Below are 113,565 nucleotides of genomic sequence, written 5' to 3' on the forward strand. Positions count from 1 at the left end.
GCGTCCGTCGTCGCTCCCTTCGATTACACGGGCCTGATCTGGGCCACGATCCTGGGCTGGATCTTCTGGCGCGAAGCGCCAGATGCCTTTGCGTATCTGGGCGCGCTGTTCATCGCGGGCAGCGGTGTCTACATCGCCGTGCGCGAAGCACGGGCAAAGGGCAAGCGGCGCGGTAAGGCATAGCGCCGCGCCGCCCAACCCGCCGCCGCGCCTATTCGGTCGGCGGCGGGAAATTCCGTCGCAGCACCCGCGCCACGTTCGGCTCCAGCGCCGCTTCGCGCGCCACGGCCGTCAACGCCGGGCAGACGGAGGCGAACCAGGCTTGCCCTGGCCGCCAATGCGTCATGACCGTCACATACAGATCCAGCGCGGAAAACCGGCGGCCCAGCATGTGGGGCGCGCCCGCCTGGCGCTCCAGTTCCTGCCACAATTCCGCCCGCCGCGTATGCACGCGCTCGCGCAACAGGTCCGCGGCAGCGCCTTCACTGGTCCATTGGGGCGGATTGTCGCCGTAGGTGAAAGTCGGGTAGATGGCCGCGACCAGCCGCAGCAGCAGATTCAGGAAGCGGGCACGCTCGGGCTTGTCCGGCCCCGGCGCCAGGCCCGCTTGCGGCGCCACGTCGTGCAGGTGCAGGATCATGGCCGCGCTTTCCGTCATGACCTCGCCGTCTGGCGTGACCAGCGTCGGCACCTGCCCCAACGGGTTCAGATGCAGCAGCCGGTCGCGCTCGGGGCCGGGTTTCAGATACGGCACATCGGTCAACGTGTGCGGCACGTTGGCCAGCACCAGCGCCATCTCCACAACGGCCGAACCGCAGCCCGCGGATCCGATCAGTTCATAGGTTTTCATCGCTCACCCTCCCGATTCGGCCGGCGCGATCCGGAGCAATTGGCCGGGCGATGCGTCGGTCAGCACATACACATACCCGTCCGGCCCTTGCCGCACGTCGCGTATCCGGCTCTTGCGGTCAACCAGCAACCACTCCTGTCCCACCACCCGATTGCCGTCGAGCGTCAGTCGAATCAGGTTCTGATTGGCCAGCGCGCCGATGAACACGGATTTCTGCCATGCCGGAAACCGGTCTGCGTTGTAGAACGCCATGCCGCTGATCGCGGGGGACTTGGCCCACCAGAAAAGCGGCTGTTCGGTGCCCGGCGCGGTTTCGCCCTTGGCCTCGGGAATGGGTTGGCCCGAATAGTTGATGCCGTAGGTCGCCAGCGGCCAGCCATAGTTCTTGCCCGGCTGCACCAGGTTGATCTCGTCGCCCCCGCGCGGCCCGTGCTCGTTTTCCCACAAGTCGCCCGACCACGGGTTCAGCGCCATGCCCTGCGGGTTGCGATGCCCGTACGACCAGATCTCGGGCCGCGCGCCGGCCTTGCCGACAAAGGGATTGTCGGGAGGCACGCTGCCGTCGACCTTCAATCGCACGACCTTGCCCTGCAGCTTGTCCAGGTCCTGCGCGGTGGGGCGCTGGTTGTTCTCGCCCAGCGAGATGAACAGATATCCCTTGCCGTCAAACACCAGGCGCGACCCGAAGTGCAGGCCGGAAGACAGCTTGGGCGCCTGGCGAAACAGCACCTTGAAATCCTGCAAACTCGTCGCGTCGTCCGACAGGCGGCCCCGGCCGACAGCCGTGCCGCTCTTGTCCCCATCGGATTCCGCATAAGACAAATACACGTAACGGTCGGTCGCGAAGTCCGGCGACAGCGCCACGTCCAGCAAACCGCCCTGGCCGGACGCGGCCACCTTGGGCACGCCTGCGAGCGGCTTGGACAGCCCACCTGGCGTGCGCAGCAAGCGCAGGTTGCCGGGCCGCTCGGTGATCAGCACTCCGCCGTCAGGCAGAAAGGCCATCGCCCAGGGGTGGTCCAATCCGCCCACGACAGGCGTGACGCGAGCGGCGACCGATGGCGGTTCCTGGGCGGCGCGCGCAGGCGTAGCCGCGTACAGGGCGCCCGCCACAACCAGCAACGAGGAAACAAACAGGGGAATCGCGCGCGTGCTCGCGGCGGTGCGTGACTGCATGGACATCTCCGGCGGCAACTGGGTTGAATGCGGGCACGGATGGCATGACAAGATGGCGCGGACTGCACCGCAGTGTGGCGTACCATAGCGCCCAGGGACGGGTGTCTCCCGTCCTTCCTCTCAGGAGACTCCATCAGATGAAACTGTACTACATGCCCGGCGCGTGCTCGCTCGCTTCCCACATTGTCCTGGAGTGGGTCGGCAAGCCTTACGAGACGCACAAGCTGAGCCGCGAAGAGCTCAAGGGCCCCGACTTTCTGAAAGTGAATCCGCTGGGCGCCGTGCCCGCGCTGGTCGACGGCGATTGGGCCGTGACGCAGAACGCATCGATCCTGGAATACATCGCCGAACAGGCTCCGCAGAGCAAGCTGCTGGGCGACGGCAGCGCCCGCTCGCGTGCGGACGTGCGCCGCTGGCTCGGCTTCATCAATTCCGACATCCACAAGACCTTCTCGATGATCTTCGGCGCGTCCCGCTTCCTGGGCGACGAAGGGGCGCAGAAGGAACTGGCGGGCTCGGCCTCCAAGCTGTTGACGAAGCTGTTCTCGCAACTGGATGGGCAACTGGCCGGCAAGGCGTACCTGACGGGCGACGCGCCCTCCATCGCCGACGCCTACCTGTACGTCGTGCTGCGCTGGGCGCATGCCAAGGAAGTCGACCTGTCCGGCCAGGACAATCTGGCGGCTTTCTTCAAGCGGATGGAAGCCGACAAGGGCGTCCAGGCCGCACTGAAGGCCGAAGGACTGTAAGACCGAAGGACTGTAAGCTCGCAGCGGGCGGCGGCAGCCAGCCGCTACCGCCCGCGCTCGCCGGGCGGCTTGACCGACTCAGTCCTCATCCGGCGCACCGGCCAGCGCGGGTTGCGCCACCCCTTCCAGCGTTTTCTTCACCGCCGCCAAAAAACGCCGCGCCAGCAAGGGCGGCGCGCTCAGGTTCGAGTGCGTGGCCCAGATCTCCACACAGGCCTGGGGCTCGATCGGCCGCAGCACCATGTGCGCCGCCTGGTCTGGCGTAACGCACCACGCGTCCACCAGCGCCGGCCCCAGGCCTTGCTGCACGAACGAACAGGCCGTAACGGGCGAATGCACCTCGACCGCCGCCGCGCATCGGGGCCCATCGCCGAAGAACGGCTGCAACGCCCGGCCCAGCGGCGTATCCCGCGGATAACCGATCCATGCCGCCGACGCGAAGTCCTCGGGCCGCACCACCTCATGGGTGGCCAGGGGATGGGACTTGGGCATCACGCAGACCACCGGCGCCTGGGCCAGGCGGATGGAGGTCAGGTTCGGATGGTCGGGCGGCTGCATGGAAATGCCGATGTCCGCTTGCCCTGACAGGAAGTACGCCGCCAGTTCATCAAACGTGACACTGCGGTAGTCGACCCGCGCATCCGCGTTGCGCCCGCGAAATCGCTCCAACGCCATGGGAATCAGGCGCTGGCCGAAACTGGCGCTGGCCACGATCTTCAGCATGCCCGCGCCGGATTGCCCCAGGCTGGCCGCCAGGTCGTTCACCCGCTGGATGCCGCCGTAGACCTGCTCTACCTCGGCATAAAGCCGGCGAGCTTCGGCCGTGGGCGACAGCCGGCTTTTGACGCGTTCGAACAGGCGGTAGCCCAACCGGCTTTCCGTCAACGCCAGCACCCGGCTGACGGCGGGTTGCGACACGTGCAGCATGCGCCCCGCCCCGCTGATCGAGCCGGACATCATGATCGCCCGGAACACCTCGATCTGGCGCAGGTTCAACGGCCGTCCGGCACTGGGCCCGACCTCGTCAGCATAGGCATCCGCATCCACTTTCTTCCCCTTGATCGATAACGGCGGATTATAGGAGTGCCACATTTTTCGATGATGCAGCGCCGCAACGCGGGTGTAATCTGCGCCCCTCAACACAACAAAACAAGGGGAATACCACCATGCACCGCAACTTTTTCCGCAGCTTGTCCGCGCTGGCCGTCAGCGCCGCTTTGATCGGCACCGCCGCCGCCGGCCCTTATCCCGACAAGCCCATCACCTTCGTCGTGCCGTCGGCCGCCGGCGGATCGCCCGACGTGCTGTCGCGCCTGATCACGACGCAGCTGGCCCGCGACACGGGCGCCACGATGGTCGTCGAAAACCGTCCGGGCGCCGCCGGCAACATCGGCATCGCGCTGGTCAAGCGCGCCGCCGCCGACGGCTACACCGTGGGCTACGGCAACATCAACACGCTAGCCGTGAACCGTTCGCTGTTCAAGCGCCTGCCCTACGACGTGGACCAGGATCTGACGCCTGTGGCCCACATGTTCGACCTGTACAACGCGCTGATCGTGCCGGCCGACTCCCCCGTCAAGAGCGTGCAGGACCTGATCGACCTGGCCCGCAAGCAGCCCGGCCGCCTGTCTTACGGCGCCTCGGGCGTCGGCACCACGGGCCACATGGGCGGAGAACTCTTCAAGAGCATGGCCAAGCTGGATGTGATGTTCATCCCCTACAACGGCGGCCCCGCTGCCATCCAGGACCTGCTTGGCGGCCGCCTGGACTACCTGTTCGTCAACACCTCCGAAGCCACGCCGCTGGTCAAGAGCGGCAAAGTGCGCGCCATCGGCGTCAGCAGCCTGAAGCGCCTGTCGCTGATGCCCGACGTGCCCACGCTGGACGAATCTGGCTTGAAGGGCTATGAAACGGTCGCCTGGGGCGGCGTCGTCGCCCCCAAAGGCACGCCCGCCGACGTGGTGGCCACGCTGAACGCCGCCATCCAGAAGGCTCTGCAGGCGCCCGAAGTGCGCACCGGCCTGGCCACGCTGGGTGCCGAGCCCGCCACGGGTTCGCCCGAGGAGTTCAAGCAGCTTATCGATCGTGAAACCGCCAAATGGCAGAAGATCATCGAAACCGCTGGCATCGAAAAACTGGACTAAGCAACCCTATGACGGATCGCATCTTGCAGGCAGACTTCATCGTGGCGGGCGCCACGCTTATCGACGGCTCGGGCGGGCCCGCCCGTCAGGGCGACCTGGCCGTGCTGGGCGATCGCATCGTGGCCGTGGGCAGCTTCGCCCATCCCGAGGGCGTGCCCGTGATCGACGGCCGGGGCCAGGTCCTGGCCCCCGGCTTCATCGATTCGCACACCCACGATGACGGCTACCTGCTGGCGCATCCGGACATGCTGCCCAAGGTGTCGCAAGGCATTACCACGGTCGTCACCGGCAATTGCGGGATCAGCCTCGCGCCGCTTCAGCGCGACGCCATCCCGCAGCCGCTGGACCTGCTGGGTCCGCCCGAGCTGTTCCGCTTCGGCACCTTCCGCGCCTGGATGGATGCGTTGCGCGCCACGCCCGCCGCCGTGAACGTCATCCCGCTGGTGGGCCATACGACGCTGCGCGTCGCCGTCATGGACGACACATCACGCGCCGCCGACGAGGGCGAACGCGCCGCCATGCGCAATCTGATGCAGGAAGCGCTGGACGCCGGCGCGTTCGGCGTTTCCACCGGCACGTTCTACCCGCCGGCCAGCGCCGCGCCCACCGATGAAATCATCGATGTCTGCCGCCCGCTCAAGGACTTGCGGGAATCGGGCCGGCACGGCCTGTACGCCACCCACCTGCGCGACGAAGCCGACCACATCGTGCCGGCCATGGAAGAAGCGCTCCTGATCGGCCGCGAGCTGGACTGCCGCGTGGTGTTCTCGCACCACAAGCTGGCGGGCGAACGCAACCATGGCCGCACGCGCGAAACCCTGGACCTGATCAGCCGCGCGGCCGCCAGCCAGCCGGTCTGCCTGGACTGCCACCCCTACCCCGCCACCTCCACCATGCTGCGCCTGGACCGCGCGCGGCTGGCCAGTCGCACGATGATCACCTGGTCCAAGGGCTACCCCGAGGCCACAGGCCGCGACTTCAGTGAGGTCATGCAGGAACTTGGCCTGGACGATGAAGCCGCGGTCGCGCGGCTGGCCCCGGCCGGCGCGATCTACTTCCTGATGGACCCGGCAGACGTCAACCGGATCTTCGCGCACCCTTTGACCATGGTCGGGTCAGATGGCCTGCCCTTCGACCCGCATCCGCACCCCCGCCAATGGGGCACCTTCACCAATGTGCTGCGCACGATGGTGCGTGAACAGCAACTGCTGTCGCTGGAGGCCGCCATCCACAAGATGACGGGATTGGCGGCTGGACAATATGGCCTCGCCGAGCGCGGGTTACTGCGCGAGGGGTATCATGCCGACCTGGTGCTGTTCGATCCCGCCACGGTGACAGATGTGGCCACTTTTTCAGCTCCCATTCAGGCAAGCCAGGGCATCCACGCGGTGTGGGTCAACGGCAAACCGGTGTGGGACGGGGAACGGACCAGCGCTGAACGCCCGGGCCAGGTCCTGACGCCCGGCGACGCATTACCTCGGAGTTTATAAAGTGAAGACCTTTTCCCAGGGCTGCTACCTGGGTGTATTGGGCGGCATGGGCCCCATGGCCGGTGCGGCTTTCGCCCTTCGCCTGGCGGCGCTGACGCCCGCCGCGATCGACCAGCAACACATCCCCACGCTGCTGCGCAACGACCCCCGAATCCCCGACCGATCCAGCGCCTATATGGCGGGCGGCGAAAGCCCCCTTCCCCATATGGTCGACGGCGTGCGCTTCCTGGAGCAGGCCGGCGCGCAATTGATCGCCATCCCCTGCAACACGGCGCACCTCTGGTACGACGAGATCGCCGCGTCCACCGGCCTGCCCGTGCTGCACATCATCCAGGCCGTCATCGACGACCTGCGCCGGCTGGGCCTGCCGCGCGGCCGCATCGGCTTGATGGGCACCGCGGCCACCTTGAAGCTGGGGCTGTATCAGAAGCATCTTGAGGCCCAGGGCTACGAATGCATCGTGCCCGACGACGACGAAGTCGAGCGCTATTGCATGGGTTCGATCCGCGCCGTCAAAGGCAACCAGCTGGAAGCCGCCTTCGCGCCGGCCGCCGAGTGCATCGCTCGCCTGAAAGCGCGCGGCGCCGACGCCGTGGTACTGGGCTGCACCGAACTGCCGCTGGCCGTACCGCACGCGCTGCGCCCGAGCCTGGGCGTGACGCTGACGGATTCGATCGACGCGCTGGCCCGCGCCGCCATCGCGCACTATGAAGCCGACCAGGCCAAGCAACTGATCGCGGCGTGACGGGTTATGCGCGCTGACGGCCACGGCCATTTCCATGGCCGTCGCGCGCGCCACACAAAAAAAAAGCGCATCTTTCGATGCGCCCCAATTTCCCTTCGCGGGGAATAACGTTCTGAACGTCAGCCGCCCAGGTAGGCCTTGCGGACCTGATCGTTGACCAGCAGATTGGCGCCCGTGTCCTGCAGCACGACACGGCCGTTCTCCAGCACATAACCGCGATCGGCCACGCCCAGCGCCTTGTTCGCGTTCTGCTCCACCAGGAACACCGTCACGCCTTGTTCGCGGATCTCGCGGATGATGTCGAAGATCTGCGCGATCACCAGCGGGGCCAGGCCCAACGTGGGTTCGTCCAGCAACAGCAGGCGCGGACGCGTCATCAATGCGCGGCCGATGGCCAGCATCTGCTGTTCGCCGCCCGACATCAGGCCGGCACGCTGGCTGGAACGCTCTTTCAGGCGCGGGAACAAACCGTAGACGTGCTCGATGCCCGCCTCGATTTCCGACCGCTTCGAAAAGAAGCCGCCCATCATCAGGTTTTCGGCAACGGTCAGGTCCTTGAAGACCCGGCGACCTTCCGGCGAAATGGCGATGCCATTGCGCATGATGTGGTGCGTGTCCTTGTTGGTGATGTCCTCGCCTTCGAACGTGATCTTGCCTTCACGCGCCCGGGGGTTGCCGCAGACCGTCATCAGCAGCGTCGTCTTGCCGGCGCCGTTGGCCCCGATCAAGGTCACGATTTCGCCTTTGTTGACGTCCACGGACACGCCGTTCAACGCCTGGATGGCGCCGTAATAGGTGTGTATGTTTTCCAGCTTAAGCATCATTCCTCCCCCAGGTACGCTTTGATGACGCGCTCGTCGTTGCGCACCTGCTCGGGGGTGCCGGTAGTGATGGGCTTGCCGTGCTCCATGACGAGGATACGGTCGGAAATGCCCATGATCAGGCTCATGTCGTGCTCGATCAGCAGCACCGCGACGCCGAACTCGCGCCGCAGCTGGTCGATCAGCGATTGCAGATCGCGCTTTTCCTGAGGGTTCAGGCCAGCCGCCGGTTCGTCCAGCATCAAGAGGCGCGGCTTGGTGATCATGCAGCGCGCGATCTCCAGCCGGCGTTGATGGCCGTACGCCAGGTTGCCCGCTTCGCGGTTGGCGAATTCGCGCAAGCCCATGAAGTCCAGCCATTGCGCCGCGCGCGTCAGCGCGTCGGTTTCGGACTGGCGATAACCCTTGAGCTTCAACAGGCCCGGCAACAGCCGCGATTCCACCTGCGTGTGCTGGGCGACCAGCAGGTTTTCCAGCACGGTCAGTTGCTTGAACAGGCGCACGTTCTGGAACGTGCGCACCAGCCCGTGGCGCGCGACCTTATGGCTGGGCAGGCCGGTGATCGGCTTGCCGTCCATGATGATGTCACCCGCCGTCGGCGCATAAAAGCCGCCCACGCAGTTGAACACGGTGGTCTTGCCGGCCCCGTTGGGGCCGATGATGGCGAAAACCTCGTCGGATTTGACTTCGAACGCCACGCTGTCGACGGCCAGCAGGCCGCCGAACCGCATGGTCAGTCCGGATACTTTAAGCAATGCCTCGCTCATTTAGACAGCTCCACGTGGGGACGCTTCATGGGCAACAACCCCTGCGGACGCCACATCATCATCAACACCATCACCAGACCGAACATCAGCATCCGGTACTCGGCGAATTCGCGCGCCAGTTCAGGCAGAACCGTCAGCAGGATGGCCGCCAGGATCACGCCCACCTGCGAGCCCATGCCGCCCAGCACCACAATGGCCAGGATCAGCGCGGATTCGATGAAGGTGAAGGACTCCGGGTTCACCATGCCTTGGCGCGCCGCGAAGAACGCACCGCCGAAGCCGGCAAACGTGGCGCCCAGCGTGAACGCGGACAGCTTGATGCGCGTGGGGTTCAAGCCCAGCGAACGGCAAGCAATCTCGTCTTCGCGCAGCGCTTCCCATGCACGGCCGACCGGCATGCGGATCAGGCGCGTCGACACGAACAGCGTGACCAGCGCCAGCAACAGCGCCATCATGTACAGATAGATCACCATGTCCTGGTTCTGGAACGTCAGGCCGAAGAACTCATGGAACGTCGTGCCCCCTTCCGTGCTGGCGCGGCGCGTCATCTCCAGGCCGAAGACGGTGGGCTTCGGAATCCCCGAAATGCCGTCCGGACCACCGGTCAGCGTATTCAGGTTGATCAGCAGCAGGCGGATCATTTCACCGAACCCCAGCGTCACGATGGCCAGGTAGTCGCCCCGCAGGCGCAGCACTGGGAAACCCAGCACGAAGCCGAACAAGGCCGCCATCGCGCCCGAGAACGGCAGCGCTTCCCAGAAGCTCCAGCCGCCCCAGTGATACAGCAAGGCATAGGTGTAGGCGCCCACGGCATAGAAGCCGACAAAGCCCAGGTCCAGCAGGCCGGCAAACCCCACCACGATGTTCAGGCCCAGGCCCAGCATCACGTAGATCAGCACGAGCGTGGCGATGTCGACCGAGCTGCGTCCCGCGAAGAACGGCCAGACAACGGCAATCGCCAGCAGCAATAGCGCAAGCCCCTTGTGGCTCTTGGCGGGCGCCGACGGCAAGGTCGGAAGCGACGTCTTCAGCTTCTTGAACGGGATGGCGATCCAGGGGCGCAGCATCTGGAACACAAACACCACGGCCGCGGCAAGCGCCACCAGGCCCCAGTGGGATTCCATCGAGGTGCGAGCCCCCTGACGGATCAGTTGCAGGCCAAAGACCGGCGTAACGATGACCGCCGTCAGCACGGCCGCCATCGTGGCGTTTTTGATATTGTTTTTCGACATCAGACTTTTTCCACCTCAGGTTTGCCCAGCAGCCCGGTGGGACGGAACAGCAGAATCAGGACCAGCAGCGAGAACGCCACGATGTCCTTGTACTGTGACGAGATATAGGCGGCCGCGAACGTTTCGGCCAGGCCCAGCAGCACGCCGCCCAGCATGGCGCCGGGGATGCTGCCGATACCGCCCAGCACCGCTGCCGTGAAGGCCTTGATGCCGGCCAGGAAGCCGATGAAGGGATTCAGTTTGCCGATGGTGATGGCGATCAGCACGCCGCCCACCGCCGCCAGGATCGCGCCCATCACGAACGTGAAGGAAATCACGCGGTTGGTGTCGATGCCCAGCAGGTTGGCCATGTGCATATCCTGCGAGCAGGCGCGCGAGGCCCGGCCCATGCGGGAATACTTGATGAAGAGCGTCAGCCCGACCATCAGCACGACCGTCACAACGATGATCATGATGCGCGAATACGGCACCGTCACGTCAAAGTCCGATCCCATGTGGAACTGCACGGCGCCCGACACCAGCGAGGGCACGGCCATGTCGCGCGCGCCTTGGCCAAGAGCCACCCAGTTCTGCAGGAAGATCGACATGCCGATCGCCGAGATCAGCGCCACCAGGCGGGGGCTGCCTCGTACGGGCCGGTAGGCCACGCGTTCGACGGAAAAGCCGTAGATGCCGGTCACGGTGATCGCGACAAGCAACATGGCGGCGATGATGAATGGCACCGGCAAGCCGCTGTTGGTGCCGATGGACGTCAAGGTGACCAGGCCGACATAGGCGCCGATCATATAGATTTCGCCGTGGGCGAAGTTGATCATACCGATGATGCCGTAGACCATTGTGTAGCCGATGGCAATCAACGCATAGATCGCGCCCAGAGACAATCCATTGAAGAATTGCTGGGTAAGTTGGGGTATGAGGTCAGACATTATTTCTCTTGCTCCAAATGGTTCCGGCCCCGGTAGAGAGACCCGGAGCCGGAAACCTGGGCGTATTTTATAAGGGCCTGCCGTCAACTTATGCCGGCCGCACAGCGCTTTTGGCGCATCGCTACGCGGATTACGGCACAACGAGGACGACAGGCCCTACACGCCGGCACCGTGCCGGCGGGATCGCGAGTTTACAGCTGGGTCTTCTTTCCGTTCTTGTCCCATTTGTAAACGGCAAATTCGAAGTTCTTCAAATCGCCCTTGGCATCGTATTCGACCTTGCCGATGCCGGTGTTGAACGTGGTCTTGTGCATGTAATCCGCGACCTTGGCGGGATCTTCGCCCACGGCGTTGATGCTGTCGGCCAGGATCTGCACGGCGGCGTACGCCGGCATCTGGAAGGCGCCGTCCGGATCGCGCTTGGCGTCCTTGAAGGCCTTCACGATGCTTTCGTTGCCGGGCAGCTTGGTGAAGTCAGCCGGCAGCGTGACGAGCAGGCCGTCGATGGCCGGGCCGGCGATGGCAACCAGATCCTGGTTGGCCGTGCCTTCCGGACCCATGAACTGGACCTTCAGGCCCTGCTCACGCGCCTGGCGCAGCAACAGGCCGAGTTCGGGGTGGTAGCCGCCGAAATAGACCAGGTCCACGCCCGCGGACTTCAGCTTGGTGATGATGGCCGAGTAATCGCTGTCGCCGACGTTGATGCCTTCGAACATGGCGACGTTAACGCCTTCCTTGCCGAGCGAATCCTTGACCTGGGTGGCCACGCCCGAACCGTAGGTCTGCTTGTCGTGCAGCACGGCGACCTTCTGCGGCTTCAGCGTCTTGGCGATGTAGCTGGCGGCGTACGGGCCTTGCTGGTCATCGCGGCCGATGGTGCGGAAGAAGTAATGCGGCTTGATGGTGTCCGTCACCAGCGGCGACGTGGCGCCCGGGGTGATGCCGACAATGCCCTCTTCCTCATAGACCTTCACGGCGGCAACGGTCACGCCCGAGCACGCATGGGCCACGGCGAACTTGGCGCCGGAGTTGACCACGCGGTTGGCGGCCGGCACGGCCTGCTTGGGTTCGCAGCCGTCGTCGATCAGGATCGGTTCGAGCTTCTTGCCCTTCACGCCGCCCTTGGCGTTGATGGTCTCGATGGCGGTCAAGGCGCCGGCCTGGATCTGGTCGCCATATTGGGTGTTGGGACCGGTCATGGGCTGGGGAATGCCGATCTTGATCGTGTCGGCGGCGTGCGCGGCGCCAGCCAAGGCAAGTGCCCCAAGCGCCATGGCTACCGGGGTAAGGCGATTCAGAAACTTCATGCGGAGTTCTCCAGCGAGGTTTTGAGCGGCTCTGATCGAAACGGGTTATCGGGTGGGTACCCCGCAATCCGTATCGCGCGTCGCCGGCTTCTTGGGCAAAAACACGGTGTGGGCGGTATTCTGGAAGCAAGCCGCCATACTGTCACTGCGTGTAATCCCCAATATTTCCAGGCCAACCTTTAATCGTGACGGATCAGCGTGACAAGCCCATGAATTCACTGGATAAATCGCAAATTTGCCTTATTAATGCATTGGCAAACGACAATGAATTGTGCTTGGCGCGGTATATGAAAAATCATTAATACGCCGTTCGAAAACGCATTTAAATACAGTACTTACGCGGGCCTTACGAATAATGATTATCGCGTTAATAAAAAAGCGTGCATCCGGCGGGTATTGAACCGCCGCGATGCACGCTTTTCTTTGGGCGCCTTGCCTGCCGATGATTGCGATCAGGCGTTGGCGGGTTTGGCCAGGTTCCACATCAGCGCACGGAACGGCGCCAGCATGCTGATATTGACCACAAGCTTGATCGCCAGGTCGCCCATCATCCACGTCGTCCAGGGCGCGCCGGTGGCGGCGAACGCCACGCTGAAGAACACCGCCGTGTCCAGGATCGCGCCCAGCACGCCCGATACCAATGGCGCGCGCCACCAGCGCTGGTCGCGCAACCGGTCAAAGACCTGGATGTCGACCAGTTGGGCGCAGATGTAGGCCAAGCCCGAGGCCAACGCAATGCGCGGCGACGCCACCCAGAACGACACGACCAGCGCGGCGGCAAAGCCGAACCAGACCACGCGGCGCGCGGCGCCCGGGCCGAAGCGGCGGTTCAATACGTCAGTGACCAGGAAGGCCACCGGATACGACAACCCGCCCCAGGTCAGCCAGTCGTTCAGCGGCACCTGGACCAGGATGTTCGAGCCCACCACCACCAGCAGCATGCACAGCACGGCAATGCCGAACTGCAAGCGGCTCATGGGCGGAAAGCCCCGGCTTGCCACGCTCATTTCCCGAACTCCTCGGCCAGCTCGCGCGAGCGACGGGCCGCGGCGGCCATCGCGTCTTCCACAATGCCGCCGAAGCCCGCATCGCCGAACGCGGCCAGGGCTGCAGCCGTGGTGCCACCCTTGGAGGTGACGCGCTCGCGCAGCACTGCCAGGGGCTCGGTGGACTCGGCGGCCAGCTTGGTCGCGCCCGCCAACGTGCCCAGCGCCAACTGCTTGGCCTGCGCTTCGGTCAGCCCGACCTTCAGGCCGCCCGCCACAAGCGCTTCCAGGAACAGAAACACATACGCCGGACCACTGCCCGACAACGCCGTCACGCCATCCAGCGCGGCATCGTCCGCCACCCAGACCACTTGCCCGACGCTTGCCAGCAAGGTGGCGGCCAGTTCGCGGTCGGCTTCGCTCACGCCGTCCAGCGCGGCAAGACCCGTGATGCCCGCGCCCACCAGGGCCGGCGTGTTCGGCATGCAGCGCACCAGGCGCTTGAACGGCGCGTCAGGCGCACCCAGCCAGCCGGCCAGGGTGTCGGCCCGGATTCCGGCCGCAACGCTTACCACCAAGGTGTCGTCCTGCAACCACTGACGTGTGGAAGCCACAACATCTTTCATGTTCTGTGGCTTGACTGCGAACACCCATACGCGGCACCGCGCCAGGGACTCGCCGGGGGCCGTCGCGGTGGTCATGCCGCGGGCCTGCCAGGCAGCATGCCCATCCTGGTTTATGTCAATGACATGGATGTTCCCGGCGGGGCATACTTTGCCAGCCAGCCCGGATGCCAAAGCGGCCGCCATATTGCCGCCGCCAATGAACGCAATCGAAAGTTCGTTTTTCATAGCCAAGCATTGTAAACGGTCAGCTTCGTTGGGGAAAAAAAAGAAAATGTTCGTTCGCGCCTAAAACGCGCAATTTGACAGGCGTTTAGAGTGATGTGAAAGTCACGGTTTTGTCACAAACAATTCATAAGGTGTCGTGTTTTCTGTGCCCGGACAACCCGGTCGCAACACGCCCAACTGGAGGAAACCTCACCATGCGATCCCATCGTATTGCTTTAACCTTCGCCGCCATCATGACGGCTTTCGCAGGCGCCTCCGCGCATGCCGCCACCGAGATCCAGTTCTGGCACTCGATGGAAGGCGCCCTGGGCGACCGCGTGAACGGTCTGGTGGACGAATTCAACAAGAAGAACCCTGACTACCAGGTCAAGGCAATCTACAAGGGCAACTACGGTGAGTCCATGAACGCCGGCATCGCCGCGTTCCGCGCCGGCAACGCCCCGGACATCCTCCAGGTGTTCGAAGTCGGCACCGCCACCATGATGTACGCCAAGGGCGCCATCAAGCCGGTGCAGCAGATGTCCGAAGAAGCCGGCAACCCGATCGACCCGAAGGAATTCATCGGCGCGGTCGCGGGCTACTACTCGTCGGCCGACGGCAAGCTGGTGTCGATGCCCTTCAACAGCTCGACCGTGGTGTTCTACTACAACAAGGACGCCTTCAAGAAGGCTGGCCTGGACGCGGAAAATCCCCCCAAGACCTGGGAAGAGCTGGCAGCCGCCGGCCAGAAGCTGAAGGCAGCCGGCCAGGAATGCGGCTACACGACCTCCTGGCCGTCGTGGGTCCAGCTGGAAACGTTCTCGGCCTGGCATAACGTGCCGTACGCCACCAAGGACAACGGTTTCGGCGGCCTGGACGCTCGCATCGCCATCAACACTCCGCTGCACGTGCGCCATCTGGAAAACCTGGCCAAGCTGGGCAAGGAAGGCATCTTCATGTACGGCGGCCGCGGCGACGAGCCGAACTCGCTGTTCATCAGCGGCAAGTGCGCCATGATCACCGGTTCGTCCGGCCTGCGCGCCAACATCGCCAAGAACGCCAAGTTCGAATTCGGCACCTCGACCGTGCCCTACTACGCCGACGTGCAAGGCGCCCCGCAGAACACCATCATCGGCGGCGCTTCGCTGTGGGTCTTCGCCAACAAGAAGCCGGAAACCTACAAGGGCGTGACCGCGTTCTTCAAGTTCCTGGCCAGCCCGGAAATCGCCGCTCGCTGGCACCAGCAGACTGGCTATGTGCCGGTCACCAAGGCTGCCTACGAACTGACGAAGAAAGACGGTTTCTATGACAAGAACCCGGGCACCGAAGTCGGCGTGAAGCAGCTGAACGTGGAAACGACCGCGCAGTCGCGTGGCCTGCGCCTGGGCTTCCTGCCGCAGATCCGTGAAATCGAAGACGCTGAAATCGAACGCATCGTGTCCGGCAAGGTTGCAGCCAAGGACGGCGCCGAGAACATCGTCAAGCGCGGCAACGAGTTGCTGGAGAAGTTCGAGAAGAGTGTAAAGTAACGCCCTTTCCGGGCCGCCGCCCGGTGTTTGTCAACTAGCATTTTCCATGCAATGACAAGCACTTAGCGGCCAGACCGGATGCAAGCGCAAGGCTTAAAGCCCTGGTTTTTTTGGGGCTTTAAGCCTATCGTATTTTTATGAAAGCGGTTTCAAGCGGCGGTTAATCCAACCGCCGCTTTTCTGTACCTTGGGTTCCCCCTATGGAAAAACGCGTTGTATTCGGGCATAAGACCTTGCCCTATCTGCTGCTTCTGCCGCAGCTGATCATTACCGTGGTCTTCTTTTTCCTGCCTGCCGGACAAGCCATGTGGCAGTCCATGCGGCTCGAAGATGCCTTCGGTCTGTCGTCCGAGTTCGTCGGGCTCGACAACTTCATGGAACTGTTCTCGCAACAGGCCTACCTCGATTCCTTCCGCGTCACCGCCGTGTTCTCGGTGCTGGTGGCGGTGGTGGGTCTTGGCGTGTCCTTGCTGCTGGCCGTCATGGCCGACCGCGTGATTCGCGGCGCAGGACTCTACAAGACGCTGCTGATCTGGCCCTACGCCGTGGCGCCCGCTGTCGTCGGCGTGCTGTGGCTGTTCATGTTCTCCCCTTCCGTCGGCATCCTGGCGGTTGCGTTGCGCAAGTCCGGCGTGGACTGGAACCCCCGGCTGGACGGCAACCAGGCAATGATGCTGGTGCTGGTGGCTGCCGTGTGGAAGCAGATCTCGTACAACTTCCTGTTCTTCCTGGCAGGCCTGCAATCGATCCCGCGTTCGCTCATCGAAGCCGCCGCGATCGACGGCGCAAGCCCGACCCGCCGCTTCTGGAGCATCGTGTTCCCGCTGCTGTCGCCCACCACGTTCTTCCTGCTGGTGGTCAACATCATCTATGCCTTCTTCGACACCTTCGCGGTCGTGGATACCACCACGCAAGGCGGTCCCGGCACGTCGACCTCGATCCTGGTCTACAAGGTGTATAGCGACGGCTTCCGCGGCCTGGACCTGGGTTCGTCCGCAGCCCAGTCGGTTGTGCTGATGTTCATTGTGGTTGCCTTGACGGTCGTACAGTTCCGGTACGTCGACCGCAAAGTGCAGTATTGATTTTGTTCGAGGCTAATAACAATGGTTGAACGCCGTCCCTGGCTGGATATTCTGGCCCACGTCATTCTGCTCTGCGGGGTGGCGATGGTGGCATTTCCGCTTTACATCACTTTCGTCGCGTCTACCCAGACCGCTCAGGAAGTGGCGCAAGCGCCGATGTCGCTGATTCCCGGTCCGCACTTTGTCGATAACTACATGCAGGCGCTGTTCGGCGGCTCGTCCGGCGGTTCGTCGGGCGCGCCCGTGGGCCGCATGATGTATGTCAGCCTGATCATGGCCCTGTCGATTTCCATCGGCAAGATCGCGATCTCGCTGCTGTCGGCTTTCGCGGTCGTGTACTTCCGCTTTCCCGGCCGCATGTTCTTTTTCTGGATGATCTTCGTCACTCTGATGCTGCCCGTCGAAGTCCGGATCGCGCCCACCTACAAGGTGGTGGCTGACCTGGGCCTGCTCAACAGCTATGCCGGCCTGACGCTTCCGCTGATTGCATCGGCCACGGCCACCTTCCTGTTCCGCCAGTTCTTCCTGACGGTGCCGGACGAGCTGATCGAAGCCGCGCGCATCGACGGCGCGGGCCCGGTGCGTTTCTTCTTCGACGTGCTGCTGCCGCTGTCCAAGACCAGCATCGCCGCCCTGTTCGTGATCCAGTTCATCTATGGCTGGAACCAATACCTGTGGCCGCTGCTCATCACCACCCAGGAAGATATGTACCCCGTCGTCATCGGCATCAAGCGGATGATCAGCGGCGGCGACAGCGTCACCGAATGGAACATCACCATGGCCACCGCCATGCTGGCCATGATTCCGCCGGCGCTCGTCGTCATCCTGATGCAGAAATGGTTCGTCAAGGGTCTGGTCGACACTGAAAAGTGACGCTTGCCCATCCGCACCCACCCGAACACGACTCCGAACACGAATAAACATGGCTACTCTCAGCTTCCGTAACGTCAAGAAAACCTACGCCGGCAACGTGCCGGTCATCCATGGCATCGACATGGATGTCAAAGACGGTGAATTCATCGTCATCGTCGGCCCGTCGGGCTGCGGCAAATCCACGCTGATGCGCATGGTCGCCGGCCTGGAATCCGTCACCAGCGGCGACATCGTGATCGACGACAAGGTCGTCAACACGCTGGAACCCGCCGAACGCGATATCGCGATGGTGTTCCAGAACTACGCGCTCTACCCGCACATGACCGTGTTCGAGAACATGGCCTACGGCTTGAAGATCCGCAAGTTCTCCAAGGAAGAGATCAAGAAGCGGGTCGACGTCGCCGCGCAGATCCTGGAACTGAGCCACCTGCTGGACCGCCGCCCCCGCGCGCTGTCCGGCGGCCAGCGCCAACGGGTCGCCATGGGCCGCGCCATCGTGCGCGAACCCAAGGTCTTCCTGTTCGACGAGCCGCTGTCCAACCTGGACGCCAAGCTGCGCGTGGCGATGCGTCTGGAAATCATGAAGCTGCATCGCCGCCTGGGCACCACCAGCCTGTACGTGACGCACGATCAAGTCGAAGCCATGACCCTGGCCCACCGCATGATCGTCATGTACCAAGGCGTGCCCGAGCAGATCGGCACCCCGATGGAAGTGTTCGAAAAGCCCGCGTCGACGTTTGTCGCCGGCTTTATCGGCTCGCCCCCGATGAACCTGATGGAAGTGCAAGTGTCCGGCGACGGCACGGTGCAGACCACCGACGGCATGGCGCTGGAGATCTCGCCGCTGCAGGTGCCGGCGCAGGTTCGTGGCCGCAAGGTCATCATGGGCATGCGTCCGGAACACATGCTGCTGAACACGCAAGGCGTGCCCGCTGAAGTCGAAATGGTGGAAACGCTGGGTTCGGAACAACTGGTCCACTGCCGCTGTGGCAAGACCACGCTGGTCGTGCGCTGCACCACCCGCCAGTTGTCCGAGTCGTCCGCCAAGGTGACGGACCGCGTCAACGTGGGCCCGGATGGCCGCCATCCGCTGCACTGGTTCGAAGCCGACACCGGCCGCCGCGTCCAGGGCCTGTAAGCCTTTCTGCACATCCGGGAAGGAACCGGCGGCCAAGCGCTTGCCCGGTTCCTTTCCCAAACTCGCCGCCTGCCGGCGGCGAGTCCCCTTCCCGCCTCAATACGTGTACGTCACCATCGTTCCGATGGTGTACTGGTTCCTGTCTTTTACGATCGGGCTGTCTGCCGCGTCGCCAAACAGCCGCCGCGCCTCGGCCGCGACCGTCCAGGACCAGGACTGGCTGACAGGCAGCGTCCAGGTAGCGCCCAAGCCCATGCTCTCCAGGCCGCCTTTGGGGTTGTAGCGGCGATAGCCCGATTTCCCCGATTGCCGGTCGCTGACGCCGTACCAGGTGCGCATGTAGTTGCCGTCGCCCAACGTGCCGCTCAGCGCCAGGGACACCGAGCCTGCCGAACCTTCATACACCGTCGTGCTGGCGCCCAGGTTGAACATCGTATAGGCGCTGCCCACGTCGCGGTCATCGCCCTTCTTGAATGCGTGCGCCACGGTCGCCGACAGCACGACCGGCCCCAGCGCTGTTTCGGCATCCATGCCGATCTGCGCGCGGCTTTTGATGTCACCCATGCCGCGCAGCTTATCCGAGCCCTGGAAGCCCTTCTTATGGTCCTTGCGCGAGGCGCTGGGCGATACATAGAAGCGGAACGTACTGTCCAGCGCCTGCGTCTCCCAACCCAGGCCGTGATCGGTGCCCAGGAAAAACCCGTTGGGGCTGCGCACGCCCAAGCCTACGATCGGCACGACCGAACTCTCGTCGCTGCCGCTATACCGCGGCGCATAGCCCACGCCGGCCGTGCCGTAGAAGGTCCATTGGCCTTCCGGGCGCTCGTCCCCCGTCGCCACCGTCAGGCCCCGAGAGCTCGCGCCCCGCTGCCCATAGACTGAACTGGCGTCCGTGACCGACAGATCGGCGGCGACGGCGGACAGGCCTGGAACAGCAGCCAGCAATGCTGCCGCGGCGGCGCGGCGCGGGACGAACGACAAAGGGGGAAATCGCTTCATAAATGCATCCGGGAAACGAGGTTGATGAACGGTGCAGGCTCAGCGCGCCTGCGGGGCGCGAAATATTTGCTGTCGGCCTGCGTTAGTCGAGGCCAGCGCCTTGCTTGGCCTGCCGCATCAGATGCATGGCCAGCGTGGATACAGACGCCACCAGGGGCTCGCCCGTATCGGCATTGCTCATGACCAGCACGGCAAGCTTGTCTTGCGGGGCCAACAGGTATCTGGCGTGAAAGGCTTCGGTAGCGCCGCTGTGCTCGTGCAGCGGCGCACTGCCCACGATGTCCTCGCCGCAGGGCGCGGCCAGCCAGGACAGCGCCAAGCGGCAACTCAGGTCCAGACTGGCGCCGGATACCGTTTCCAGGTTCAGGACGGCGGTGGCGGATTCATCCTTCAGCACACGCGCGCCCCGGTACACGCCGCCGGCGAACAACATGCTGGAAAACCGCGCCATTTCGGAGGTGCTCATCCACAGGCCGTCAGCCGCCTCGTTGGGCTGCGGGCCTTCGGTCCAGGGAGCGCCACCGCGATAACCCGCCGCGCGCAACTCAAGCATGCGGGCGTCTGCCCGATACCCCGCGCGCGGCATGTTCAGCGGCTGCAAGATCGTGCGCCGTACATAGTCGTCCAGCGGTTCGCGAGCCACGTGCGCCAGCATGTCGCCCAGCAAGGCATAGGCCATGTCGGCGCGGGCGCGGCCCATCGTGTCTTCCAGCGTGGACGGATGCAGGGTCAGCAGGTTGCGCGCGGTGTAGGGATCCGCCCCCATCCACTGCAGGGCGTTGCGGCGCGGCTCGACATGCCAGTCGGGCAGGGACTGGCCGGCCGGCGCATCCAGCGGCAGACTGCCGTCGTCGGCGGCGCGCAAGACGCCTGCCGCCGTGACGATCTTGCTGATGGCGCCTACGCGGTACAGGGTGTCGCTGGTCGCCGTGCGATGCCGGACGGGATCCGCGTAGCCGAAACCCGTGCTCCAGACCACGCGCTGGTCGTCCACGATCGCGATCGACAGGCCAGGCACCTTGTGCTTGCCCATGTCGTAAGGAATGCGTGCTTCCAGATATCCCAGAACCGCTGCGTAGTCGCCTTTTGCGACGGTAGGCGGTGCCGCCGGCGGCAGATGCTGGCAGCCGCCGGCGGCGACCAGCAACGACCCGATGGCGACGAGGCGGCTAAGGGAAAACATGGTTGGCGGCAAACCCTCTTCAAGAAGAATGCCGTCATGCTATCCACGCGCCCGAGTCGGATCTTTCCCGCTTTGTATGGAGTTTGTGAAGATTCGGAGCGCGTTTTGTGAAGTTTCTTTACGCCTGCGCGCAGCGGGCGTCAGTCCGCCTTCCAACTGACCACGAAACGCGCGCCGCCCAAGGGGCTGTCGGTGGCCAGCGCCGTGCCGTTATGCCACCGCGCGACCCGGCTCACGATGGCCAGCCCCAAACCCGTGCCGCCCGTGCCGCGGTCGCGGCTTTCGTCCAGGCGGATGAAGGGCTCGAAGATGCGTTCGCGGTCGGCGGGCGGCACGCCCGGCCCGTCGTCATCCACCGTCAGCACGTACTCCTGCGGGGCCGGGCTGGTCAGACCGACCTGCACCCGGCCGCCCGCGTGGCGGATGGCGTTCTGCAGCAGGTTCAACAGCGCGCGCGTCATGTAGCGCTGATGCAGCCGCACTTCGGCCACGTCGCACTGCGACACGGCGCAATGCACGCCCGAGACGCCGGCCTCGTAAGCCGCGTGCTGGACGACGGAATCCAGCCACCCGCGCGCGTCCTGCGCCCGCAGCGCAACGTCGTCGCTCTTGTGTTCCAGGCGGGCGTACATCAGCAGCTCGGACGCCATGCTGTCCAGTTCCGCCACGTCGCTCTTCATTTCCTCGACCAACCGCTTGCGCGCTTCGGGGTCGGCTTCGCGATCGATCATGTCCAGTTCGAAAGACAGGCGGGCGATCGGGGTGCGCAGTTCGTGCGACACGGCGTTGGTGAGGTCGCGCTGATTGCTGATCAGCGCCCCAATGCGGTCGGACATCTGGTTGAATGTCTCGCCCAGGTTGCGGATGCTGGAATGGCGCGACAGCCGCGCCCGCGCCTGCAAATCGCCCTGCCCCATCCGCTGGGCCGCCGTCTTCAACGCTTCCAGGTCACGCCAGATGGGCAGCGCCCACACCAGCATGAAGGCGCACAGCAGCAGCCCCAGCGCGGAATAGATGCCGGCGATCACCCACGGGCCGATCGGCGGCTCCGGAGGCAGCTTGACCTCAATCCACTGGCCCCCCGGCCCCGGAATGGCGGTCACGAACGTCATCAGCTTGTCGCGCAGAAAAAAACCGCCTTCCGCGATAGTCTTGCGTTCTTCTTCCGTCAGTTGATAGGTGGAGGCCTCGTAATCCGCGGGATCCAGCACCTTCAGCCCCAGGCCGTAATGCGGGGCCAGCGCATCGCGCACATAACTGGCACGCGCCTCCGGTGCGATCCGCCCGACTTCCTGGGTCAGGCTGTGGAGTTGCCCCCGAACGGCTTCCCGCGCATACGCTGCATTGACCGGCTCGAAGAAGTAATTCGCGGTTCGGTCCACCACTTCGTTGGAGATAACGAAGCCGATCGCCATCACCACGAAGAGCCGCAGGACGAACTTAAGCATCACCACCCTCGTGTGCCTTGGGCGAGAACAGATAGCCCTTGCCCCACACGGTCTTGATGCGCGCCGGATCGCGCGGGTCATCGTCCAGCTTGCGGCGCAGCTTGCTCACGCAGACGTCCACGCTGCGATCCAGCCCATTGAATTCAATGCCTCGCACGGCATTGAGCAAGTCGTCGCGGGTCAACACCTGGCCGGCCTGGCTGGCCAGCGCCCAGAGCATCTCGAATTCCATCGTCGTCAGATCGACTTCGACGCCGGCATGCACGACGGCGCGCGTGCGCCGGTCAATGGTCAGCGGCCCGAACTCCAGATGCTCCGGCGGCTCGTCCAGCTGGTTGTGGCGGCGCATCAGCGCGCGGATCCGGGCCAGCAGCACGCGGGGCTCCACGGGTTTGATGACGTAATCGTCGGCGCCGGACTCCAGCCCCAGAATCTGGTCCAGATCGTCCTCGCGCGCGGTCAGCATCAGGATGGGCGCGGACGAGAACGCGCGCAGATCGCGGCACACCTGCAGGCCATCCCGGCCCGGCAGCATCAGGTCCAGGATAGTGATCGCCGGATCGTGGCGGCGGAACGCTTCCACGGCGTGGTCGCCGCGGTAGGCCTGGGCGACGTTGAACCCGTGTTGCTCCAGGAACTGCGCGATCAGGCGCGACAGCTTGGGATCGTCTTCAACTAGTAGGGCCTTGGTCATAATGTGCGGACAAGAATAGGTCTAGGGGCCGCGGCGCTTTCGCGGGCGGTGGTCCGGCCGTTCGACACCGCAGTGGCGGTCCGGTTCCCGGCAGGTGGCGCTCAAATGCAAAAACCGGGCCGGAAGTCTGTGGCTTCCGGCCCGGTGGTCATGCGGACGCTTGCGGGTCCGCATCCGATGCCGCGGGCCTAGGCCCGCTGTTCATCACTTGTAGACGGTCTTGGAACCATCCTTGTGCCAGGTGAACACGTCGAACGAGAAGTTCGTCAGGTCACCCTGCTTGTTCCACGACACCTTGCCGATCGGCGTGTCGAAGGAATTGGCGTGCAGGTACTTGGCGACCTTGGTCGGGTCGTCCGAACCCGCGCCCTTGATGCCGTCCGCGATGACCTGGGTGGCCGTGTAGGCCGTCATCTGGAACGCGCCGCCGGCATTGCGCTTCTTGGCTTCGAAAGCCTTGACGATATCGGCGTTGGCGGCGTTCTGGGTGAAGTCGGCCGGCAGGGTCAGCAACATGCCTTCGACGGCGTCGCCGGCGATGGCGTTGATGTCCGGGTTGCCCGCGCCTTCCGGACCCATCCACTTGGCCTTCACGCCTTGCTCGGCCGCCTGGCGCAACAGCAAGCCCATTTCAGGGTGGTAGCCGCCGTAGTAGACGAAATCGACGCCTTGGCTCTTCAGCTTGGTGATCACGGCCGAGTAGTCGCTGTCGCCGGCATTGATGCCCTCGAACACCGCGACCGGCACGCCGCCCTTTTCCAGGTCGTTCTTGACGGCCGTGGCGATGCCCTGGCCATACGACTGCTTGTCGTGCAGCACGGCAGCCTTCTTCGGCTTGATCTTCTCGAGCACGAACTTGGCGGCGGCCGGGCCTTGCTGGTCGTCGCGGCCGATCGTGCGGAAGATGAACTCGTAATTCTTGCCGTCCGTCAGCGCCGGGGCCGTGGCCGACGGCGTCACCATGACGACGCCTTCATTGTTATAGATGTCCGCAGCGGCGATGGTGGCGCCCGAGCACACGTGGCCCACGACGAATCCGATCTTGCTGTTGACGACGCGGTTGGCGGCCACCGGACCCTGCTTGGGTTCGCAGCCGTCGTCGATGACCACGGTTTCGAGCTTCTTGCCGTTCACGCCGCCAGCGGCGTTGATGCGTTCGACAGCCGTGTCGACGCCTTCACGGACCATGTCGCCATACTGGGTGACGGCGCCGGTGGTGGGGCCGACAACGCCAATCTTGATGGTTTGCGCTTGCGCTCCCGCCGCAAACGTCAGGCCAGCGGCGACTCCCAGCGCCGCAATGACCGGGGTCAGACGAAATACTGGCTTCATGAGTGGACTCCTCTAATCGCTTGTAATCGTTGGTTTTTGAACCGGGCGGACGCTTCAAACCGATGTGGTCACGCCCCGTTACTGTGCATGTGCACGGCAAGCATACACTGAAAAAACCCCGCTTTTCGAGCTGATCCGGCCCGACTTCCGACGCCCCTTGGGCATCTGGGTGCCGCATCGCCGGTGGGCGCCGCCTTATACCCGGCACCATCTATGTAAAGGACGATTTATTCGTTTGAGTTACTAGGGCGTCGCGGCATCATGGCCGCCATGAGACTCCAACCGATCATCGTCCCCGGATGGAAAAACTCCGGACCGGACCACTGGCAATCACGCTGGGCGACCCTGCTGCCCCACGCCGTGCGCATCCAGCAGCGCGACTGGGAGAACCCGGCCGCGCCTGAATGGATTTCCACGCTGGCCACCGAAGTCGACCAGGCCCGCAGCCCGGTGCTGCTGATCGCCCACAGCCTGGGCTGCCTGATCAGCGCCGCCCTGCCCGTCCCGCTACGCGCCAAGGTCGCGGGGGCACTGCTTGTCGCGCCCGCCGACGTGGAACGCCCCGATGCGCCCGATTGCCTGCGAGGATTTGCGCCGATTCCGCGCCAACCCTTGCCGTTCCAAAGCGTGGTCATCGCCAGCGACAACGACCCCTACTGCCGCCTTGAGCGTGCGCGAGCCTTCGCGCAGGACTGGGGCAGCCGGGTCATCGTGCTGCCCGGCGCCGGGCACATCAACGCCGAAAGCGGCTTGGCCGACTGGCCACAGGGGCTGAAGATATTCGGCGCTTTGCGCCGTCGCGCCTCGTGGCGCATTCCCACCCCCGCCAAGCGGATTCCGCCTGTTCCGGTCTGCGGTGTGTCCTGACAGGTAAGCGCGCCCCTTTCATCCCTTAGATCAAATGCAGCAGGGAGAATCGGGAAGCGTAGCGCCTGGTGCCATGGACGCGCCGGAATTCGCCGGCGGCACGCACTTACTGCAGCAAGCTGCGCAGCATCCAGGCGTTCTTCTCATGCACGTCCAGGCGCTGCGTCAGCAAGTCGGCCGTGGGCTGGTCGTTGGCCGCGTCGGCCTTTTCGAAGGCGGCGCGGGCGGTCTTGGCGACGGATTCGTTGGCGCTGACCAGAAGTCGGACCATTTCCAGCGCTTCCGGCACCGATTCGGGCTCGGCAATGGACGACAGCTTGGAGTATTCGCGGTAGGTGCCCGGCGCGTAATGGCCCAGCGCGCGGATGCGTTCGGCGATGCTGTCCAGCGCGTTCCACTCTTCCGTGTACTGCGTCATGAACATCAGGTGCAGCGTATTGAACATCGGCCCCGTGACGTTCCAGTGGAAGTTGTGCGTCATCAGGTACAGCGTGTACGAGTCGGCCAGCAGCTTGGACAATTCACCGGCGACGGCGGCGCGGTCCTTGTCCGAAATGCCGATGTTGATGCGCGGAACGCTCGGGGTCTTCTTGGTGGACTTGGCCATTGCTAGCTCCTATGGGATAAGTACGAATTAAGGATACCACTGCAAACACTACGGATTGACTCAAGACAAGCACGAAGCAAGGGGTTGCGCGACGCCGGTTTGACGCGGCTCAAAAGACCTTTCCGTCGCGTCGCGCCAGCCCTTGCGATATCAGTCCTGAATCGCGGCCGCCTCGTCGGTCAGCATCTTCACGCCAGGCAGCTCGCATTCATAGACGGCCTGCGCCAAGGCTTCGATCGCGGCCAGGCGGGGGAAGCTGCGGCGCCAGGCCAGCACCACGCGGCGCTCGGGCACATGGCCGTCGAATGGCAGGTAGCGCAGCAGGCTGTTGCTGGGCGGATGTTCGGGCACGGCCGTGATCGGCAGTACGGTGACGCCGATGCCGGCTGCGACCATATGGCGGATGGTTTCCAGCGATGAGCCTTCGAAGGTGCGCTGGATGCCATCGCTGGCGGCCGAGAACCGGGAAAGTTCGGGGCAGACTTCCAGTACCTGATCGCGGAAACAGTGTCCGCTGCCCAAGAGCAGCATGGTCTGCTGCTTCAGGTCCTGGGCATCGATGGATTTGCGCTGGGCCAGTTCGTGGTCGTTGGGCACTGCGACGATGAAGGGCTCGTCATAGAGGGGCTGCATGACAAGGCCGGCTTCGGGCAGCGGCAACGCCATGATGGCGCAATCGATCTCGCCCTGGCGCAGCAGCTCCACCAGGCGCACGGTGAAGTTTTCCTGCAGCAGCAGCGGCATCTGCGGCGTGCGGCCGATCTGCACCGGCACCAGCTTGGGCAGCAGATACGGGCCGATGGTGTGGATAACACCCACGCGCAAGGGGCCGGCCAGCGGGTCGTGCCCCTGCCGTGCGATTTCCTTGATGCTGGCGCTTTCTTCAAGCACTTTCTGCGCCTGCGCGACGATGCGCTGGCCGATCGGCGTCACGCCCACCTCGGCGCCGCCGCGTTCGAACAGCGTCACGCCCAGTTCGTCTTCCAGCTTGCGTATCGCGACGGACAGCGTCGGCTGGCTGACGAAACAGGCCTCGGCCGCCCGGCCGAAATGCCGTTCGCGCGCGACGGCGACGATGTACTTGAGTTCGGTGAGAGTCATGGTGGACTACGCCCCCGGGGGTTGCGCGCGGGCCTTGCGGCCGGCGCTTGAAAGATTCAGGTTAGGAATGGGCCGCATGGCGTCACGTCCGCAGGAAGTCTTCGCGGCCGCGCATCCAGCGCGCCAGGTGCGCTTCGACGGCATCGGGATGCTCGGCGCGCAGCCATACCGCGGCATCGCGCGCGTCTTCGGCGATGGCGGCATCGGTTTCCAGGTCGGCAAAGCGCAGCAGCGCCATGCCCGACTGGCGCGTGCCCAGGAATTCGCCCGGGCCGCGTTGTTCCAGGTCGCGACGGGCAATTTCAAAGCCGTCCGACGTCTCGAACATGGCGCGCAGGCGTTCGCGCGCGATCTGGGACAGGGGCGTTTGATAGAGCAGTACGCAAACGGATTCGGCAGTGCCCCGCCCCACTCGCCCGCGCAGCTGATGCAGCTGAGCCAGGCCGAAGCGTTCGGCGTGTTCGATGACCATCAACGATGCGTTGGGCACGTCGACGCCGACTTCGATGACGGTGGTGGCCACCAGCAGATCTACCTCGCCCTCGCGGAATGCCTGCATGACGGCGGCTTTTTCGGCTTGCGGCAAGCGGCCATGAACCATGCCGATTCGCAAGTCGGGCAGATCAACCCGCATGGCTTCGTAGGTGTCCACCGCCGTCTGCAACTCCAGCGCTTCGCTTTCTTCGACCAGCGGACAGACCCAATAAACCTGCTGACCACCCCGTGCGGCCTGGGCCACGTGGGCGATGACTTCTTCGCGCCGTGCGTCCGACACCAGTTTGGTCAGCACCGGCGTGCGGCCCGGCGGCAGTTCGTCGATGACGGACACGTCCAGGTCGGCGAAGAACGTCATGGCAAGCGTGCGCGGGATGGGCGTGGCGCTCATGTTCAGCTGATGCGGCACGATGCTGCCACGGACGGTTTCGCCCTTTTTGGTCAGCGCCAGGCGTTGGCCGACGCCGAAACGGTGTTGCTCGTCAACGATCGATAGGCCCAGGCGATGGAATTCAACGTGATCCTGGATCAGCGCCTGCGTACCGACGACCAGTTGCACGCTGCCGTCGGCGGCGGCCGCGGCGGCCTCGCGGCGGGCTTTGGCGGTGAGGCTGCCGCTTAACCAGGCGACGTTCACGCCAAGCGGCTGCAACCAAGACACCAGCTTCTGGAAGTGCTGTTCCGCCAGGATTTCAGTGGGCGCCATCAACGCCACCTGCGCGCCGCTGGCGATCGCTTGCGCTGCCGCGATGGCGGCGACGACGGTCTTGCCGCTGCCCACATCCCCTTGCAGCAGGCGGTGCATGGGATAGGGCTTGGCCAGATCTGCCGAGATTTCCTGCACCACGCGTTCCTGCGCGGCGGTCAGTTTGAATGGCAGCTTGGCGTAGAGCTTGGCCACCAGGCCACCCGGCTCGTTACGCGCCGGCAGCGATTCGGCTTCTTTCACACGGCGCGCCGCACGGGCGGCCGCCAGCGACAACTGCTGGGCCAGCAACTCATCGAATTTGATCCGCCGCCAGGCCGGATGCACGCGGTCCAGCAGCGCCTGCTCGGACTCGCCTTGGGCGGGCGTGTGCAATGCGCGAATGGCGGGTTCAAAGGGCGGCAGGTCATAGCGCTGACGCGCTTCGTCCGGCAAGGTATCGGACAGGTCGGCGCGGTCCAGCGCTTGCGCGATGGCGCGACGCAGGGTCAGCTGGGGCAGCCCCTCTGTCGTTGGATAGACAGGGGTCAGCGCCGTGGGCAATGGGGCATCCGCATTGGTCATGCGGGGGTGCACCATCTGGCGGCCAAACATGTTGGTACGGACTTCGCCGCGGGCGCGCAAGCGCTTGCCCACGGTGATCTGCTTCTGCTGGCTGGGATAGAAATTCAGCCAACGCAATTGGAGTTCGCCGGTTTCATCCACCAGGGTGGCGGTGAGTTGGCGCCGAGGCCGGTACAGCACCTCGGATTTGGTGATCTCGCCTTCGACCTGGCCGGAAAAGCCGGGGCGCAACGAACTGATCGGGATGACGCGGGTTTCGTCCTCGTAGCGCAACGGCAGGTGCAGCACGAAGTCCTCGGGCAGCACCAAACCCAGGTTACGGAGCTTGCGCTCTGTATCCGTCAACGGTTTCCCGGCGCCTTTGTTATCGGCGCCGGGTCGCTTGGAAGCCACGGCCGCGGCCGGCATGAAGGAACGAACCCCTGGTATCGAAAAGTCCGGGTGTGCCTTACAGGACGAGGATGGCTTCGACTTCGAACTGCGCGCCCTTGGGCAGGCTGGCCACGCCGATGGTCGACCGCGCCGGGAACGGCTGCGGAATGAGTTCGGCCATGATGGAGTTGGCGGCGGTGAACTTGCCCAGGTCGGTCAGGAACAAGGTGAGTTTGACGACGTTGTCCAGCGTGCCGCCGGCGGCGGTGATCACGGCTTGCATGTTGGCGAACGCCTGGCGCACCTGGGCGTCGAAGTTTTCGGAGACCAGATCGCCGGTGCCGGGCTCCAGGCCGATCTGGCCCGAGAGGTAAACAGTCTTGGTGCCGCTAACGGCAACCGCTTGCGAGTAAGGGCCAACGGCGGCGGGCGCGGCGTCGGTATGGATGATTTGCTTGCTCATGGGCGGAATCCTTCAGGTGACGGATAGAAGCTACAACTATCGGAGTTTAAACAGCAATAGACTTTTGCGAAAGTGCCCGGATGACGCAGGGTTGTCACTTCCCGGGTGCTATGAGTCTGCCTGATGCCCTGCGCCGCCGATATCGCCCCGATGCGCGATCAGCAGTTCGTATAGCGCCTGGGCCGCCACCGAGAGGCTGCGGCCTTTGCGTTGCACGAGGTAGAGCGGCCGCGTCAGGGCGCGTCCGGCAAGCGGCACCACGCGCAGGTCATCGCTGCGGAAATGAAAGAGCGTCATGGCGGGCACGACCGACACGCCCAGGCCGGCCCGGACCAGCCCGGTCACGGTGGCCAGGTGCTCGACTTCGAACACGGGCAGCGGCGCGTCGGCGCCAAGCGCCTCGTCCAGATGTTTGCGCACACTGCTGCCCCGCGCAAGTTGAATGACCGGATAACGCACGATGTCGCGCAGGCGGACTTGGCTTTGCGCTGCCAAAGGATGATCCGCCCGGCACACCAGGAAATAGCGGTCGGCGTGCAGGAATTCGCTGTCCAGGTCCGTCATGTCCGGGCGGCGGGACGCCACGGCAAAGTCGACCTGACCGCTTTGCACCATGTCCAGGCAGGGGTCCAGCAGCGCATCACGCAAGTCCAGCACGATGCCCGGGTGCGCCTGGCTGAAGCGCGCCAGCAAGCCCGGCAGCCAGCCGGCGGCCAATGAGGGCAGCGCAGCCAGCGCCACGCGGCCGCGGCGGCGGGCGGCGTGGTCGCGCAGGTCGTCCATGACCAGATCCATGTCTGCCAGCAGGCGGCGCGCCGAGGCATCCAGCACCCTGCCCTCGGCCGTCAACTCCACGTGCCGCGTGTTGCGGTCGAAGAGCCGCAGGCCGGCGGCGTCTTCCAGTGAACGGATCAATGCGCTGAAAGCCGGCTGCGTCAGGTGGCAGCGCTGGGCGGCGCGGGTGAAGTGCCGCTCGTCGGCTAGCGCCACGAAGGCACGCAATTGCCGGGCAGATAGATTCATGGGTTTCTTCTATCAATTCATCCGATCTTTCTATTTTACTGATGAACCTCGTATGCCTATAGTGGCCCGGACAGCCCTCAAGGCCGACTGGACCCTTTATGCCTCAATCTCCCCTGCTTATCGGCTGCGCCTCCGGCTTCTCCGGCGACCGCAGCGACGGCGCCGCCGCGGTGGTGCGCACGCTGGCCGCCCAGGGCGGCGGCACGCTGATTTTCGAAACCCTGGCCGAACGCACGCTGGCGTTGGCCCAATTGGCCCGCAATGACGATCCCAGCCGCGGCTACGAGCCGCTGCTGGACGAACTGGTATCGCCGGTGCTGGCGGATTGCCTGCGCCATGGCATCAACATCGTCAGCAATTTCGGCGCCGCCAACCCGGCCGCAGCAGCCCGGCGCATTGCCGCAATCGCGCGCGAGCAGGGGCTGCCCGTGCCGCGGATCGCCGTGGTGCATGGCGACGCCTTGAATACGGCGGCGCAACGCGCCTTGCTGCAGGAACGCCTGGGCGCGGCGCTGGAAGGACAAGAGGTGGTTAGCGCCACGGCCTATCTGGGTGCGACGGAAATTGCGCAGGCACTGGCCGCCGGCGCGCAGATCGTCGTGGCGGGCCGCGTGGCGGACCCTTCGCTGACACTGGGGCCGGCAATGGCGCACTTTGGCTGGGATGCGGCTGACTGGCCCCTCCTGGGCCGCGCCACCATGGCGGGCCACATGCTGGAATGCGGGTTGCAGGTCACGGGCGGCTATTTCTGCGTGCCTGGCCTGAAAGAGGTGCCCGACGTGCACGCGGCGGGATTCCCCATCGCCGAAATCCATGCGGACGGTGAATTCATTATCGGCAAGGCCGCCGATACCGGCGGCGCCGTGGACGCCCGCACCGTCAAAGAGCAATTGCTGTACGAAGTGCATGACCCCGCCCGCTATCTGACGCCCGATGTCGTGGCCGACCTGAGCCAGGCTCGGGTCGTCGAGTTGGGCGGCGACCGCGTCGCCGTGCACGGCATCACCGGCCACGCCCGTCCGTCCGAACTCAAAGTCAACGTGTGCTATCGCGGCGGCTGGCTGGCCGAAGCCGAGATCTCGTACGCGGGCGTGCAGGCCGAAGCCCGCGCGCGCCTTGCTGCGGACATCGTCCAGAAACGTCTAGGCGCTGCCTTCAGGCTGCGCGCCGATCTCATCGGCGCGATCAGCATCCTGGGCGATGACGCCGGTGAAATGCGCCGCGCGCGGCCCGACGGCCACGCGCGCGACGTGCGCCTGCGGATTGCCGGCGAACATGCCGACCGCGCCCAGGCTGAACGCATCCTGCGTGAAGTGACCGCGCTGTATACCTGCGGGCCGGCCGGCGGCGGCGGCGTCCGCACCGCGTTGCGCCCGCGCCTGAATATGGTGTCCTGCACCATTGCCCGCGAAGCCGTGCACAGCGGCTGGAACTTCCTGGAGGATATCGCCCCATGACCCGCAACCCCGACACGCAAGCCGTGCCGTTGTATCGGCTGGGCCACAGCCGCTCCGGCGACAAAGGCGATATCTCCAACCTGAGCCTGATCGCCTGGGACCCGGAATGCTATGCAGTACTGGCGGCGCAAGTCACCGAGGCACGCGTTGCCGCGTGGTTTGCGTACCGGCACCCTGCCCGTGTCACCCGCTACCTGCTGCCCACCCTGCATGCCATGAACTTCGTGCTGGAAGGCGTGCTGGACGGCGGCGTGAACGACGCGCTGAATCTGGACACGCACGGCAAGAGCCTGTCTTTCCGATTGCTGGACTTGACGGTGGAGGTCAGCCCCGACCTGGCCCGCCGGCTGCCAGACATACCCGGCGACCGTCCCGCGGCCGCCTGATCACTGCCATCACCACCCTATAAAAAAACACCACAGGAGACACACACATGCGCATTTCATCCAAGGGCCGGCTGGCCCTGCTGCTGGCGGCCGCCCTCCCCCTGACCGCGCTGGCCCAAAGCTTTCCGGCCAAACCCATCACGTTCATCGTTCCCTTCGCAGCCGGTAGCGCCACGGACCAGATCGGCCGCGCCATCGGCCAGGGCGTCACGGAACAGACCGGCCAGGCCGTCGTGATCGAGAACAAGCCCGGCGCCAGCGCCATGATCGGCGCCGCCGCAGGCGCGCGCGCCGCGCCCGACGGCTATACCGTCCTGATCACCACCAACACCACGCACGCCGCCAACGAACACCTGTACAAGTCGCTGACGTACCAGCCCGTCAAAGACTTCGCGCCGATCTCGCTGTTGGGCAAAGGCGGCCAGATCATGGTGGTCAATCCGAATTCGTCCGCCAAGACCGTGGGCGACTTCCTGGCCCAGGCCAAGCAGTCACCGGGCAAGCTGAGTTTTGGCAGCGGCAGCTCCAGCAGCCGCATCGCGGGCGAATTGCTGCAACAGATGGCGGGCGTGCAGCTGCTGCACGTGCCCTACAAGAGCAATCCGCTGGCCGTGACCGACCTGCTGGGCGGCCAGATCGACATGATGATCACCGACACGGCGACCGGCCTGCCCCAGGTCAAGTCCGGCAAGCTGCGCGCGTTGGGAGTGACCGGGCTGGCGCGTTCGCCGCTGGCGCCTGACGTGCCGACGATCGCCGAAGCTGGCGTGCCGAATTACGAGATGGGTTATTGGTTCGCAGCCTATGCGCCGGCCGGCACGCCGCCCGACGTGATCAAGCGCTTGAATGAGTTGCTGGTGAACGCCACCAAGACCAAGCCCGCCCAGCAGTTCTATGCCCAGACCGGCACTGACCCGGCCACTTCCACGCCCGACGAATTGGCCGCGTTCCAGCAGGCCGAATCCAGGAAGTGGGGCGACATCATCAAGAAGGCCGGAATCCAGCCTGAATAAGCGGGCCTGCCCTGGAATGCAAAAACCCATCGCCTGGGCGATGGGTTTTTTTATCGGCACAAAGCGCGGAGGCTTATTTGTCGACGAAAGCGCGTTCCACCACGTAATCGCCCGGCTGGCCCACGCCCGGAGACACGACGAAACCGCGCTTGTCCAGCATGGCGCTGATGTCGGCCAGCATATGCGGGCTGCCGCAGATCATGGCGCGATCGGTTTCGGGGTTGATCTGGGGAATGCCGATGTCTTCGCAGAGCTTGCCGTTTTCCATCAGTTCCGTGATGCGGCCCTGGTTGCGGAACGGCTCACGCGTGACGGTCGGGTAGTAGACGAGCTTGTCGCGAACGACGTCGCCGAAGAACTCGTTGTTCGGCAGTTCCTTTTCGATGAAGTCCGCATAAGCCAGTTCGCTGACCCAGCGCACGCCATGAACCAGGATGACCTTGTCGAAGCGTTCGTAGATGTCCGGGTCTTTGATGATGCTCATGAAAGGCGCCAGGCCCGTGCCGGTGCCGAACAGGAACAGGTGCTTGCCCGGCTTCAGGTCGTCGACGACCAGCGTGCCCACGGGCTTGCGGCTGACCAGGATGGTGTCGCCTTCTTTCAGATGCTGCAGTCGCGACGTAAGCGGACCGTTCTGCACCTTGATGCTGAGGAATTCGAGGTTTTCTTCGTAGTTCGCACTGGCGATGCTGTAGGCCCGCAGCAGCGGCTTGCCTTCAACTTCCAACCCGATCATGACGAAGTGGCCGTTGTGGAACCGCAAGGCCGCATCACGCGTCGTGGTAAAGGAAAACAGGGTGTCGTTCCAGTGGTGCACGCTCAGTACGCGCTCAGTGTTGAAAGCAGCCATGTCGTAGTAGGTAATATTAGGGTTGACCCTATTCTACAGGGTCTTGATAGGAATTGCTCTCATTATTCCGTAATACCCTTATGCCGTATTGATGGGGATCAAGGGTTGGAACCCATGCCTTACGAATAGTTGAATGCTGTTTCGCTTCCTGTTATCGTCCGGGTCTCAGTTGATAATCGTTTTCGTTAGCAGACCGTTTTAAGCACCGGAAAGCCCTTCACGGCTTCCTCGTTGCTGCCCTAGCCGGAGTTCCCGACATGACCAAGCGTCCCCAATTGAATTCGCTGCTTCGCGCCCTGGCGCTGGCCGGCGCCGCCGCCTTCACCGTCTCGGCCAACGCCGCGGAAGAAGTCAGCCTGTACACCACCCGGGAACCCAAGCTGATCCAGCCGCTGCTGGATGCCTTCACCAAGGAAAGCGGCATCAAGGTCAACACCGTCTTCGTCAAGGACGGCCTGCTGGAACGCGTGAAGGCGGAAGGCGCCAAGTCGCCCGCCGACGTGCTGATGACCGTGGACATCGGCAACCTGCTGGACCTGGTGGACGGCGGCGTGACGCAATCGATCAAGTCCCAGACCCTGGAATCGGTGATTCCCGCCAACCTGCGCGGCGCCGACGGCAAGTGGTACGCCCTGTCGCTGCGCGACCGCGTGCTGTACGTGGAAAAGGACCTGAAGCTGGAATCCTTCCGCTACGAAGACCTGGCCGACCCGAAGTGGAAGGGCAAGGTCTGCATCCGTTCGGGCCAGCACCCCTACAACACCGCCATGGTCGCCTCGATGATTGCGCATGACGGTGCGGAAGCCACCGAGAAGTGGCTGCGCGGCGTCAAGGCCAACCTGGCCCGCAAGGCGGCCGGCGGCGACCGTGACGTGGCGCGCGACATCCTGGGCGGCATCTGCGACATCGGCCTGGCCAATGCGTACTACGTCGGCCACATGAAGAACTCCGAACCCGGCACCGACGGCCGCAAGTGGGGCGACGCCATCAAGGTCATCCGCCCGACGTTCGCCAACGAGAAGAGCGGCGGCACGCACGTGAACGTCAGCGGCGCCGCCGTTGCCGCCCACGCGCCGAACAAGACCAACGCGATCAAGCTGCTGGACTTCCTGGTATCCGAACCGGCCCAGGCGCTGTATGCCCAGGCCAACTATGAATACCCCGTCCGCAAGGGCGTGAAGCTGGATCCCGTGATCGCCAGCTTTGGCGAACTGAAGGTGGATCCGCTGCCCCTGACCGAAATCGCCAAGCACCGCAAGCAAGCCAGCGAACTGGTGGACAAGGTCGGCTTCGACAACTGATAAGCCCCAGGTCGCCACGCCCCCGGCGTGGCGCAGCCCTGCGGCAGTATTGGGCCTGTTCCCTTCTTTCCGGAGGGAACAGGCCTTGCCTTTGATGCAATCGACTTTGAAGCATGCACACAGAATCTTTGCCCCGGCCGTTGCGTTTGCGCTGGACTGAACGCGGCGCCGGCTGGCTTGCGGGCGCGGGCCTGATCGCCCTGGCCGTGCTTGCGCCCGTGCTGACGCTGCTGTGGTGGGCGTTGGGCGGCGAACTTTCACACTGGCAGCACCTGGCAAGCTATGTGCTGCCGCAAGCCCTGGCCAACACGGCCATGCTGCTGGCGGGCGTGGGCGTGATGGTGACGCTGCTGGGCACGGGCGCCGCCTGGCTGGTGACCGCCTACGACTTCCCCACGCGCCGCATCCTGACCTGGGCGCTGCTGCTGCCGCTGGCCGTACCCACCTACATCATTGCGTTCTCTTACCTGGACTTGCTGCACCCGATCGGGCCGGTCCAGACGGCGATCCGCGCGCTGCTGGGCTATGACAGTCCGCGGCAATTCCGCCTGCCCGACCTGCGCTCCATCTACGGCGCGATCTTCGTGCTGGGCTTCGTCCTGTACCCGTATGTCTATCTGAGCACCCGCGTCATGTTCATGACGCAGGCGGCCAGCCTGCTGGAAGCCGCGCGCACGCTGGGCGCCGGACGCGTTGCAGTGTTCTTCCGCGTCGCCCTGCCCCTGGCGCGGCCGGCCATCGTCGTGGGCGTCAGCCTGGCGCTGCTGGAAACGCTGAACGATATCGGCGCCTCCGAGTTCCTGGGCGTGCAGACGCTGACGGTGTCGGTCTATACGACCTGGGTGACGCGGTCTGACCTGGCCGGCGCTGCGCAGATCGCGCTGACGATGCTGGCCATCGTGATCGGGTTGATCATGCTGGAGCGCCACGGCCGCAAGCGCCAGCGCTACGCCAATACGCAGCGTATGCGTCCGATGCAACCGCGCCGCCTGCGCGGCCTGCCCGCCGCCGTCGCCGCCCTGCTGGGCTGGATCCCCGTCGTCATGGGGTTCATTGCGCCGGCCGCCTATCTGATTTATGAAACCTACAAGCGCCTGCATTTAGTAGGCGGCGTATCGAACCAGTTAATCAACGGCTTGGGCAACACGCTGATCGTCGCGTTCAGCGCCACCATTGTGACCCTGCTGTGCGGGCTGATTGTGGCCTGGGCCGGCCGCACCATGCGCGAAAGCGCCAATTTCAATCCGGGCCGCGCCTGCGCGCGCATCGCCAGCCTGGGCTATGCGGTGCCGGGCACGGTACTGGCCATCGGCCTGTTGACGCCTTTCGTCTGGATCGACCATGCGGTCGCCACGGTATTCGGCGGCTCGGGCCTGTTTCTGATGGGCTCCATGGGCGCGCTGGTCATCGCCTACGTGATCCGTTTCCTGGCGATTTCCACGGGTGCGCTGGAAGCCGGCCTTGCCCGCATCCCGCCTTCACTGGAACAGGCATCGCGCCTGCTGGGCGAAAGCTCGGCGGGCACCTTGCGCCGGGTCCATCTGCCGCTGCTGCGCCCCGCGCTGGCCGCCAGCGCCCTGCTGGTCTTTGTGGACGCCATGAAGGAACTGCCGGCGACCTTGCTGCTGCGGCCGATGAATTTCGATACGCTCGCCACCTGGCTCTACGCCGAAGCCGCGCGCGGCACGTACGAGGAAGGCGCCGTCGCGGCGCTGGCGATCGTCCTAGCCGGCCTTTTGCCCGTCATTCTGCTGGCGCGCACCAATCTGAAAATGGGACATTGATCATCGTGCCCGATCTGTTAGAAATCGATCACCTTTCGCTCGCTTACGACACGCCCGCCGGATTGAAGCCGGTGGTGCAGGACTTGACCCTGGGCCTGCCGACCGGACACATTGGCTGCCTGTTGGGCGAGTCCGGCTGCGGCAAGACCACGGTGCTGCGCGCCATCGCCGGCTTCGAACCGGTGCGTGACGGCCGCATCCTGCTGGACGGCACCGTCATTTCCTCGGCCACCGAGCAAGTGGCGCCGGAACTGCGCCGCGTCGGCATGATGTTCCAGGACTACGCCCTGTTCCCTCATCTGACCGTGGCCTTGAATGTGGCGTTCGGCCTGCGCAAGCTGGCGCGCGCGGATCGCGCTCGCCGCGTTGAAGAAATGCTGGAACTGGTGGGTTTGGCGCATGCCGCCAACAGCTACCCGCACGAGATCTCGGGTGGCCAGCAACAGCGCGTGGCGCTGGCCCGGGCGCTTGCGCCCTCACCCGATCTGCTGTTGCTGGACGAACCGTTTTCGAACCTGGATGTGGACACGCGTGAACGCCTGGCGTTCGAAGTGCGGGACATTCTCAAGACCACCGGCCACACGGCCATCCTGGTCACGCACAACCAGGCCGAAGCCTTCGCCATCGCCGACCGCATCGGCGTGATGAGCAAGGGATCCATTGCGCAGTGGGATACGCCCTATAACCTGCATCACCATCCGCGCAACGATTTCGTGCGGGACTTCATCCGGCGCGAAGCGCTGGAGGCGCAGCGCGAGCAGGCTTTCGCCCGCGGGCGCTGAGCCGGCCATCAATCCGCCGACAGCTTGACCTTTTGCGACAGGGCCTTGAAGGCCTCGTGCTGGCTTTGGGTCAGGCGCTCGACCTCTTGCGGGGTCGATCCGTACGGCATGAAACCGGCTTGCTCCAGCTTGTCCTTCACTTCCGGCAGGGCCAACGCCCACTGGAACGCCTCGCTCAGCGCCTGGGTGACCTCCGGCGACATCTTGGCCGGGCCGTACACCGCGAACCACGGGTCAACCACCGCCCCCGCATAGCCCAGTTCGGCCAGCGTGGGCACGTCCGGCAGTGCCGGCGCCCGCTTGCTGCCCGTGACGGCCAGCGCATGCACCTTGCCTGCCTTGATATGCGGCAGCGAGGCAGGCAGGTTGTCGAACATCACGGGCAGGTGTCCGCCCAGCAGATCGTTCAGCCCTTGCGCGCTGCCCTTGTACGGAATGTGCTGCATGCCGACACCCGTCAGTTGGTCGAACATCACGCCGGCCAGATGCATGGACGTCCCGGTGCCCGGCGTGCCGAAGGCGGTGCCCGGGTGCTGTTTGGCGTACGCGACCAGATCCTTGACGCTCGCCACCTTCAACGCGGGGCCGACTTCAAGCACCACGGTGGATGCGCCCAGCATGCTGACGCCGGTGAAATCCTTGGTGGGATCGAACGGCATCGACGGGTAGACGAAGGGATTCAGCGCGTTCGTGGAGATGGCGCCGAAACCGATCGTGTAGCCGTCCGGTGCGGCCTTGGCCACGGCATCCATCCCGATGTTGCCGCCGGCACCGGGCCGGTTTTCAACAATGACGGGCTGGCCGAGTTTTTCGGCCACCTTCTGTCCCGCGGTGCGGGCCACCAGATCGGTGGTGCCGCCCGCCGTGTAGGGAACGATGAAGGTGATGGGCTTGGCCGGATAGCCGGCAGCGAACGCCGCGGACGCGCCGTTGACCAGCGCCAACGCGGCCAGGCCGCGCGCAAGGTTGAGGGTGTAGCGATGCATGAGTCTCCATCCTGTTGTTATGAAGGTTTGGAGGCGCATCATACTGCCGCGCAAGCCTCGCGCGGCAGCGGAAAACACGTCGGCCGCAATCAGGCGCGTGGTTCGGGCAGCGGGATGTATTCGGTCTCGTCGCCGGGCACGATCTGGTCGAAGCGCGTGCGCTGCCAGTCCTGCTTGGCCTGCTCGATGCGGTCCTTGCTGCTGGAGACGAAGTTCCACCAGACAAAGCGCGGACCGTCCAGGGGTTCGCCACCCAGCACCGCAAACCGCGCGGCGGTGACAGCGCGGATCTGCACCGGCCGGCCCGGGGCGAACACCACCAGCCGGCCGCTTTCGAACACTTGCCCATCCACCTCGACCGAGCCTTCGGCCAGATAGGCGGCGCGCTCTTCATACTCCGCCGGCAGCACCGTCGTGGCGCCCGCCTTCAGTTGCAGGTCACCGTAGAACAGGGGTGACAGCGTCTTGACCGATGAGGTCTTGCCGAACAGCGAGCCCGCCACGACCTGGGCGCGCACGCCTTCGCCTTCGACTACCGGCTGCGCATCCAGGCCATAGTGCGTAAAGCCCGGGTCCGTTTCCTCGTGCTGCTTGGGCAAGCCTACCCAGATCTGCAGGCCACAGAGGCGCTGCGGCGCCTGGCGGCTTTCCGGCGACGAACGTTCGGAATGGACGATGCCGCGGCCGGCCGTCATCCAGTTCACTTCGCCAGGCAGAATCGTCTGGGTGTTGCCCGCGCCGTCACGGTGCACCATCGACCCTTCGTACAGGTAGGTGACGGTGGACAGGCCGATGTGCGGGTGCGGGCGCACGTCGATGCCCGAGCCCGCATCGAATTCCACCGGACCCATGTGGTCAAGGAACACGAACGGCCCGACGGTTCGGCGCTGCGCCGACGGGATCGCCCGACGGACGGAAAAGCCGCCCAGGTCGCTGGTGCGCGGCACCACGACGGTTTCAATCTGGTTTTCGCCTGCATCGGACAACGTAGACATGGTGTAGCGCTCCGCTTCAATAGGCCAATGGCCATGTTAAGGCCCAACGGCCCGTTCAAAAACAAGGCCGGGCGGAAACCCTTCCGCCCGGCCTCTGGCATTACGCCAGGTCGAACACCAGCACTTCGGCGTTCTTGCCGCCCGACAATTCGACACTGGTGTCGTCCGTGATGGCGACCGCATCACCGGCCGAGAGCTCGGCGCCGTTGACCGTGACGCTGCCCCGCGCCACATGCACCCAGCTGCGGCGGCCGGCGGCCAAGGCCAGGGTGGCGGACTCGGCGCCGTCGAACAGGCCGCCATACAGGCGCGCATCCTGATGGATCTTCATCGAGCCGTCTTCGCCATCCGGCGACACCAGGGCTTGCAGCCGGCCACGCTTTTGGGCGTCGCTGAAGGTGCGCTCTTCGTATTCCGGGGCAATGCCGGTCACGTCAGGCTCGATCCAGATCTGCAGCATGTGCGTTTCGGTGTCCGGCAGCGGGTTGAACTCGGAGTGCATCACACCGCGGCCGGCGCTCATCCGCTGCACGTTGCCGGGCTGGATGGTCGAACCGCTGCCCATGCTGTCCTTGTGCGCAATGGCGCCGTCCAGCACATAGGTGATGATCTCCATGTCCCGATGGCCGTGCGTGCCGAAGCCGCGGCCGGCAGCGATGCGGTCGTCATTGATCACGCGCAGTGCGCCGAAGCCCATGTGAGCCGGGTCGTAGTAATTGGCGAAAGAAAAGGTGTGAAACGAATCGAGCCACCCATGGTTGGCGTGACCCCGTTCGGCAGCGCGGCGAATCGTAAGCATTGTGGACTCCTGTTTCAATAATATGAATGGTCTGGAGGGTGCGGTGCCGGCTTTCTGCTTCGCCCTTACCGCTTAACCTCTGGCATGAGTGATATTCTGCGCGTGCAGCAGGGTCGCTTTGGCGCTATATTTTGATGACTTCATTCAAATTATTTGAATGCATCTGATCGAGCCCCACCATGCAGCCCATTACGCCTGAATTGTTGATCCTGGTTGACGCCATCGCCCGCCATGGCAGCTTTGCCAAGGCCGCGCGCGAACTCGGCAAAGTGCCGTCCGCCGTGACCTATTCGATCCGCAAGCTTGAGGACGGCCTGGACGTGCTGCTGTTCGACCGCTCAGGACACCGGGCGCTGCTGACGCCCGCGGGCGAAGCCCTGCTGAAAGATGGGCGCCATGTGCTGCAATCGCTGGACGATCTGGCCTGCCGCGTGAAGCGCATCGCCACCGGCTGGGAAGTGGAGCTGCGCATCGCCGTCAGCGCCGTATTGCCGTGGCGGCCCTTGTACGACCTGATCGACGAATTCCAGACGCTGGAAAGCGCGACCACGCTGCGCTTTTCCAGCGAAGTGCTGAGCGGCAACTGGGATGCATTGACGAGCGGGCGTGCCGACCTGGTGATCGGCGCCGGTGCAAATGCCGAGCCGACGGGGCCCTACCGGTCACAGGCGATCGGCGCCACGCAGTTTGGATTCTGTGTCGCGGCGCATCACCCCCTGGCGTCGTTGCCGCAACCGCTCAGCCGCCCCGACATCACGAAGTACTGCGCAGTCGTCGTGGCGGATACGTCGCGCAACCTGCCGCCGCAATCACGCGGCATCCTGGCAGACCAACCCACCTTGGTAATGCCGTCCATGCAGGCCAAGATCGACGCGCAGGTACGCGGCCTGGGCTGCGGCTATCTGCCGCTGACCATGGCGGCACCCTACCTGGCGCAGGGTCTGTTGGTGGTGTGCGAGACGGATGAAGGCATGTCCCTGACGGAACACGTGGCGTACGCCTGGCGGGCCGAACCGCCGGGTGAAGCGCTGAAGTGGTGGTTGCAAAAGCTGAAATCGCCGCGGCTCTGCGAAAGCCTGCTGGGAATGGGCTGACGGGTTGCCGGGCGTACAACGCCGGGCAACCCATCAACGATCACTCGTCTTCGATCCCCAGCTCGCGCAGCTTGCGCGTGATGGTGTTGCGGCCGATGCCCAGGCGGGATGCGGCCTCCACACGGCGGCCGCGGCTGGCGTCCAGCGCGCTTTGCAGCAGGATCTTCTCAAACTGGCGCGTCAAGGTCGCCATCACGGCAGGTTCGCCGCGCTCCAGACGGTACTGTGCATCGCGCAGAAGGGAATCCTGCCAGTTGCGCGGCGCGCCGTCGTCCAGACCTTGGGACGCTTGCACCACCGTGCCGATACCCGGCATCGGCGTTGCGGGACGCAACGGGGCCAATCCGGGTTGCTGCTGATGCTCCAACGCGCGGATTTCCGGCGGCAGGTCCTGGCGGTCCACCGTCTGGCCCGGCGCCATTACCGTCAACCAGTGGCAGAAGTTCTCCAGCTGGCGGACGTTGCCGGGAAAGTCGAACTTGGTCAGCACGGCGAGCGCGTCGGGCGTCAGGCGTTTGACCGGCACGCCCAGCGTGCGGGCGCTAGCCGTCAGGAAATGTTGCGCCAACGCAGGAATGTCTTCCACGCGTTCGCGCAGCGGCGGCAGGCGCAACCGGATCACGTTCAGGCGATGGAACAAGTCCTCGCGGAACAAACCCTGTTCGACACGCTGCTCCAGCGGCTGGTGGGTCGCGGCCACGATGCGCACGTCCACGCGCACGGGCTGAGCCCCGCCCACGCGATAGAAGCTGCCTTCGGCCAGCACGCGCAACAGGCGCGTCTGCAGCTCGATCGGCATGTCGCCGATTTCGTCCAGGAACAAGGTGCCGCCGTGCGCTTCTTCGAAGCGGCCACGGCGCAAATTGTTGGCGCCCGTGAATGCGCCGCGCTCGTGGCCGAAGAGTTCGGCTTCAAGCAGGTCGCGCGGGATGGCCGCCGCGTTCAGCGCCACGAACGGGCCGCTGGCCCGCACGCCGTGGCCGTGCAAGGCACGGGCGACGAGTTCCTTACCAGTACCCGATTCGCCGGTGATCAACACCGTCACCTTGGACTGGGCCAGCCTGCCGATCGCGCGGAACACTTCCTGCATGGCGGTGGAAGACGACTGCGTCATCATCCAGCGCTCGTTGTTCTGCGCCGCCTCGCCCTGCCCTTCAGGCGTTTCCGGCTGCGTGGATTCCTGCATGGCGCGCTGGATCAGCGCAACCGCCTCGTTCACGTCGAACGGCTTGGCCAGGTAATCAAACGCGCCGCCCTGGAACGCGGACACGGTGCTGTCCAGATCGGCGAACGCGGTCATCACGATGACCGGCAAGCCGGGATGGCGCTCTTTGAGTTGACGCAACAGCTCCAGGCCGTTGCCGCCGGGCATGCGAATATCGGATACCAAGGCGACGGGCGTTTCGCGCGACAGCGCTTCCAGCACATCAGCCGATTGGGAGAAACTGCGGGTGGGGACACCAGCGCGGGCCAGGGCCTTTTCGAGGACCCAGCGGATGGCCTGGTCGTCGTCGACGATCCATACGGGTTTCATCAGTGTGCAGGCTCCATCGGTAGGACCAGGCGAAACTCGGTGCGCCCCGGTCGGGATTCAAATTCGATGATGCCGCCGTGCTGCTGCACGAAATCCTGGGCCAGGCTCAAGCCCAGGCCCGTTCCGCCCGCTCTGGCCGTGACCAGGGGGTGGAAAATGCGGTCGCGGATGTGGTCCGGCACGCCGGGACCGTTATCGATAATGGACAGCACCAGCGCCAGCCGGTGCTGGCGGTGGGCCAGCATGACCTGCCGCGCCACACGGGTACGCAGCGTGACCACGCCAGGTTCCGTCTTGGGCCCCTCGGGCCGTGCGACCAGTTCCTGCGCGGCGTTACGCGCCACGTTCAGGACGGCCTGCATCAGACGGGCGGCGTCGCCTTTCAGATCGGGAACCGACGCGTCATAGTCGCGCAGGATGGTGACGTCGTTGCGGAATTCGGCCTGGATCAGCGCGCAGACGCGCTCGCAGATCTCGTGGATGTTCACCGGCCGCGCATTCAGCGGCACACGTTGCGGGCCGCTCAGGCGGTCCACGAGCGCCTGCAGGCGGTCGGCTTCGGAAATAATGACCTGGGTGTATTCGGCCAGGGCCGCGCTGGGCAGTTCGGCCTCCAGCAATTGCGCGGCGCCGCGCAAACCGCCCAGGGGATTCTTCACTTCATGCGCAAGATTGCGCAGCAATTCACGGTGGGCTTCGATTTCATCAACCAGCCGATGGTTGCGGTCGGCCAGCACGCGCTGCTCGATCTCGCGGGTCTCTATCAGCACGGGCCAGCGCTGGCCCGTCAGCCCCACCGTCGTGACGGCGACTTCCACGGATTCGGCGGCGCGGCGCAACGAGGCCAATTGCCTGACGTCGGCGTACCTGCCGGCCGCGGCGCGGTCGATCGAGGACTGGATATTTTCTGGGGTGTCGAACAGCGTGGCGGCGGAGTGCCCGCCCAGTTGCTTGCGCGAGCGGCCGAACAGATCTTCGGCGGCAGCGTTGGCGTATTCAATGTGACCGCGCTCGTTGACCAGGAAAACGGACGTGGCAAGCAGATCGAGAGCTTCTACATTCATTTTTCAACGTACCCGAATGACAGGGGGAAAGCGGAACGCGCCCGCGACGGCGGCGCCGGAACCCGGCGCCCTGCCCGCCAGGCGTGATGCCTGGCGGACAAACCGTCGAGCCGCGACCTGGTGGTGCGCGTGGTGTGGGCCCTGGTTTCTGCCTACATCATCGCGCTCCCCCCCGCCACAGCCTCTAAACGATCAGAGGCTGTAGTACATGTCGAATTCGACCGGGTGCGTCGTCATGCGCAGACGATTCACATCGGCCATCTTCAGGTCGATGTAGGCGCTGAGCATGTCGTTGCTGAACACGCCACCACGGGTCAGGAATTCGCGATCGGCGTCCAGGGCTTCCAGCGCTTGTTCCAGCGAGGAGCACACGGTCGGGATCTTCGCGTCTTCTTCCGGCGGCAGGTCGTACAGGTTCTTGTCGGCCGGATCGCCCGGGTGGATCTTGTTCTGGACGCCGTCCAGGCCGGCCATCATCAGGGCCGAGAAAGCCAGGTACGGGTTGGCCAGGGGGTCCGGGAAACGCGCTTCGACGCGGCGGCCCTTCGGGTTGCCGACGTACGGGATGCGGATCGAGGCCGAACGGTTGCGGGCCGAGTAAGCCAGCTTGACCGGGGCTTCGTAGTGCGGAACCAGACGCTTGTACGAGTTCGTGCCCGGGTTGGTGATGGCGTTCAGGGCGCGGGCGTGCTTGATGATGCCGCCGATGTAGTACAGCGCGAATTCCGACAGGCCGGCGTAGCCGTTGCCTGCGAACAGGTTCTGGCCATCCTTCCAGATGGATTGGTGCACGTGCATGCCGGAACCGTTGTCGCCAACGATGGGCTTGGGCATGAACGTCGCGGTCTTGCCGTAGGCGTGGGCCACGTTGTGCACGACGTACTTGACGATCTGCGTCCAGTCGGCGCGCTGGACCAGCGTGCTGAACTTGGTGCCGATTTCCAGCTGGCCGGCGCCGGCCACTTCATGGTGGTGCACTTCGACCGGCACGCCCATTTGTTCCATCAGCAGGCACATTTCCGAGCGCATGTCCTGGAACGAGTCAACCGGCGGAACGGGGAAGTAGCCGCCCTTGACCAGGGGACGATGGCCGGTGTTGCCGCCTTCGAATTCCTGGCCGCTGGACCACGAGGCTTCTTCGGACTTGATCTTGACGAACGTGCCCGACATGTCCGTGTTCCAGGTCACGCCGTCGAACACGAAGAATTCGGGTTCCGGACCGAAGTAGGCGGTGTCGCCCAGGCCGGAGGACTTCAGGTAGGCTTCGGCGCGCTTGGCCAGCGAACGCGGGTCGCGGTCATAGCCCTTCAGGTCCGACGGTTCAACGACGTCGCACGACAGGATCAGGGTCGGCTCTTCGCGGAACGGATCCAGGTTGCCGGTCGAGCAATCGGGGATGAGCAGCATGTCGGAGGCTTCAATGCCCTTCCAACCCGGGATCGACGAACCGTCGAAAGCCTGGCCGCTTTCCAGCTTGTCTTCGTCGATCTGGCTGGTGGGCACGGACACGTGGTGCTCACGGCCAACCGTATCGGTGAAGCGGAAATCCACGAATTTGACTTCGTTATCGGCGATCTGTTTCAGGACGTCTTTCGGGCTTGCCATGTCATCTCCATTAGATAAAAGGGTCGAGGGCTTTGCCTCTCGACTGGCATAAAAGAGGGAAGCAATAAGCGTGCCAGGTTTTACCCCCTGGAATCCCTCGGGAAGACCGCACGGTCATGAAAAAATGTAGCACCACTTTGGTGCAAATGGTGGGGCACGATTGCCCCGTTATGGTGCATTCCTGCTAAAGGAACATTTCCTGAAGGTCATTCAGGAAGCGCCACCCCAAGGGCGTCGCCTTCAGACGGGTCGGATCGCCGTCCAGCAGGCCCCGTTTGGAGGCTGCCTCCAATTGGTGCGCAATGGCGGCAAGCGACAAGCCGGTGCGTTCGTTGAACGCCGTGCTGGGCACCCCGTCTTTCAGGCGCAGAGCGTTCAGCATGAATTCGAAAGGCAGTTCTTCAGGGCCGACCTGGCGGCTTTCAGCCAAGTGGCTGCCATCGCGGGCCATCGCAGCCTGCATCCACGAATCGGGGCTGCGCAGCCGCGCCTCGCGCACGATACGGTCATGGAATGACAGTTTGCCGTGCGCCCCGGGGCCGATGCCCAGGTAATCGCCGAATTCCCAGTAATTCACGTTGTGGCGGCAGCGGGCGCCGGGCTTGGCGTAGGCAGACACCTCGTAGCGGGCCAGGCCGGCCGCCGCCAGTTCGGCTTCCACGGCGTCCTGCATGGCGGCGCTGGTGTCATCGTCGGGCAGGTCTTCGGGCGGGAACTTGGCGAAGACCGTATTGGGCTCCATCGTCAGGTGATACAGCGACAGGTGTTCGGTGCCGAACGAGATGGCCTCGCGCAGATCGGCCACACAGGCGTCCAGCGTCTGGCCCGGCAAGGCGAACATCATGTCCAGGTTCACCCGCGAGACGGCGCGTTGCGCCATGCCGATGGCGGCGCGGGCCTGATCGGCATCATGGATGCGCCCCAGCTTCTTCAATTGGGGATTGTCGAAACTCTGGATGCCCAGCGAGAAGCGCGTGACGCCACTGGCCGCGTAGTCGCGAAAGCGGCTGGCCTCGGCGGTGCCGGGGTTCGCCTCCATGGTGATCTCGGCATCCGGCCATACATTCAGACAGGCGCGCAGCATGGCCAGCAATTCGTCCAGCCCTGCCGACGACAGCAGGCTGGGCGTGCCGCCACCGATGAAGACAGACACGACCTGGCGGCCCCAGATGGACGGCAGCGCCTGTTCCAGGTCGCTGCGCAACGCATCCAGATAGGCACGTTCGGGGATTTCGCCCGGCGCGGCGTGGGAATTGAAGTCGCAATACGGGCATTTGCGCACGCACCAGGGCACGTGCACATAGACGGACAACGGCGGCAGGCTTGTCAGCGTGGCGCCCGCCGGCACGAGCCGGCGCGAGGGCGATGCGCCCAGGTCGTTGCGGATAGGGATAGTGATGGACATGCGGTTTCCTGGAGCGGGCGCGGCGCGCGCGCGCTCAAGCCTGGCTCAGCTTGCTCAGCAGTTCGCGCAGCGCGCGGGCGCGGTGGCTGACGCGGTTCTTTTCCTCGGGGTCCAGCGTGGCCGCGGTCAGCCCCATGTCGGGCAGGTAGAAATGGGGATCGTAGCCAAAGCCGTTCGCCCCTTCGGGCTGGTCGATGATTTCGCCATGCCACAGACCTTCGCCGATGATCGGGCACGGGTCGTTTTCCGAGCGTACCAGCGCAAGCACGGCGACATACCAGGCACGGCGGTCAGCGTGGCCGGCCAGGTTCTGCGTCAGCAGCGCGTTATTGGCCAGATCGGATTTCTCTCCGCCCTGCATCTTGGCGTAGCGGGCCGAATAGACCCCGGGCGCGCCATCCAAGGCCGCCACGCACAGGCCGGAATCGTCAGCCAGGGCGGGCAGCCCGGTCAGGCGGCTGGCATGGCGCGCCTTGGTCAGGGCGTTTTCGATGAACGTGACGTGTGGCTCTTCGGCCTCGGGCACGCCCAGCTCGCCTTGGGGCACCAGTTCGATGCCCAGGGGAGCGAACAAGGCGGAAAACTCGCGCAACTTGCCGGCATTATTGGACGCCAGCACGATGCGGCGCAGGGAATCGGGAATCTTGGGGGAAGTCATAAGGCAAATTGTATAGGGCGCGGCCTGCCCGCGCCGGGGCATGACCGCCTATCCACGTGCGCTCCCGCAACACCGCCGACACATTTTGTCGTCAACATCAGCGATCTTGTCACTGATCGTATCTGACCCCCGGCGATGACCCCTACTCACGCTATGCCCCGGACGGCTTCGGTCCGCGCGCCCCACACCTCCCTGGGCGATGCGCCCACGTCAGCCGGCTTGGCCGGCATTCTGCGCGAACGGCTGCTGCGGCCACGCTACCAGCCCGTCGTCGACCTGTCGCACAGCCGCATCTACGGCCATGAAAGCCTGATCCGCGGCCCGGCCGATACCGCCCTGCATTATCCCGACGCCCTCTTCGCCGAAGCGCGGCGCCAGGGGCTGCACCCGCAAGTGGAGCTGGCCAGCTTCCGGGCAGGCGCCCAGGGCTTCCAGGACAACGAAGCGGCCGGCAAGCTGTTCCTGAACCTGTCGGGCTCGGCGCTGATCCACTATTGGACGCTATGGGGGGACGACATGCCGCTGCGCCTCTTGAAAGATTGCACCCTGCCCCCGTCGAGCATCATCGTCGAACTGACCGAACAGGACCCGCTGTCGGACCACATGGGCGAACTGGGCAGCGCCTTCGCGTGCCTGCGGGAGCGCGGCATGCGCATCGCCCTGGACGATTACGGCGTGGGCAATTCCAACCTGCAACTGTGGTCCGAGATGCAGCCCGATCTCGTCAAGATCGACCGTTATTTCTTCAACGGCATCGGCCAGAGCGATCGCAAGCAGAACATGGTGCGGGCCATCCTGAAGGTGGCCCAGCACCTGGGCACGGCCATCGTCGCCGAAGGCATAGAAACGGCGGAAGACCTGGCCGTGGTGCGCGAACTGGACATCCGGTACGCCCAAGGCTGGTTTCTGGGGCGCCCCGAGGAAACGCTGCTGACCGAGCTGAACGCGCCGCTGCGCGATTCGCTGCGGGTACGCAGCCCTGCCCCCTTGTCGCAACGTTCCGCAGGCGGCACCGCCGCCAGCCTGCGGGTAGAAGCGCCCGCGGCGCTGCTGAACAAGCATACCAACGACGACGTGCACCGGCTCTTCATCGAACACAAGAACATGCACGCGGTGGCGGTCATCGACGGCGACAACCGGCCGGTGGGCATCATCAACCGCCGCGATTTCTCGGAACACTATGCGCAGCGCTACACGCGCGAACTGTTCGGCCGCGACGCGTGCTCCACCTTCATGAACGGCGAACCGGTGCTGGTCGACCTGAACGTATCCATCGACCAGCTCAGCCACGTGCTGATTTCAGAAGACCAGCGCTATCTGATGGACGGGCTGATCATTACGCGGGATGGCCGCTACGACGGCCTGGCCACGGGCGAAACGCTGGTGCGCTCGGTGACCGAGATGCGGATCGAAGCGGCGCGCTACGCGAACCCGCTGACGTCCCTGCCCGGCAACATCCCCATCAGCCGGCACATCGCCACCTTGCTGGAGGACGCCGCCGACTTCACGATCTGCTACGGCGACCTCAATAACTTCAAGCCTTTCAACGACGTATATGGCTATTGGCGCGGCGACGACATGATCATGCTGACCGCCGAAGTCGTCAAACAGCATTGCGATCCGCTGCGCGATTTTGTCGGCCATGTGGGTGGGGATGATTTCGTGGTGCTGTTCCGCAGCCCGGACTGGACGCAGCGCGTGCAGCGGATCATCGCCGAGTTCAATGAGCAGGCCATCGACCTCTATGACGACCAAGGACGCCATAACGGGGGCATCGAAGCCGAAGACCGTTATGGCGTGCCGCGCTTCTTTCCGTTCGTGACGCTGGGCGTGGGGGCGCTGACGGTCACGCCTTCCCTATGCGAGCGCATCCGCCCGGAGGACATCGCGTCGGCCGCCGCGCATGTCAAGCACAAGGTCAAGCATGGGAACCTGTCGCTGGTGATCGAGCGCTACACCGGCGGCGCCCTGCCCCAGCTGGCCGATTGATTGCCCGGCTGCCGCCTGCACGGCGGCAGCATTCTGGGCCGCCTGGGCAATCTGGAACACCGCCACCGCGCGGCGCAGGCCTTGCGCCTGGATCTCCAGCGCGGCGGCGGCCGCCGCGGTCTGTTCGACCATCGCCGCATTCTCTTGCGTGGACCGCTCGATGTCGGCCACCGCGTCGTTCACCGACGCGATGCCAGCGGCCTGTTCGGCGGTGGCGCTCGAGATCTCGGCCACGATCTGCGTCACCCGATCGACCGACGCCAGCATGTCGCGCATCGTGTCGCCGGCCAGGTTCACCTGGCGCACGCCCGCCTCGACCCGCGACGCCGAGTCCTCGATCAAGCCCTTGATTTCGCGGGCGGCCTGCGCGCTGCGCTGCGCCAGCGAACGCACTTCGCCCGCGACCACGGCAAAACCCTTGCCCTGTTCGCCCGCACGCGCCGCTTCCACCGCGGCGTTCAACGCCAGGATGTTGGTCTGAAAGGCGATGCTGTCCACCACCCCGACGATTTCGCCGATGCGCCGCGCGCTGTCGGCGATGCCCTGCATGCTCTGCACGACTTCGTCCACCGCCTGGCCGCCGCGTTGCGCCAGACGGGTGGCGCTTTCGGCCTGCCGGCTGGCCTGGTCCGCGTTGCCGGCCGTCATCTGGACGGTGTGCGCCAGCTGGGTCATGTTGGCCGCGGCCTCTTGCAACGAACCGGCCTGGCGCGCCGTGCGATCGGACATGTCCGCCCCGCCGGCCGCGATCTCGCCCGAGCCCGTATGGATTTCCTCGACGCCCTGGCGCACGGAAGCCACGGCGGCAGACAGCCCGGTCTGCATGCGGCGCATGGCTGAATACAGCACGCCGATTTCGTTGTCGCCGCGCATGGCGATGGCGCCCGTCAGGTCGCCGTCGGCGATGCGGTCAAAGTGCGCGCCGGCCTCGTTCAGCGGTCGCAGGATGCTGCGGCGGAACGCCAGCCGGATCAGCACGGCCAGCAGCAGCACCACGCCCAGCACGCCGGCCGCCACCAGGATCACCCGCTCCAGCGTCTGGCTGGCGCCCGCGACTGCGGCCTGGCCCTGCTCGCGCGAATAGGTCTGGTAGGCGTCTGCCTGCTTGACGTAGGCCCCGCCGCTGGCGGGCAGCACCTTGTCCACCAGCCGGTTGACCTCGATGCCGTTCCACCCCTGGATCGCCTTCTGCATGGGCACGAACGTCTGCTCCGCGAACGCCGTATAGGCCTTGAGCACCTGCTCGAACAGCGGGCCGCCCTGGGCGCTCACATCGGGATTGCCGCGCAGGCGCGCCAGGCTGGCGCCCGCCTGTTTGAGCAGCGCGTCTGCCTGGGCCAGGGACTCGTCGCGGGCGGCTTCCAGCCCGCCCTCCATGCCGGTCTTGGCGTCGGTCAGCGCGGCGCGCGCCTGGAACAAGCGGCTGGTCATGTCGGCCAGGTCGCTGGCGCGTTCGATGCTGCCGCGGCCCAAGGCTTCGATATCGGCCCGGTTGTCGCGCAACACCGCGATGCCGGCTGCCGCAGCGACGGCGAACAGCACCACAAACAACGCCAGAATGGCCGATACCGCCGTGGTGACCCTGAGATTTTTCCGCATATCCATCCGTATATAGCCTGGCGCCAAAGGCGCAGTGCATCGGATTATGGGCATCCAGTTTGGCAATTTCTTGACACAACCTGGGCCCGAGCATGACGAACGCCCGTCATGAAACTGCGCTTTTGCGAACAGGAACCCCGTATTAAGGAATTGTGAATTGGCAGCGACACGCCCTTGCGGCACATTCGATGCTGTACCGAACCATTCCCATCATCCATACAGCAGCCCTATGCCACACGCCTCTGACGCTTATCAGGACATCCGCGAAGCCGTGCGCGACCTTTGCGCCCAATTCCCTGGCGAATATTTCCGCAAGATCGACGAAGAACGCGGCTATCCCGAGGACTTTGTCCGCGCGTTGACCGAGGCCGGCTGGCTGGCGGCACTGATCCCGCAGGAATACGGCGGCTCGGGCCTGGGCCTGACCGAAGCGTCGATCATCATGGAAGAGATCAACCGCAGCGGCGGCAACTCGGGCGCCTGCCACGGCCAGATGTACAACATGGGCACGCTGCTGCGCCACGGTTCCGACGCCCAGAAGCGCGAATACCTGCCCCGCATCGCCGCCGGCGAACTGCGCCTGCAATCCATGGGCGTGACCGAGCCCACCACCGGCACCGACACCACCAAGATCAAGACCACCGCCGTGCGCCGCGGCGACCGCTACGTGATCAACGGCCAGAAGGTCTGGATATCGCGCGTGCAGCATTCCGATCTGATGATCCTGCTGGCCCGCACCACGCCGCTGGACCAGGTCGCGCGCAAGTCCGAAGGCATGTCGATCTTCCTGGTGGACCTGCATCACGCCGTCAAGCACGGCATGACGATCCGCCCGATCCCCAACATGGTCAACCACGAGACCAACGAGCTGTTCTTCGACAATCTGGAAATCCCCGTCGAAAACCTGATTGGCGAAGAAGGCAAAGGCTTCAAGTACATCCTGGACGGGCTGAACGCCGAACGCACGCTGATCGCCGCCGAGTGCATCGGTGACGGTTACTGGTTCGTGGACAAGGTCACCGCCTACGCCAAGGAACGCATGGTGTTCGGCCGCCCCATCGGCCAGAACCAGGGCGTGCAATTCCCCATCGCCCGCGCCCACATCAACGTGGAAGCCGCCAGCCTGATGCGTTACGAGGCCTGCCGCCTGTTCGACGCCCACCAACCGTGCGGCGCCCAGGCCAACATGGCCAAGCTGCTGGCCGCCGACGCGTCCTGGGAAGCCGCCAACGCCTGCCTGCAATTCCACGGTGGTTTCGGCTTTGCGACCGAGTATGACGTCGAGCGCAAGTTCCGCGAAACGCGGCTGTATCAGGTGGCGCCCATCTCCACCAACCTGATCCTGTCCTACGTCGCCGAACACATCCTGGGCCTGCCCCGTTCCTTCTGACCCGACTACGCACATGAACGCCGCCAAAGACACTCCCCACCTCAGCGCTGAACTCGCCGCCTTTGCCGCCAACCTGCGCTACGAGGACATCCCCGCGCCGGTATTGCGCCGCGCCGAAGACCTGCTGCTGGACTGCCTGGCCTCAATCCTGGCGGGCGCCTCCGCCCGCGCCGTGCAGGCCATCGACCGCTATGCCGCCGCCATGGGACCCGCCGACGGCCCAAGCGAAGTGCTGATCACGCGCCGCCGCACGTCGCCGCTGTTCGCCGCGATGGTCAACGCCGCGGCCGCCCATGTGGTTGAACAGGACGACGTCCACAACGGCTCGGTGTTCCACCCCGCCGCCGTGGTCTTCCCGCCCGCACTCGCCGTGGCGCAAGCGCTGGGCAGCTCGGGCCGCGACCTGATTACCGCCGCCGTCGCCGGCTATGAAGTCGGCATCCGCGTCGGCGAATTCCTGGGCCGTTCGCACTACAAGATTTTCCACACCACCGGCACGGCGGGCACCCTGGCCGCCGCAGTCACCACCGGCCACCTGCTCAAGCTGTCGCCTGAACAGATGCTGCACGCGCTGGGCTCGGCCGGCACCCAGGCCGCAGGCCTTTGGGAGTTCCTGCGCGACGCCGCCGATTCCAAGCAATTGCACACCGCCAAGGCCGCCGCCGACGGCATCACCGCCGCGTATCTGGCGCGCGAGGGCTTCACCGGCGCCCGCCACATCCTGGAAGGTCCGCAAGGCATGGCGGCCGGCATGTCCACCGATGCCGACCCGTCCAAGCTCTGCGACCGCCTGGGGCAACGCTGGGCGCTGGCTGAAACCTCGTTCAAGTTCCATGCGTCGTGCCGCCACACCCACCCGGCCGCCGATGCGCTGCAACAGGCGCTGCGCGACAACAACCTGACCGAAGCCGATGTGGCGCGCGTGGTGGCCCACGTGCACCAGGGCGCCATCGACGTGCTGGGCCCGGTCGTCAATCCGCAGACCGTGCACCAGTCCAAGTTCTCGATGGGCACCGTGCTTGCGCTGATCGCCCGCAAGGGCCGCGCCGGGCTGGCCGAGTTCGACGCGGGGTTGGACGACCCGGCAGTCGCCGACTTCCGCGGCAAGGTCGAGATGGTGCTGGACGACGAAGTCGACCGCGCCTACCCGCAACGCTGGATCGGCAAGGTCACCGTCACGACCCGCGACGGCCGCACCGTGCACGGCCGCGTGGACGAACCCAAGGGCGACCCCGGCAACACGCTCAGCCGCCCCGAGATCGAAGACAAGACGCTCAGCCTGGGCCGCTACGCGGACGCCGCCACGGACGCGGAACTGCGCGCGCTGATCGACACCATCTGGGGATTGGAAAAAGTCACCAAGGTCGACGCCTTGCTATCACGCAAGGCGGCCTAATCCTAGCCTTGTTCCCTCTCCCAATGCAAAACAGCCGCTTTCGCGGCTGTTTTTTCGTGCCTGAAAGCTGTCCCTATCAGGCCAGCGCAGCGCGCTGCGCGCGCACCAGGCTGGCGATACCGCCTTCGGCCAGCACCAGCATCGTGTCCAGTTCGGCGCGGGTGAAGGTCGCGCCTTCGCCCGTGCCCTGCACTTCCACAAAGGCGCCGCTGCCCGTCATGATGACGTTCACGTCGGCATCGCACGCAGAGTCTTCCTGGTAGTCCAGGTCCAGCACCGAGCGGCCTTGCACCAGCCCGACGGACACGGCCGCAACTGCATCGCGGATCGGGTTGACGGCCAGGTCGCCGCGCTTCATCAGCAAGGCGACGGCATCCGCCGCTGCCACCCAGGCGCCGGTGATGCTGGCGCAGCGCGTGCCGCCGTCGGCCTGCAGCACGTCGCAGTCCAGGTGCAGCGTGCGTTCGCCCAGCGCCTTCATGTCGAACACGGCGCGCAAGCTGCGGCCGATCAGGCGCTGGATTTCCTGGGTGCGGCCGCTTTGCTTGCCGCGCGCCGCTTCGCGATCGCCACGCGTATGCGTCGCCCGCGGCAGCATGCCGTATTCCGCCGTGACCCAGCCTTCGCCCTTGCCTTTCAGGAACGGCGGCACCTTCTCCAGCACGCTGGCGGTGCACAGCACGTGGGTGTTGCCGGCCTTGACCAGCACCGACCCTTCGGCGTAGCGCGTGAAGCCGCGCTCCAGGGCAAACGGCCGCAGTTCGTCGACGGCGCGGCCCGACGGGCGGGCAATGGTGGGCGTAGTGGTCACAGGCAGACTCCAGACAGGAACATTGATTCGCGGCATTGTACGGGCTGGCGCCGCAGGAAATCCCCGCTTGGAGTATCCTGCCGCGATATATCACCAGGAAACGCCCATCATGATTCGCAGCATGACCGCCTTCGGCAACGCCCGAGCAGACCTAGAGCAAGGCACGCTTGCCATCGAACTGCGCAGCGTCAACAGCCGCTTCCTCGACTTGTATTTCCGGCTGCCCGACGAATTGCGGCACGTCGAGACGCCGCTGCGCGAACTGCTGACCGCCAACCTGGCGCGCGGCAAGGTCGAGATCCGCGTTTCATTCACGCGCAACGCCAGCACCGACCTGTCCAAACTCGACCCGACATGGCTTGAAAGCCTGGCCGAGCAGCTTCAGGCCGCCCGTCGCATCGTCCCCGATATCGCCCCGCCCCGGCTGGTGGAGCTGTTCAACTGGCCTGGCCAGCGCGGCAACGATGCGCTCGACCCGCAAATCTGGGGCGCTGCCTGCCTGCAGGCAGGCCAGCAAGCGCTGACGCAGTTGCAGGAAGGCCGCGCCCGCGAGGGCGAACGCCTGGCCGGCATGATGCGCGAATGCGCCGATGGCGTGGCGCGCGTCGTCGACATCGTGCAGGCTCATCTGCCCCAATTACTGTCCGACCACCGCGACAAGCTGGCGGCCAAGCTGCGCGAAAGCGTGGAATCGGCCTTCCCGGGCGGCTTCACGCATATCTCTGGCACCGAGCTGTCCGAACGCCTGTCGCAGGAAGCCAATCTGTTCGCGCTGCGCATCGACGTGGCGGAAGAGCTGTCGCGCCTGCGTTCGCACCTGGAAGAGCTGCGCCACCTTTTGACCGACGGCGGCGGCAAGTCCGCGTCGGGCAAGAAGAATGCGGGCAGCGCCGGCAAGCGCCTGGACTTCCTGTTTCAGGAAATGAACCGCGAAGCCAATACGCTGGGGTCCAAGGCGGGCAGCATGGAAGTCACGCGCGCCGCAATGGACCTGAAACTGCTGATCGAGCAGATGCGCGAGCAGGCGCAGAACATCGAGTAACCGCCCCGCGCGCACCCACGCCCGCCTCCCGCAAGCGGAGGGTCAACGGGCGTCGCCCGCCGCGGGTTCGCCGCGCAGGGCCGAATCCAGGTACTGGCTGCGAGCGCGAGCGTCCGGGAAACGCATGTCCCGGTAGCTAATGAATCGCGACCCTCGCGCCAGCCGGTAGCCCAGCCAGATCAACAGGAACAGCGGAATGCCGACATAGGTGGCCACGACGCCGCCCCAATCGATCCGATCCTGCAGGAAGGCCTGGTAGTTCTGGCCCAGGGTGATGACCAGGCACAGCACGAACGCGAAGATCGGGCCGAACGGGAAGAACGGCGACACATACGGCAGGTCGGCCAGGTTATGGCCCTGCTTCACATAGCCGCGGCGGAAGCGGTAGTGGCTGATGGCGATGCCCAGCCAGGCGATGAAGCCCGTCATACCCGACGTGTTCAGCAGCCAGATGTACACCGCGTTCGGGCTGAAAATGAAGGTGAAGAAGCACAACGCCGCCACGACTGTCGTGGCCAGCAGCGCCCACAAGGGCACGCCGTTGCGCGAAATGCGGCCGAAGATGCGCGGCGCCTTGCCCTCGCGCGCCAGGCTGTAGAGCATGCGGGTCGCCGCATACATGCCCGAATTGCCCGCCGACAGCACTGACGTCAACACCACGGCGTTCATGATCGACGCCGCCCCCAGCAGGCCGGCGCGCTCGAAGATCAGCGCGAACGGGCTGACGCTGATGTCCTCGACTTCGTTGCGCAGCAGGTGCGGGTCGGTATAGGGGATGAGCAGGCCGATCACCAGGATGGCCGCCACGTAGAACAGCAGGATGCGCCAGAACACCTGGCGCACCGCGCGCGGCAGGTTGCGTGCCGGGTCTTTGGATTCACCCGCGGCGATGCCGATCAATTCCGTGCCCTGGAACGAAAAGCCCACCACCATGGCCACGCCGATCAGCGCCGCGAAGCCGCCTGCGAACGGCGCATCTCCGACGGTCCAGTTGGCCACGCCGCCCGTCTCGCCGCCGCGGATGATGCCCAGCAGCATCATCACGCCCATGGCCACGAAGCCCAGCACCGCCACCACCTTGATCAGCGCGAACCAGAATTCGGCTTCGCCGAATCCGCGCGCCGACATGGCGTTCAGGCCGAAGGTGATCGCCAGGAACAAGGCGCTCCAGTAGAAGCCAGGCACGTCCGGGAACCAATACGCCATGACGAGCTGCGCCGCCACCAGGTCCACTGCGACGGTGACCGCCCAGTTGTACCAATAGTTCCAGCCCAGCGCGAAGCCGAAGCCGTCTTCGACGTAGCGGGCGCCGTAGGTGGAAAACGAGCCCGACACCGGCATGGCCGCGGCCAATTCCCCCAGGCTGGTCATCAGGAAATAGACCATCACCCCGATCAGCACATACCCCAGCAACGCGCCGCCGGGTCCGGCCTTTGCGATGGTCGCCCCCGAGGCGACGAACAGGCCGGTCCCGATGGACCCGCCTACCGCGATCATGGTCAGGTGGCGCGCGGACAGGGTGCGGCGCAATTCGGACGGCTGATCCGCCTTCGCTGCGCGCGTGCCGCCTGCGCGGCCTTCATCGTGTTCCGATGGTGCCAAAATGCTTTTCCTTCACGTCGTGAAGGCACCCGTGCGATGCGCTGCGGATGCCTTGGGATTACCGGGCAACGCGCGAGAATAGCGCAAACCGCCCCGCCGCGAAAAATGGCGGGGCGTTGGGGACGGATCCTGCTATTGGAAAGCGGTTTCCATGAAGGTACGCAGTTTGCGCGAATGCAGCCGCTCTGGCGGCATGTCGCGCAGCCGCTCCAGCGCCCGGATGCCGATCTCCAGATGCTGGTTGACCTGCCGGCGATAGAACACGCTGGCCATGCCGGGCAGCTTCAGTTCGCCATGCAAAGGCTTGTCGGATACGCACAGCAGCGTGCCGTAGGGCACACGGAAGCGGAATCCATTAGCCGCGATGGTGGCCGATTCCATATCCAGCGCGATCGCCCGCGACTGCGCGAACCGCTCGACCAGTTCCACATGGTCTCGCAATTCCCAGTTGCGGTTGTCGATGGTGGCGACCGTGCCGGTGCGCATGATGCGCTTCAAGTCCCAACCGGACAGCCCCGCCACTTCTTCCACCGCCTGCTCCAGCGCCACCTGCACTTCGGCCAGCGCCGGGACCGGCACCCAGGTGGGCAGATCGGCGTCCAGGACGTGGTCTTCGCGCACGTAGCCGTGGGCCAGCACGTAGTCGCCCAAGCGTTGGGAATCGCGCAGGCCCGCGCAGTGGCCCAGCATCAGCCAGGCATGCGGGCGCAGCACGGCGATGTGGTCGGTGATGGTCTTGGCGTTGGACGGGCCCACGCCGATGTTCACCAGGGTGATGCCGGAATGGTCGCCGCGCACCAGGTGGTAGGCGGGCATCTGCGGCAAGCGCGCGGCCTGCCCCTCATCGCCCGGGCCGCTTTCGCCGCGACGCGTGATGCGGTTGCCGGGCTCGACCAGCATGTCGTAGTCCTCGTTGCCGCTGGCCATCAGCGCGCGGGCGCGGGCGCAGAACTCGTCCACATAGAACTGGTAGTTGGTGAACAGCACGAAATTCTGGAAGTGCGCCGGTGCGGTCGAGGTGTAGTGCTGCAGGCGGTGCAGCGAATAATCCACGCGCTGGGCGGTAAACGGCGCCAGCGGCTTGGGTTCGCCCTCCTTGCCGCGCCACGAGCCGTTGACGATGGCGTCGTCGGTCACGGCCAGGTCCGGCACGTCGAACAGGTCGCGCAACGGGCGCTTGAGCGCCTCCAGATGCTCGCCTTCGACATAGGCGCCTTCCGGAAACGCGAAATGCAGCGGGATGGGGGAATCGGATTCGCCGACTTCGACCGCCACGCGGTGGTTCTGCAGCAGTTGGCCGACTTGCTCGATCAGGTAGTCGCGGAACAGTTCGGGCTGCGTGACGGTGGTCTGGTAAATGCCGGGTTCGGCCACATGGCCATAGGACAGGCGCGTGTCGATCGGGTCGTAGGTTTCAACCACGATGCGGATCGCCGGGTAGTACGCCCGGGCGCGCTCGCGGCCGTTGCCGGTACCGTTCAAGACCTCGCGGAACGCGGCGCGCAGAAATGCCGTGTTGCGCGCATAGATCTCGGCCAACCGGTCCACCGCGGACTGGGCATCCTGGAATGGTTCAAAAGGCATGGCATCGGGCCGGTTCATCGACGACAAAGGGTGGACTGCATTCATCATTGAGCTTTACTCCGCTTTCTTGTCTGCCGATTATGCCCGACCGCGTGGCAGATGAAGCGTCATATTCCAGCCTGCGGGGCCAGCGGTGACGTCGCCAATGATATAGAAACAATATATCATTCCGATTCTTCGAATTTCCTGCCCCCTTCGTCCATGCCGCCCCTGCCAGGCCACCGTCACGCCGCCCCGCCGCCCTACGCGCGCTGGGCCGTGCTTGCCTGGCTGTCCGTTTGCCTGCTGCTGGCGCCGATGGGCAATCTGCGCCATGCGCTGTCGCATCTGGGCGAGGCGCCCGCCGCCAGCCAGGACGATGCCCACCCGCATGAAAAGCTGGGCCATTGCGACCTGTGCCAACTATGGGATGTGCTGGACGCGACGCTGCCGTCGTCGTTCGCGTGGGTCGGCGGGCACGCCGCCCCTGCGGCGCCGGTTGCCCACCTGCCCGCCGGCACCACCGCCGTCGGCGGAACCTGGTTCCAATCCCGCGCCCCGCCCGTCCAGGCCTGAAATCCGACTTTTCAGCCGCCTTGTTGCGGTGCTCGATTTCATCCGCCGGCCGTCTCGCCGGCACCCTGGATTGCCACCATGAATTTTCCGACCGTCCCCGCCGGGGAACGCGCGCCCCTGCGCGCCTTCGCCTTGCGTCCGCTGGCCCTTGCCTGCCTGTCTGTCTTGCCCCTGGCCTTGCCCGCCGCAGTCCGCGCGCAGGCCGCCCCCGACACCGCCACGCTGTCGCCCGTCGTCATCACCGCCAACCCACTGGGCAGCGACGCGCTGGCCTCGCCTTCTACGGTGCTTCAAGGGCAGGAGCTGGATCTGCGGCGCGGCTCCAACCTGGGTGAAACACTGAACGGGCTGCCCGGCGTGTCCACCACCAGCTATGGCCCCATGGTGGGCCGACCCATCATCCGCGGGCTGGATGGAGACCGCATCCGTTTGCTGAACAACGGCGTCGGCACGCTGGACGCGTCCTCGCTGTCGTTTGACCACGCCGTGCCGCAAGACCCGTTATCGACGAACCGCGTCGAGATCCTGCGCGGGCCCGCCGCCCTGCTGTATGGCGGCAACGCCATCGGCGGCGTCGTCAACACGCTGGACAACCGCATCCCCACCGAACCCATCGATGGCATCCATGGCGACGTGGGCGGCAGTTATGGCGGCGCCAACAATGACCGCAACGGCGCCGTCCAACTGGAAGGCGGCGACGGCACCTTCGCCATCCATGCGGACGTCTTCGGCCGCAAGACCGGCACGCTGCACATCCCCGGCTACGCCCGCACCGCCACGCAGCGCGCCGCCGACGGCCCCGACGCCGACCAGCCCCGCGATCGCCTGCCCAACAGCGACGGCGAGGCCAGCGGCGGCGCGCTGGGCATGTCCTGGACCGGCGAACACGGCTACGCCGGCCTGTCCTACAGCGGTTACGACTCCAATTACGGTTCGGTCGCCGAAGCCGACGTGCGCCTCAAGATGCACCAGGAACGCTTCGGCCTGGCCGGTGAACTGCGCGACCTGACCGGTCCGTTTCAGAGCATCAAGCTGAACTTCGCCTATACCGATTACCAGCACAAGGAAATCGAAGATGGCGAAACCGGCACGGTTTTCAAGAACCGCGGTTATGAGGCGCGTCTTGAAGCCCGGCACGCCGACATCGGCCCGCTGCATGGCGTGGTCGGGCTGCAACTCGGCCAGACGCGCTTTTCGGCATTGGGAGACGAAGCGCTGGTGCCGACCACCGACACCGATTCCGCAGCCCTTTTCGCGCTTGAGGAATGGAACCTGACCGAGCGCCTGACGCTGTCGGCCGGCGCCCGCATGGATCACACGCGGCTAAGCCCGGCAGCGGGCGGCAACGACCGGTTCGACGATTCGGCCCGCCGCAGCTTCACGGCAGGCAGTTTTTCGCTGGGCGGCATCTACAAGCTGACCCCGGTCTGGTCGCTGGCGGCCAACGGCGCCTACACCGAACGCGCACCCACGTTCTATGAGCTGTACGCCAACGGCCCGCACGCCGCCACCGGCCAATATCTGGTCGGGGACCAGAACCTGGGCAAGGAGCGCGCCTGGTCCGGCGATTTGTCGTTGCGATACAAGGACGGCACGGATCACGGCAGCGTGGGCGTGTTCTACAGCAGCTTCGCCAACTATCTGGCAGAGACGAACACCGGCCGCTATCGGAACGACGATGGCGACGTGGTGGCAGCCGGCGACGACGGCGCCCTGCCCGAGGCGCGCTACCAGGGCGTCTCCGCACGCCTGTACGGGCTGGAAGCGGAAAACGTCACCCGCATCCTGCAGCGCGACGGTCACGCGCTGGATTTGGGCCTGTCGGGCGACTACACGGTGTCGCGTAACCGGGATACCGGGCGCTCGTTGCCCCGCATCCCTCCGTTGCGCCTGCGCGTGGCGTTGGATTACGGCTATGGCCCGTATAGCGCGGGCGTGAGCGTGTCCAAGGCGTTCGCCCAGCACGACCACCCCGCCAACGACACGTCCACGCCCGGCTATTACAGCCTGGACGCCAACGCCGGTTACCGGTTCAAGGCCACTGGGGTGCAATGGCAGGCCTACGTGCGCGGCATCAACCTGACCAACCAGGACATCCGTTATGCGACCTCGGTGCTGCGCGACGTGTCCCCCGAAGGTGGCCGCGCCATGATGGTCGGCCTGCGCGGCAGCTTCTGACAGGCCTATTTGCTGTAGCCGTTACGTTTCGCCCGGGGCGCGGCGTAACGGCAGCGCCCAAATAATGCTGCATTGCACTACAAATGTAATGAAACTTTATTCCATTATAATTTGCGAGCATCCGGGGCGTGCGCCCGCCGGATGCACCCCTTTCCGCCGGCTTGCCCCCTCTGGGCAAAGCCATGCCGCCCACTCCGATTTTTGAAGTGACGTAATGACTCCGCCCACGCGAAAAGTCCGAATTGCCAATTTCAGCATTCCCGTTTTCCTGTCAGCCCCCCTTCTGGCCCTGACCCTTTCCTGGATTCCCGGCGCCGCCCAGGCGTCCATCCCCGCCGAGCAAGCCCGCCCGACGCTCAGCGGCCTGCGCCTGGCGCAAGAGCCCACCGTTCCCACCCTGCGTGAACGCGTCGTGCAAGCCGGCCTGGACGCCATCGGCACCCCCTACAGCTGGGGCGGCGACGACGCTGAAGGCTTCGATTGCAGCGGCCTCGTCCTGTACGTGTTCCGCGAAATCGCCGGACTCGAACTCCCCCGCACGGCACGCGCGCAGCGCACCGAAGGGGAATCCGTGTCCAACAAGAAAGAACTGCGTCCCGGTGACCTGGTGTTCTTCGCCACGCGCGGGCGCGGCGTGACGTCGCACGTCGGCATCTATATCGGCCAGAACAAGTTCGTCCACGCGCCGCGGCGCGGCACGAAGGTGCGTGTCGACGAAATGAAGAACCCTTACTGGACCAAGCGCTACGTCGGCGCGCGGCGTTACCTGGATTCGACGCAGGGCCAGATGCTGGCCCAGGCATCGCGCTAAGCGCGACTGCTGCAAGTCCAGGCGGAAAAAAGGCGCCTGCCGGGCGCCTTTCCTGGGAACATCGACGAGCCTGCCTCGGGCATTACCCGCCGCGGGCCGTTTGCGCGTTCAGCCGCGGCCCACGAAAGGCATGTTCGTCGCCATGATCGTCATGAACTGCACGTTGGCCTCCAGCGGCAGGCGCGCCATGGCGGCAACCGCCTGCGCCACATGCGCCACGTCCATCCGGGGCTCGACCTTCGTGCTGCCGTCCGCCTGCAGGATCCCGGCCGCCATGCGTTCGGTCATGTCGGTAGCGGCATTGCCGATGTCGATCTGGCCGCAGGCAATGCTGTAGGGCCGGCAATCCAGCGAAATCGATTTGGTCAGCCCGGTCACCGCGTGCTTGGTCGCCGTATAGGCGATGGAGAACGGGCGCGGCGCGTGCGATGAGATCGAACCGTTATTGATGATGCGGCCGCCTTGGGGCGTTTGCGCCTTCATGATGCGGATGGCGGCCTGCGCGCACAGGAACATGCCGGTCAGGTTGGTGTCGACGACGTCGCGCCAAACCGCTACCGGCAACTCTTCAATGGGCATCGCCGGCGCACCGCGGCCGGCATTGTTGAACAGCACGTCCAGCCGGCCATATTCGCGCTGCGCCGTGTCGAACAGATCGCGCACGGCGTTCTCGTCCGTCACGTCGGTAGGCACTACCAGCGCTCTCACGCCGTCTTCGCCCGCGGCCGTGCGGGTGGCTTCCAGCGGCTCGCGGCGGCGGCCGGCCAACACCACGCGATAGCCCTGGGCCAGGAATTCCAGCGCCACGGCGCGTCCAATTCCTGTGCCGGCGCCGGTCACCAGGGCAACGCGGGGCGGTTCGATCTCGTTCGTATGCATCGGATTCTCCTTGTTCTCAACCGCCGTGATCCTACCGCAATCATTGTCGCGATGCTGCAAGCAAAGTTAGCAGCCGCGACACACTTTCGCCCCCTGCCACGCAAGCAAAAGAAACGCGGATGCGCGCACTCAAGCCGACGATTTCGCGTTGATCTGTCACAAGTCTTTATATAATTTGTGGAAATTAGCTTATTACCCAAAGTCCAATAACATTCCTCGGAGCAGGCAACCATGACCCCACGGTCCCTTCCGCGTGCGTTAGCGCTTGGCGCGCTGATCGCCGCAGCCACCAGCGCCCAAGCCGCGCCTGACGGCAAACAGATCAGCACCCAGGGGGCCAATGGCGCACCCGCCTGTATCACCTGTCATGGCGCCCGGGGCGAGGGCAACCCCGCCGCGGGCTTTCCGCAACTGGCCGGCATCGGCGCCAAGTACCTGGCAGAGCAATTGGAAGCCATGGCCAACGGCTCGCGCGTCAGCCCCGTCATGGCGGCAACGGCCAAGGCCCTGGACCCGGCGCAGCAACAAGCGGTGGCAAGCTACTACGCCAGCCTGCCCTCCCCGCTGAACATCGACCGCCTGGCCGCCACCGCCATGCACCCCGTCAAGCCTGCCGATACCGGCGCCTGGCTGGCCACGCGCGGCGCCTGGGACAAGAACGTACCCGCCTGTAATCAATGCCACGGTCCTGGCGGCATCGGCGTGGGCGACAACTTCCCGGGTCTGGCGGGCCAACCCGCGGCCTACATCGCCGGCCAATTGCGTGCGTGGCGGCAAGGCCAGCGCCCGCCCGGCCCGCTGGCCCTGATGCCTGCCGTCGCCACCCGCCTGACCGACGCCGAAATCGACGCCGTGTCGGCCTACTACGCCGGCCTGCCCAAAGCCGCCGACCTGCTTGCCGCGCAAGGCGGCGCTGCCGAGGGGACCAAGCAATGATCCGCTTCCCGCTTTTCCGCCTGGGGTCCGTTGCCGCCTGCCTGGCGCTCTCGGCCACGGCGCATGCCGCCGATCCCCGCCCCGCCTTCACGCCGCCTTCGGCAGCATCGCTCCCAGACACCGAGTTCGGCAAGATCGTGCGCCAGGGCGAACAGATCTTCCTGCATACGCCGCAGATGGCTGGCAAGTTCGTCGGCAACGACCTGAACTGCGCCAGTTGCCACCTGGATGCCGGACGCCGCCCCGATTCCGCGCCCATGTGGGCCGCCTACGTGCTGTATCCCGCGTATCGGGCGAAGAACGAACACGTCAATACGCTGGCCGAACGCCTGCAAGGCTGTTTCCGCTTCAGCATGAACGGCAAGGCGCCCGCCGCCGACGATCCCACGCTGACGGCGCTGCAAAGCTACATGTTCTGGCTGGCCAGCAAAGCGCCCACCGGCGTGGTGCTCGAAGGCCAGGGTTATCGCAAGCTGCCGGCGCCGGCCCAAAAGGCCGATTACGTGCGCGGCAGCGAGGTGTACGGCCAATATTGCGCCGTCTGCCACGGCGCGGACGGCCAGGGCCAGAAGAACGGCAAGCACTGGGTGTTTCCGGCACTGTGGGGCGCCGACTCGTTCAACTGGGGCGCGGGCATGCATCAGATCGGCAACGCCGCCGGCTTCATCAAGGCCAACATGCCGCTGGGCCAGGCCGGCATGCTGAGCGACCAGGAAGCCTGGGACGTGGCCTATTTCATGAACGCGCATGAACGCCCGCAGGATCCGCGCTACGCAGGGTCCGTCGCAGCCACGCGGGCGAAGTATCACGATTCGGACGATTCGCTCTACGGCATCGAAATCAACGGGCATTTGCTGGGCAGCGATTCCCCGGCGCCGGGCGGCAAGCTGATCCAGGCCGCCGCCAAACCCGCAGGCTGACAGGCAGACGGTCGCCGCGCATCCGCCTGGCGCGCATAAATCGCTTGGCCCGACAGCGGGTTTTCCCCCTGCCGGGCCGCGCGATTTGCTAGACTTCCGGTCTTAGCATCACACGCCGGTCATATTCATGCACGCCAACCCCGGAAACGTCTTCATGGTCGTCGCGCCCAGCGGCGCCGGCAAGTCCAGCTTGGTCAAGGCCTTGCTCCAGCAAGACCCTTCCATCGAACTTTCCATTTCCTGCACCACGCGCGCGCCCCGTCCGGGCGAAGAAGACGGTCGTGAATACCGCTTCGTGACGCCTGACGACTTCAAGCGCATGCGCGACGATCAGAACCTGCTGGAATGGGCGGAAGTTCACGGCAATTTCTACGGCACGCCGCGCGACCGCATCGACGCCGCCACCCGCGAAGGCCGTGACGTCCTGCTCGAGATCGATTGGCAAGGCGCCCGCCAGGTCAAGCAACGTTTCCCCAGTGCAATCGGTATTTTCGTGCTGCCGCCGTCCATCGATGAACTCGAAAGCCGGCTCAAGGCGCGGGGCCAGGATGCGCCCCAGGTAATCGCGCGCCGACTCATGGCCGCGGGCGGCGAAATCGCCCACGCGCCTGAATGCGAATATGTTATTATTAATCAAGAATTTAGCGTAGCCTTGTCGGAACTGATACAAATCGTCAGTGCCGCGCGGCTACGCTTTTCGTCTCAGGCCGCCCGCCACGCCGAGTTGTTCTCGCAACTTGGCATCCCGGCCGAGCACTGAGCCGAACGCATTCTCCCTATCATCCATCAGCACCAGGTGTCCTAATGGCTCGCATTACCGTCGAAGACTGTCTGAATCAAATCCCCAACCGTTTCAAGCTCACGCTGGCTGCGACGTATCGCGCTCGCGAGTTGGCCCAGGGCCATGCCCCGCGCCTGGACAGCAAAGACAAGCCCACGGTCACTGCACTGCGCGAAATCGCGGGCGGCCTAACCGGCGTGGAAATGCTGCGTAAAGTTCCCACCTGATAGTCTCCGGGGGGCGGCAAGCATGGCTTTTCCCGGGCTGAAGTACGCTTCATCTGGTCTGCTTGCCGCACTACGTGCCGGCTCCCGTCTTGGGCGCCGCACGGGCAAGAAAGACAAAAAACTCGCTACGCCACCGTCCGTCGCCGCGCAAGAAGCGGCGGACGCAACCGCCTCGCCGGTTGCTTCGCTGGCACCGCTGACCGAAATCATCGGCAGCTATCTCGACAAGAAAGATGTAGAGCGCGTGCGCGAAGCCTATCGCTTCGCGGACCAGGCGCATCTGGGCCAGTTCCGCGCCAGCGGTTCGCCCTATATCTCGCATCCCATCGCCGTCACTGAAATCTGCGCAGGCTGGAAGCTCGACGTCAACGCGTTGTCGGCCGCCCTGCTGCACGACGTGATGGAAGATCAAGGCATCGCCAAGCACGAACTGGCCGAGAAATTCGGCCCGGAAGTCGCTGAACTGGTCGATGGCCTGTCCAAGCTGGACCGCCTGGACTTCGCCACCAAGGCCGAACAACAGGCCGAGAGCTTCCGCAAGATGCTGCTGGCGATGGCGCGCGACGTGCGCGTCATCCTCATCAAGCTGGCCGACCGCCTGCACAATATGCGCACGCTGGACGCGGTCAATCCGGAGAAACGCCGGCGCATCGCCCGCGAAACCCTGGACATCTACGCGCCCATCGCCCATCGCCTGGGCTTGAACCTGCTGTTTCGCGAACTGCAGGACTTGTGCTTCGCGGCCATGTACCCGAACCGCTACCAGGTGCTGTACAAGGCCGTGCTGGCGGCGCGCGGCAACCGTCGCGAAGTCATCACGAAGATCGCCGATTCGGTCCGGGCCTCGCTGCCCGCCGCCGGTATCGAAGCCGAAGTCACCGGCCGCGAGAAAACGCTCTATGGCATCTATCGCAAGATGGTCGACCAGAAGAAGTCGTTTTCCGACGTCCTGGACATCTACGGCTTTCGCGTCATCGTCCATACCCTGCCCGAGTGCTATCTGGCCCTGGGCACTCTGCACCAGCTGTATCGCCCGGTGCCCGGCAAGTTCAAGGACTACATCGCCATTCCCAAGGTGAACGGCTACCAGTCCTTGCACACGACGCTGGTGGGCCCTTACGGCACGCCGGTGGAATTCCAGTTCCGCACGCGCGACATGCATCATGTGGCCGAGGAAGGCGTGGCGTCGCACTGGCTCTACAAGGGCGCCGACCTGACCCTGAACGACCTGCAAAAGCGCACCCACCAATGGCTGCAGTCGCTGCTGGACATCCAGAGCCAGACGGGCGATTCCGGCGAATTCCTGGAACACGTCAAAGTCGACCTCTTCCCGGACGCCGTGTACGTGTTCACGCCGCGCGGCAAGATCATTTCCCTGCCCCGTGGCGCCACGCCGGTGGACTTCGCCTACGCGATCCACACCGACATCGGCAACCAGGCGGTGGCCGCCAAGGTCAACGGCGAGTTCGTGCCGTTGCGCACCGAGTTGAACAGCGGCGACACGGTGGAAATCGTGACCTCGCCGGCATCGCGCCCCAATGCGCAATGGCTCAACTACGTGCGCACGGGCCGTGCCCGCTCTGAAATCCGCCACTACCTTCGCACCGTCAAGTACGAAGAATCGGTGGCCTTCGGCGAACGCCTGCTTAGCCAGGCGATGCAAGAACTGCATATGCCGATGCCCGCCACCGACGATCCGGCCTGGCAGAAACTGGCGCGCAGCACCGGCGCCAGTTCGCGCGAGGAAATCCTGGCCGATATTGGATTGGGCAAGCGCCTGGCAGCCGTGGTTGCACGCCGCTTTGCGCCGGAGCACCAACTGGTCGCCACGACCGCTGCCGCGGTGGACGAACTGACGTCGGCGCGCAGCGCCCCCATCCTGATCCAGGGCAACGAAGGCCAGGCCGTGCAGTTGGCGCCTTGCTGCGGTCCGCTACCCGGCGACCCGATCGTGGCGGGCATGCGCATGGGACATGGGCTGGTGGTGCACACCGCCGACTGCCCCGTCGCCATGCGCCAGCGCCTGCGCGAACCGGAACGCTGGATCAACGTGGGCTGGGACGCGCACACGGCCAAGCACCTGGCGACCCGCCTGGACATCGTCACGCGCAACGAACGCGGCGTGCTGGGCCGCCTGGCGGCCGAGGTCACGGCCGCCGACGCGAACATCATGCATGTCACGATGCACGACGACGCGGTGTCCACGGTGTCTTTGCATCTGACGATCCAGGTCGACAGCCGCAAGCATCTGGCCCAGGTCATCCGCGCCATCCGCCACGTGCCCCAGGTGCAGAAGATCGTCCGGGTGAAGGGCTAAGTCCATTCGTCTTGGCGTAAAAAAGCCGGCGCTTGCGCCGGCTTTTTTTTCGTTCAACACCTCTTCATGCCACGTGCTGCAGGAAATCCTTCAGGCGTTGGCTGGGCGGGTTGCTCAGCAATTCCGCAGGCGGACCGTCATGGGCGATCTTGCCGGCGTCGATGAAGATCAGTCGGCTGCCGACCTTGCGCGCGAATTCCATTTCGTGCGTGACGACCACCATCGTCATGCCCTCTTCCGCCAGGTCGCGCATGACCTTCAGCACTTCATGGCGCAGTTCCGGATCCAGCGCGGAGGTGGGCTCGTCGAACAGCATCAGCTTGGGCTTGATGGCCAGCGCCCGGGCAATGGCCACGCGCTGCTGCTGGCCACCGGATAGCTCTGCCGGATAGTGGTGCATGCGTTCGCCCAGCCCCACCTTGTCCAGCAGCCCCTCGGCCAGCTTGCGCGCTTCGCCCCGGTCTTGCCCGCGCGTATGCACTGGGCCGAACATGACGTTCTCCAGCGCGGTCATCTGCGGGAACAGGTTGAACTGCTGGAACACCATGCCGGCCTCGCGGCGGATCTCGCGCACCTGGGCGGAATCGCCCTTCACGCTTAGCCCGTCGACGAGCAGGTCGCCGCCATTGATCGTTTCCAGCACGTTAATGCAGCGCAGGAACGTGGACTTGCCCGAGCCCGACGGCCCGACCACCACCACAACCTCGCCCGCATCGATGTTCAGCGAGATGCCGTTGAGCACCATGGATTCGCCGAAGTTCTTGGTGACATTATGAAATTCAACCATGCTCATAGTATGCGCATCCTCTTTTCCACCAGGTGCAGGCCCAGTGCCATCAGGCCGGTCAGGATCAGGTAGACGATCGCGACGGCCGACCAGATTTCAACGGCGCGGAAGTTGCTGGCCATGATTTCCTGGCCCTGGCGCGTCAGTTCCGCCACGCCGATCACGATGAACAGCGAGGAATCCTTCAGGCTGATGATGCACTGGTTGCCCAGCGGCGGGATCATGCGGCGAAACGCCACCGGCCCGATGATGTGGAACAGGATCTTGTGGAACGGCAGGCCCATTGCCTGGCCCGCTTCCTTCAGGCCCTTGTGCACCGACAGCAGCGCACCGCGCACGATCTCGGAAATGTAGGCGCCCGAGTTGATGATGAGCGTGACGATGGCGGCCCACTCCGCATCCACGCGGATGTTGGCGAGCAGCGGCAACGCGAAGTAGATGAACATCACCTGCACCACGATCGGCGTGCCGCGGATGACCGCGACATAGACCTGCGCGATGGCCGACAGGACCGGATGCCCATAAGCCCGCGTCACGCCCGACAACGCGCCCAGCAGGAAACCGCCGAACAAGCCCCAGAACGTGATCTTGATGGTCATCAGCGTACCCTCAAGCAGATTGGGTAACGCGTCTTGAATTACACCCCAGTCAAACTCCACGATATTCCCCCTATGGCGCCATCTTGCGCCGCATCATGGCGGGACCTGCCCGCCGGCGGAAACGGCGCGGGGCCGTCCGCCGGCGTCCGGCGCTCCGGTCAGGAACGTCCGGAGCCCGTTACCGGCGGGCGGCCCCGAATGCAAAGCGACTTCGCATCAATTACGGCTTCTTGCCGAACCACTTTTCGTAGATGGCGTCGTACTGGCCGTTGGCCTTCAGGGTGGCCAGCGCCTTGTTCACCTGCGGGACCAGTTCGCTGCCCTTGGGGAAGGCGATGCCGTAGAAGTCGCCGCTCTTGACCGAGCCGACCACCTTCACACGGCCCTTGCCGGCCGTATTGGCGTAGTACTGGACGTTGGGTGTGTCGTGCACGGCGGCGTCCACCCGGCCCGTGGCCAGTTCAAGGTAGGCGTTGTCGATGTTCGGGAACAGCTTGAGCTTGGCGTCCGGCACCTGGGCCTTCAGGAAGTCCACCGTGGCGGTGCCGGTCTTGACGGCGACGGTCTTGCCGGCCAGGGACTTGGCGTCCTTGATGTCGGTGTTCTTCTCGCCCACCAGGATGGCCAGGCCGCTTTCATAGTAGGGATCAGAGAAGTCGATGACCTTCTTGCGGTCGTCGCGGATCGTGATGCCCGCCAGCGCGGCGTCGATGTTCTTCGTCTGCAGGCCCGGGATGATGCCGTTGAAGTCCATCGGCTGCAGCTTGTACTTCAGGTTGAGTTCCTTGGCGACCGCTGCCCAAAGATCCACGTCGAAGCCCACGTAGGTATTACCCTGCTTGAATTCGAACGGCACGAAAGCGGTATCGGTGGCCACCACCAATTCCTTGCCTTGGGCCTGCGCGCCGGAGACGGCGCCGAACATGGCCACGGACAGGCCGACCAAGGCGGCGGCGACTTTACGTTTGATCATGAAACTCTCCTCTTGGGGACCGTCGGCACCCCGGGGTTGTTGTAGGGGCATGATTCCTGGGCTACGCCGGGGTCTCCGGTGCAACTTATTGGGGATCTTAACGCATCCGTCCCCACCGGAGAGAGCTTAGAAAAATTACAATCCCCATGACACCCGGAGAATCCCCATGCCCTACAAATATGTACGCATTGCCGGAAATCGGCGCCAGGTCGGTCAGGCGCTGGGCAAGCTGGCCCGTCCCCTCATGTCGGCGTATTTGAACCAAAGCGGCACCTGGGAAGCCCTGCGCCCGTGGCGCGGCCATGCCTATGTCGCCGAGCTTGGGCAGCAGGCCCGGGCGGCGCTGCCGCAGGTCTGGGAAGAGCTTGAGGGCTTGGCCGACGGGCTGCGCATGCCGGTCGAAGACGTGCTGCTGTGGAACTGCCGCGGCGACCTGCTGCACAGCACGGGGGACGGCTGCACCTCGGTCGCGCTAAGGGCGGCGGACGGTTCACGCTGGATCGGCCACAACGAAGACGGCGACCCCTATCTATACGGGCGCTGTCACCTGGTGGACGTGGCCCTGGACGACGCGCCGGGCTATCTCAGCTTCTATTACCCCGGCTCGCTGCCAGGCCATACCTTCGGGGCCAACCGGGCCGGCCTGGTGCAAACGATCAACAACCTGCGCACCCGCCAGCGCCATGCCGGCGTGCCGCGCATGCTGCTGGCGCGTGCCGTGCTGGATTGCACGACACTGGACGAAGCCACCGACCTGTTGCGCGACACGCCGCGTTCCGGCGGCTTTCACCATACGCTGGGTAGCGCATCGGACCCGCGCCTGATCAGCGCCGAGGTCACGCCCGGCGCGGTCTCTTTTTTGGAGATCGGCACGCGCTACGGCCATGCCAACCACATGGTGCACCGGGAAACCCGCGGCCAGCCGCAAGTGATCACCGAATCGTCGCGTGAACGGCAGAACCGGATCGACGGGATCGTCGACGGCTGGTCGCCCGAAACCGGCAGCACGGACTTGCTGGCCGCGCTGCACGACACGTTGGGCGCCCTGCCCATCCTGCGCACGGACGCCAAAGACCCCGACGGCGAAAATACGCTGGCGACCGCTGTCTTTGAAATCCGGGACGAGGAAGTGGCCTTGCGGGTGTACGACCGCAAGACCAAGGCCGATATCGCGTTGGACGTGATGTCCGACCCCGATTGATCGGAGCCGGACATCGGCGGCGGCCTTACAGCGCGCCGTAACCGCCCCCGCCCGGGGTTTCCACGACGAACACATCGCCTGGATGCAGCTGGGCGCTGTCTTGCGGGCCAAGCTCCTGGATGGAACCGTCGACGCGTTCGACCGAATTGCGCCCCATAGACCCCGGTTGCCCGCCCGCCAGGCCGAACGGCGCAAACCGGCGGTTGTTGGACAGGATGGCCGCCGTCATGTCTTCCAGGAAGCGGATGCGGCGCACGCCGCCTTCGCCGCCCTGATAGCGGCCCGCGCCGCCCGAGCCCTTGCGGATCTCGTAGGACTCCAGCCGCACGGGGAACCGGAACTCCAGCACTTCGGGATCCGTCAGGCGCGAATTGGTCATGTGCGCCTGCACGACGGACGTGCCCGCGAAGCCCTCGTCATGCGGACCCGCGGCGTCGATGCGCACCGGCCCCGCGCCCGTACCGCCCGAGATGGTCTCGTAGTACTGGTGTCGGGCGTTGCCGAACGTGAAGTTGTTCATCGTGCCCTGGCTGGCCGCCAGCACGCCCAGCGCGCCGTACAACGCGTTGACGATGCACATGGACGTTTCGACGTTGCCCGCCACGACTGACGCCGGAGGATTCGGGCGCAGCATGGAGCCTTCCGGCACGATGATGGACAGCGGCACGAGGCAGCCGTCGTTCAGCGGGATGTCGTCGTTGACCATGGTCCGGAACACATACAGCACCGCCGCCACGGCGATCGCCCCTGGCGCGTTGAAGTTGTTATCCAACTGTGCCGAGGTGCCGGTGAAATCCACCACGGCGCTGCGCGCCTCGGTATCCACCTTGACCGCCACGCGGATGACCGCGCCGTTGTCCAGCGGGTACTCGTAGCTGCCATCCTTCAGGACCGAAATCACGCGGCGGACCGCCTCTTCGGCGTTGTCCTGCACGTGGCCCATGTAGGCGCGCACGACGTCCAGCCCGAAGTGGTCGCACATGCGCAGCAGCTCTTGCACGCCCTTTTCGTTGGCGGCGATCTGAGCGTGCATGTCAGCGATGTTCTGGTCCGGATTGCGCGCCGGCCAGCGGCCCGAGCCCAGGATGTCGCGGGCGGCCTGTTCGCGGAATTCGCCGTTCTTCACCAACTGGAAGTTGGTGAACAGCACGCCTTCGTCTTCCACCGTCTTGGAGTCCGGCGGCATCGAACCGGGGGTCGTGCCGCCGATATCGGCATGGTGCCCGCGCGAACCCACATAGAACAGGATCTGGCGCCCGTCGTGGTCGAACACGGGCGTGATGACGGTGACGTCCGGCAAGTGCGTGCCGCCGTGGTAGGGATCGTTCACGACGTAGGCGTCGCCGGGCATCATGCGCCCGGCGTTCGCGTTCATGACCGTGCGCACGGACTCGCCCATCGATCCCAGGTGCACCGGCATATGGGGCGCATTGGCGATCAGGCGGGCCTGCGCGTCGAAAATGGCGCAGGAAAAATCCAGGCGTTCCTTGATGTTGACCGAATAAGCGGTGTTCTGCAGCCGGTAACCCATCTGCTCGGCGATCGACATGAACAGGTTGTTGAACACCTCCAGCATGACCGGGTCGGCCTGCGTGCCGACCACGCGGCGTTCCTTGCGGACTTCGACGCGCCGGATCACGAAATGATCCTGCAGCGTCAACTCGGCCTGCCAGCCCGGTTCGACCACGGTGGTCTGGTTGGGCTCGGAAATGATGGCGGGGCCCGCCACCACGTCACCGCCCGCCATGTCTTCGCGCACGAACAAGGGCGTGTCGCGCCAGGCTCCGGCGCTGTACATGCTGACCACCCGACGCGGCGTCAGCGCGCCTTCGCGGGTGCGCGACACCGAGGCTTCGCCGACGCGCTCGCCGCCGCCCGTGGCTTCCACCGAGATGGTTTCAACCACCAGTTCGCGGTTGGGCATCAGGAAGGAATAGCGTTGGCGATACGCCGCTTCGAAGTCGCTGCGCGCCTGCTCCAGGTCCGAGAACGCGACTTCCAGCGCGGTGTCGGTACCGCGGTACTTCAGGTGCAGCCGGCGTTGGACGCTGATGTCGCCGTCAGGCACGTGCTGACGGCGCAGTTCACCCACCGCTTGCCCGGCCAATTCATCCAGTTCGTCTTTCAGCTGGCCCATCAGGCCCGCGTCCAGCACCTTTTCCACGGTCTTCTGGCGCATGTCCGTCTGGTCGGCCAGCCCCATGCCGTAGGCCGACAGCACGCCACCCAGCGGGTGCGCGAAAACCGTCGTCATGCCCAGGGCATCCGCCACCAGGCAGGCATGCTGGCCGCCCGCGCCGCCGAACACGGTCAGCGCGTATTCCGTGACGTCGTGGCCGCGCTGCACCGAAATGCGCTTGATGGCTTCGGCCATATTGCCCACGGCGATCTCGAGAAAGCCTTCGGCCAATTGCTCCGGCGACATCTCGCGGCCGGTCGCGGCGCGCACCTCGTCGGACATGGCGGTAAAGCGCGCGACCACGGCATCGCGGTCCAGCGCTTCGTTGGCCTCGGGGCCGAACACCTTGGGGAAGAAATCCGGCTGGATCTTGCCCAGCAGCACGTTGCAGTCGGTCACGGCCAGCGGGCCGCCCCGGCGATAGCAGGCGGGTCCGGGATTGGCCCCGGCGGAATCGGGCCCCACGCGCAAACGCGCGCCGTCAAAATGCAGGATCGACCCGCCGCCAGCAGCCACCGTATGGATGCTCATCATGGGCGCGCGCATGCGCACGCCCGCCACCTGCGTTTCGAACTCGCGCTCGAACTCACCCGCGTAATGGGACACGTCGGTCGAGGTGCCGCCCATGTCGAAACCGATCACCTTCGGGAAGCCGGCGATTTCGCTGGTGCGCACCATGCCCACGATGCCGCCGGCCGGGCCGGACAGGATCGCGTCCTTGCCACGGAAGCGGTGCGCGTCGGTCAGGCCGCCGCTGGATTGCATGAACATGAGGCGGATGCCCGGCAGTTCGCCGGCCACCTGGTCCACATAGCGCTTGAGGATGGGAGACAGGTAAGCGTCCACCACCGTGGTGTCGCCACGCGAGACGAATTTGATCAGCGGGCTGACCTCGTGCGAAGCCGAAACCTGCGTGAAGCCGATGTCGCGGGCAATGCGGGCGGCGCGCTGTTCGTGCGCGGTGGCGTGCCAGGCGTGCATGAAGACGATCGCGACCGCGCGAATGCCGCTGTCATACGCCGCCTGCATGCTCAGGCGCAGGCCGGCCTCGTCCAGGTCGCGGATGACCTCGCCATCGGCCGCCACGCGTTCGTCGGCCTCGACGACGGATTCGTACAGCATTTCCGGCAACATGACGTTGCGGTCGAACAGCCTCGGTCGGTTCTGATAGGCGATGCGCAGTCCATCGCGAAAGCCTCGGGTGGTGACGAGCAAGGTGCGCTCGCCCTTGCGTTCCAGCAAGGCGTTAGTCGCGACGGTAGTCCCCATCTTCACGCATTCGACTTGCTCGACCGGCACCGGCTGGCCGGGCGCTACGCCCAGCAGCTTGCGGATGCCCGCCACTGCCGCGTCGCGGTATTGCTCGGGGTTCTCCGACAGCATCTTCGCCGTGGTGGTGGTGCCATCGGGGCGGCGCGCCACGATGTCGGTAAAGGTGCCCCCACGATCAATCCAGAATTGCCACTTCTTCATACATGTCCTTGAAAACGAACGGCCGCGGCGCGTTTCGCCGCGGTCGGATTACAGGAGACGGGGACGTGCCCGAACGGGTATCAGAGAGAGGTTGCCGCGCGGGCCGCCTGGTCGTACAGGCCCGATAACGCGCGCAAGGTGTGGGCCAATTGGCGGCTGAATTCCAGCCCGCCACCGCCCGGCCCGTCCAGGCCGGCAGTCAGGCATTGTTCGCGGATTTCGCCGTAGCGCTTGAGGATGGCCGCGCCCTGGGGCGTGACGCTATAGAAGACTTCCTTGCTGCTGCGTTCGCCCTGCACCACGCCCAAGCGATCCAGCTTCTTCAGCGCGTAGCTGACGATGTGCGTGTCTTCGACGTTGAGGGTGAAGCAGATGTCGGCCAGCTTCTTGGGACGCTGCCGGTGGTAGACGTGATGAAAGACCATGACATCGGTCGGCGTCAACTCGGGCAGGCCGGCCGCGGCCATGCAACGCACCGTCCAGCGGTCGAAGGCATGGCTGGCGATCATCAGGCCGAATTCGACTTCGGACAGGTCAGGCGCGCTGCCGCCGGCCAAATGGGCCGACGACGCGATCAGAGAAGAGCTCATGGAAGGCGCAAGCCAAGTTAACTTGAGCGAAATACTAATAATTTATGGATAGTTCATCCATAAAAAATGATCATCTGACCGCAGGAAACCCCCGTTTCGAGGGAAATCCCCTAGCGCTTGCCCGGCGAATTCAACGAATCAGGGCGCGGACCAGCCCATGGGCAGATTGGCGCGGATCAACCAGCCGGCGATCGAAATACGGGGCGCAATGTCGGGCATGGGGTCGCCTGGGCCGAACCAACGGGCGTCCGCGATCTCGTCTTCCTGCACGCGGATGTCACCCGACACGTAGTCGGCCGTGAAGGCGACCATCAGCGAATGCGGAAACGGCCAGGGCTGGCTGCCGAAGTACTGCAGGTTGCCGACCTTCAGGCCGACTTCTTCGAAGACTTCGCGGTGCACGGTCTGTTCGATGCTTTCGCCCGGCTCGACGAAACCCGCCAGCGCCGTGTAGCGCGACGTAGCGGTGGTGGTGTGGCGGGCCAGCAGAATGCTGTCGCCCTTGCGGATCAGCACCATCATGGCGGGCGAAATGCGCGGATAGGCCGAAAAGCCACAGGACGGGCAACGCAGGCAGAACTCGTGCGCGACGCGTTCGGCCGGCGTCCCGCAAACGCCGCAAAACCGGTGCGTGCGCGCCCATTCGGCGATCTGGTAGGCGCGGCCCGCCAGCGCCATGCGCTCATCGTCCAGCACACCAAACAACGAACGCAGCTTCTTGAAGGCGTAGCCTTCGGGCGCTTCCAGGCCGGGATCGACATGGACGGTGCGGTACGGCGAATCGGGCGCGATCCACACCGGCTGCAGCGCCGTGGGCGGCACGCCGATCCGTTCGCATAACGCCGTGTCCGGCAACACGCTGGACGTCTCTTCGACCAGCAACTCATCACGGCGAAAAACGAAATTCACACAAGCCTCGGCACACGTTTTCAATAGCGCCATCTTAGAAGAAAAACGTGGCGAGAATGCGTCGCCCGATGCGCTTTCGCAACGATTGAAACTTCAACAATCAACAACAGTCGCGCCTAGGATTAACCCGTAAAACGCGATTTTTTCCGCACTGTGTGACCAAGCAGCAACATAGAATGGCACGGCTTTTCAGCAGTGCGTCAACTTCGCCCCGCTCTCTTTTTTCGCAATGCCTATCGGGCACAACCCGTCTTCACCATTCGCAAAGAAGGACCACCCCATGCATAAGACAATCTCGCTTCTTGCCGGCAGCATCATCCTGGCGTTCAGCGCGGGCGCCCAGGCGCAAACCAAGTGGGATTTGCCGAGCGCCTACCCCGCCAGCAACTTTCACGTCGAGAACCTCACGACGTTCGTCAAGGACGTGGATACGTTGTCGGAAGGCAAGCTGAAGATTCAACTGCATAACAACGCGTCGTTGTACAAGGCGCCGGAAATCAAGCGCGCGGTGCAAGGCAACCAGGCGCAAATTGGCGAAATCCTGCTGACCAACTTCGCCAACGAAGATCCGATCTACGAACTGGACGGCCTGCCCTTCCTGGCCACCGGCTACGACGCGTCGTACAAGCTCTACCAGGCGCAAAAGCCCTTCCTGGAAAAGAAGCTCGCCTCGCATGGTATGACCCTGCTGTACGCCGTGGCATGGCCGCCCCAAGGCATCTTCGCCAACCGCGACATCAAGCAGATCAACGACATGAAGGGCCTGAAGTGGCGCGCTTACAGCCCGGTGACGGCCAAGATCGCCGAACTGGTCGGCGCGCAACCGGTCACGGTGCAGCAGGCTGAACTTGCCCAGGCGCTGGCCACCGGCGTGATCGATTCCTACATGTCGTCGGCTTCCACCGGCTACGACACCAAGACGTACGAATACATCAAGAAGTTCTACGACACCCAGGCCTGGCTGCCCAAGAACGCCATCATCGTGAACAAGAAGGCGTTTGAAGCACTGGATCCGGCCACGCAGGAAGCCTTGAAGAAGGCCGGGGCCCAGGCCGAGGAGCGCGGCTGGAAGCTGTCGCAGGAAAAGAACAAGTGGTACCAGGAAGAGCTGGCCAAGAACGGCATGGAAACCATCAAGCCCACGGTGGAGTTGAAGGAAGGCCTGTCGGTGATCGGCAAGCGCATGCTGGATGACTGGCTGAAGAAGGCGGGTGCCGATGGCCAAGCCATGATCGACGCCTACAAGAAGCAGTGATATCGCCATGCGCCGCTTTCTAGATGGTCTTTACGGCGCGGCCGGCCTGTTGGCCGGCTTGTGCACGATCGGCGTGCTGGTGTCGGTGCTGGCGGCGATCATCGCCCGCCAGCTCAGCTTCAACATCCCCGGCACCGACGCCTACGCCGGCTACTTCATGGCCGCCGCCGGCTTCCTGGCCCTGGCCAGCACGTTCAAGCACGGCGAACACATCCGCGTCACGCTGCTCCTGAACGCCCTGAGCCCCGCCGGCAGCCGCCGGCTGGACATCTTCGCGTTGGGCGTGGGCTGCCTGCTGGCCGCCAACTTCGCGTTCTTCAGCATCAAGCTGACCTACGACTCCTGGCAATTCAACGACATCTCCACGTCCAACGACGCCACGCCCCTATGGATTCCGCAGATCAGCATGGCCGTCGGCACGGTGCTGTTCCTGATCGCGCTTCTGGACGAACTGGTCCGACGCTCACGCGGCCTGGCCGCCGCCACTTCGCAGCAAACCCATGAATGAACTTCTCGTCATTACCTTACTGGTCGTCTCGATCTTCGTCCTGCTGGGTTGCGGGGTCTGGGTCGGCCTGACACTGGCGGGCACGGCCTGGATCGGCATGGAGATCTTCTCCAGCCGGCCGGCCGGCGACGCCATGGCCGTCACCATCTGGGGCGCCTCGTCCAGCTGGACCCTGACCGCCCTGCCCCTGTTCTTGTGGATGGGGGAAATCCTGTTCCGCACCCGGCTGTCCGAAGACCTGTTCAAGGGCCTGGCGCCCTGGCTGAACCGCTTGCCCGGCCGCCTGCTGCACACGAACGTGATCGGCTGCGCGATTTTCGCCGCCGTGTCGGGCTCGTCGGCTGCCACCTGCGCCACCGTCGGCAAAATGACCATCCCCGAACTGACCCGCCGCGGCTATCCCGAGGAAAAGATCCTGGGTACGCTGTCCGGCGCGGGCACGCTGGGGCTGCTGATCCCGCCGTCGATCATCATGATCGTGTACGGGGTGGCGGCCGACGTCTCCATCGCCAAGCTGTTCATCGCGGGCATCGTGCCGGGCATCCTGCTGGCGCTGCTGTTCAGCGGCTACATCGCCTGGTGGGCGATCCGCAATCCCGGCCAGGTGCCGGCGGCGGATCCGGGCATGTCGTTCATGCGCAAGCTGTCGCAGTCGCGCCACCTGATTCCGGTGATGCTGCTGATCGGTGCCGTGCTGGGCTCGATCTACACCGGTATCGCCACGGCCACGGAAGCGGCCGCGGTGGGCGTCGTCGGCGCGCTGATCCTGTCCGCGCTACAAGGGTCGCTGAATCGGTCCACCTTCAAGCAATCGCTGCTGGGCGCCACGCGCCTGTACTGCATGATTGCGCTGATTCTGGCGGGCGCGCAGTTCCTGACGCTGGCCATGGGCTATATCGGCCTGCCGCGGGCGCTGGCGGAATGGATCGGGGGCCTGGGCTTGTCGCAGTTCTGGCTGATCATGGCGCTGATGGTGTTCTTCATCATCCTGGGCTGCTTCCTGGACGGCATTTCGATCGTGGTGCTGACCATGGGCGTGCTGCTGCCGACCGTGCAGGCGGCCGGCATCGACCTGATCTGGTTCGGCATCTTCATCGTATTCGTGGTGGAAATGGCACAGATCACGCCGCCGGTGGGCTTCAACCTGTTCGTGCTTTCTGGCATGAGCGGACGCGAACTGCCCTACATCGCCCGAGCGTCGCTGCCGATGTTCTTCCTGATGATCCTGGCGGTGCTGCTGCTCTATGCCGTGCCCGGCATCGCCACGTGGCTGCCGCTGCACATGACGCTTTAGCCTGCCCCGACTCCCTGAAACCCCGTTCTCTGAACGGGGTTTTTTTTGGGACAATCCGGCGATTGTTCCAATAACCGCTTATTTTCGAAATCTGTAAACCAGGGAAAACGCCGAAAAAAATTTGGCCCTACACACCCGGTAACTTTTTTAGAATCCCCAGGCGCTTACACGTTGCACCAAAGTGGCGCAGTCGTACCTTTTGGGCCAATGCTCCGGACCCGCGCTTACCCACAGCGACGGTGCGGCGGCCCAGCGTCAGACGATCCGCCTGGCGCAACAGACCTGGCCACAAGCCCGGTGCAATCAAAAAACAGCTACACAGGAGGAGTCATCAGTGAAACGCATCACCCTATCCCTCGCCCTCGCAGGCCTTGGCCTGGCCGCCGGCACGGCTTCGGCTGAAACCAGCGTCACCCTGTACGGCATCGCCGACGTCAGCATCCGTTACCTGAACACCAGCGCCGGCAGCGTCGGCCAGGACGGCAGCCGCGTCTCGATGGAAAACGGCGCCATCTCCAACAGCCGCTGGGGCCTGCGCGGCTCGGAAGACCTGGGCAACGGTAACCGTGCCTTCTTCCGCCTGGAGAACGGCTTCAACATGCAGAACGGCAACTCGTCGGCCACCGGCAAGACGTTCAGCCGCCTGGCCTATGTGGGCCTTGATGGCGGCAACATCGGCCAGTTGACCCTGGGTCTGCAAAACACGCCGATGCACGATCTGCTGGCGGACTACTTCGACCCGCTGACCATCGGCAACTACGACCAGAACGCCTGGATGCCCGCCGCCATGGGCCGCGTGCGCACCAACAACATGACCAAGTACGCCAACACCATTGGCGACCTGTCCCTGGCGTTGTCGTGGGCCAACGGCGAAAGCTGGGAAGACCACAAGGCCGGCCAGCAATACGGCGCCAGCCTGCGCTACATGATCGGCAAGCTGGGCCTGGGCGCTGCTTATCAGCAGACCTATGACGGCGTCGACTCCGATCTGCGCCAGCGTGTCTGGAACTTGAACGCGTCCTACCAATTCGACAGCGCCAAGATCTTCGCCGGCTACTACAACGGCCGCGACGAAACGGGCTGGGTCAACGCTGTCATGGGCGGCACCACCACCGCTTCGGGCCTGGACCGCAAGGATAACGGCTACTTCGCCGGCGTGACCTGGCAGGCCACCCCGCGCTGGGCCATCACCGGCGCCGGCTATTACGACCAGAGCAAGAACGTGGTCACGGACGGCGACAAGGGCAAGCGCTACGCGCTGGTCGCGGTGGCCGAATACTCGCTGTCCAAGCGCTCGCAAGTCTACGGCACCGTCGACTGGAACAAGGTCAGCGATGCCGCCAGCGGCGAAATCGCCGGCAAGAGCAACCAGGTCGGCGCAGCCGTGGGCTTCCGCCACATCTTCTAAGACCTGTCCGCCTCAAGGCCTACCCCCGGCCGCATTGAAAAGCCCATCGCTTGCGATGGGCTTTTCTTTGGTTGCGACGTGCGCGGGAGCGCTGCCTGATGGGTTACGCGCGCCGCATGTCAGTGTTCTTCGTCCAGGCTGCTCGCGCTACACCCCTCCTACATGCCCAGGTAGGCCTTGCGGACCTCGTCGGAGGCCGCCAGTTCTGCGGCATTTCCCGACAACGCCACGCGCCCGCTTTGCATCACATAGGCGCGTGCGGCGACTTCCAGCGCCTGCGCCATGTTCTGCTCGACCAGCAGCACGGACAAGCCGTCATCGCGGTTCAAGGCGACAAGCGCGTCGAACACCTGTTCGACCAGCAAGGGCGACAAGCCCAGGCTGGGCTCATCGATCAACAGCAGGCGCGGGCCGCTCATCAGCGCGCGTCCGATGGCCAGCATCTGGCGTTCCCCGCCGGACATGGTGCCCGCCAGTTGCTCGCGGCGCTCCTTCAAGCGGGGAAACAGGGTGTAGACCCGCTCCAGGCGATCGCGGTAGACGCGCTCGTCGCGCACCGTATAGGCGCCCAGGCGCAGATTCTGCTCCACCGGCTGGCGCGCGAACACGCGCGCGCCTTCCGGGATCATCGCGATACCCTGCGTCACCAGCTTGTCGGGCGGCGTACCCGTGATCTCGCGCCCTTCGAAAATGACGCGCCCTTCCTTCGGTTTGACCGATCCGATGGTGGCCAACAAGGTGCTGGACTTGCCCGCGCCGTTGGCCCCCAGCAAGGCCGCGATCTCGCCTTTGCGCACTTCCAGGGACACGCCCCGCACCGCCTGTACGCCGCCATAGGCCACGCTCAGGTTCTCGACTTGCAGCATCACGTCAGGCACGGTGCTTTCTCCCCAGATAGGCTTCGATCACGGCCGGGTCGCGGACGATGTCCTGCGGCGCGCCCTCGGCGATCATCTGGCCGAAATTCAACACCAGCACCCGCTGCGCCAGGCGCATGACCACTTCCAGCACGTGCTCGACGATGATCAGCGTGACCCCGGCGGCGTGGATGCCGCGCAGGATTTCCGCCAAGGCGATGGCTTCAGCCGGGTTCAGGCCGCCCGCCACTTCGTCCAGCAGCAGCATGCGCGGTTCCGTCGCCAACGCACGCGCCAGCTCCACCCGCTTCTGCCCGGCCACGTTCAGATCCGCCGCCTTCACGTCGGCGCGGTCGGCCAGCCCCACCAGTTCCAGCACCCGCGCCGATTCGCGGCGCGCGTCCGGCAGGCGCGGATGGCGCAACAGCGCGCCGACCATGGCGTTCTCCAGCACGGTCATCTGCCCGAAGCTGCGCGGGATCTGATAGGTGCGCACCAGGCCCAGCGCGGCCACCTGCTCCGGCCGCAGGCCGATCATGGACCGGCCGTTGAAGCTGACCGTGCCGGAGGTGGGTTCGTGGTGGCCGACCAGGCCGTTGAACAGCGTGCTCTTGCCGGCGCCGTTGGGACCGATGATGGCGACGATCTCGCCCGCCTCCACCGACAGCGAGATGTCCTTGTTCGCGACCAGGCCGCCAAAGCGCTTGGTCAGATTGTTAACGTCCAGCAGAGCCACGGCGCCTCCTCAATGTCACCAGACCACCCGGCAAGAACATCGTGACGAGCAGGATGGCCAGACCGAAGATCAGCAGGTCCAGGCCCAGGCCTGAACTGCCCCACAGCACCCGCGTGCCTTCCGACAGCGGCAGCAGCACCGCCGCGCCCAGCCAGGGGCCGATCAAGGTGCCCACCCCGCCCAGGATCGTCACCAGCACGACCTGCACCGACATGGTCAGGCTGAACATGGATTCCGGATCGATGAAGCCCACATACATCGCGAAGAAGCCGCCCCACACGCCTGTCATCCCGGCCGACAGCACGAAGGCCAGCATCTTGTAGCGGTCGGCGGGCACGCCCAGGCTGCGCGAAGCCGCCTCGTCGCCGTTGATGGCCCGCCAATAGAAGCCCGCCTTGGAATGCACCAGGAAATACGTGGCGCAGAACGTCAGGAAGGCCAGGCCCACGGCGATCCAGTAATACGGCACCTTGCTGCGGAACAGCAGCATCCAGGCGGCGTCGCCGATCGGCGCCTCCAGCCCGACCGCGCCCCCCGCCCATTCCCAATTGATCAGCAGCAGCAGGCCGATCTGCAGCAGCGCGATCGTGGCCATCGCGAAGTAATGGCCCGACAGCCGCAATGTGGGTCCGCCCACCAGCCAGGCCAGCGCCGCGCTGATCACGCCGCCCAGCGGGATGCCAAGCAAGGGCGTCAGCTTCAGATGGTGCAGCAGCAGCAAGGTTGTGTAGCCGCCTACGCCCACGAAGACGCTGTGCCCAAACGAAATGCGGCCCAGGAAGCCGCCGACCAGGTTCCAGCAGGCACCCAGCGCCCCGAACATGATCGCCAGCAACAGCACCTGCAAGGTGAAGGAGTCCGTCACCACCAGCGGCACCGCCGCCATCACGGCGGTAGCCGCCAGCGCTACGGCGATCGGCCATTTCGGCACGCCCGAGGACGTGGAATCGATTTTCTGTGTCGTCATGTCACCACCGCCCGAACAGGCCGCGCGGCCGATACCAGAGAACCAGGATGAACAGGATGAAGACGCTGACGGTCTTCAAGGCCGGCGCGACGAAGTAGCCCGTCATGGCCTCGATGATGCCGATCAGGATCCCCGCGATGAAGGCGCCCGGCAGGGAGCCGAAGCCGCCCATGCACACCGCCACGAACGCCAGCAGTCCGAAGACCGTGCCAACAGACGGAAAGACATAGAAGAACGTAGTCAGCAAGGCGCCGGCCAGGCCCACTGCCGCGCTGCCCAGCATCCAGACCTGTGCGTTGACCCGGTCCGGCGAAATGCCGACCAGGGCCGCCACCTGGCGGTCTTCCGCCACCGCCTGCAGGGCATGTCCCCACCGCGTGCGGTACACCAGCACAAATAGCGCCACCACGACGACCAGCGCGATCAGGCCCGTCACCACCTGCGGGCGGCCCAGTGAAATGCCCGCCACCGTCACGCTGCCGGACACCAGCGTGTCGGGCAGGCTGCGATAGTCGGGGGAAAAGGCGATGAAAGCGAGCTGGCGCAACACCAGTCCCAGGCCGAAGGTGGCCAGGATGACCGCCATGGGCGGCCCCTTCTGCAAGCGCCGGATGATCAGCGCATAGGTCAGGAAACCGACGAAAGCGAGCACGATCGCCACCAGCGGCGCGGACATCGTGGGGTCGATGTGACCCAGGGTATAGAGCCAATAGGCGGCATACATGCCCAACATCAGGAATTCGCCGTGCGCGAAATTGATGACGTCGGTAATACCCCAGATCAGCGCCAGCCCCACCGCCACCGCGGCATAGATCAGGCCGTTGAACAGGCCTGCCGAGAGAGCTTCAAACATGGAGGGCTCCTGTGGCGGACCCCCGCGGCCCGCCACGCAAGACAGCGGTTTACTTCCAGGAGAACGGCAGCGTGGGCAGCGTCTTGTCGGTGCGGTATTTTTCCGGCCATACCGTCTGGTAGGACGAGCCCTTGAGCTCCAGGATCAAGCCCGAACCCTTGGTGTTCTGGCCCTTGGCGTCGAACTGCACGCCGGCCCAGGGCATCGCCACCTGCGCTTCACCCAGGTCCGTGGCGGCCAGGGCCTTGCGGATGGCCTCGGGGTCCGTCGAACCGGCGCGGTTGATGGCGTCGGCCAGCACCAGCACGCCCTGCATCGAACGCGCGTTGTTGCCGTTCAGGTCCTTGCCCGTCTTGGCCTTGTACATGTCGTTGATCTTCTTCAACCCCGCCTTGGCCGCGGCGACGTCGTTGCCCCACACGTCGCGTGTCAGTACGCCCTGCACCTGGGGGCCCACTTCCTGCACGAAGCGCGAATCGATGAAGCCGGCGTCGTTGGCCAGCAGCACCGGCGGCGCATACTTGCTTTCGCGCATCGTGCGCACGAACAGCATGGCGTCGGACGTGTAGCTGGCGAAGATCGCCACGTCGGCGCGGGCAGCAGCCAGCTTCTGGACTTCGGCCGTCACTGACGCCGAACCCGCGCTGTACGCGATGTTGGCCACCAATTCCCGCTTGTACTGCTTGGCGAACTTCTCCACGGCCTTGTACGTGTTCACGCCGAAGTCGGTGTTTTCATACACCACGGCGATCTTGGCGGTCGGCACCGCCTTGATGCCGTCCAGGAACTGCATCATGTTTTCAACGAACGTATCGTCGTTGGGCGAGGTGCGGAAGAACCACTTGTAGCCGCGTTCGGTCAGGTCCGGGCTGCTGGACTCGCCGTTGACGTAGGGAATGCCGCGTTGCTCGGCGATGCGGCTGGCCGTCTTGGTGACGGCGGACTGGTAGGCGCCAGTCAAGGCCACGACCTTCTCCTGATCGATCAGGCGCTGCGCGTCGGCCAGGCCGACTTCGGGCTTGCCTTGGGAGTCCCCGAACACCACTTCAATCTTGGCGCCGCCCAGCGCGGGCAGGCCGCTGCCGGCGGCAAGCGGAATCCCTTCCAGCTCGGGGTGCGGGTTATTGACGATATCGACGGCCAGTTCGACCGCAGCCTTGATTTCGGCACCGGTCGACGCCAAGGCCCCCGATAAGGGGTAGATCGCCCCGATACGCACCGTTTTCTGCTGCGCCTGGGCAGGCACGGCGCTCAGCAACGCCAGACTTGCGGCGACACCCGCAATGAGCTTCATCTTCATTACTAGACTCCTGGAATAAACCAACTTGGAAAGCAATGCGCCGGGTGCCAGCCCCGGCCTGGAACGAACGGACTCGCGGCAGCCCGCCGTCCTGCGGCAAGCCGCAAGACACCGGGTGCTGAACTGTTGTCGCCTTTTCCCCTTGTCCTTTAATGGATCGTTTTGGTGGCACAACTGCTACGGCTGACAATCACCGTCTGGGTGGTTCTAACTGCTTCGTGCTGACAAATGGCTGATTAGTAGGGTCAGATCCCGCGTCGCGCGGCCTGCGCAACCGTCAAAGAATCGCCATCCGGCTGTTGATCAGGTCCGTGACCAGCATGTGGCCCGGCGCGTGGGTGATGCAGAATTCCGGGCGCACGGCAGCCACGACCGACTGCGGCGTCACCCCGCAGGCCCAGAATACGGGCAACTCGCCCTCGCGTATCTCGACTGCATCACCGTAATCCGGCTGGTTGATGTCGGCAATCCCGATTAATGCGGGGTCGCCGATATGGACGGGTGCGCCGTGCACGGAAGGAAAGCGCGACGTGACCTGGATGGCGCGGATCGCGTCGGCCGCCTTCAAGGGTCGCATCGACACCACCAGGGGGCCGCCGAAAACGCCAGCGGCATGCGTCGGCACACTGGTGCGGTACATGGGCACATTGCAGCCCTGTTCGATATGGCGCACCGGCAGGCCGTTATCCAGCATGGCTTCTTCGAAGGAAAATGAACAGCCGATCAGGAACGAGACGAGGTCGTCGCGCCAGATATCGCGGACATCCGTGGGCTCGGCGACCAGTTCCCCGTCTTTCCAGACCCGGTAGCGCGGAATGTCGCTGCGGATGTCGATGTCGTGGCCCAATTCCGGCAATGCGGGGTCGCCTGGTTCGGACATGGCCAGCAACGGGCATGGTTTGGGGTTGCGTTGGCAAAAATGCAGGAAGTCGGCTGCCAGCGCGCGCGGCAGGATGGCCAGATTGGCCTGCACGTGCCCAGGCGCGAGATTCGCCGTCGGCCCTGTCAGCTTGCCGCTGCGGGCGTCCAGGCGCGCCTGCCGCGCCAACGCAACACTGTCCCGACCTGCCATGCCCTGTGCCATGCCTATCCCCTGGATGTGTGATTGATAGGGGGCATTGCACCGGAAGTACAAGCGGTCGTCTAATCACATGTTGCGATAGACCCCGATCAACATTCCTTATCAGGGTTTTGCCGGATGGCGCAGCGCGTCTTCACGCGCGATCTGCTGCGCGGCTTCGGCCACCACGCGGGGAATCTGGCTGTCGGGGCCCTGCATCCAGCAGGCCGTGTAATGCAAGGGCGGCAAGGCCGGCGCCTTCACTTCCAGGATGCGCAATTCGCCCTGGGCAAGTTCTTTGCGCAGGATGACCGGCGCGATCACCGCCGTGCCGATGCCGTCCTGCGCCATGCGCACGATGACGCTGAGCGCGGAGCTTCCGTACATGCGCGGCGATTCCACGCCGGCCTGCAACATCAGCTGCCGAACCGAGCGGTGCGGATCCGTGGTGGACGAATAGGTAATGACCGGCCACTCCGCCAGCCGTTTCAGGCTGATGGGCTGGCGCCCGACCTTCAGCTTCGGGCTGGCCACCCAGCTTAGCGGGTAGTTGCACAGGTACAGGTTTTCCACGCGGGGCTCTTCCATCGGCCCCAGCAGAAACGCCAGGTCGATCTGGCGTGCGGCCAGTTGCGACTTCAGCATGGTGGTCGTATCGACCTGGATCTCGACCATCAAGGCCGGATAGCTGTCGTGCAGATACTCCATCAGCGTGGGCAGCCAGGTGTGGACGATCGTCTCGGAGACGCCCAGCCTGAGCGTGCCGCTCATGATGCTCTTGGCGGCCGCGGCCTCTTGCATGTCGCGCCGCAGCTGCAGCATGCGCTCGGCGTGGGACAGCAATTCACGGCCCTTGCCCGTGAGCTTGATGCCGCGGGCATCGCGGTCGAACAGGCGGATGCCCAGGTCCGATTCCAGCGACGCGATGCGCTGCGAAATCGCCGGTTGCGTCGCGTTCAGCTTTTCAGCGGCCGCGCGGAACCCGCCCAGGGTGGCAACCCAAAAGAATGTTTCGATATTGCGCAGATCGATCATGGAGCCGGCGTCCCGCGTATGCCCACAGCGTGTGCAATCCCAATCCTCATCTTAGCCGCAGACGGGCTGCGGCACGGCCTGCCCGCGCCCTGCCCCGCCCGTCCTTGGCATGGCCTGCGATCAGCGCGCGGCCAGGCGCTCTTCGACCGACAGGCCGATCGCCAGGATACGGCGGTCGGCGCCGTTGCTGCCCGCGATCATCAGCCCCACCGGCGCCGTGCCCTTCGCGTGGCACGGCAGCGACAGGGCGCAGCCATCCAGGAAATTGATCAGCGTGGGGTTGCGCAGGATCAGGCCGTTGGCCGCGTAGTAGGCCTCGTCGGAAGCCGCCAGGTCCGCCACCGCGGGGGCCACGATGGGCGTGGTCGGCATGATCAGGGCGTCATAGCCAGCGATACGGCGGTCCACGGCCGCCACCCAGGCTTCGCGGGCGTCCAGCAAATCCAGGTAGTCGGCTGCCGACATGTCCTGCCCACGCATGATGCGCGACACGACGCGCGGGTCGTAGCGCTTGCCGGCGCGGGCGATCAGGTCGCGGTGCCAGGCCCAGGCTTCCGCGGCGGTGAAACCGCCCTTGCTGTTGATGTTGCCCAACTCCGCGAATTCGGGGATGGCGATTTCGTCGACGAGGGCGCCCGCTTCCTTCAGGCGCGCCACGGCGGCGGCGAAGCTGTCGGCCACGTGCTTTTCCATGGCGTCCAGCGCCAGGGTCGTCGGCACGGCCAGGCGCAGGCCGCGCAGCGGCAGCGCCTCCGGCACGGGGCCGCCGTCGCCCGACAGGATGGCGTCCAGCTCCGCGCAGCAGCGCACGCTGGCGGCGATGGGGCCGATGGAATCCAGGTTGGCCGACAGCGGCAGCACGCCGGTCATGGACACCCGCCAGGCGCTGGGCTTGAAACCCGTCAGGCCGCACAGCGCGGCCGGAATGCGCACCGAACCACCGGTGTCCGAGCCGATGCCGGCAACGGCCATGCCGTCGGCTACCGACACCGCGGCCCCCGAGGACGAGCCGCCCGGAATGCGGCCGGTCGCGCGGTCGTAGGGGTTCAGCGGCGTGCCGTAATGCGGGTTGATGCCCAGGCCCGAATACGCGAATTCGGTCATGTTGGTGCGGCCGATGATGACGGCGCCCGCCGCGATCAGACGCTGCACGACTTCGGCATTCTCGTCGGCCGCCGGTTCGCCTTCGCGCGCCACCGAGCCGGCCATCGTGGTTTCGCCTTCGATGTCGAACAGGTCCTTGATGCTGATGGGCAGGCCTTCCACCGCAGACCGCACAATGCCGGCCGCGCGCAAGGTGTCGGAGGCGCGCGCCTGGGCCAGCGCCGATTCGGCGTACAGCTTGGTAAACACACGAGCGCCCTCGCCCGCCTCGTCCCGGGCGCGCGCCAGGGCGGCCTCGGTCAGTTGCACAGCGGTGGTGCGGCCCTCGCTCAGGGCCAAGGTCAGTTCATTCAAGGTCGAAACCATCATTGTCCTAGTGCCGTCTTGCGGCGTAAAAGTGCGGACAGGCGCAGCCTCAAGAGGCGCGCCTGGCGATCAATACCGTGCGAAACCGGAATCAGGCCACCACAGGCAGCGATTCGACATGATAGCGGTGACTCAGCGTGCGTTGGCGGCGTGGATCGAACAGTTCCATGGTGAAGTCCGACGCGGCGCGGATGCCGCCGATGGCGCCCACCGTGCCGCAGGTCATGCCGGCGCCTTGCGGCAGGACGGCCGCGCCGCCGGTGTAGCCGGCGATCAGGTCCTGCGGCGTACGCAGCGTGGACAGCGGGCCTTCCTGGTACAGCACCTTTTCGCCGTTCTCGACGATGTAGGAGCGGATGACCAGTTCATCCCAGTACTCGGCCACGTCGGCCAGGCGCCAGGCGCCGGTGGCAACCGGCTTGACGCAGACCTGCTTGGACATGGCCACGCTGACCGTCTCCAGTTTGCGGTCGGTATGATCAGACGCGATGCTGACGTACATCTCGCCGTCCACGGCGAAGACGAAGGTCTCGACCTCGCCCGAGGATTCTTCGCCCACGGCCTGCACGCTTTCGGCCTGGGTCAGCTGGTTGTCGGCGATGCGGTAGTACAGCGGCACGCTGGTCGGGCGCGGCACGCCGATGGCGGCCAGCTCTTCGATGTGGTGCTCGATGGCGGCGATGTCGCGCCCGGCCCAGCCGGCCACGATCAGCGTGTTGAAGTCCACCTCGACCTGGCGGGGGTTGGCGTCGTCGATGTTGAATACGGCTTTCATATCTGTCCTGCGGAATTAACGGGTGGGGAACGGTGCGGCCCCGAACGGGCCGCCACCGGTTCAGAGAGGGGAATCAACCAAAGGCGCGCGGCATCCACAACGCGATATCGGGCCAGAACGCCAGCAGGGCCAGCATCACGAACATGGCGAGGACGAACGGCAAGCTGCCGACGATGACCGCGCTCATGGAACCGCTCTTGCGCAGGCTCTGCACGACGAACAGGTTCAGCCCGACGGGCGGCGTGATCAGCGCGGCCTCGACCAGCACGATGATCACGATGCCCAACCAGATCGGGTCGTAGCCCAGGCCGATCATGATGGGCGCCACGATGGGGATCGTCGTGATCATCATGGACAGGGTTTCCATGAAGCAGCCCAGCACCAGGTAGAAGACCACCACGATCAGCAGCATCCAGCCCGGCGACAGGCCCAGGCCGGTAATCGATTGCGTCAACGCGTCGGTCAGCCCCGTGGCGGACATGACGAAGTTCAGGAAGCTGGCCGCGATAACGATCAGCATGATCATCGCCGTGGACCGCATCGTGCCTTCCAGCACTTCGCGCAGCATCGACCAGTTCAGCCGGCGGAACCATGCCGCAAGGATGAAGGCGCCCAGCACGCCCAGCGCGGCGGCCTCGGTGGGTGTCGCAAGCCCCGCGTAAATGGAGCCCACCACCAGGAAGAAGATGCCCATGGGCGGCGCCAGATGCACCAGGCTGGCAAATCGTTGACCCCAGGTCGCATGGATCTTCTTGCCGCCCCACGAGGGTTTGGCCACGCAGGCGATCACGACCGTCAGCATGAACAAAGCCGCCATCGCAAAGCCGGGGATGATGCCGGCCAGGTACAGCTTGGGCACCGACGAATTCGTCAACACGCCATAGATGACCAGGTTGATCGAGGGCGGAATCAGGATGCCCAGCGTGCCGCCGGCGGCCAGGCTGCCCAGGAACAGGGGCTCGTTGTAGCCATACTTGCGGATCTGCGGGATGGCGACCGTGCCCACCGTGGCCGCAGTGGCCACGCTGGAGCCCGACGTGGCCGAAAACAGCGTGGACGCGCCGATGTTGGCATGCATCAGCCCGCCCGGCAGCCACGACAGCCACAGGCTCATCGCGCCGTACATGCGTTCGGCAAAGCCTGCGCGCAGCAGCACCTCGCCCAGCATGATGAACAGGGGAATCGCCACCAGCAGGAACTCGTTGTTCGAGCTCCAGGAAATCTCGCCGATGGCGCGCGACAGCGGCAGCATCGAGAACAGCGGGTCCAGGATCAGGCCCAGCACGCCAAGCGCCGCGCCCACCGGAATGGACAGGCCGATCAGCACCAGCAATAAGGTCAATGCGGTGGAAATCATGCGGCTTCTCCCTTCACCATGCGCTCGCCCGCGGCGGCTTCTTCGTCGGCTTCTTCCTGCGCCGAACGCACGCCGCAGATCTGCTTGACCAGTTCGATGTCGCCCGTGACCAGCGCGGCGGAAGCGCGCGCCAGCATCAGGGCGACCGTGATGCACATCCAGGCCAGCCCCAGCAGCCAAAGCCCTTGCGGAATCCACAGCGGCGTGGCCAGCGGCGTATTGGCGGCGGATTTCTGCGCCCAGGAGGTCTGGACCACCTCGTAGGCGTAGTACGTCAGGAACACCATGAAGACGGCCATCGCCACCATGGAGATCCAGTCCAGCACGGCGGACAGGCGCACCGGCAGGTATTGATAAAGCACGTCGACACGCACGTTGGCGCGCTGCAGCGTGGCGAACGCCAGCGCCCACGAGGTGCTGATGGCAAAGGCATAGCTGGACAACTCGTCGGCGCCGCCCGTGGTGAAGCCCAGGAATTTGCGGGCCAGGACGTCAAAGGAGATCAGCAGCACGCTGGCCACCGTCAAGGCGCCGCCGGCCCATACGGCCGCGCGAGACAAGCTCTCGGCGCGCCGCAACAGGCCGCCAAGCAGGCGGAAATGTTCGGTTCGGGTCATGGATGAAACCTCTTCGGGCGATGCCCGGTATCACAAGCCGGAGATCGCGCCGCCGCGCTCGGCGGCGGCGCGCGACGGCGCTTACTTGCTGGCGGTCAGGCCCAGCGTCTTGCCGATGGTGGCGTTGAAGTCCTTGACGCACTGCGCCGAGCAACGCGCGGCCCACTTCGGCAAGACGGCTTCCTGGGCGACCTTCTTGAGCAGGGCCTGGTCGGCCTCGGTGGGCTGCACCAGGACCATCTTGCCCTTGACCGGGAACGGGCACGCGGCGGCACCGGTGTTGCAGTCATAGCCTTCCTGCGTCTGCCGCGCGGCGGCTTCCCAGATGTTGTCGACCAGCGTCTTCACGTTGGCCTGCAGGAAAGTGCGAACGGCGGGATCCAGTTTGTCCCAGGCCTTCTGGTTGACGGCGTGGATCTGCTGGTTCCAGTTGATGGGCAGCGCGACCAGGTGCGTGGACACCTCGTACCACTTGGCCGAATAGCCAGACAGCGAACCCGTGATGGCGCAATCGACCACCTTGTTCTGCAGGGCCGGGACCACTTCTCCGAATGCCATCGTGACGCTGGAACCGCCCAGCGCTTCAACGAATTCGGCCGTGGTGCGGCTGCTGGTGCGCACTTTCTTGCCCTTGATGTCGGCCAGGCTCTTGATCTCGGCGTTGCAGAACAGCACCTGCGCCGGATAGGTCGAGATGCCCAGTAGCTTGACGTTGTTGCCTTCGCCATACAGCTTGGCGTAGACGGGTTCGAACGCTTCGGTGACGGCGCGCGCCGTCTTGACGTCCGGCGCCAGGCCGGCCAAGTCGATGGCTTCGTTGATGGGGTTGTCGCTGGCGAAGTACGACAGGGTCGCGGTGCCGAATTCAATCACGCCCTGCGACATCAGGCGCAGCAGCTCGGGGCCCTTCAAGCCCATTTCATTGAAGCCCTTGATGTCCGCCGTGACCTGCCCTTTGGACAGCTCGGGGATGGTCTTGGTCCAGAACGGCTTTTCGTAGTCGTTGTAGGCGGTCAGGTTGGACAGGCCTCCCACGACCTTCAACTGGGTTTTGGGCAGGTCTTGCGCGTGGACGGCGCCTGCCAGCAAGCTGGCAGCGACGGCGGCGAAAACAAGAGACTTCTTCATGGACAAAACTCCTGGCTGGCGGGATGGTCTGTCGCGCGCGGGATCCCGTTACCCTGATCGCACGCGGTTAGGAATCGGGGATTCAGGGTCGGGAGTCGAGCGCGCGGCGCGGCCAATCCGCCACCGCCTGCGTCCAGTGCTGGAACAGATACGTATTCATGCTTTCCCCCCGCGCTGTGTATCCAGGCGTTGCTTGCTTATTGATGTGCCGCCATTGCATCGTCAGGGGCGCAGAGCGTCCAATCGTATGTTGCGATGTGGGGGTATAAATATTTCTTGGGTCTCGTGCGGGCGGCCCGCCAAGAATCCCGCAAACCGCCTATCGACGGGGCTTAGCGGGCGATCGGGCACACCGCGACGCGGGCGCCTTCGGGACGCGCCGGCGCACAGCAGTGCGCGGCATCTGGGGAAAACACCTAGGCGGGAACGCCGTCGCCGGCCTGCGCGGCGACCTTCTGCGCCATCTGCGCAATGACCTTGACCGCATGGCTGTCCGGGCCTTGCACCCAGGTCGCCGTGAAACTCAGTTCTGGCAGCGGATCGGCCTCGACGCGCAGGATGCGCAATTCCCCGCGCGCGAGCTCCTTGCCCAGGAACACCGGGGCGATCACGCTCGTGCCGATGGCATCCTGCGTCATGCGCACTACCATCGACATCGACGCGCTGCCGTACATGCGCGGCGCCGACACGCCCGCGCGCGTCAGCATGTCGCGCACGAAGCGGTACGGCGCGCTGTTGGACGGATAGGTGATGATGGGCAGCTTCCCAATCCGTTCCAGGGTCAGCGGTTCAGGCCCCAGATCCAGCGTGGGGCTGGCTACCCAGGCCAAGGGATACGTGCACAGCGGCAGGTTCTCCACCCGCGCCTCCAGTACCGGCCCCATCAGGAAGGCAAGATCGATCTGGCGCGACATCAGGTGCGAGCGCAGCACGTGGGTGGTGTCGACTTCGATCTCCAGCACCAGCGCCGGATAGGTCGTGTGGATCAGTTCGATCAACGTGGGCAGCCAGGTCTGCACGATGGTCTCGGCCACGCCGATACGCACCGTGCCCGTCATTACGTTCTGTTCGCGCGCGGCTTCGAACATGTCACGCCGCACCTGCAGCATGCGCTCGGCATGCGAAAGCAGTTCGTGGCCTTTGGCGGTGAGCTTGACACCGCGCGCGTCGCGCTCGAACAGCAGCACGCCCAGGTCGGCCTCAAGCGAGGCAATGCGCTGCGATACCGCAGGCTGCGTGGTGTTGAGCTTTTCCGACGCGGCGCGAAAGCTGCCCAGCGTAGCGACCCAAAAAAAAGTTTCGACGTTGCGTAGTTCTATCATTGGCCTTTTCCCCCGGCGCGATGAGCGTATCATGGCAGCCGCCCGTTTCCCCATTAGGAGCCTGTCCATGCCCCCGGCCGATCACGGTCGCCCGCCAGCCGCCGCGCCCGCCTCCCGCGGCCCGCTCGTCGGGATCCTGTTGCTGGTGCTATCGATGTGGACGCTCTCCTGTCTGGACGCCAGCGGCAAATGGGTGATGAATGCGGGCGTGCCGTTGCTGGTGCTGTCCTGGTTCCGGTATGTGGTGCATCTGGTCCTGGTGCTGGCATTGGTGCTGCCCACCAAGGGGGTCGGCGTGCTGCGCAGCAAACGCCCGCGTGAACAGCTGATCCGCGGGGGTTCGATGTTCCTGGCCACGCTGATGTTCTTCACGACACTCAGCTACATCCCGCAGGCCGAGGCCACGGCCATCAACTTCCTGGCGCCCCTGCTGGTGCTGTCGCTGGCGCCCTGGATCCTGAAAGAACCCGCGCGGCTCTCGCGCTTCGTGGCGGCAGGCATCGCCTTCATCGGCGTCATCATCGTCATTCGCCCGGGCGGCGGTCTGCATCCAGTGGGCACCATTTTCGGGCTGCTGACGGCCTGTTGCTTCGCGGCCCAGTTCATCGCCACGCGGCGCGTCGCCGGGGACGACCCGTTCACGTCGCTGATCTGGAGCGGCGCGGTGGGCACGGCCTGCCTGACGCTGTCCCTGCCCTTCGTGCTGCCGGCCGCCCTGCCCGTGCTGCAATCGCTGTCGGCCTTCGACTGGTTCCTGCTGATCTCGACCGGCGTGACCGGCGGCGTGGGCCACCTGTTCCAGATCGCCGCGTACCGGCGCGCGCCCGCCTCGACGCTGGCGCCGTTCATCTATCTGCAGATCATCAGCGCCACCTCCGTGGGGTGGCTGGTCTGGGACCATTTCCCGGATCCGCTGACCTGGCTGGGCATCGCCATCATCTGCGCCAGCGGCATTGGCATCGGCCTGGTCGAATGGCGCCGCGGGCCCCCCGCTGCCAGCACCCCGGCCAAGGCCGGCGCCCGCTGACCGGGGACTGCACAGCGAAAGCCGGCCCGCCAGCGGGCCCGGGCCGGCTCCCGTACAATGCTGGTCGCTTTTTGCGCTTTCGCGCACCGGTCGCGCCGGCATCCGGCATTCCCCCAGCATTTCGCACTTCCCCGAACGAGGTCTTCATGATCATCAAGCCCCGCGTGCGCGGTTTCATCTGCGTCACCACCCATCCCGTCGGCTGCGAGGCCAACGTGAAGAACCAGATCGACTACGTCAAGGCGCAAGGCCCGATCGCCGGCGGACCGAAGCGTGTGCTGGTGCTGGGCGCGTCGACCGGCTATGGCCTGGCCGCACGCATCAGCGCGGCGTTCGGCTGTGGCGCGCAGACGCTGGGCGTGTTCTTCGAACGCCCCGCCGAGGCCACCAAGGCCGGCACGCCGGGTTGGTACAACTCGGCCGCCTTCCACAAGGCGGCCGAAGCGGAAGGCCTGTACGCCAAGAGCATCAATGGCGACGCGTTTTCGGACGAGATCAAGCAAAAGACCATCGCCGCGATCAAGGCGGACCTGGGCCAGATCGACCAGGTGATCTATAGCCTGGCCGCCCCGCGCCGCACGCACCCGAAGACGGGCCAAGTCTTCAATTCGACGTTGAAGCCGATCGGCCATGCGGTCAATCTGCGCGGCCTGGACACGGACCGCGAAGTCGTCAAGGAATCCGTGCTGGAACCGGCCACGCAGGCCGAAATCGACGCCACCGTCGCCGTCATGGGCGGTGAAGACTGGCAGATGTGGATCGACGCGCTGCTGGAAGCCGGCGTTTTGGCCGAAGGCGCCACGACGACCGCCTTCACGTACCTGGGCGAGAAGATCACGCACGACATCTATTGGAACGGCTCGATCGGCGCCGCCAAGAAGGACCTGGACCAGAAGGTGCTGGACATCCGCGCCAAACTGGCCGCACGCGGCGGCGACGCTCGGGTCTCGGTGCTGAAGGCCGTGGTCACGCAGGCCAGCTCGGCCATCCCGATGATGCCGCTGTACCTGTCGCTGCTGTTCAAGATCATGAAGGCCCAAGGCACGCACGAAGGCTGCATCGAACAGGTCTACGGCCTGTACAAGGACAGCCTGTGCAGCGCCACGCCGATCCTGGATGCCGACGGCCGCCTGCGCGCGGACTACAAGGAACTGGATCCGCAGGTGCAGGCGCAGGTGCAGGCGCTGTGGACCCAGGTCACCAGCGACAACATCTACCAACTGACCGATTTCGCCGGCTACAAGCAGGACTTCCTGCGCCTGTTCGGTTTCGAGATCGAAGGTGTGGACTACGAGGCGGATGTGGATCCGGCCGTGGAGATCCGCGGCCTGATCTGACCCGGCTTCCTACAGGTAGTCGAGCGTCACGATGCTGTAGCGCTGATCCGGGCCGCCGTTGCGGCCCGGCACCGGCGGCAAGGCCTTGATGCTGACCGTGACGATGTTCGCTGCGGGAAGCGGCAAACGGCCGGCTGGTTGGTCGCACTGCGCCGAGGGGGGAACTGCCCCGGCCTTGCGGCCTTGCATGTCGACCCGACACGCCGCGGGCTCGACGATGGCCCCCGTAAACCGGATCGCGCCATCACTGGCGCCGGCCACCGCGGGGGCCAGCAACGAGACAAACGACAACGCAAACACCGAATTGCGAATAGTCATGACGCCTCCCAAGGCGTAAGCAGGATCCGGAAGGCGGGTTGCCCTCCCTTTCCCCATTACGGCGCCGTTTCGCTGAACCTTAAGCGCCCTGCCTATGGACCGGCTACTGGTGCTCGCCCTGCTTGAAGCGACGCCGCAAACTGCTTTATCTCGGTTGTCAATCAGACTACTAGTGATTTTTCATCGGATCAATCTGGATTTTGTCTGAAACTCGGGCTCAGGCGGCGTCTTCGATCTTGAACAGCGTCAGCAGGCGGTCCAGCCCGCCTTCGTCGATCGCTACATTCACTTCACGCCGTACCGCCGGCTTGGCGTGATAGCCCACGGACAGGCCCGCCGCACGCATCATCGGCAGATCGTTGGCCCCGTCGCCCACCGCAATCGCGCGCTCGGTGCCCACCCCCAGGGATGCGCACACCTCCGCCAGCTTGCGGCGCTTTTCTTCACCATCGCAGATATCGCCCCAGGCCTGCGGCAGCAGCCGGCCCGTCATACGGCCATTCACCACTTCCAGCACGTTGGCGCGCACGTCGTCCAACCCCAGCCGCACACGCAAGCGGTCGGTAAAGCACGTGAACCCGCCCGTGACCAACAGGCAGGTCAGGCCGGCGGCCTTGCTGGCGGCGATCAGCGTTTCGGCGCCCGGATTGATCTGCACGCGTTCGTTGTAGACCTCGTCCAGCAACGCCTCGGGCATGCCGGCCAGCAAGGCCACACGGTCGCGCAGGCTCTGCTTGTAGTCCACGATCTCGCCGCGCATGGCGGCTTCGGTCAACGCCGCCACTTCCGCCTTCTTGCCCATCAAGTCGGCCATCTCATCTAGCGTCTCGATCGAGATAAGCGTGGAATCCATGTCGAACGCGATGACGCGGTAATCGGAAAGCGCCAACGGCGGCGTAATGCCACGCCATTGCAGGCCGGCGGGCGGAGTGGAATGCAGCATGGGAGTCCTTGTCTATCCGGGATGGGGCAAGCCGTGCTGTTGCGCGCACAGCCAGGCGATGAAAACTTGCGCCGACGCCGCGGCCGGGCCGTCGTGCCGATACAGCGCATGGATGCCGGCGTTGGGCAATTGCGGCTGCGCGAACAAGGGCCGCAGGCGGTCGGCGCGGATATCGTCTTCCAGCAGGCTCCACGGCGCCAGGGCGATGCCCAGGTCGTTCATGGCGGCCTGCATGCACAGGAACTGATGGTCGAACACCGGGCCGGGCAACTGCGCGGGCACGTCCACCTTGGCCAGCGCAAACCAGCGCGGCCAATGGTCCATGCCGCCCGAGATCTTCAACAGCGGATGCCCCAGGCAGTCTGCCGGGGCCGCCAGCCGGTTGCGCTCGATGAAGCGCGGGGATGCCACCGGCAGATGGAAATCGTCCAGGCAATGCACACAGGCCAGGTCCGACTGCGCCATGAAGCCGTGGCGGATCAGCACGTCACTGCCGGTATCGCCGCCCCGATCCAGGAACGGGCGCGCCTGCGTGCTCAGCTGCACGTCGATCCCCGGATGCTGCGCCTGGAAGGTCGACAGGCGCGGGATCAGCCATTTCATCGTCAGCGACGGGGTCGCACACACGCGCAGCACGCCGCCGTAGGCTGGCGCCTTCAGTTTGGCGGTTGCGATCGCGATGCGTTCCAGGCTGGCCTGCACTTCCGGAAAATACGCCTGCGCGCAAGGCAGCAACGCCACGCCGCGCGCTTCCCGGGCGAACAACGGCTGGCCCACATACTCTTCAAGAATGCGGATCTGCTGGCTGACCGCGCTGTGCGTGATGCTGAGCTCGTCGGCGGCGGCCGTGAAGCTGCGCAGCCGCGCCGCGGCTTCGAAGACGCGCAAGGCCTTCAATGGCGGCAGGCTCTGCCCCGCCATGTCAGCGGACGCCCGCCCGCGCGCCGGCCAGGCGCATGACTGTGCTGCTCTTTCCCACGTTTTCCCTTGTTGTGGTCTTATCGGCGGCGCGGCCTTGACCGGGCGCCTGCCTTGTTCAGCCGCATTCTAGGGGATAGTCGCGGCGCCGACCTCTTAGAAAATCTAACGCCACGCCTTAAAAAACACTGCTGGTCGCCGCGGGGACGCATTCCTATGATGCCGGGAACCCAAGCAGGAACCCAAAAATGGCATCGATCACGGTAGACGGCATCGTCAAGACTTTCGGCGGGCAGCAAGTGCTGCGCAATCTGTCGCTGCACATTCCCGACGGCGCGTTCTACACGCTGCTGGGGCCCAGCGGCTGCGGCAAGACCACCTTGTTGCGCTGCATTGCGGGCTTTTACGCGCCCGACGGCGGACGCCTGTTGTTCGACCAGGACGACGTGACCCATGTGTCCGCGCACCGCCGCGACATTGGCATGGTGTTCCAGGACTACGCCCTGTTCCCCGACAAGACCGCGTTCGACAACGTGGCCTATGGCCTGCGCGCCCGCGGCGTGGCTCGCGCCGAGACCACGCGGCGGGCCAATGAAGCGCTGGATAAGGTGGGATTGCTGGCCTTGGCCGACCGCTACCCCGCCCAGATGAGCGGCGGACAACGCCAGCGCGTCGCCCTGGCGCGCGCGCTGGTGATCCGCCCGCGCGTGCTGCTGATGGACGAGCCGCTGTCCAACCTGGATGCCAAGATGCGGCTGCAGATGCGCGACGTCATCCTCGACTTGGTGCGCGAAGCCGGCATCACGACCGTGTTCGTCACGCACGACCAGGAAGAGGCGTTGGCGATGTCGGACCGCATCGCCATCATGGACCATGGCAACATCGCCCAATTGGGCACGCCGGAAGAGCTCTACGGCACGCCGGTCAACGCCTATGTGGCCGACTTCATCGGCTCGGCCAACGTGATCCCCGTGCCGGCGCAGACCGGGCTGGCGGGCGCGCCCGACGGCCATGTCCGCTACGAACTGTGCGGCCTGGGCTTTGATGGCATGCAAGGCAGCACGCGGCTGGACGCCAACGGCGTGCTGATCGCGCGTCCCGAAGAACTCGCCCTGATGGCGCCCGCGCCCTATGTGCCGAACACGCTGCCAGGCAAGGTGCTGCGCCGCCAGTACCTGGGCTTCAAGACCGCCTATCGCATCGCGTTGGACAACGGATCCGAGATCCGGGTCGAATTGCATGCGGGCAACATGGTCGCGCAGTTCCAGCCCGGCGAAGCCGTGCAGGTGCTGATCCCCGCCGACAGCCGCGTCGTCAACGCCTGAGGACGCGCACTCCATGAAAATCAAATGGTGGCCCTGGGGCATCCTGACCGCGATCAGCCTGGTCTTGCTGCTGTTCTTCGTGCTGTACCCGCTGGGCGTGCTGTTCGGCAACAGCGTCACAGGACAAGATGGCGGCTTTTCGCTGGAAGGCTTCAAGGCCCTGCTGGCGGATTCACAATACCTGGAGGCCTTCGGCAACACGCTGATCCTGGGCCTGGCGGTCACCACCTGCACCGTGCTGGTGGGCGTGCCGTTTGCCTACATGGTGGCGCGCTACGACTTTCCGTTGAAGAACCTGGTGGCGATCCTGCCTGTCCTGACCATCGTGATCCCCGAGATCATCGTGGGCCAGTCCTGGCTGCTGATCCTGGGCAACAACGGCCTGTTGACGAACCTGCTGGGCGACGCGGGCATTTCGCTGCCGTCTTTCTATGGCTGGACGGGCATGGTGTTTTCCATGACGCTCGTCTATTACACGTACATCTACCTGGGCGTGCTGGCCGCGCTACGCGGCTTTGACGGGCAACTGGAAGAAGCCGGGCTGAGCCTGGGCACGCCGCCGTTCCTGACCAAGCTGCGCGTGCTGGTGCCCGTGCTGCTGCCCGCGGTGCTGGTCAATGCGCTGGTGGTGTTCACGCTGGTGGTCGGCAACTTCGCGCTGGCGATGCTGCTGGGCAGCCGCGTGCCGCTGCTGTCGGTGATGACCTACAACACGTTCGTCAGCGAAATGGGCGGCAGCCCCACGCTACAAAGCGCCATGTCGGTGGTGTCGATCGCCATCGTCGCCATCGTGCTGTTCTTCCAGAAGCGCGTGGTGGAACGCAAGGTCTACACCATGACGCAGGGCCGCGCGCCGGCCGCCGTGCGCGTGCGTTCGTGGACCGCCGCGCTCTATACCGGCGGCGTCGGCTTCGTGATCCTGTTGTCCATGCTGCCGCTCATCATCGTGTTCGTGGCCGCCTTCACCAAGACCAGCGGGCCGGTCATGCAGTGGGGCCAATGGTCGCTGGCCAGCATGCAGCGCGCGGTGCATGGGGCGCCGGAACCGATCCTGAATTCGTTGAAATTCGCCTCGCTGGCGACGGTGCTGGGCGTGGCCTTCGCCGTGCTGGTCAGTTACCTGACGATCAAGAAGCGCAGCGCCTTCACGCAAGTGCTGGACTACATCGTGGTGCTGCCGCTGACGATTTCCGGCACGGTGCTGGGCATTGCGCTGGTGCAGACCTTCAACACCGGCTGGCTGGTGCTGGCCGGCACCTCCGGCATCATGGTGCTGTGCTACACGGTGCGCCGCCTGCCATTCGCCGTGCGCAACGCCTCGTCGGTGCTGTTCAACATCCCCGACTCGATCGAAGAAGCCTCGATCAGCCTGGGCGTGTCGCCGCTGATGACCTTCTTCAAAGTGATCCTGCCCGCCATGAAGGCATCGATCATTTCGGCTGCCATCCTGATGTGGCTGACGACGATCTCCGAGCTGTCGGCTTCGATCGTGGCCTACAGCGGCGGCCTGGAAACCATGCCGATCGCCATCTTCCGTCAGGTCGACGGCGGCAGGCTGGGCATGGCGTCCGCCTATGGCGCCGCGCTGGTCACGGTGATCGTGCTGCCCATCATCGTGTCGGTCAAGGCATTCCGCATCAAGCTGTTCTCCGGCAAATAACCCCCTCGATCCAAAGGCTACCCATGCAACTCAAGCACCTGATACTCACCAGTGTCCTGACCGCCGCCCTGGCGACGAGCGCCGCGCACGCCCAGAACGTCGTGCTGTATTCGTCGAACAATACGGAAACCATCGAGACCGCGCTGGAAGCCGTGAAGAAGACGAGCCCCAAGCTGAATGTGCAGCCCGTCACGGGCGGCACCGGCACGATGATGAAGCGCATCGAAGCCGAATCGCAGAACCCGCGCGGCGACCTGTTCTGGAGCGGCGGCTTCGGCACCCTGGGCGCCTACCGCCAGCATCTGCAGGCCTATCGCCCGGCTGACCTGGACAAGATCCCGGCCGAATTCCGCGGCCCGGACGATCTGTGGGTAGGCACGAACGTGCACGTCATGGTGATGATGGTCAACGAGCGCCAGTTGAAGGGTTTGGCGGCGCCTGCCACGTGGTCTGACCTGATGCAGCCGCAGTGGAAGAACAAGTTCGCCATCACCGATCCGTCCAAGAGCGGCACGGCCTACATGCTGGTGTACGGCCTGTACAAGCAGTTCGGCCAGGCCGGGCTGGACAAGATCGCCGCCAACGCGGTCGTGACGGCCTCGTCGGGCACCACCTACAAGGGCGTCGCCGCCGGCGAATACGCCGTGGGCATGACGCTGGAATACGCCGCGCAGGAATACGTGGCCGGTGGCCAGAAAGAGATCAAGCTCGTCTACCCGAGCGAAGGCAGCTACCTGGCGCCGGAAGGCATGTTCATCATCAAGGGCGCGAAGAACCTGGATGCGGCCAAGGCGCTGTACGACGGCCTGCTGAGCAAGGCGTCGCAGGAAGCGCAACTGGTGAAGAACTTCCGCCGCCCGACGCGCACCGACGTGGCGGTGGCCAGCCTGACCACCCTGCCCGACCTGTCGACGATCAAGATCTTCCCGGTCAGCCAGGAAGCCGCCGCCACCGAGTATGAAGCCGTGGTCGCGGCCTGGAACCAGGCCGTCGCCAAGGCGAAGTGATTGATCCGGCGAACGCCGTGATCAGATAAGGCCGGCCGGGGCGCCTCAGGCGCCCTGGACCATCCGACCTGCTGCCAGCACCAGCTGGCGCCCGCAACGGGCGGCCAACTGCGGGTCGTGCGTCACCAGCACCAGCGTGGTGCCGTGCTCGCGGTGCAGGTCGAACATCAGGTCGATGACGGTCACGCCCGTGGCGGCATCCAGGCTGCCCGTGGGCTCGTCCGCAAACAGCAGGTCGGGCTGCACCACGAAGGCGCGCGCCAGCGATACGCGCTGCTGCTCGCCGCCGGACAGCGTCCGCGGGTAATGATGCAACCGGGCGCCCAGCCCCACGCGTTCCAGCATGGCCTGCGCCGCCTCGCGGGCGGATTGCCCGGCCAGCTCCAGCGGCAGCATGACGTTTTCCAGCGCCGTCAGGTTCGGCAGCAGCTGGAACGACTGGAACACGAACCCCACATGATTGGCCCGCAGCCGCGCACGGCCATCCTCATCCAGCGCGAACAGGTCCTGCCCCGCCAGGTGTACGCTGCCCATGCTGGGAACATCCAGCCCGGCCAGCAGTCCCAGTAACGTGGACTTGCCCGATCCGGAGCTTCCGGTGATGGCCACGGCGCTGCCGGCGGCCACCGTAAAATCAATACCTTCCAGGATAGACAGCGTCCCGCCGGCATCGGCCACCCGCTTGCCCAGCCCTTTCACCTCGATCGAATTCTTGCTATCCATGCGCCTATTTTCCCGTCTGCGTCTTACTTCCGCCCTGGCGACCACCGCCCTGGCAGCCGCCGTCATGGCGTCCCCCGCCCACGCTCAGACCACCGCGGCGGCCCAGGGTTCCGCCTCGCGTACCGTATTGGTGGTGGGCGACAGCCTGTCCGCCGAATACGGCCTGAAGCGCGGCACCGGCTGGGTGCCCCTGCTGTCGGCCCGCGTTTCGGAACAATACCCGAAGTACCAGGTGGTCAATGCCAGCATCAGCGGCGACACGACCAGCGGCGGCGTGGCGCGCCTGCCGGCGCTGCTGCGCCAGCACGCGCCGGCGGTGGTGGTGCTGGAACTGGGGTCGAACGACGCGCTGCGCGGCCTGTCGCTGGCCATGACCGAACAGAACCTGCGCGCCATGGCCCAGGCTTCGCGCCAAGCGGATGCCCAGGTGCTGATCGTGGGCATGCAGATTCCGCCCAATTATGGCCGCGACTACACGCAGCGCTTCGCCCAGCTGTTTCCTACGGTCGCCAAAGACGAAAACGCCCGGCTCGTGCCCTTCCTGATGGAAGGTATCGCAACGAACCGGGCGATGTTCCAGGCTGACGGCATCCATCCGAACGAGGATGCCCAGCCGCAATTGCTGGACAACGTGTGGCCGACGCTGCGGCCACTGTTGAACTAGGGGCCGCGGGGCCCCTGGTGGGCTGATCAGCCCGCCGCCTGCGGCTGGTCGCCGCGGATGACTTCGGCGGCGCTGGGCAGCACCTGCACCTTGTACTGCTCACGCAGCATCTTCAACAGCGCTTCGATCTCGGCCTGGCCCAGGCCACCCGACAGCTGTTGCGCCAGGCGGTCCTTGGCGGACGCGTCCACCGTGCCGGCCTCGACTTTTTCCAGGCGAACCAAGGTATAGTCCACGCCCGATTGCACGCCGGCATAACCGGGCAATTGGGTGGCGGGCAAACGCATCGCGGCGTCGACCACCGCTTGCGGCACGTCCTTCGGATCCTGGCGCGACACGGTCACGGCGGGCGAGAAGCCCTCCGGCGCGGCCGACGGGTTGGCCTTGTCGGCGGCCAGCGCGGCTTCGCCTGCCTTCTTGGCGGCTTCGGCCGAACGCTCGTCCAGCAGCTTGGCGCGGATGGAATCGCTGACCTTGTCCAGCGTCGGCACGTGTGCCGGTTCCACGGCAGCGACGCGCACTGCCAGCATCGTGGCAGGCGACAGTTCGATCACGCCGGAGTTCTGCTTTTCACGCAGGACGTCGGGCGAGAACAGCACCTGGCGCACGCGCGGGTTGTCCAGCAGTTCGGCGTCGGGGCTGTCGATGGCCGAGCCCGGGCCGGCCTTGTCGGCGGGCAGCAGGCCTTCGCGGGTCACGCCCGAGGCGGTGCGCAGCTTCAGGCCGACGGCGTCGGCGGCCGGTTGCAGGCTGTCGCGCTGGTCATAGACCTGCTTGTTCAGCTGGCTGGCCATTTCCGAGAAATGCACGGCGGCAAGCTGCTTGCGCACTTCGCCCGTGATCTGGTCCTTGACCTCGGCCAGCGGCTTGACGGCCGCGGGCTGAATTTCGGTGACCTTGACGATGTGCAGGCCGGACGGGCTTTCCACCACGCCGGACACCTGGTCCTTGGCCTGGCCGAAAATCGCCTTTTCCAACGGGCCGGTCAACATGCCCGGCGCCAGCCAGCCCAGATCGCCACCGTTGGCGGCCGAACCGGCATCCTGCGAATTCTTGCGGGCCAGTTCAGCGAACTGCGCCGGATCTGCAGCCGCCTGACGAGCCAGGTCTTCCGCCTTGACGCGCGCGGCCTTGCGGGCATCTTCCGAGGCGCCCGGTGCCACTTCGATCATGATGTGGCTGGCGCGGCGGCGTTCGGGCTGGCCGAAGCGGTTCTTGTTCTGCTCGTAATACGAAGCCAGGTCTTCGTCCTTGACCTGGATGCCTTGGGTGGCGGCAGCCTCGTCCAGCACCAGGTATTGCACCTGGACCTGTTCGGGGATCTGCAGCTGCTGCTTGTTGGCGTCGTACCAGGCCTGGATATCGGCCGGGGTAACGGTAACTTGCGAGCGGTAGTCGGCGGCAGCAAAGCGGCGCAGTTGCACCGTGCGCTGCTGCGTCAACGCCGTTTCCAGCGATGCCACGACTTCGGCGGGCGCGCGCGACGATTGGCCGACGGGCTCCAGCACGCGGGCAACCGCCAGGTCGCGGCGCAGGCCGGCTTCGAAGGAGGTCGGCGACATGCCCTGGGCCGCCAGTACCTGGCGATAGCGCTCGGGCGAGAAGCGGCCGTTGTCCTGCACTTCCGGAATGGCGGCGATGGTGTTGCGCAGCGTTTCGTCGGACACCGTGAAACGGTTGTCGACGGCGACGTTGGCCAGCAGGCGCTGATTGATCAGCTGGTTCAGCAGGCTTTCGCGCATGGCCGGCGTATCGATCACTGCCGGGTCGAACTGCGCGCCCAGGCGTTGACGGAACTGCTCGAGCTGGTTGCGGTGCGCCTGATCAAACTCGGCACGCGAAATAGGCTGGCCGGCGACTGTCGCCAACTCAGGCTCTTTGCGCATAAAGCTGTCATAGCCTTGAATCCCGACCAGGAAAAAGGACGGCACAATCAGAAGCAGCAGGATGAACTGCATCCAGCGCCGATGGCTGCGAATAAATTCGAACATGGAATCCCTGTTGCCGCACTCCAGGGGTATCCACCCAGAGCCGCACGAAAACGCATAAAAAAAGGCGAACTCGATTCGCCCTATTCCCATACCGGTCATTACCGGATCAGCGGGCGGATTTTAGCATTACCCGCCCGTATGGGAGCTTCGGATTCACTTCAAGTTCCCGTGGAGCCGTCCAACCTGTCCCCGGCACATGGAAGCCGGATGCCGTCAACCCGGGAAATCACCATTTTCGCGCCTCTTGCGCACTCGTATCGTGACCTGCAGGGCCAAGCCGCCACCCGGCCGCGCGCCCCCGACGCCGGTCCTTACCGCCGGCGCCCCTTTCCCAGCCACATAAAGGGTTCCCTCAATGCCGATTACCTCTCCCCGCCTGCATGTCCTGCGTGCCTGTATCGCCCTGGCGTTCCTGGGCGGCGCGCACGCGGCGCTGGCCGCGCCCGTGGCCGCCGTGCACGAAGCCGCGCAAGGCCAGCAGCAAGCCATGCTTGACACCATGCGGGACCTGGTCAACATCGAATCCGGCAGCAAGGACGTCGAAGGCGTCGAACGCATCGCCGAATTGATCCGCGACCGCCTGAAGGCGCTGGGCGGCACGGTCGAGATCCTGCCGGCCACCGACGTCTTCCGGCTGGACGACACTCCGGAGAAGGTCGGTCCGATGGTCCACGGGGAATTCAAGGGCACCGGCACCAAGAAGATCATGCTGATCGCCCACATGGACACGGTCTACCGCAATGGCATGCTGAAAGACCAGCCGTTCCGCGTGGACGGCGACAAGGCGTACGGCCTGGGCATCGCGGACGACAAGCACGGGGTTGCGACCATCATCCACACCCTGACCCTGCTGCAAAAGCTGGGCTTCCGCGATTTCGGCACCATCACCGTGCTGATCAACGGCGACGAAGAGATCAGTTCGCTGGGCGCGCGCAGCACCATCACCCGCCTGGGCGCCGACCAGGACGCCGTCTTCTCGTTCGAAGGCGGCGGCGCTGAAGCGCGCCTGACGCTGGCCACCAGCGGCATCGGCGCGGCCTACCTGACCGTGCAGGGCAAGACTTCGCACGCCGGCGCCCGCCCCGAAGGCGGCGTCAATGCCCTTTATGAATTGGCGCATCAGCTATTGCAGCTGGACAAGCTGTCCAAGCCCGAGGAAGGCCTGAAGCTGAACTGGACCGTGGCCCAGGCAGGCACCAACCGCAACGTCATTCCCGGCCAGGCAACCGCCCAGGCCGACGCCCGAGCCCTGCGCGTGTCCGACTTCGACGCCCTGGCGCGCACGCTGGAAGAGCGCGTCCAGAAGAAGCTCCTGCCCGAATCCAAGGTCACGGTGAAGTTCGAAGTGCGCCGGCCGCCGCTGGAGGCCACCGCGGCATCCCGCGCCCTGGCCCAGCACGGGGTGCAGATCTACAAGGAACTGGACCTGCCGATGAAAGTCGTCGACCGCGCCAGCGGCGGCGGCACCGACGCCGCCTTCGCCGCCCTCAAGGCCCGCGGCCCGGTCATCGAAGGGATGGGGCTGAGCGGCTTTGGCGCCCACTCCAACGACGCCGAATACATCCAGATCAACAGCATCGTGCCGCGCTTGTATCTGGCCACCCGCATGATCATGGATGTGTCGCAAGACAAAGCGCCGCTGAAGTAGAGCCCGGGTGGAAGGCCCCCAGGAGGATAGCCGCCCCGCCGCCGGGCCGCCCCAAGGCGGGGCAGCCCCCTCGGGGGGCAGCAAGCGAGCGCAGCGAGTGCGGCGTGGGGGCCTTCCGGGCGTCATTGGGGCAAGAAGGAGTATCCTTGCAACCCTGTCCATAAGAAGCACACGCAACACCAAAAATGACCGCAAAACTCCCGTCCTGGCCCTATTCCCGTTACATCGCGCACCGCGGCGGTGGTCGATTGGCGCCGGAGAACACGCTGGCCGCCATGCGCGTGGGCGCCGAGCATGGTTTCACGATGTTCGAATACGACGTGAAGCTGAGCAGCGACAACGTCCTCGTGCTGATGCACGACGATGACGTCGACCGCACCTCCAACGGACAAGGCCCGGCCGCCGCCAAGACCTACGCGGAACTCGCGCAGCTGGACTTCGGCAGCTGGCACTCGGCCGCCTACGCCGGCGAGCCGTTGCCCACCTTTGCCGCCGTGGCCCGCTACACGGTCGCCAACCACATCGCCAGCAACGTCGAGATCAAGCCCTGCCCGGGCCGCGAAGCCGAGACCGGCGCCGCCGTCGCGCTGGCCTGCAAGCAGTTGTGGCAAGGCGCCAGCACGCCCCCGCTGCTGTCTTCCTTCGCCGAAGAAGCGCTGCAAGCCGCGCTGGAAGTGGCGCCCGAGCTGCCGCGCGCGCTGCTGGTAGAGAAAGTCCCCGCCGATTGGCGCGAACGCCTGGTCAAATACGACTGCGTCGCGCTGAACATCAACCAGAAAGACGCAACCCGCGAACTGATCGACGCCGTGCATGCCGCCGGCTACCGGATCGCGGCCTGGACCGTCAATGACCCCGAACGCGCCCGCTTGCTGCTGGACTGGGGCATCGACGGCATTTTCACCGACGAGCTGGCCGCGATCCGGCCGGCCGCCTGAGGCAGAACGCCCCGTGTTCAGTTACCGCCACGCCTTCCACGCCGGCAACCACGCCGACGTGCTCAAGCACGCCATCCTGGTTCACACCCTGGATTACTTCAACAAAAAGGACGCGCCCTATTGGGTCGTGGACACCCACGCCGGCGCAGGCCTCTACAACCTGGAAGGCGACTGGGCGAACAAGACCTCGGAATTCGTGGACGGCATCGGCCGCCTGTGGGAAGCCAAGGACTTGCCGCCGCTGTTGGCCGACTATGTTGCCCGCATCCGCGACTACAACACCAACGGTCGCCTCAAGCGCTACCCCGGTTCGCCGTGGCTGGCGCTTGACGTGATGCGCCCCTCGGACCGCCTGCGGCTGTTCGAGATGCACCCGACCGAAATCGACACGCTGGTCGTCAACCTGGAACACCAGGGCCGCGCGGCGCAGCGCCAGACCACAATCTACGGCGATGATGGCTTCGAAGGCGTCAAGGCCCTGCTGCCGCCGCCCACGCGCCGCGGCATGGTGCTGATCGACCCGTCGTACGAAGACAAGCACGACTACCGCCGCACGCTGATCACCGTGAAGGAATGCGTCAAGCGCTTTGCCACCGGCACCATCGCCGTCTGGTATCCGCTGGTGCAACGCCGCGAAGCCAGCGAAATGGCGCGCCACTTCGAGAACCTGAAGGTCAAGAGCTGGCTGCACGCCACCCTGACCGTCAAGAAGGCGACCATCGACGGCTATGGCCTGCACGGCAGCGGCATGTTCCTCATCAACCCGCCCTGGACACTCCACGAAGGCTTGAAGCAAGCCATGCCGTACCTCGCCCGCGAACTGGGCCAGGACGAACGGGCCGGCTTCACGCTGCAGTACCGCGAAAACCCCTTCCCGGTTCCGAAGAAGCAGTCGGACGAATAAGTCGGATAGACGATGAAAATGGGCCGCAACATTGCGGCCCATTTCCGTTACGACCCATATCGTTGGTTTAGGACGCCGATCAGGCCGTCGCGTTCTCCGATTCCTCGCTGCGCAGCGCCTCCTGGGCGCGGGCCAGTTTGGCCGCCGCATCACGCAACGCCGTACGCAGGCCCTCTTCGATCACGGGATGGTAGAACGGCATTTCCAGCATGCGCGCCACGGTCAGCTCCTGCTGCACCGCCCAGGCCAGCAAGTGGCCAATGTGCTCGGCGCTGGGTCCGACCATTTCGGCACCCAGGAAACGGCCCGTCGCGATGTCGGCGTATACGTGCAGCATGCCCTTGTTCTTCAGCATCACGCGTGACCGGCCCTGATCGCTGAAATCCACTTCGCCGATCACGAAGGTGCCCGGGACCAGCCGTCCGTAGCCCTGCCCCGCCAGCGCGATCTGCGGATCCGAGAACACCACTGCCAGCGGCGCGCGCCGCAAGCCCTGGCGCACCTCGGGAAAGCGCGCGGCGTTTTCGCCTGCGATGCGGCCTTCATCGGCGGCTTCGTGCAGCAGCGGCGCATCGGCATTGGCGTCGCCAGCGATGAAGATGGGCGAATCGCCCGCCTGCATCGTTTCCCGGTCGAACATCGGCACCCCGTGCGCATTCAACTCGAGCGAGGTGTTCTCCAGGCCCAGGCCGTCCACATTGGCGCGGCGCCCCGTGGCGACCAGCGCGTAGTCGAAGCGTTCGGTGCGTTCGCTATTGTCCAGCGTCACGTAGCGCACTTCCACTTCGTCGCCGACGCGGGTGGTCTCCAGCACGCGGGCATCCGGGTCCAGATAGAACTCGCGCTGGAAGATCTTGCGTGCATTCAGGCGCACCTGCGGATCGCTGATGCCGCCCAGGCTGCCGCTTACGCCGAAGACGCGCACGTCCACGCCCAGCCGCGCCAGCGCCTGGCCCAATTCCAGACCGATCACGCCGGGGCCGAAAACGGCGACGCGACGCGGCAAGTCATCCCAGGCGAAGACGTCGTCATTCACTACCAGGCGATCGCCCAGGGCCCGGAACGGCGGCGGCACCGACGGGCGCGAACCCGTGGCGATGACCACGCGGGTGGCATGCACTTCGGTGTGGTCGTCGACCCGCAGCACCGTGTCGGACACGAAACGCGCATAGCCGCGCAGCTTGTCCTCGGCCGGAATGTTCTCCACGCCTTCCAGCACGAAGCCGACGAAGCGGTCCCGTTCGCGCTTGACGCGGTCCATCACTTCCACGCCGTCCACCGAGATTTCGCCGCTGACGTGCACGCCGAAGGCTTCCGTATGGGCCGCGTTGTGGGCGGCTTCCGCCGCGGCGATCAGCAGCTTGGACGGCATGCAGCCCACGCGGGCGCAGGTCGTGCCGTATGGGCCGCCCTCGATCAGCAGCGCGCGCTTGCCCGCCGCTTTCGCGGCGCGATAAGCCGCCAGGCCGGCGGTGCCGGCGCCAATGACGGCGACATCAGTGTGCAGAGTTTTCATGACTGGGTATCCCCCATGTTGCGGGTAGCAAGGATTCAAAGGCGAGTTCCGCCTTGTTGCGCATCCTCGGGACGAACAGCGTCCGGCGACGCCAACGAAGGGCCGCGCAAGGAATGCGGTAAGGGTGCGTAAAAAGGGAAGCTCGTGCCGGCGGCAACGGTGCGGTCAACCTGCAACCGCGCCGTTGCGCCGGCCGGGCGCGGGGATTGCCCCCGCCCGGCTGACAGACTTAGGCGAAATGCGCCTTCAGGTCTTCCAGGCCGCCAACCAGCGAGCCGTTGATGAACACCTGGGGAGCGGTGCCCTTGCCGGACACGGCGCCGATCACACGGCCGCGGACCTTGTTTTCCAGCGGGATTTCGATCGGGGCGTAGCCCTTTTCTTCCAGCAGCGCCTTGGCTTCCACGCAGAACGGGCAGCCCGGCTTGGAGAACACAACCACCTGGTCGGGCTTCTTGGCCGTCGGGGCGATGTGCGCCAGCATGGTGTCGGCGTCCGACACTTCAAACGGGTCGCCTTCCTTTTCGGGTTCGATGAACATCTTCTGGACGACGCCGTCCTTCACCAGCATCGAATAGCGCCAGCTGCGCTTGCCGAAGCCCAGGTCGCTCTTGTCGACCAGCATGCCCATGCCTTCGGTGAAGGCGCCGTTGCCGTCGGGCAGCAGCGTGATATTGGCCGATTCCTGGTCCCTGGCCCATTCGTTCATGACGAAGGTGTCGTTGACCGACACGCAGACGATGCTGTCCACGCCGGCGTTGAAGAAC

At 65.1% G+C, this 113,565-nt stretch carries 102 protein-coding genes and 1 pseudogene (2 of these 103 cut by a window edge); 43 read left to right on the top strand and 60 right to left on the bottom strand.

Translation table 11 applies throughout. From position 1 onward, the window contains the following. Positions 1–183: the 3' portion of a DMT family transporter gene (locus tag AC27VE_RS04595; RefSeq protein ID WP_088587351.1), read on the top strand. It extends 726 nt beyond the left edge of the window; only the last 183 of its 909 coding nucleotides appear in the window; the start codon falls outside the window, past its left edge; its stop codon occupies positions 181–183. Between the two features lie 28 nt (positions 184–211). On the opposite strand, the gene AC27VE_RS04600 is transcribed toward AC27VE_RS04595, so the two are convergent. Next, the gene (locus AC27VE_RS04600) at positions 212–850 is read right to left on the bottom strand and encodes a glutathione S-transferase family protein (RefSeq protein WP_006222158.1); all 639 of its coding nucleotides are present in this window, start codon (positions 848–850) and stop codon (positions 212–214) included. A gap of 3 nt (positions 851–853) precedes the next feature. Then, positions 854–2,026 carry a PQQ-dependent sugar dehydrogenase gene (locus AC27VE_RS04605; RefSeq protein WP_006222159.1) on the bottom strand — a complete coding sequence of 391 codons (1,173 nt, stop codon included), beginning with the start codon at positions 2,024–2,026 and terminating at the stop codon, positions 854–856. Between the two features lie 137 nt (positions 2,027–2,163). Between AC27VE_RS04605 and AC27VE_RS04610 the strand changes: the two genes are divergently transcribed. Then, a complete protein-coding gene (locus AC27VE_RS04610) occupies positions 2,164–2,775 on the top strand; it encodes a glutathione S-transferase family protein (RefSeq protein ID WP_488703169.1) in 612 nt (203 codons plus the stop codon). A gap of 78 nt (positions 2,776–2,853) precedes the next feature. Here the strand turns inward: AC27VE_RS04610 and AC27VE_RS04615 are convergent, their stop codons facing one another. Next, positions 2,854–3,822 carry a LysR family transcriptional regulator gene (locus tag AC27VE_RS04615; protein WP_488703217.1) on the bottom strand — a complete coding sequence of 323 codons (969 nt, stop codon included), beginning with the start codon at positions 3,820–3,822 and terminating at the stop codon, positions 2,854–2,856. Between the two features lie 119 nt (positions 3,823–3,941). Here AC27VE_RS04615 and AC27VE_RS04620 point away from each other — a divergent pair, with 119 nt between their 5' ends. Genes AC27VE_RS04620 through cuyB form a run of 3 tightly spaced genes read left to right on the top strand, consistent with a single transcriptional unit; the run spans position 3,942 to position 7,154 of the window. Continuing rightward, the gene (locus AC27VE_RS04620) at positions 3,942–4,919 is read left to right on the top strand and encodes a Bug family tripartite tricarboxylate transporter substrate binding protein (RefSeq protein ID WP_454677035.1); all 978 of its coding nucleotides are present in this window, start codon (positions 3,942–3,944) and stop codon (positions 4,917–4,919) included. Between the two features lie 8 nt (positions 4,920–4,927). Then, a complete protein-coding gene (locus AC27VE_RS04625; protein WP_488703170.1) occupies positions 4,928–6,409 on the top strand; it encodes an N-acyl-D-amino-acid deacylase family protein in 1,482 nt (493 codons plus the stop codon). A gap of 1 nt (position 6,410) precedes the next feature. After that, on the top strand, positions 6,411–7,154 hold the full coding sequence (gene cuyB, locus AC27VE_RS04630; protein WP_006222164.1) for a cysteate racemase: 744 nt from the start codon (positions 6,411–6,413) through the stop codon (positions 7,152–7,154). A 119-nt stretch (positions 7,155–7,273) separates the two neighbouring features. Here cuyB and AC27VE_RS04635 read toward each other — a convergent pair whose 3' ends face one another. From AC27VE_RS04635 to proC, 7 genes are all read right to left on the bottom strand, one after another. Beyond that, positions 7,274–7,975: an ABC transporter ATP-binding protein gene (locus AC27VE_RS04635; protein WP_006222165.1), complete on the bottom strand. Its 702-nt coding sequence runs from the start codon at positions 7,973–7,975 to the stop codon at positions 7,274–7,276. After that, positions 7,975–8,742 (bottom strand): high-affinity branched-chain amino acid ABC transporter ATP-binding protein LivG, encoded by a 768-nt coding sequence (livG, locus tag AC27VE_RS04640; protein WP_427957038.1) that lies wholly within the window; start codon positions 8,740–8,742, stop codon positions 7,975–7,977. The genes AC27VE_RS04635 and livG overlap by 1 nt, the downstream gene beginning before the upstream one ends. Beyond that, positions 8,739–9,974, bottom strand: coding sequence for a high-affinity branched-chain amino acid ABC transporter permease LivM (locus tag AC27VE_RS04645; RefSeq protein ID WP_054421981.1), 1,236 nt, complete (start codon positions 9,972–9,974; stop codon positions 8,739–8,741). Before AC27VE_RS04645 ends, livG begins: the two co-directional genes overlap by 4 nt. Then, entirely contained in the window at positions 9,974–10,900 is a 927-nt protein-coding gene (gene livH / locus AC27VE_RS04650; protein ID WP_006222168.1) for a high-affinity branched-chain amino acid ABC transporter permease LivH, read from the bottom strand. Before livH ends, AC27VE_RS04645 begins: the two co-directional genes overlap by 1 nt. Before the next feature lie 191 nt (positions 10,901–11,091). After that, positions 11,092–12,207, bottom strand: a complete 1,116-nt coding sequence (locus AC27VE_RS04655) for a high-affinity branched-chain amino acid ABC transporter substrate-binding protein (protein ID WP_006222169.1) — start codon at positions 12,205–12,207, stop codon at positions 11,092–11,094. 452 nt (positions 12,208–12,659) lie between these two features. Beyond that, positions 12,660–13,214, bottom strand: coding sequence for a queuosine precursor transporter (locus AC27VE_RS04660; RefSeq protein WP_280026161.1), 555 nt, complete (start codon positions 13,212–13,214; stop codon positions 12,660–12,662). Beyond that, positions 13,211–14,044 carry a pyrroline-5-carboxylate reductase gene (gene proC / locus AC27VE_RS04665; RefSeq protein WP_488703171.1) on the bottom strand — a complete coding sequence of 278 codons (834 nt, stop codon included), beginning with the start codon at positions 14,042–14,044 and terminating at the stop codon, positions 13,211–13,213. The genes AC27VE_RS04660 and proC overlap by 4 nt, the downstream gene beginning before the upstream one ends. Before the next feature lie 194 nt (positions 14,045–14,238). On the opposite strand from proC, the gene ugpB reads away from it, so the two are divergent. The 4 genes from ugpB to AC27VE_RS04685 all read left to right on the top strand — a co-directional run bounded on the left by ugpB (position 14,239) and on the right by AC27VE_RS04685 (position 18,645). Beyond that, entirely contained in the window at positions 14,239–15,552 is a 1,314-nt protein-coding gene (ugpB, locus tag AC27VE_RS04670; RefSeq protein ID WP_488703172.1) for a sn-glycerol-3-phosphate ABC transporter substrate-binding protein UgpB, read from the top strand. Positions 15,553–15,752: 200 nt separating this feature from the next. Next, entirely contained in the window at positions 15,753–16,634 is an 882-nt protein-coding gene (ugpA, locus tag AC27VE_RS04675; RefSeq protein WP_280026159.1) for a sn-glycerol-3-phosphate ABC transporter permease UgpA, read from the top strand. A gap of 21 nt (positions 16,635–16,655) precedes the next feature. Beyond that, positions 16,656–17,507 (top strand): sn-glycerol-3-phosphate ABC transporter permease UgpE, encoded by an 852-nt coding sequence (gene ugpE / locus AC27VE_RS04680; RefSeq protein ID WP_105558202.1) that lies wholly within the window; start codon positions 16,656–16,658, stop codon positions 17,505–17,507. Positions 17,508–17,556: 49 nt separating this feature from the next. Next, positions 17,557–18,645 carry a sn-glycerol-3-phosphate import ATP-binding protein UgpC gene (locus AC27VE_RS04685; protein ID WP_006222174.1) on the top strand — a complete coding sequence of 363 codons (1,089 nt, stop codon included), beginning with the start codon at positions 17,557–17,559 and terminating at the stop codon, positions 18,643–18,645. A 96-nt stretch (positions 18,646–18,741) separates the two neighbouring features. Here AC27VE_RS04685 and AC27VE_RS04690 read toward each other — a convergent pair whose 3' ends face one another. The 5 genes from AC27VE_RS04690 to AC27VE_RS04710 all read right to left on the bottom strand — a co-directional run bounded on the left by AC27VE_RS04690 (position 18,742) and on the right by AC27VE_RS04710 (position 24,301). Continuing rightward, complete coding sequence (locus AC27VE_RS04690; RefSeq protein WP_488703173.1) at positions 18,742–19,644, bottom strand: MipA/OmpV family protein; 903 nt, start codon at positions 19,642–19,644, stop codon at positions 18,742–18,744. A gap of 82 nt (positions 19,645–19,726) precedes the next feature. Then, positions 19,727–20,827, bottom strand: coding sequence for a serine hydrolase domain-containing protein (locus AC27VE_RS04695; protein ID WP_488703174.1), 1,101 nt, complete (start codon positions 20,825–20,827; stop codon positions 19,727–19,729). Between the two features lie 140 nt (positions 20,828–20,967). Further along, positions 20,968–22,275, bottom strand: coding sequence for an ATP-binding protein (locus AC27VE_RS04700; protein ID WP_488703175.1), 1,308 nt, complete (start codon positions 22,273–22,275; stop codon positions 20,968–20,970). Further along, entirely contained in the window at positions 22,268–22,969 is a 702-nt protein-coding gene (locus AC27VE_RS04705; RefSeq protein ID WP_315132143.1) for a response regulator, read from the bottom strand. Before AC27VE_RS04705 ends, AC27VE_RS04700 begins: the two co-directional genes overlap by 8 nt. Before the next feature lie 204 nt (positions 22,970–23,173). Continuing rightward, positions 23,174–24,301: a branched-chain amino acid ABC transporter substrate-binding protein gene (locus AC27VE_RS04710; RefSeq protein WP_006222179.1), complete on the bottom strand. Its 1,128-nt coding sequence runs from the start codon at positions 24,299–24,301 to the stop codon at positions 23,174–23,176. Positions 24,302–24,571: 270 nt separating this feature from the next. Here AC27VE_RS04710 and AC27VE_RS04715 point away from each other — a divergent pair, with 270 nt between their 5' ends. Beyond that, positions 24,572–25,168, top strand: coding sequence for an RBBP9/YdeN family alpha/beta hydrolase (locus AC27VE_RS04715; RefSeq protein ID WP_488703176.1), 597 nt, complete (start codon positions 24,572–24,574; stop codon positions 25,166–25,168). A gap of 106 nt (positions 25,169–25,274) precedes the next feature. Here the strand turns inward: AC27VE_RS04715 and AC27VE_RS04720 are convergent, their stop codons facing one another. The 5 genes from AC27VE_RS04720 to AC27VE_RS04740 form a co-directional block, all read right to left on the bottom strand. After that, complete coding sequence (locus tag AC27VE_RS04720) at positions 25,275–25,775, bottom strand: Dps family protein (RefSeq protein WP_006222203.1); 501 nt, start codon at positions 25,773–25,775, stop codon at positions 25,275–25,277. 150 nt (positions 25,776–25,925) lie between these two features. Further along, complete coding sequence (locus AC27VE_RS04725) at positions 25,926–26,876, bottom strand: LysR substrate-binding domain-containing protein (RefSeq protein WP_088587325.1); 951 nt, start codon at positions 26,874–26,876, stop codon at positions 25,926–25,928. An 82-nt stretch (positions 26,877–26,958) separates the two neighbouring features. After that, positions 26,959–29,049: an ATP-dependent DNA helicase RecG gene (gene recG, locus AC27VE_RS04730; RefSeq protein WP_006222205.1), complete on the bottom strand. Its 2,091-nt coding sequence runs from the start codon at positions 29,047–29,049 to the stop codon at positions 26,959–26,961. A gap of 40 nt (positions 29,050–29,089) precedes the next feature. After that, on the bottom strand, positions 29,090–29,476 hold the full coding sequence (locus AC27VE_RS04735; protein ID WP_006222206.1) for a Rid family detoxifying hydrolase: 387 nt from the start codon (positions 29,474–29,476) through the stop codon (positions 29,090–29,092). Positions 29,477–29,584: 108 nt separating this feature from the next. Continuing rightward, positions 29,585–30,499 (bottom strand): LysR family transcriptional regulator, encoded by a 915-nt coding sequence (locus tag AC27VE_RS04740; protein ID WP_488703177.1) that lies wholly within the window; start codon positions 30,497–30,499, stop codon positions 29,585–29,587. 98 nt (positions 30,500–30,597) lie between these two features. Here AC27VE_RS04740 and AC27VE_RS04745 point away from each other — a divergent pair, with 98 nt between their 5' ends. Genes AC27VE_RS04745 through AC27VE_RS04755 form a run of 3 tightly spaced genes read left to right on the top strand, consistent with a single transcriptional unit; the run spans position 30,598 to position 33,355 of the window. Beyond that, the gene (locus AC27VE_RS04745; RefSeq protein WP_488703178.1) at positions 30,598–31,956 is read left to right on the top strand and encodes an acyclic terpene utilization AtuA family protein; all 1,359 of its coding nucleotides are present in this window, start codon (positions 30,598–30,600) and stop codon (positions 31,954–31,956) included. After that, positions 31,953–32,342 (top strand): AtuA-related protein, encoded by a 390-nt coding sequence (locus AC27VE_RS04750; RefSeq protein ID WP_006222209.1) that lies wholly within the window; start codon positions 31,953–31,955, stop codon positions 32,340–32,342. The genes AC27VE_RS04745 and AC27VE_RS04750 overlap by 4 nt, the downstream gene beginning before the upstream one ends. Before the next feature lie 47 nt (positions 32,343–32,389). Then, the gene (locus AC27VE_RS04755; protein ID WP_006222210.1) at positions 32,390–33,355 is read left to right on the top strand and encodes a Bug family tripartite tricarboxylate transporter substrate binding protein; all 966 of its coding nucleotides are present in this window, start codon (positions 32,390–32,392) and stop codon (positions 33,353–33,355) included. A gap of 73 nt (positions 33,356–33,428) precedes the next feature. Here the strand turns inward: AC27VE_RS04755 and AC27VE_RS04760 are convergent, their stop codons facing one another. Continuing rightward, entirely contained in the window at positions 33,429–34,205 is a 777-nt protein-coding gene (locus AC27VE_RS04760; protein WP_006222211.1) for a ferredoxin--NADP reductase, read from the bottom strand. Between the two features lie 257 nt (positions 34,206–34,462). Between AC27VE_RS04760 and AC27VE_RS04765 the strand changes: the two genes are divergently transcribed. From AC27VE_RS04765 to AC27VE_RS04775, 3 genes are all read left to right on the top strand, one after another. Then, on the top strand, positions 34,463–35,506 hold the full coding sequence (locus AC27VE_RS04765; protein WP_006222212.1) for a Fe(3+) ABC transporter substrate-binding protein: 1,044 nt from the start codon (positions 34,463–34,465) through the stop codon (positions 35,504–35,506). A 113-nt stretch (positions 35,507–35,619) separates the two neighbouring features. After that, a complete protein-coding gene (locus tag AC27VE_RS04770) occupies positions 35,620–37,290 on the top strand; it encodes an ABC transporter permease (RefSeq protein ID WP_280026138.1) in 1,671 nt (556 codons plus the stop codon). A gap of 5 nt (positions 37,291–37,295) precedes the next feature. After that, complete coding sequence (locus tag AC27VE_RS04775) at positions 37,296–38,072, top strand: ABC transporter ATP-binding protein (RefSeq protein ID WP_088587592.1); 777 nt, start codon at positions 37,296–37,298, stop codon at positions 38,070–38,072. An 8-nt stretch (positions 38,073–38,080) separates the two neighbouring features. On the opposite strand, the gene AC27VE_RS04780 is transcribed toward AC27VE_RS04775, so the two are convergent. From AC27VE_RS04780 to AC27VE_RS04790, 3 genes are all read right to left on the bottom strand, one after another. Then, complete coding sequence (locus AC27VE_RS04780; RefSeq protein ID WP_280026137.1) at positions 38,081–39,058, bottom strand: Bug family tripartite tricarboxylate transporter substrate binding protein; 978 nt, start codon at positions 39,056–39,058, stop codon at positions 38,081–38,083. 89 nt (positions 39,059–39,147) lie between these two features. Further along, on the bottom strand, positions 39,148–40,053 hold the full coding sequence (locus AC27VE_RS04785) for a pirin family protein (RefSeq protein WP_088587319.1): 906 nt from the start codon (positions 40,051–40,053) through the stop codon (positions 39,148–39,150). Between the two features lie 100 nt (positions 40,054–40,153). Then, a complete protein-coding gene (locus AC27VE_RS04790) occupies positions 40,154–40,852 on the bottom strand; it encodes a pirin family protein (RefSeq protein WP_488703179.1) in 699 nt (232 codons plus the stop codon). Positions 40,853–41,031: 179 nt separating this feature from the next. Between AC27VE_RS04790 and AC27VE_RS04795 the strand changes: the two genes are divergently transcribed. Then, on the top strand, positions 41,032–41,946 hold the full coding sequence (locus AC27VE_RS04795) for a LysR family transcriptional regulator (protein ID WP_488703180.1): 915 nt from the start codon (positions 41,032–41,034) through the stop codon (positions 41,944–41,946). 40 nt (positions 41,947–41,986) lie between these two features. Here AC27VE_RS04795 and ntrC read toward each other — a convergent pair whose 3' ends face one another. The 5 genes from ntrC to rdgB all read right to left on the bottom strand — a co-directional run bounded on the left by ntrC (position 41,987) and on the right by rdgB (position 48,212). Further along, positions 41,987–43,480, bottom strand: a complete 1,494-nt coding sequence (gene ntrC / locus AC27VE_RS04800; protein ID WP_006222219.1) for a nitrogen regulation protein NR(I) — start codon at positions 43,478–43,480, stop codon at positions 41,987–41,989. After that, positions 43,480–44,544: a nitrogen regulation protein NR(II) gene (gene glnL / locus AC27VE_RS04805; RefSeq protein WP_006222220.1), complete on the bottom strand. Its 1,065-nt coding sequence runs from the start codon at positions 44,542–44,544 to the stop codon at positions 43,480–43,482. Before glnL ends, ntrC begins: the two co-directional genes overlap by 1 nt. A gap of 192 nt (positions 44,545–44,736) precedes the next feature. After that, complete coding sequence (gene glnA, locus AC27VE_RS04810; protein ID WP_006222221.1) at positions 44,737–46,149, bottom strand: type I glutamate--ammonia ligase; 1,413 nt, start codon at positions 46,147–46,149, stop codon at positions 44,737–44,739. Between the two features lie 184 nt (positions 46,150–46,333). Continuing rightward, the gene (gene hemW / locus AC27VE_RS04815; protein WP_488703181.1) at positions 46,334–47,554 is read right to left on the bottom strand and encodes a radical SAM family heme chaperone HemW; all 1,221 of its coding nucleotides are present in this window, start codon (positions 47,552–47,554) and stop codon (positions 46,334–46,336) included. A 34-nt stretch (positions 47,555–47,588) separates the two neighbouring features. Beyond that, positions 47,589–48,212: an RdgB/HAM1 family non-canonical purine NTP pyrophosphatase gene (rdgB, locus tag AC27VE_RS04820; protein WP_454677056.1), complete on the bottom strand. Its 624-nt coding sequence runs from the start codon at positions 48,210–48,212 to the stop codon at positions 47,589–47,591. Positions 48,213–48,347: 135 nt separating this feature from the next. Here rdgB and AC27VE_RS04825 point away from each other — a divergent pair, with 135 nt between their 5' ends. After that, a complete protein-coding gene (locus tag AC27VE_RS04825; RefSeq protein ID WP_488703182.1) occupies positions 48,348–50,201 on the top strand; it encodes an EAL domain-containing protein in 1,854 nt (617 codons plus the stop codon). Between the two features lie 165 nt (positions 50,202–50,366). Here the strand turns inward: AC27VE_RS04825 and AC27VE_RS04830 are convergent. Beyond that, positions 50,367–51,854, bottom strand: a pseudogene (locus tag AC27VE_RS04830) (methyl-accepting chemotaxis protein); the annotation flags it as partial. Between the two features lie 175 nt (positions 51,855–52,029). Between AC27VE_RS04830 and AC27VE_RS04835 the strand changes: the two are divergent. Together AC27VE_RS04835 and AC27VE_RS04840 are read left to right on the top strand one after the other, a co-directional pair. Continuing rightward, positions 52,030–53,190: an acyl-CoA dehydrogenase family protein gene (locus tag AC27VE_RS04835; RefSeq protein ID WP_006222227.1), complete on the top strand. Its 1,161-nt coding sequence runs from the start codon at positions 52,030–52,032 to the stop codon at positions 53,188–53,190. Between the two features lie 13 nt (positions 53,191–53,203). After that, positions 53,204–54,586, top strand: coding sequence for an MmgE/PrpD family protein (locus AC27VE_RS04840; protein ID WP_488703183.1), 1,383 nt, complete (start codon positions 53,204–53,206; stop codon positions 54,584–54,586). Positions 54,587–54,662: 76 nt separating this feature from the next. On the opposite strand, the gene rph is transcribed toward AC27VE_RS04840, so the two are convergent. Continuing rightward, positions 54,663–55,397, bottom strand: coding sequence for a ribonuclease PH (rph, locus tag AC27VE_RS04845; protein ID WP_006222229.1), 735 nt, complete (start codon positions 55,395–55,397; stop codon positions 54,663–54,665). A gap of 109 nt (positions 55,398–55,506) precedes the next feature. On the opposite strand from rph, the gene AC27VE_RS04850 reads away from it, so the two are divergent. Beyond that, a complete protein-coding gene (locus tag AC27VE_RS04850; protein WP_006222230.1) occupies positions 55,507–56,439 on the top strand; it encodes a YicC/YloC family endoribonuclease in 933 nt (310 codons plus the stop codon). A 42-nt stretch (positions 56,440–56,481) separates the two neighbouring features. On the opposite strand, the gene AC27VE_RS04855 is transcribed toward AC27VE_RS04850, so the two are convergent. Together AC27VE_RS04855 and AC27VE_RS04860 are read right to left on the bottom strand one after the other, a co-directional pair. Further along, the gene (locus tag AC27VE_RS04855; RefSeq protein ID WP_006222231.1) at positions 56,482–58,041 is read right to left on the bottom strand and encodes an amino acid permease; all 1,560 of its coding nucleotides are present in this window, start codon (positions 58,039–58,041) and stop codon (positions 56,482–56,484) included. Positions 58,042–58,173: 132 nt separating this feature from the next. After that, positions 58,174–59,673 (bottom strand): AMP nucleosidase, encoded by a 1,500-nt coding sequence (locus AC27VE_RS04860; RefSeq protein ID WP_006222232.1) that lies wholly within the window; start codon positions 59,671–59,673, stop codon positions 58,174–58,176. 153 nt (positions 59,674–59,826) lie between these two features. On the opposite strand from AC27VE_RS04860, the gene AC27VE_RS04865 reads away from it, so the two are divergent. The 3 genes from AC27VE_RS04865 (at position 59,827) to AC27VE_RS04875 (ending at position 63,169) form a co-directional block, all read left to right on the top strand. Further along, entirely contained in the window at positions 59,827–60,180 is a 354-nt protein-coding gene (locus AC27VE_RS04865) for a hypothetical protein (protein WP_488703184.1), read from the top strand. 78 nt (positions 60,181–60,258) lie between these two features. Beyond that, positions 60,259–62,358: a TonB-dependent receptor gene (locus AC27VE_RS04870; RefSeq protein ID WP_488703185.1), complete on the top strand. Its 2,100-nt coding sequence runs from the start codon at positions 60,259–60,261 to the stop codon at positions 62,356–62,358. A gap of 214 nt (positions 62,359–62,572) precedes the next feature. After that, the gene (locus tag AC27VE_RS04875; protein ID WP_088587311.1) at positions 62,573–63,169 is read left to right on the top strand and encodes a C40 family peptidase; all 597 of its coding nucleotides are present in this window, start codon (positions 62,573–62,575) and stop codon (positions 63,167–63,169) included. A 108-nt stretch (positions 63,170–63,277) separates the two neighbouring features. Here the strand turns inward: AC27VE_RS04875 and AC27VE_RS04880 are convergent, their stop codons facing one another. Then, positions 63,278–64,048: an SDR family oxidoreductase gene (locus tag AC27VE_RS04880; protein ID WP_006222236.1), complete on the bottom strand. Its 771-nt coding sequence runs from the start codon at positions 64,046–64,048 to the stop codon at positions 63,278–63,280. A gap of 231 nt (positions 64,049–64,279) precedes the next feature. On the opposite strand from AC27VE_RS04880, the gene AC27VE_RS04885 reads away from it, so the two are divergent. The 5 genes from AC27VE_RS04885 (at position 64,280) to AC27VE_RS04905 (ending at position 69,229) form a co-directional block, all read left to right on the top strand. Next, positions 64,280–64,984, top strand: a complete 705-nt coding sequence (locus AC27VE_RS04885) for a c-type cytochrome (RefSeq protein ID WP_006222237.1) — start codon at positions 64,280–64,282, stop codon at positions 64,982–64,984. Continuing rightward, complete coding sequence (locus AC27VE_RS04890) at positions 64,981–65,904, top strand: c-type cytochrome (RefSeq protein ID WP_488703186.1); 924 nt, start codon at positions 64,981–64,983, stop codon at positions 65,902–65,904. Before AC27VE_RS04885 ends, AC27VE_RS04890 begins: the two co-directional genes overlap by 4 nt. Before the next feature lie 127 nt (positions 65,905–66,031). Further along, positions 66,032–66,664 (top strand): guanylate kinase, encoded by a 633-nt coding sequence (gmk, locus tag AC27VE_RS04895; protein ID WP_081533940.1) that lies wholly within the window; start codon positions 66,032–66,034, stop codon positions 66,662–66,664. 44 nt (positions 66,665–66,708) lie between these two features. Further along, a complete protein-coding gene (gene rpoZ / locus AC27VE_RS04900) occupies positions 66,709–66,912 on the top strand; it encodes a DNA-directed RNA polymerase subunit omega (RefSeq protein ID WP_006219679.1) in 204 nt (67 codons plus the stop codon). Between the two features lie 22 nt (positions 66,913–66,934). After that, on the top strand, positions 66,935–69,229 hold the full coding sequence (locus AC27VE_RS04905; RefSeq protein WP_006222240.1) for a RelA/SpoT family protein: 2,295 nt from the start codon (positions 66,935–66,937) through the stop codon (positions 69,227–69,229). A gap of 64 nt (positions 69,230–69,293) precedes the next feature. On the opposite strand, the gene glnQ is transcribed toward AC27VE_RS04905, so the two are convergent. The 3 genes from glnQ to glnH form a co-directional block, all read right to left on the bottom strand. Further along, positions 69,294–70,022: a glutamine ABC transporter ATP-binding protein GlnQ gene (gene glnQ, locus AC27VE_RS04910; protein ID WP_035212131.1), complete on the bottom strand. Its 729-nt coding sequence runs from the start codon at positions 70,020–70,022 to the stop codon at positions 69,294–69,296. Next, positions 70,019–70,675 carry a glutamine ABC transporter permease GlnP gene (gene glnP / locus AC27VE_RS04915; RefSeq protein WP_006222242.1) on the bottom strand — a complete coding sequence of 219 codons (657 nt, stop codon included), beginning with the start codon at positions 70,673–70,675 and terminating at the stop codon, positions 70,019–70,021. Before glnP ends, glnQ begins: the two co-directional genes overlap by 4 nt. 160 nt (positions 70,676–70,835) lie before the next feature. Continuing rightward, positions 70,836–71,588 carry a glutamine ABC transporter substrate-binding protein GlnH gene (gene glnH / locus AC27VE_RS04920; RefSeq protein WP_006222243.1) on the bottom strand — a complete coding sequence of 251 codons (753 nt, stop codon included), beginning with the start codon at positions 71,586–71,588 and terminating at the stop codon, positions 70,836–70,838. A 166-nt stretch (positions 71,589–71,754) separates the two neighbouring features. Here glnH and AC27VE_RS04925 point away from each other — a divergent pair, with 166 nt between their 5' ends. Further along, positions 71,755–72,789, top strand: coding sequence for a C45 family autoproteolytic acyltransferase/hydrolase (locus AC27VE_RS04925; protein WP_424626473.1), 1,035 nt, complete (start codon positions 71,755–71,757; stop codon positions 72,787–72,789). 25 nt (positions 72,790–72,814) lie between these two features. Here the strand turns inward: AC27VE_RS04925 and AC27VE_RS04930 are convergent, their stop codons facing one another. From AC27VE_RS04930 to nudC, 3 genes are all read right to left on the bottom strand, one after another. Beyond that, complete coding sequence (locus AC27VE_RS04930; RefSeq protein ID WP_488703187.1) at positions 72,815–76,441, bottom strand: hydantoinase B/oxoprolinase family protein; 3,627 nt, start codon at positions 76,439–76,441, stop codon at positions 72,815–72,817. A gap of 80 nt (positions 76,442–76,521) precedes the next feature. Continuing rightward, complete coding sequence (locus AC27VE_RS04935) at positions 76,522–77,031, bottom strand: winged helix DNA-binding protein (protein ID WP_427958518.1); 510 nt, start codon at positions 77,029–77,031, stop codon at positions 76,522–76,524. Positions 77,032–77,169: 138 nt separating this feature from the next. Continuing rightward, positions 77,170–77,940: an NAD(+) diphosphatase gene (gene nudC, locus AC27VE_RS04940; protein WP_427958517.1), complete on the bottom strand. Its 771-nt coding sequence runs from the start codon at positions 77,938–77,940 to the stop codon at positions 77,170–77,172. Between the two features lie 280 nt (positions 77,941–78,220). Here nudC and AC27VE_RS04945 point away from each other — a divergent pair, with 280 nt between their 5' ends. From AC27VE_RS04945 to AC27VE_RS04960, 4 genes are all read left to right on the top strand, one after another. Continuing rightward, positions 78,221–79,195, top strand: coding sequence for a TRAP transporter substrate-binding protein (locus tag AC27VE_RS04945; RefSeq protein WP_315132005.1), 975 nt, complete (start codon positions 78,221–78,223; stop codon positions 79,193–79,195). Between the two features lie 7 nt (positions 79,196–79,202). Further along, complete coding sequence (locus tag AC27VE_RS04950; RefSeq protein WP_488703188.1) at positions 79,203–79,703, top strand: TRAP transporter small permease; 501 nt, start codon at positions 79,203–79,205, stop codon at positions 79,701–79,703. Continuing rightward, entirely contained in the window at positions 79,696–80,997 is a 1,302-nt protein-coding gene (locus tag AC27VE_RS04955; RefSeq protein ID WP_315846826.1) for a TRAP transporter large permease subunit, read from the top strand. Before AC27VE_RS04950 ends, AC27VE_RS04955 begins: the two co-directional genes overlap by 8 nt. Positions 80,998–81,331: 334 nt before the next feature. Next, positions 81,332–82,405, top strand: coding sequence for a porin (locus AC27VE_RS04960; protein WP_488703189.1), 1,074 nt, complete (start codon positions 81,332–81,334; stop codon positions 82,403–82,405). Positions 82,406–82,563: 158 nt separating this feature from the next. Here the strand turns inward: AC27VE_RS04960 and AC27VE_RS04965 are convergent, their stop codons facing one another. The 13 genes from AC27VE_RS04965 to AC27VE_RS05025 all read right to left on the bottom strand — a co-directional run bounded on the left by AC27VE_RS04965 (position 82,564) and on the right by AC27VE_RS05025 (position 95,882). Next, a complete protein-coding gene (locus AC27VE_RS04965; protein WP_488703218.1) occupies positions 82,564–83,271 on the bottom strand; it encodes an ABC transporter ATP-binding protein in 708 nt (235 codons plus the stop codon). 4 nt (positions 83,272–83,275) lie between these two features. Continuing rightward, on the bottom strand, positions 83,276–83,998 hold the full coding sequence (locus AC27VE_RS04970) for an ABC transporter ATP-binding protein (protein ID WP_088587300.1): 723 nt from the start codon (positions 83,996–83,998) through the stop codon (positions 83,276–83,278). Next, on the bottom strand, positions 83,979–84,965 hold the full coding sequence (locus tag AC27VE_RS04975; RefSeq protein ID WP_280026121.1) for a branched-chain amino acid ABC transporter permease: 987 nt from the start codon (positions 84,963–84,965) through the stop codon (positions 83,979–83,981). Before AC27VE_RS04975 ends, AC27VE_RS04970 begins: the two co-directional genes overlap by 20 nt. Before the next feature lies 1 nt (position 84,966). Then, positions 84,967–85,818 (bottom strand): branched-chain amino acid ABC transporter permease, encoded by an 852-nt coding sequence (locus AC27VE_RS04980; RefSeq protein WP_006222255.1) that lies wholly within the window; start codon positions 85,816–85,818, stop codon positions 84,967–84,969. Between the two features lie 49 nt (positions 85,819–85,867). Beyond that, positions 85,868–87,118: an ABC transporter substrate-binding protein gene (locus AC27VE_RS04985; protein WP_088587299.1), complete on the bottom strand. Its 1,251-nt coding sequence runs from the start codon at positions 87,116–87,118 to the stop codon at positions 85,868–85,870. A 277-nt stretch (positions 87,119–87,395) separates the two neighbouring features. Then, entirely contained in the window at positions 87,396–88,202 is an 807-nt protein-coding gene (locus AC27VE_RS04990; protein ID WP_234818202.1) for a putative hydro-lyase, read from the bottom strand. A gap of 99 nt (positions 88,203–88,301) precedes the next feature. Then, positions 88,302–89,213, bottom strand: coding sequence for a LysR family transcriptional regulator (locus AC27VE_RS04995; RefSeq protein WP_088587297.1), 912 nt, complete (start codon positions 89,211–89,213; stop codon positions 88,302–88,304). A 120-nt stretch (positions 89,214–89,333) separates the two neighbouring features. Next, a complete protein-coding gene (locus AC27VE_RS05000) occupies positions 89,334–90,683 on the bottom strand; it encodes an amidase (protein ID WP_488703219.1) in 1,350 nt (449 codons plus the stop codon). A gap of 91 nt (positions 90,684–90,774) precedes the next feature. Then, positions 90,775–91,458, bottom strand: a complete 684-nt coding sequence (locus tag AC27VE_RS05005) for a DUF2848 domain-containing protein (RefSeq protein ID WP_488703190.1) — start codon at positions 91,456–91,458, stop codon at positions 90,775–90,777. 73 nt (positions 91,459–91,531) lie between these two features. Beyond that, complete coding sequence (locus AC27VE_RS05010) at positions 91,532–92,815, bottom strand: TRAP transporter large permease (protein WP_424626476.1); 1,284 nt, start codon at positions 92,813–92,815, stop codon at positions 91,532–91,534. After that, entirely contained in the window at positions 92,812–93,432 is a 621-nt protein-coding gene (locus tag AC27VE_RS05015) for a TRAP transporter small permease subunit (RefSeq protein ID WP_488703191.1), read from the bottom strand. The genes AC27VE_RS05010 and AC27VE_RS05015 overlap by 4 nt, the downstream gene beginning before the upstream one ends. A gap of 81 nt (positions 93,433–93,513) precedes the next feature. Next, positions 93,514–94,560, bottom strand: coding sequence for a TRAP transporter substrate-binding protein (locus AC27VE_RS05020; protein WP_427957785.1), 1,047 nt, complete (start codon positions 94,558–94,560; stop codon positions 93,514–93,516). A gap of 416 nt (positions 94,561–94,976) precedes the next feature. Further along, a complete protein-coding gene (locus tag AC27VE_RS05025) occupies positions 94,977–95,882 on the bottom strand; it encodes a LysR family transcriptional regulator (RefSeq protein ID WP_488703192.1) in 906 nt (301 codons plus the stop codon). Positions 95,883–95,949: 67 nt separating this feature from the next. Here AC27VE_RS05025 and AC27VE_RS05030 point away from each other — a divergent pair, with 67 nt between their 5' ends. Beyond that, positions 95,950–96,909, top strand: a complete 960-nt coding sequence (locus AC27VE_RS05030) for a DMT family transporter (protein WP_488703193.1) — start codon at positions 95,950–95,952, stop codon at positions 96,907–96,909. 146 nt (positions 96,910–97,055) lie between these two features. Next, positions 97,056–98,246, top strand: coding sequence for an enoyl-ACP reductase FabV (fabV, locus tag AC27VE_RS05035; protein ID WP_488703194.1), 1,191 nt, complete (start codon positions 97,056–97,058; stop codon positions 98,244–98,246). Positions 98,247–98,255: 9 nt separating this feature from the next. Here the strand turns inward: fabV and AC27VE_RS05040 are convergent, their stop codons facing one another. The 3 genes from AC27VE_RS05040 to AC27VE_RS05050 all read right to left on the bottom strand — a co-directional run bounded on the left by AC27VE_RS05040 (position 98,256) and on the right by AC27VE_RS05050 (position 100,428). Beyond that, positions 98,256–98,564 (bottom strand): hypothetical protein, encoded by a 309-nt coding sequence (locus AC27VE_RS05040; protein ID WP_488703195.1) that lies wholly within the window; start codon positions 98,562–98,564, stop codon positions 98,256–98,258. Positions 98,565–98,781: 217 nt separating this feature from the next. Next, the gene (serB, locus tag AC27VE_RS05045; protein ID WP_488703196.1) at positions 98,782–99,507 is read right to left on the bottom strand and encodes a phosphoserine phosphatase SerB; all 726 of its coding nucleotides are present in this window, start codon (positions 99,505–99,507) and stop codon (positions 98,782–98,784) included. A 12-nt stretch (positions 99,508–99,519) separates the two neighbouring features. Further along, positions 99,520–100,428, bottom strand: a complete 909-nt coding sequence (locus AC27VE_RS05050) for a LysR substrate-binding domain-containing protein (RefSeq protein ID WP_035212133.1) — start codon at positions 100,426–100,428, stop codon at positions 99,520–99,522. 245 nt (positions 100,429–100,673) lie between these two features. Between AC27VE_RS05050 and AC27VE_RS05055 the strand changes: the two genes are divergently transcribed. The 3 genes from AC27VE_RS05055 to AC27VE_RS05065 are packed head-to-tail and all read left to right on the top strand — an operon-like array spanning position 100,674 to position 104,417. Further along, positions 100,674–101,750: an ABC transporter ATP-binding protein gene (locus AC27VE_RS05055; protein WP_006222270.1), complete on the top strand. Its 1,077-nt coding sequence runs from the start codon at positions 100,674–100,676 to the stop codon at positions 101,748–101,750. A gap of 13 nt (positions 101,751–101,763) precedes the next feature. Further along, the gene (locus tag AC27VE_RS05060) at positions 101,764–103,410 is read left to right on the top strand and encodes an ABC transporter permease (protein WP_006222271.1); all 1,647 of its coding nucleotides are present in this window, start codon (positions 101,764–101,766) and stop codon (positions 103,408–103,410) included. A 23-nt stretch (positions 103,411–103,433) separates the two neighbouring features. After that, positions 103,434–104,417 carry an ABC transporter substrate-binding protein gene (locus tag AC27VE_RS05065; RefSeq protein WP_488703197.1) on the top strand — a complete coding sequence of 328 codons (984 nt, stop codon included), beginning with the start codon at positions 103,434–103,436 and terminating at the stop codon, positions 104,415–104,417. A 45-nt stretch (positions 104,418–104,462) separates the two neighbouring features. On the opposite strand, the gene AC27VE_RS05070 is transcribed toward AC27VE_RS05065, so the two are convergent. Next, positions 104,463–105,140 (bottom strand): ABC transporter ATP-binding protein, encoded by a 678-nt coding sequence (locus AC27VE_RS05070; RefSeq protein ID WP_006222273.1) that lies wholly within the window; start codon positions 105,138–105,140, stop codon positions 104,463–104,465. On the opposite strand from AC27VE_RS05070, the gene AC27VE_RS05075 reads away from it, so the two are divergent. After that, positions 105,139–105,804, top strand: a complete 666-nt coding sequence (locus AC27VE_RS05075) for an arylesterase (RefSeq protein WP_488703198.1) — start codon at positions 105,139–105,141, stop codon at positions 105,802–105,804. The genes AC27VE_RS05070 and AC27VE_RS05075 overlap by 2 nt on opposite strands. A gap of 26 nt (positions 105,805–105,830) precedes the next feature. Here the strand turns inward: AC27VE_RS05075 and AC27VE_RS05080 are convergent, their stop codons facing one another. After that, positions 105,831–107,795 carry a SurA N-terminal domain-containing protein gene (locus AC27VE_RS05080; protein WP_088587285.1) on the bottom strand — a complete coding sequence of 655 codons (1,965 nt, stop codon included), beginning with the start codon at positions 107,793–107,795 and terminating at the stop codon, positions 105,831–105,833. 355 nt (positions 107,796–108,150) lie between these two features. On the opposite strand from AC27VE_RS05080, the gene AC27VE_RS05085 reads away from it, so the two are divergent. From AC27VE_RS05085 to AC27VE_RS05095, 3 genes are all read left to right on the top strand, one after another. Next, a complete protein-coding gene (locus AC27VE_RS05085; RefSeq protein ID WP_488703199.1) occupies positions 108,151–109,443 on the top strand; it encodes a M20/M25/M40 family metallo-hydrolase in 1,293 nt (430 codons plus the stop codon). Positions 109,444–109,628: 185 nt separating this feature from the next. Next, entirely contained in the window at positions 109,629–110,378 is a 750-nt protein-coding gene (ugpQ, locus tag AC27VE_RS05090) for a glycerophosphodiester phosphodiesterase (RefSeq protein ID WP_424626484.1), read from the top strand. Positions 110,379–110,391: 13 nt separating this feature from the next. Beyond that, positions 110,392–111,282, top strand: coding sequence for a 23S rRNA (adenine(2030)-N(6))-methyltransferase RlmJ (locus tag AC27VE_RS05095; RefSeq protein ID WP_488703200.1), 891 nt, complete (start codon positions 110,392–110,394; stop codon positions 111,280–111,282). Positions 111,283–111,361: 79 nt separating this feature from the next. On the opposite strand, the gene AC27VE_RS05100 is transcribed toward AC27VE_RS05095, so the two are convergent. Together AC27VE_RS05100 and AC27VE_RS05105 are read right to left on the bottom strand one after the other, a co-directional pair. Then, positions 111,362–112,798: a dihydrolipoyl dehydrogenase gene (locus AC27VE_RS05100; protein ID WP_488703201.1), complete on the bottom strand. Its 1,437-nt coding sequence runs from the start codon at positions 112,796–112,798 to the stop codon at positions 111,362–111,364. A 229-nt stretch (positions 112,799–113,027) separates the two neighbouring features. Next, on the bottom strand, positions 113,028–113,565 hold the 3' portion of the coding sequence (locus tag AC27VE_RS05105) for a glutathione peroxidase (RefSeq protein WP_488703202.1). Its footprint extends 191 nt past the window's final position; only the last 538 of its 729 coding nucleotides appear in the window; the start codon falls outside the window, past its right edge; its stop codon occupies positions 113,028–113,030.

Source organism: Achromobacter sp. 18P8.1.1 (assembly GCF_057799415.1).

Excerpts from the sequence above, each read along its gene's own strand:
- glnL (WP_006222220.1), bottom strand. The coding sequence starts at position 44,544 with ATGAATGTAGAAGCTCTCGATCTGCTTGCCACGTCCGTTTTCCTGGTC.
- recG (WP_006222205.1), bottom strand. The coding sequence starts at position 29,049 with ATGCCGGCCGCGGCCGTGGCTTCCAAGCGACCCGGCGCCGATAACAAA.
- AC27VE_RS04965 (WP_488703218.1), bottom strand. The coding sequence starts at position 83,271 with ATGCTGCAAGTCGAGAACCTGAGCGTGGCCTATGGCGGCGTACAGGCG.
- AC27VE_RS04985 (WP_088587299.1), bottom strand. The coding sequence starts at position 87,118 with ATGAAGATGAAGCTCATTGCGGGTGTCGCCGCAAGTCTGGCGTTGCTG.
- AC27VE_RS04695 (WP_488703174.1), bottom strand. The coding sequence starts at position 20,827 with ATGTTTTCCCTTAGCCGCCTCGTCGCCATCGGGTCGTTGCTGGTCGCC.
- AC27VE_RS04745 (WP_488703178.1), top strand. The coding sequence starts at position 30,598 with ATGCCTCAATCTCCCCTGCTTATCGGCTGCGCCTCCGGCTTCTCCGGC.
- AC27VE_RS04720 (WP_006222203.1), bottom strand. The coding sequence starts at position 25,775 with ATGGCCAAGTCCACCAAGAAGACCCCGAGCGTTCCGCGCATCAACATC.
- AC27VE_RS04935 (WP_427958518.1), bottom strand. The coding sequence starts at position 77,031 with ATGAGCTCTTCTCTGATCGCGTCGTCGGCCCATTTGGCCGGCGGCAGC.
- ugpQ (WP_424626484.1), top strand. The coding sequence starts at position 109,629 with ATGACCGCAAAACTCCCGTCCTGGCCCTATTCCCGTTACATCGCGCAC.
- ugpA (WP_280026159.1), top strand. The coding sequence starts at position 15,753 with ATGGAAAAACGCGTTGTATTCGGGCATAAGACCTTGCCCTATCTGCTG.
- AC27VE_RS04610 (WP_488703169.1), top strand. The coding sequence starts at position 2,164 with ATGAAACTGTACTACATGCCCGGCGCGTGCTCGCTCGCTTCCCACATT.
- AC27VE_RS04785 (WP_088587319.1), bottom strand. The coding sequence starts at position 40,053 with ATGTCTACGTTGTCCGATGCAGGCGAAAACCAGATTGAAACCGTCGTG.
- AC27VE_RS04715 (WP_488703176.1), top strand. The coding sequence starts at position 24,572 with ATGAGACTCCAACCGATCATCGTCCCCGGATGGAAAAACTCCGGACCG.
- AC27VE_RS04975 (WP_280026121.1), bottom strand. The coding sequence starts at position 84,965 with ATGACGACACAGAAAATCGATTCCACGTCCTCGGGCGTGCCGAAATGG.
- AC27VE_RS04600 (WP_006222158.1), bottom strand. The coding sequence starts at position 850 with ATGAAAACCTATGAACTGATCGGATCCGCGGGCTGCGGTTCGGCCGTT.
- AC27VE_RS04835 (WP_006222227.1), top strand. The coding sequence starts at position 52,030 with ATGCCACACGCCTCTGACGCTTATCAGGACATCCGCGAAGCCGTGCGC.
- AC27VE_RS04755 (WP_006222210.1), top strand. The coding sequence starts at position 32,390 with ATGCGCATTTCATCCAAGGGCCGGCTGGCCCTGCTGCTGGCGGCCGCC.
- AC27VE_RS04925 (WP_424626473.1), top strand. The coding sequence starts at position 71,755 with ATGCCCTACAAATATGTACGCATTGCCGGAAATCGGCGCCAGGTCGGT.
- AC27VE_RS04880 (WP_006222236.1), bottom strand. The coding sequence starts at position 64,048 with ATGCATACGAACGAGATCGAACCGCCCCGCGTTGCCCTGGTGACCGGC.
- AC27VE_RS04605 (WP_006222159.1), bottom strand. The coding sequence starts at position 2,026 with ATGCAGTCACGCACCGCCGCGAGCACGCGCGCGATTCCCCTGTTTGTT.
- fabV (WP_488703194.1), top strand. The coding sequence starts at position 97,056 with ATGATCATCAAGCCCCGCGTGCGCGGTTTCATCTGCGTCACCACCCAT.
- AC27VE_RS04990 (WP_234818202.1), bottom strand. The coding sequence starts at position 88,202 with ATGGCACAGGGCATGGCAGGTCGGGACAGTGTTGCGTTGGCGCGGCAG.
- AC27VE_RS04980 (WP_006222255.1), bottom strand. The coding sequence starts at position 85,818 with ATGTTTGAAGCTCTCTCGGCAGGCCTGTTCAACGGCCTGATCTATGCC.
- AC27VE_RS05050 (WP_035212133.1), bottom strand. The coding sequence starts at position 100,428 with ATGGCGGGGCAGAGCCTGCCGCCATTGAAGGCCTTGCGCGTCTTCGAA.
- AC27VE_RS04905 (WP_006222240.1), top strand. The coding sequence starts at position 66,935 with ATGGCTTTTCCCGGGCTGAAGTACGCTTCATCTGGTCTGCTTGCCGCA.
- AC27VE_RS05040 (WP_488703195.1), bottom strand. The coding sequence starts at position 98,564 with ATGACTATTCGCAATTCGGTGTTTGCGTTGTCGTTTGTCTCGTTGCTG.
- AC27VE_RS04955 (WP_315846826.1), top strand. The coding sequence starts at position 79,696 with ATGAATGAACTTCTCGTCATTACCTTACTGGTCGTCTCGATCTTCGTC.
- ntrC (WP_006222219.1), bottom strand. The coding sequence starts at position 43,480 with ATGAAACCCGTATGGATCGTCGACGACGACCAGGCCATCCGCTGGGTC.
- AC27VE_RS04885 (WP_006222237.1), top strand. The coding sequence starts at position 64,280 with ATGACCCCACGGTCCCTTCCGCGTGCGTTAGCGCTTGGCGCGCTGATC.
- gmk (WP_081533940.1), top strand. The coding sequence starts at position 66,032 with ATGCACGCCAACCCCGGAAACGTCTTCATGGTCGTCGCGCCCAGCGGC.
- glnQ (WP_035212131.1), bottom strand. The coding sequence starts at position 70,022 with ATGAGCATGGTTGAATTTCATAATGTCACCAAGAACTTCGGCGAATCC.
- livH (WP_006222168.1), bottom strand. The coding sequence starts at position 10,900 with ATGTCTGACCTCATACCCCAACTTACCCAGCAATTCTTCAATGGATTG.
- AC27VE_RS04645 (WP_054421981.1), bottom strand. The coding sequence starts at position 9,974 with ATGTCGAAAAACAATATCAAAAACGCCACGATGGCGGCCGTGCTGACG.
- AC27VE_RS04625 (WP_488703170.1), top strand. The coding sequence starts at position 4,928 with ATGACGGATCGCATCTTGCAGGCAGACTTCATCGTGGCGGGCGCCACG.
- rpoZ (WP_006219679.1), top strand. The coding sequence starts at position 66,709 with ATGGCTCGCATTACCGTCGAAGACTGTCTGAATCAAATCCCCAACCGT.
- livG (WP_427957038.1), bottom strand. The coding sequence starts at position 8,742 with ATGAGCGAGGCATTGCTTAAAGTATCCGGACTGACCATGCGGTTCGGC.
- AC27VE_RS04690 (WP_488703173.1), bottom strand. The coding sequence starts at position 19,644 with ATGAAGCGATTTCCCCCTTTGTCGTTCGTCCCGCGCCGCGCCGCCGCG.
- AC27VE_RS05020 (WP_427957785.1), bottom strand. The coding sequence starts at position 94,560 with ATGAAGAAGTCTCTTGTTTTCGCCGCCGTCGCTGCCAGCTTGCTGGCA.
- AC27VE_RS05005 (WP_488703190.1), bottom strand. The coding sequence starts at position 91,458 with ATGAAAGCCGTATTCAACATCGACGACGCCAACCCCCGCCAGGTCGAG.
- AC27VE_RS04850 (WP_006222230.1), top strand. The coding sequence starts at position 55,507 with ATGATTCGCAGCATGACCGCCTTCGGCAACGCCCGAGCAGACCTAGAG.
- AC27VE_RS05055 (WP_006222270.1), top strand. The coding sequence starts at position 100,674 with ATGGCATCGATCACGGTAGACGGCATCGTCAAGACTTTCGGCGGGCAG.
- AC27VE_RS04710 (WP_006222179.1), bottom strand. The coding sequence starts at position 24,301 with ATGAAGCCAGTATTTCGTCTGACCCCGGTCATTGCGGCGCTGGGAGTC.
- AC27VE_RS04725 (WP_088587325.1), bottom strand. The coding sequence starts at position 26,876 with ATGACTCTCACCGAACTCAAGTACATCGTCGCCGTCGCGCGCGAACGG.
- AC27VE_RS04870 (WP_488703185.1), top strand. The coding sequence starts at position 60,259 with ATGAATTTTCCGACCGTCCCCGCCGGGGAACGCGCGCCCCTGCGCGCC.
- AC27VE_RS04700 (WP_488703175.1), bottom strand. The coding sequence starts at position 22,275 with ATGCTTAAGTTCGTCCTGCGGCTCTTCGTGGTGATGGCGATCGGCTTC.
- AC27VE_RS04655 (WP_006222169.1), bottom strand. The coding sequence starts at position 12,207 with ATGAAGTTTCTGAATCGCCTTACCCCGGTAGCCATGGCGCTTGGGGCA.
- AC27VE_RS04790 (WP_488703179.1), bottom strand. The coding sequence starts at position 40,852 with ATGCTTACGATTCGCCGCGCTGCCGAACGGGGTCACGCCAACCATGGG.
- AC27VE_RS05070 (WP_006222273.1), bottom strand. The coding sequence starts at position 105,140 with ATGGATAGCAAGAATTCGATCGAGGTGAAAGGGCTGGGCAAGCGGGTG.
- AC27VE_RS05030 (WP_488703193.1), top strand. The coding sequence starts at position 95,950 with ATGCCCCCGGCCGATCACGGTCGCCCGCCAGCCGCCGCGCCCGCCTCC.
- glnH (WP_006222243.1), bottom strand. The coding sequence starts at position 71,588 with ATGATCAAACGTAAAGTCGCCGCCGCCTTGGTCGGCCTGTCCGTGGCC.
- proC (WP_488703171.1), bottom strand. The coding sequence starts at position 14,044 with ATGAAAAACGAACTTTCGATTGCGTTCATTGGCGGCGGCAATATGGCG.
- AC27VE_RS04740 (WP_488703177.1), bottom strand. The coding sequence starts at position 30,499 with ATGAATCTATCTGCCCGGCAATTGCGTGCCTTCGTGGCGCTAGCCGAC.
- AC27VE_RS04930 (WP_488703187.1), bottom strand. The coding sequence starts at position 76,441 with ATGAAGAAGTGGCAATTCTGGATTGATCGTGGGGGCACCTTTACCGAC.
- AC27VE_RS05085 (WP_488703199.1), top strand. The coding sequence starts at position 108,151 with ATGCCGATTACCTCTCCCCGCCTGCATGTCCTGCGTGCCTGTATCGCC.
- AC27VE_RS05010 (WP_424626476.1), bottom strand. The coding sequence starts at position 92,815 with ATGATTTCCACCGCATTGACCTTATTGCTGGTGCTGATCGGCCTGTCC.
- AC27VE_RS04765 (WP_006222212.1), top strand. The coding sequence starts at position 34,463 with ATGACCAAGCGTCCCCAATTGAATTCGCTGCTTCGCGCCCTGGCGCTG.
- ugpE (WP_105558202.1), top strand. The coding sequence starts at position 16,656 with ATGGTTGAACGCCGTCCCTGGCTGGATATTCTGGCCCACGTCATTCTG.
- AC27VE_RS04860 (WP_006222232.1), bottom strand. The coding sequence starts at position 59,673 with ATGATGAATGCAGTCCACCCTTTGTCGTCGATGAACCGGCCCGATGCC.
- AC27VE_RS04840 (WP_488703183.1), top strand. The coding sequence starts at position 53,204 with ATGAACGCCGCCAAAGACACTCCCCACCTCAGCGCTGAACTCGCCGCC.
- AC27VE_RS04750 (WP_006222209.1), top strand. The coding sequence starts at position 31,953 with ATGACCCGCAACCCCGACACGCAAGCCGTGCCGTTGTATCGGCTGGGC.
- AC27VE_RS05060 (WP_006222271.1), top strand. The coding sequence starts at position 101,764 with ATGAAAATCAAATGGTGGCCCTGGGGCATCCTGACCGCGATCAGCCTG.
- AC27VE_RS04995 (WP_088587297.1), bottom strand. The coding sequence starts at position 89,213 with ATGATCGATCTGCGCAATATCGAAACATTCTTTTGGGTTGCCACCCTG.
- ugpB (WP_488703172.1), top strand. The coding sequence starts at position 14,239 with ATGCGATCCCATCGTATTGCTTTAACCTTCGCCGCCATCATGACGGCT.
- AC27VE_RS04780 (WP_280026137.1), bottom strand. The coding sequence starts at position 39,058 with ATGCATCGCTACACCCTCAACCTTGCGCGCGGCCTGGCCGCGTTGGCG.
- AC27VE_RS04950 (WP_488703188.1), top strand. The coding sequence starts at position 79,203 with ATGCGCCGCTTTCTAGATGGTCTTTACGGCGCGGCCGGCCTGTTGGCC.
- AC27VE_RS04770 (WP_280026138.1), top strand. The coding sequence starts at position 35,620 with ATGCACACAGAATCTTTGCCCCGGCCGTTGCGTTTGCGCTGGACTGAA.
- AC27VE_RS04620 (WP_454677035.1), top strand. The coding sequence starts at position 3,942 with ATGCACCGCAACTTTTTCCGCAGCTTGTCCGCGCTGGCCGTCAGCGCC.
- AC27VE_RS04795 (WP_488703180.1), top strand. The coding sequence starts at position 41,032 with ATGCAGCCCATTACGCCTGAATTGTTGATCCTGGTTGACGCCATCGCC.
- AC27VE_RS04760 (WP_006222211.1), bottom strand. The coding sequence starts at position 34,205 with ATGGCTGCTTTCAACACTGAGCGCGTACTGAGCGTGCACCACTGGAAC.
- AC27VE_RS05100 (WP_488703201.1), bottom strand. The coding sequence starts at position 112,798 with ATGAAAACTCTGCACACTGATGTCGCCGTCATTGGCGCCGGCACCGCC.
- AC27VE_RS04875 (WP_088587311.1), top strand. The coding sequence starts at position 62,573 with ATGACTCCGCCCACGCGAAAAGTCCGAATTGCCAATTTCAGCATTCCC.
- glnA (WP_006222221.1), bottom strand. The coding sequence starts at position 46,149 with ATGGCAAGCCCGAAAGACGTCCTGAAACAGATCGCCGATAACGAAGTC.
- rdgB (WP_454677056.1), bottom strand. The coding sequence starts at position 48,212 with ATGACTTCCCCCAAGATTCCCGATTCCCTGCGCCGCATCGTGCTGGCG.
- AC27VE_RS05080 (WP_088587285.1), bottom strand. The coding sequence starts at position 107,795 with ATGTTCGAATTTATTCGCAGCCATCGGCGCTGGATGCAGTTCATCCTG.
- AC27VE_RS04945 (WP_315132005.1), top strand. The coding sequence starts at position 78,221 with ATGCATAAGACAATCTCGCTTCTTGCCGGCAGCATCATCCTGGCGTTC.
- AC27VE_RS04825 (WP_488703182.1), top strand. The coding sequence starts at position 48,348 with ATGACCCCTACTCACGCTATGCCCCGGACGGCTTCGGTCCGCGCGCCC.
- AC27VE_RS05000 (WP_488703219.1), bottom strand. The coding sequence starts at position 90,683 with ATGGTTTCGACCTTGAATGAACTGACCTTGGCCCTGAGCGAGGGCCGC.
- AC27VE_RS05025 (WP_488703192.1), bottom strand. The coding sequence starts at position 95,882 with ATGATAGAACTACGCAACGTCGAAACTTTTTTTTGGGTCGCTACGCTG.
- serB (WP_488703196.1), bottom strand. The coding sequence starts at position 99,507 with ATGCTGCATTCCACTCCGCCCGCCGGCCTGCAATGGCGTGGCATTACG.
- AC27VE_RS04685 (WP_006222174.1), top strand. The coding sequence starts at position 17,557 with ATGGCTACTCTCAGCTTCCGTAACGTCAAGAAAACCTACGCCGGCAAC.
- AC27VE_RS05065 (WP_488703197.1), top strand. The coding sequence starts at position 103,434 with ATGCAACTCAAGCACCTGATACTCACCAGTGTCCTGACCGCCGCCCTG.
- hemW (WP_488703181.1), bottom strand. The coding sequence starts at position 47,554 with ATGTCCATCACTATCCCTATCCGCAACGACCTGGGCGCATCGCCCTCG.
- AC27VE_RS04890 (WP_488703186.1), top strand. The coding sequence starts at position 64,981 with ATGATCCGCTTCCCGCTTTTCCGCCTGGGGTCCGTTGCCGCCTGCCTG.
- AC27VE_RS04635 (WP_006222165.1), bottom strand. The coding sequence starts at position 7,975 with ATGCTTAAGCTGGAAAACATACACACCTATTACGGCGCCATCCAGGCG.
- AC27VE_RS05075 (WP_488703198.1), top strand. The coding sequence starts at position 105,139 with ATGCGCCTATTTTCCCGTCTGCGTCTTACTTCCGCCCTGGCGACCACC.
- AC27VE_RS04660 (WP_280026161.1), bottom strand. The coding sequence starts at position 13,214 with ATGAGCGTGGCAAGCCGGGGCTTTCCGCCCATGAGCCGCTTGCAGTTC.
- AC27VE_RS04865 (WP_488703184.1), top strand. The coding sequence starts at position 59,827 with ATGCCGCCCCTGCCAGGCCACCGTCACGCCGCCCCGCCGCCCTACGCG.
- AC27VE_RS04705 (WP_315132143.1), bottom strand. The coding sequence starts at position 22,969 with ATGACCAAGGCCCTACTAGTTGAAGACGATCCCAAGCTGTCGCGCCTG.
- AC27VE_RS05015 (WP_488703191.1), bottom strand. The coding sequence starts at position 93,432 with ATGACCCGAACCGAACATTTCCGCCTGCTTGGCGGCCTGTTGCGGCGC.
- AC27VE_RS04735 (WP_006222206.1), bottom strand. The coding sequence starts at position 29,476 with ATGAGCAAGCAAATCATCCATACCGACGCCGCGCCCGCCGCCGTTGGC.